101 protein-coding genes and 1 pseudogene (2 of these 102 cut by a window edge) are annotated in these 113,177 nt (G+C 62.5%); 52 read left to right on the plus strand and 50 right to left on the minus strand.

What is annotated here, in order from left to right; translation table 11 throughout:
• From ahbB (ACR0DA_RS14395) to ACR0DA_RS14435, 9 genes are all read right to left on the minus strand, one after another.
• Positions 1–361, minus strand: the 5' portion of a protein-coding gene (ahbB, locus tag ACR0DA_RS14395; protein WP_480754591.1) for a siroheme decarboxylase subunit beta. 122 nt of this gene lie to the left of the window's left edge; 361 of the gene's 483 nt are visible here — the first part of the coding sequence; it begins with the start codon at positions 359–361; the stop codon falls past the left edge of the window.
• Positions 358–810 carry an Lrp/AsnC family transcriptional regulator gene (locus ACR0DA_RS14400; protein ID WP_170341142.1) on the minus strand — a complete coding sequence of 151 codons (453 nt, stop codon included), beginning with the start codon at positions 808–810 and terminating at the stop codon, positions 358–360. The genes ahbB (ACR0DA_RS14395) and ACR0DA_RS14400 overlap by 4 nt, the downstream gene beginning before the upstream one ends.
• Positions 807–1,796, minus strand: a complete 990-nt coding sequence (gene ahbB / locus ACR0DA_RS14405) for a siroheme decarboxylase subunit beta (protein ID WP_480754593.1) — start codon at positions 1,794–1,796, stop codon at positions 807–809. The genes ACR0DA_RS14400 and ahbB (ACR0DA_RS14405) overlap by 4 nt, the downstream gene beginning before the upstream one ends.
• Positions 1,797–1,799: 3 nt before the next feature.
• Entirely contained in the window at positions 1,800–2,948 is a 1,149-nt protein-coding gene (locus tag ACR0DA_RS14410; RefSeq protein WP_480754595.1) for a cytochrome D1 domain-containing protein, read from the minus strand.
• Positions 2,945–3,295, minus strand: coding sequence for a c-type cytochrome (locus ACR0DA_RS14415; RefSeq protein WP_480754596.1), 351 nt, complete (start codon positions 3,293–3,295; stop codon positions 2,945–2,947). The genes ACR0DA_RS14410 and ACR0DA_RS14415 overlap by 4 nt, the downstream gene beginning before the upstream one ends.
• Positions 3,288–4,049 carry a uroporphyrinogen-III C-methyltransferase gene (gene cobA, locus ACR0DA_RS14420; RefSeq protein WP_480754598.1) on the minus strand — a complete coding sequence of 254 codons (762 nt, stop codon included), beginning with the start codon at positions 4,047–4,049 and terminating at the stop codon, positions 3,288–3,290. The genes ACR0DA_RS14415 and cobA overlap by 8 nt, the downstream gene beginning before the upstream one ends.
• A 213-nt stretch (positions 4,050–4,262) precedes the next feature.
• On the minus strand, positions 4,263–4,670 hold the full coding sequence (locus ACR0DA_RS14425; RefSeq protein WP_480754600.1) for a cupredoxin domain-containing protein: 408 nt from the start codon (positions 4,668–4,670) through the stop codon (positions 4,263–4,265).
• 54 nt (positions 4,671–4,724) lie between these two features.
• Complete coding sequence (locus tag ACR0DA_RS14430; protein ID WP_480754602.1) at positions 4,725–6,512, minus strand: NapC/NirT family cytochrome c; 1,788 nt, start codon at positions 6,510–6,512, stop codon at positions 4,725–4,727.
• A gap of 145 nt (positions 6,513–6,657) precedes the next feature.
• Positions 6,658–8,334 (minus strand): cytochrome D1 domain-containing protein, encoded by a 1,677-nt coding sequence (locus ACR0DA_RS14435; RefSeq protein WP_170359698.1) that lies wholly within the window; start codon positions 8,332–8,334, stop codon positions 6,658–6,660.
• 233 nt (positions 8,335–8,567) lie between these two features.
• Here ACR0DA_RS14435 and ACR0DA_RS14440 point away from each other — a divergent pair, with 233 nt between their 5' ends.
• Entirely contained in the window at positions 8,568–9,761 is a 1,194-nt protein-coding gene (locus tag ACR0DA_RS14440) for an NnrS family protein (RefSeq protein WP_480754603.1), read from the plus strand.
• A gap of 5 nt (positions 9,762–9,766) precedes the next feature.
• Here the strand turns inward: ACR0DA_RS14440 and ACR0DA_RS14445 are convergent, their stop codons facing one another.
• Positions 9,767–10,873, minus strand: a complete 1,107-nt coding sequence (locus ACR0DA_RS14445; RefSeq protein ID WP_170371927.1) for a Hint domain-containing protein — start codon at positions 10,871–10,873, stop codon at positions 9,767–9,769.
• Positions 10,874–11,117: 244 nt separating this feature from the next.
• Between ACR0DA_RS14445 and ACR0DA_RS14450 the strand changes: the two genes are divergently transcribed.
• The 6 genes from ACR0DA_RS14450 to ACR0DA_RS14475 are packed head-to-tail and all read left to right on the plus strand — an operon-like array spanning position 11,118 to position 16,521.
• Complete coding sequence (locus ACR0DA_RS14450; RefSeq protein WP_005977183.1) at positions 11,118–11,567, plus strand: c-type cytochrome; 450 nt, start codon at positions 11,118–11,120, stop codon at positions 11,565–11,567.
• 15 nt (positions 11,568–11,582) lie between these two features.
• A complete protein-coding gene (locus ACR0DA_RS14455; protein ID WP_170359704.1) occupies positions 11,583–12,950 on the plus strand; it encodes a cbb3-type cytochrome c oxidase subunit I in 1,368 nt (455 codons plus the stop codon).
• On the plus strand, positions 12,950–13,765 hold the full coding sequence (locus ACR0DA_RS14460; RefSeq protein ID WP_170599793.1) for a CbbQ/NirQ/NorQ/GpvN family protein: 816 nt from the start codon (positions 12,950–12,952) through the stop codon (positions 13,763–13,765). The genes ACR0DA_RS14455 and ACR0DA_RS14460 overlap by 1 nt, the downstream gene beginning before the upstream one ends.
• Before the next feature lie 8 nt (positions 13,766–13,773).
• Complete coding sequence (locus ACR0DA_RS14465; RefSeq protein ID WP_480754605.1) at positions 13,774–15,696, plus strand: nitric oxide reductase activation protein NorD; 1,923 nt, start codon at positions 13,774–13,776, stop codon at positions 15,694–15,696.
• Positions 15,693–16,241 (plus strand): cytochrome c oxidase subunit 3, encoded by a 549-nt coding sequence (locus tag ACR0DA_RS14470; protein WP_480754607.1) that lies wholly within the window; start codon positions 15,693–15,695, stop codon positions 16,239–16,241. The genes ACR0DA_RS14465 and ACR0DA_RS14470 overlap by 4 nt, the downstream gene beginning before the upstream one ends.
• 4 nt (positions 16,242–16,245) lie before the next feature.
• Positions 16,246–16,521, plus strand: a complete 276-nt coding sequence (locus tag ACR0DA_RS14475; protein WP_170599787.1) for a cytochrome C oxidase subunit IV family protein — start codon at positions 16,246–16,248, stop codon at positions 16,519–16,521.
• Between the two features lie 58 nt (positions 16,522–16,579).
• On the opposite strand, the gene hemA is transcribed toward ACR0DA_RS14475, so the two are convergent.
• Entirely contained in the window at positions 16,580–17,803 is a 1,224-nt protein-coding gene (hemA, locus tag ACR0DA_RS14480; RefSeq protein WP_170599785.1) for a 5-aminolevulinate synthase, read from the minus strand.
• Positions 17,804–17,982: 179 nt separating this feature from the next.
• On the opposite strand from hemA, the gene ACR0DA_RS14485 reads away from it, so the two are divergent.
• The gene (locus tag ACR0DA_RS14485) at positions 17,983–18,684 is read left to right on the plus strand and encodes a Crp/Fnr family transcriptional regulator (protein WP_170359769.1); all 702 of its coding nucleotides are present in this window, start codon (positions 17,983–17,985) and stop codon (positions 18,682–18,684) included.
• Between the two features lie 10 nt (positions 18,685–18,694).
• Here ACR0DA_RS14485 and ACR0DA_RS14490 read toward each other — a convergent pair whose 3' ends face one another.
• The 6 genes from ACR0DA_RS14490 to ACR0DA_RS14515 form a co-directional block, all read right to left on the minus strand.
• A complete protein-coding gene (locus tag ACR0DA_RS14490) occupies positions 18,695–19,690 on the minus strand; it encodes an ABC transporter ATP-binding protein (RefSeq protein ID WP_480754609.1) in 996 nt (331 codons plus the stop codon).
• 1 nt (position 19,691) lies between these two features.
• Positions 19,692–20,720 (minus strand): Gfo/Idh/MocA family protein, encoded by a 1,029-nt coding sequence (locus ACR0DA_RS14495; RefSeq protein ID WP_480754610.1) that lies wholly within the window; start codon positions 20,718–20,720, stop codon positions 19,692–19,694.
• Positions 20,717–21,556, minus strand: coding sequence for a carbohydrate ABC transporter permease (locus tag ACR0DA_RS14500; protein WP_170341791.1), 840 nt, complete (start codon positions 21,554–21,556; stop codon positions 20,717–20,719). Before ACR0DA_RS14500 ends, ACR0DA_RS14495 begins: the two co-directional genes overlap by 4 nt.
• Before the next feature lie 14 nt (positions 21,557–21,570).
• A complete protein-coding gene (locus ACR0DA_RS14505; RefSeq protein WP_093963180.1) occupies positions 21,571–22,485 on the minus strand; it encodes a carbohydrate ABC transporter permease in 915 nt (304 codons plus the stop codon).
• A gap of 68 nt (positions 22,486–22,553) precedes the next feature.
• Complete coding sequence (locus ACR0DA_RS14510) at positions 22,554–23,804, minus strand: ABC transporter substrate-binding protein (RefSeq protein WP_170341178.1); 1,251 nt, start codon at positions 23,802–23,804, stop codon at positions 22,554–22,556.
• Positions 23,805–23,835: 31 nt separating this feature from the next.
• Positions 23,836–24,729, minus strand: a complete 894-nt coding sequence (locus ACR0DA_RS14515) for an N-acetylmuramic acid 6-phosphate etherase (protein WP_480754612.1) — start codon at positions 24,727–24,729, stop codon at positions 23,836–23,838.
• A gap of 157 nt (positions 24,730–24,886) precedes the next feature.
• Between ACR0DA_RS14515 and ACR0DA_RS14520 the strand changes: the two genes are divergently transcribed.
• From ACR0DA_RS14520 to ACR0DA_RS14550, 7 genes are all read left to right on the plus strand, one after another.
• Positions 24,887–25,774, plus strand: a complete 888-nt coding sequence (locus ACR0DA_RS14520) for a glucosamine kinase nucleotide-binding domain-containing protein (RefSeq protein WP_480754613.1) — start codon at positions 24,887–24,889, stop codon at positions 25,772–25,774.
• Positions 25,771–26,538: a GntR family transcriptional regulator gene (locus ACR0DA_RS14525; protein WP_480754614.1), complete on the plus strand. Its 768-nt coding sequence runs from the start codon at positions 25,771–25,773 to the stop codon at positions 26,536–26,538. The genes ACR0DA_RS14520 and ACR0DA_RS14525 overlap by 4 nt, the downstream gene beginning before the upstream one ends.
• A gap of 8 nt (positions 26,539–26,546) precedes the next feature.
• The gene (locus ACR0DA_RS14530; RefSeq protein ID WP_480754616.1) at positions 26,547–27,578 is read left to right on the plus strand and encodes an SIS domain-containing protein; all 1,032 of its coding nucleotides are present in this window, start codon (positions 26,547–26,549) and stop codon (positions 27,576–27,578) included.
• Positions 27,575–28,726, plus strand: coding sequence for an N-acetylglucosamine-6-phosphate deacetylase (nagA, locus tag ACR0DA_RS14535; protein ID WP_480754618.1), 1,152 nt, complete (start codon positions 27,575–27,577; stop codon positions 28,724–28,726). Before ACR0DA_RS14530 ends, nagA begins: the two co-directional genes overlap by 4 nt.
• A 152-nt stretch (positions 28,727–28,878) precedes the next feature.
• A complete protein-coding gene (locus ACR0DA_RS14540; protein ID WP_170371950.1) occupies positions 28,879–29,796 on the plus strand; it encodes a dihydrodipicolinate synthase family protein in 918 nt (305 codons plus the stop codon).
• 3 nt (positions 29,797–29,799) lie between these two features.
• Positions 29,800–31,296, plus strand: coding sequence for an aldehyde dehydrogenase (locus tag ACR0DA_RS14545; protein WP_170371952.1), 1,497 nt, complete (start codon positions 29,800–29,802; stop codon positions 31,294–31,296).
• A complete protein-coding gene (locus tag ACR0DA_RS14550; RefSeq protein WP_480754620.1) occupies positions 31,293–32,633 on the plus strand; it encodes an NAD(P)/FAD-dependent oxidoreductase in 1,341 nt (446 codons plus the stop codon). The genes ACR0DA_RS14545 and ACR0DA_RS14550 overlap by 4 nt, the downstream gene beginning before the upstream one ends.
• Positions 32,634–32,675: 42 nt before the next feature.
• Here the strand turns inward: ACR0DA_RS14550 and ACR0DA_RS14555 are convergent, their stop codons facing one another.
• A complete protein-coding gene (locus tag ACR0DA_RS14555; protein WP_480754622.1) occupies positions 32,676–34,226 on the minus strand; it encodes a trimethylamine methyltransferase family protein in 1,551 nt (516 codons plus the stop codon).
• Between the two features lie 161 nt (positions 34,227–34,387).
• On the opposite strand from ACR0DA_RS14555, the gene ACR0DA_RS14560 reads away from it, so the two are divergent.
• Together ACR0DA_RS14560 and ACR0DA_RS14565 are read left to right on the plus strand one after the other, a co-directional pair.
• Positions 34,388–36,013 carry a GMC family oxidoreductase gene (locus ACR0DA_RS14560; protein ID WP_480754623.1) on the plus strand — a complete coding sequence of 542 codons (1,626 nt, stop codon included), beginning with the start codon at positions 34,388–34,390 and terminating at the stop codon, positions 36,011–36,013.
• Between the two features lie 78 nt (positions 36,014–36,091).
• Positions 36,092–37,021 carry a cation efflux transmembrane domain-containing protein gene (locus ACR0DA_RS14565; RefSeq protein ID WP_480754625.1) on the plus strand — a complete coding sequence of 310 codons (930 nt, stop codon included), beginning with the start codon at positions 36,092–36,094 and terminating at the stop codon, positions 37,019–37,021.
• On the opposite strand, the gene ACR0DA_RS14570 is transcribed toward ACR0DA_RS14565, so the two are convergent.
• The 5 genes and pseudogenes from ACR0DA_RS14570 to ACR0DA_RS14590 form a co-directional block, all read right to left on the minus strand.
• Positions 37,015–37,680: a D-lyxose/D-mannose family sugar isomerase gene (locus ACR0DA_RS14570; RefSeq protein WP_170529815.1), complete on the minus strand. Its 666-nt coding sequence runs from the start codon at positions 37,678–37,680 to the stop codon at positions 37,015–37,017. The two genes, ACR0DA_RS14565 and ACR0DA_RS14570, sit on opposite strands and share 7 nt — an antisense overlap.
• Before the next feature lie 18 nt (positions 37,681–37,698).
• Positions 37,699–38,625, minus strand: coding sequence for a carbohydrate kinase family protein (locus ACR0DA_RS14575; RefSeq protein ID WP_480754627.1), 927 nt, complete (start codon positions 38,623–38,625; stop codon positions 37,699–37,701).
• A gap of 39 nt (positions 38,626–38,664) precedes the next feature.
• Positions 38,665–39,708, minus strand: a complete 1,044-nt coding sequence (locus ACR0DA_RS14580; RefSeq protein ID WP_367647338.1) for a glucokinase — start codon at positions 39,706–39,708, stop codon at positions 38,665–38,667.
• Positions 39,694–40,992: pseudogene (locus ACR0DA_RS14585) on the minus strand (GH1 family beta-glucosidase); the annotation flags it as partial. The gene ACR0DA_RS14580 and the pseudogene ACR0DA_RS14585, both read right to left, overlap by 15 nt.
• Before the next feature lie 2 nt (positions 40,993–40,994).
• Entirely contained in the window at positions 40,995–42,026 is a 1,032-nt protein-coding gene (locus tag ACR0DA_RS14590; RefSeq protein ID WP_170599760.1) for a LacI family DNA-binding transcriptional regulator, read from the minus strand.
• Positions 42,027–42,257: 231 nt separating this feature from the next.
• Between ACR0DA_RS14590 and ACR0DA_RS14595 the strand changes: the two genes are divergently transcribed.
• From ACR0DA_RS14595 to ACR0DA_RS14635, 9 genes are all read left to right on the plus strand, one after another.
• Positions 42,258–43,526, plus strand: coding sequence for an ABC transporter substrate-binding protein (locus ACR0DA_RS14595; RefSeq protein ID WP_170372738.1), 1,269 nt, complete (start codon positions 42,258–42,260; stop codon positions 43,524–43,526).
• Positions 43,527–43,589: 63 nt separating this feature from the next.
• Positions 43,590–44,597, plus strand: a complete 1,008-nt coding sequence (locus tag ACR0DA_RS14600; protein ID WP_170367400.1) for a carbohydrate ABC transporter permease — start codon at positions 43,590–43,592, stop codon at positions 44,595–44,597.
• A gap of 10 nt (positions 44,598–44,607) precedes the next feature.
• A complete protein-coding gene (locus tag ACR0DA_RS14605; protein ID WP_170367399.1) occupies positions 44,608–45,756 on the plus strand; it encodes a carbohydrate ABC transporter permease in 1,149 nt (382 codons plus the stop codon).
• A gap of 9 nt (positions 45,757–45,765) precedes the next feature.
• Positions 45,766–47,421 (plus strand): alpha-glucosidase, encoded by a 1,656-nt coding sequence (locus ACR0DA_RS14610; RefSeq protein ID WP_170541778.1) that lies wholly within the window; start codon positions 45,766–45,768, stop codon positions 47,419–47,421.
• Positions 47,422–47,424: 3 nt separating this feature from the next.
• Positions 47,425–48,507 carry an ABC transporter ATP-binding protein gene (locus ACR0DA_RS14615; RefSeq protein ID WP_170341225.1) on the plus strand — a complete coding sequence of 361 codons (1,083 nt, stop codon included), beginning with the start codon at positions 47,425–47,427 and terminating at the stop codon, positions 48,505–48,507.
• A 351-nt stretch (positions 48,508–48,858) separates the two neighbouring features.
• Entirely contained in the window at positions 48,859–49,983 is a 1,125-nt protein-coding gene (locus ACR0DA_RS14620; protein ID WP_170341229.1) for an extracellular solute-binding protein, read from the plus strand.
• A 124-nt stretch (positions 49,984–50,107) separates the two neighbouring features.
• Positions 50,108–51,220: an ABC transporter ATP-binding protein gene (locus ACR0DA_RS14625; RefSeq protein WP_170341232.1), complete on the plus strand. Its 1,113-nt coding sequence runs from the start codon at positions 50,108–50,110 to the stop codon at positions 51,218–51,220.
• Positions 51,221–51,232: 12 nt separating this feature from the next.
• A complete protein-coding gene (locus ACR0DA_RS14630; RefSeq protein WP_170341829.1) occupies positions 51,233–52,153 on the plus strand; it encodes an ABC transporter permease in 921 nt (306 codons plus the stop codon).
• Positions 52,150–53,406 (plus strand): ABC transporter permease, encoded by a 1,257-nt coding sequence (locus ACR0DA_RS14635; protein WP_480754630.1) that lies wholly within the window; start codon positions 52,150–52,152, stop codon positions 53,404–53,406. The genes ACR0DA_RS14630 and ACR0DA_RS14635 overlap by 4 nt, the downstream gene beginning before the upstream one ends.
• A 42-nt stretch (positions 53,407–53,448) precedes the next feature.
• Here ACR0DA_RS14635 and ACR0DA_RS14640 read toward each other — a convergent pair whose 3' ends face one another.
• From ACR0DA_RS14640 to ACR0DA_RS14685, 10 genes are all read right to left on the minus strand, one after another.
• Positions 53,449–55,368 (minus strand): beta-galactosidase, encoded by a 1,920-nt coding sequence (locus ACR0DA_RS14640; RefSeq protein WP_480754632.1) that lies wholly within the window; start codon positions 55,366–55,368, stop codon positions 53,449–53,451.
• Entirely contained in the window at positions 55,365–56,225 is an 861-nt protein-coding gene (locus ACR0DA_RS14645; RefSeq protein ID WP_480754634.1) for an SMP-30/gluconolactonase/LRE family protein, read from the minus strand. The genes ACR0DA_RS14640 and ACR0DA_RS14645 overlap by 4 nt, the downstream gene beginning before the upstream one ends.
• A complete protein-coding gene (locus ACR0DA_RS14650; RefSeq protein ID WP_170391635.1) occupies positions 56,222–56,827 on the minus strand; it encodes a 2-dehydro-3-deoxy-6-phosphogalactonate aldolase in 606 nt (201 codons plus the stop codon). The genes ACR0DA_RS14645 and ACR0DA_RS14650 overlap by 4 nt, the downstream gene beginning before the upstream one ends.
• On the minus strand, positions 56,824–57,717 hold the full coding sequence (locus ACR0DA_RS14655) for a 2-dehydro-3-deoxygalactonokinase (RefSeq protein ID WP_480754636.1): 894 nt from the start codon (positions 57,715–57,717) through the stop codon (positions 56,824–56,826). The genes ACR0DA_RS14650 and ACR0DA_RS14655 overlap by 4 nt, the downstream gene beginning before the upstream one ends.
• 4 nt (positions 57,718–57,721) lie before the next feature.
• The gene (locus tag ACR0DA_RS14660) at positions 57,722–58,489 is read right to left on the minus strand and encodes an SDR family NAD(P)-dependent oxidoreductase (RefSeq protein ID WP_480754637.1); all 768 of its coding nucleotides are present in this window, start codon (positions 58,487–58,489) and stop codon (positions 57,722–57,724) included.
• Positions 58,489–60,195 carry an IlvD/Edd family dehydratase gene (locus tag ACR0DA_RS14665; protein WP_480754639.1) on the minus strand — a complete coding sequence of 569 codons (1,707 nt, stop codon included), beginning with the start codon at positions 60,193–60,195 and terminating at the stop codon, positions 58,489–58,491. The genes ACR0DA_RS14660 and ACR0DA_RS14665 overlap by 1 nt, the downstream gene beginning before the upstream one ends.
• A gap of 55 nt (positions 60,196–60,250) precedes the next feature.
• Positions 60,251–61,591: an alpha-galactosidase gene (gene melA, locus ACR0DA_RS14670; RefSeq protein ID WP_480754641.1), complete on the minus strand. Its 1,341-nt coding sequence runs from the start codon at positions 61,589–61,591 to the stop codon at positions 60,251–60,253.
• A gap of 22 nt (positions 61,592–61,613) precedes the next feature.
• The gene (locus ACR0DA_RS14675; RefSeq protein WP_093963150.1) at positions 61,614–62,462 is read right to left on the minus strand and encodes a carbohydrate ABC transporter permease; all 849 of its coding nucleotides are present in this window, start codon (positions 62,460–62,462) and stop codon (positions 61,614–61,616) included.
• Between the two features lies 1 nt (position 62,463).
• On the minus strand, positions 62,464–63,387 hold the full coding sequence (locus ACR0DA_RS14680; RefSeq protein WP_093963149.1) for a carbohydrate ABC transporter permease: 924 nt from the start codon (positions 63,385–63,387) through the stop codon (positions 62,464–62,466).
• 91 nt (positions 63,388–63,478) lie between these two features.
• Positions 63,479–64,738 (minus strand): ABC transporter substrate-binding protein, encoded by a 1,260-nt coding sequence (locus ACR0DA_RS14685; RefSeq protein WP_093963148.1) that lies wholly within the window; start codon positions 64,736–64,738, stop codon positions 63,479–63,481.
• A gap of 142 nt (positions 64,739–64,880) precedes the next feature.
• Between ACR0DA_RS14685 and ACR0DA_RS14690 the strand changes: the two genes are divergently transcribed.
• From ACR0DA_RS14690 to ACR0DA_RS14715, 6 genes are all read left to right on the plus strand, one after another.
• Positions 64,881–65,675, plus strand: a complete 795-nt coding sequence (locus ACR0DA_RS14690) for an IclR family transcriptional regulator (protein ID WP_480754643.1) — start codon at positions 64,881–64,883, stop codon at positions 65,673–65,675.
• Positions 65,672–66,730: an ABC transporter ATP-binding protein gene (locus tag ACR0DA_RS14695; RefSeq protein WP_170599747.1), complete on the plus strand. Its 1,059-nt coding sequence runs from the start codon at positions 65,672–65,674 to the stop codon at positions 66,728–66,730. The genes ACR0DA_RS14690 and ACR0DA_RS14695 overlap by 4 nt, the downstream gene beginning before the upstream one ends.
• Positions 66,731–66,900: 170 nt before the next feature.
• Positions 66,901–67,860, plus strand: a complete 960-nt coding sequence (locus ACR0DA_RS14700; protein WP_480754644.1) for a dihydrodipicolinate synthase family protein — start codon at positions 66,901–66,903, stop codon at positions 67,858–67,860.
• A complete protein-coding gene (locus ACR0DA_RS14705; RefSeq protein ID WP_170371986.1) occupies positions 67,851–68,786 on the plus strand; it encodes a 4-hydroxyproline epimerase in 936 nt (311 codons plus the stop codon). Before ACR0DA_RS14700 ends, ACR0DA_RS14705 begins: the two co-directional genes overlap by 10 nt.
• Entirely contained in the window at positions 68,783–70,021 is a 1,239-nt protein-coding gene (locus ACR0DA_RS14710; RefSeq protein WP_480754646.1) for an NAD(P)/FAD-dependent oxidoreductase, read from the plus strand. The genes ACR0DA_RS14705 and ACR0DA_RS14710 overlap by 4 nt, the downstream gene beginning before the upstream one ends.
• Before the next feature lie 7 nt (positions 70,022–70,028).
• Positions 70,029–71,054, plus strand: coding sequence for a trans-3-hydroxy-L-proline dehydratase (locus ACR0DA_RS14715; protein WP_170448257.1), 1,026 nt, complete (start codon positions 70,029–70,031; stop codon positions 71,052–71,054).
• Here the strand turns inward: ACR0DA_RS14715 and ACR0DA_RS14720 are convergent.
• Positions 71,051–72,067 (minus strand): Ldh family oxidoreductase, encoded by a 1,017-nt coding sequence (locus ACR0DA_RS14720; RefSeq protein WP_170371991.1) that lies wholly within the window; start codon positions 72,065–72,067, stop codon positions 71,051–71,053. The two genes, ACR0DA_RS14715 and ACR0DA_RS14720, sit on opposite strands and share 4 nt — an antisense overlap.
• A gap of 132 nt (positions 72,068–72,199) precedes the next feature.
• Here ACR0DA_RS14720 and ACR0DA_RS14725 point away from each other — a divergent pair, with 132 nt between their 5' ends.
• The 4 genes from ACR0DA_RS14725 (at position 72,200) to ACR0DA_RS14740 (ending at position 75,389) form a co-directional block, all read left to right on the plus strand.
• Positions 72,200–72,889: a GntR family transcriptional regulator gene (locus ACR0DA_RS14725; RefSeq protein ID WP_170341289.1), complete on the plus strand. Its 690-nt coding sequence runs from the start codon at positions 72,200–72,202 to the stop codon at positions 72,887–72,889.
• 66 nt (positions 72,890–72,955) lie between these two features.
• Entirely contained in the window at positions 72,956–73,525 is a 570-nt protein-coding gene (locus ACR0DA_RS14730) for an RNA polymerase sigma factor (RefSeq protein WP_170341291.1), read from the plus strand.
• Entirely contained in the window at positions 73,522–74,253 is a 732-nt protein-coding gene (locus ACR0DA_RS14735) for a hypothetical protein (protein ID WP_480754648.1), read from the plus strand. The genes ACR0DA_RS14730 and ACR0DA_RS14735 overlap by 4 nt, the downstream gene beginning before the upstream one ends.
• Before the next feature lie 56 nt (positions 74,254–74,309).
• Entirely contained in the window at positions 74,310–75,389 is a 1,080-nt protein-coding gene (locus ACR0DA_RS14740) for a helix-turn-helix domain-containing protein (protein WP_480754650.1), read from the plus strand.
• Here ACR0DA_RS14740 and ACR0DA_RS14745 read toward each other — a convergent pair.
• Positions 75,362–76,252 carry a LysR substrate-binding domain-containing protein gene (locus ACR0DA_RS14745; RefSeq protein ID WP_170359323.1) on the minus strand — a complete coding sequence of 297 codons (891 nt, stop codon included), beginning with the start codon at positions 76,250–76,252 and terminating at the stop codon, positions 75,362–75,364. The two genes, ACR0DA_RS14740 and ACR0DA_RS14745, sit on opposite strands and share 28 nt — an antisense overlap.
• A gap of 106 nt (positions 76,253–76,358) precedes the next feature.
• Between ACR0DA_RS14745 and ACR0DA_RS14750 the strand changes: the two genes are divergently transcribed.
• On the plus strand, positions 76,359–77,237 hold the full coding sequence (locus ACR0DA_RS14750) for a phytanoyl-CoA dioxygenase family protein (RefSeq protein ID WP_480754652.1): 879 nt from the start codon (positions 76,359–76,361) through the stop codon (positions 77,235–77,237).
• A gap of 37 nt (positions 77,238–77,274) precedes the next feature.
• On the opposite strand, the gene ACR0DA_RS14755 is transcribed toward ACR0DA_RS14750, so the two are convergent.
• A complete protein-coding gene (locus ACR0DA_RS14755; protein WP_170367380.1) occupies positions 77,275–78,579 on the minus strand; it encodes a UDP-glucose dehydrogenase family protein in 1,305 nt (434 codons plus the stop codon).
• A 161-nt stretch (positions 78,580–78,740) separates the two neighbouring features.
• Between ACR0DA_RS14755 and gmd the strand changes: the two genes are divergently transcribed.
• Both gmd and fcl read left to right on the plus strand, forming a co-directional pair.
• Positions 78,741–79,865, plus strand: a complete 1,125-nt coding sequence (gene gmd, locus ACR0DA_RS14760) for a GDP-mannose 4,6-dehydratase (RefSeq protein ID WP_170359329.1) — start codon at positions 78,741–78,743, stop codon at positions 79,863–79,865.
• Between the two features lie 10 nt (positions 79,866–79,875).
• Positions 79,876–80,853, plus strand: a complete 978-nt coding sequence (gene fcl / locus ACR0DA_RS14765) for a GDP-L-fucose synthase (RefSeq protein WP_480754654.1) — start codon at positions 79,876–79,878, stop codon at positions 80,851–80,853.
• A 33-nt stretch (positions 80,854–80,886) separates the two neighbouring features.
• On the opposite strand, the gene ACR0DA_RS14770 is transcribed toward fcl, so the two are convergent.
• The 8 genes from ACR0DA_RS14770 to ACR0DA_RS14805 all read right to left on the minus strand — a co-directional run bounded on the left by ACR0DA_RS14770 (position 80,887) and on the right by ACR0DA_RS14805 (position 91,863).
• Positions 80,887–81,963 carry a DUF2793 domain-containing protein gene (locus ACR0DA_RS14770; protein WP_480754656.1) on the minus strand — a complete coding sequence of 359 codons (1,077 nt, stop codon included), beginning with the start codon at positions 81,961–81,963 and terminating at the stop codon, positions 80,887–80,889.
• Positions 81,964–82,218: 255 nt separating this feature from the next.
• The gene (locus tag ACR0DA_RS14775; protein ID WP_480754657.1) at positions 82,219–83,655 is read right to left on the minus strand and encodes a mannose-1-phosphate guanylyltransferase/mannose-6-phosphate isomerase; all 1,437 of its coding nucleotides are present in this window, start codon (positions 83,653–83,655) and stop codon (positions 82,219–82,221) included.
• A gap of 72 nt (positions 83,656–83,727) precedes the next feature.
• Positions 83,728–84,621 carry a UTP--glucose-1-phosphate uridylyltransferase GalU gene (galU, locus tag ACR0DA_RS14780; RefSeq protein WP_093963131.1) on the minus strand — a complete coding sequence of 298 codons (894 nt, stop codon included), beginning with the start codon at positions 84,619–84,621 and terminating at the stop codon, positions 83,728–83,730.
• A 218-nt stretch (positions 84,622–84,839) separates the two neighbouring features.
• Positions 84,840–86,645 carry an ABC transporter ATP-binding protein gene (locus ACR0DA_RS14785; protein WP_480754659.1) on the minus strand — a complete coding sequence of 602 codons (1,806 nt, stop codon included), beginning with the start codon at positions 86,643–86,645 and terminating at the stop codon, positions 84,840–84,842.
• 1 nt (position 86,646) lies between these two features.
• A complete protein-coding gene (locus tag ACR0DA_RS14790) occupies positions 86,647–87,576 on the minus strand; it encodes an ABC transporter permease subunit (protein WP_170341315.1) in 930 nt (309 codons plus the stop codon).
• A gap of 12 nt (positions 87,577–87,588) precedes the next feature.
• Positions 87,589–88,512, minus strand: a complete 924-nt coding sequence (gene oppB / locus ACR0DA_RS14795) for an oligopeptide ABC transporter permease OppB (protein WP_093963128.1) — start codon at positions 88,510–88,512, stop codon at positions 87,589–87,591.
• A gap of 68 nt (positions 88,513–88,580) precedes the next feature.
• Entirely contained in the window at positions 88,581–90,209 is a 1,629-nt protein-coding gene (locus tag ACR0DA_RS14800; RefSeq protein ID WP_170599734.1) for a peptide ABC transporter substrate-binding protein, read from the minus strand.
• Positions 90,210–90,627: 418 nt separating this feature from the next.
• Entirely contained in the window at positions 90,628–91,863 is a 1,236-nt protein-coding gene (locus ACR0DA_RS14805; RefSeq protein WP_170599732.1) for a lytic murein transglycosylase, read from the minus strand.
• 139 nt (positions 91,864–92,002) lie between these two features.
• Between ACR0DA_RS14805 and ACR0DA_RS14810 the strand changes: the two genes are divergently transcribed.
• From ACR0DA_RS14810 to ACR0DA_RS14825, 4 genes are read left to right on the plus strand one after another with little or no spacing between them, the layout of a single operon-like run.
• Positions 92,003–92,965 carry a cytochrome ubiquinol oxidase subunit II gene (locus ACR0DA_RS14810; RefSeq protein ID WP_367647184.1) on the plus strand — a complete coding sequence of 321 codons (963 nt, stop codon included), beginning with the start codon at positions 92,003–92,005 and terminating at the stop codon, positions 92,963–92,965.
• Positions 92,962–95,052 carry a cbb3-type cytochrome c oxidase subunit I gene (locus ACR0DA_RS14815; protein WP_480754660.1) on the plus strand — a complete coding sequence of 697 codons (2,091 nt, stop codon included), beginning with the start codon at positions 92,962–92,964 and terminating at the stop codon, positions 95,050–95,052. The genes ACR0DA_RS14810 and ACR0DA_RS14815 overlap by 4 nt, the downstream gene beginning before the upstream one ends.
• Positions 95,049–95,681 carry a cytochrome c oxidase subunit 3 gene (locus ACR0DA_RS14820; RefSeq protein WP_170341891.1) on the plus strand — a complete coding sequence of 211 codons (633 nt, stop codon included), beginning with the start codon at positions 95,049–95,051 and terminating at the stop codon, positions 95,679–95,681. Before ACR0DA_RS14815 ends, ACR0DA_RS14820 begins: the two co-directional genes overlap by 4 nt.
• Positions 95,674–96,000 (plus strand): cytochrome o ubiquinol oxidase subunit IV, encoded by a 327-nt coding sequence (locus ACR0DA_RS14825; RefSeq protein WP_244952445.1) that lies wholly within the window; start codon positions 95,674–95,676, stop codon positions 95,998–96,000. Before ACR0DA_RS14820 ends, ACR0DA_RS14825 begins: the two co-directional genes overlap by 8 nt.
• Positions 96,001–96,007: 7 nt before the next feature.
• Here the strand turns inward: ACR0DA_RS14825 and ACR0DA_RS14830 are convergent, their stop codons facing one another.
• Together ACR0DA_RS14830 and ACR0DA_RS14835 are read right to left on the minus strand one after the other, a co-directional pair.
• Positions 96,008–96,370: a fluoride efflux transporter FluC gene (locus tag ACR0DA_RS14830; protein ID WP_170341325.1), complete on the minus strand. Its 363-nt coding sequence runs from the start codon at positions 96,368–96,370 to the stop codon at positions 96,008–96,010.
• On the minus strand, positions 96,367–96,738 hold the full coding sequence (locus tag ACR0DA_RS14835; protein ID WP_480754661.1) for a fluoride efflux transporter FluC: 372 nt from the start codon (positions 96,736–96,738) through the stop codon (positions 96,367–96,369). Before ACR0DA_RS14835 ends, ACR0DA_RS14830 begins: the two co-directional genes overlap by 4 nt.
• A gap of 224 nt (positions 96,739–96,962) precedes the next feature.
• Between ACR0DA_RS14835 and ACR0DA_RS14840 the strand changes: the two genes are divergently transcribed.
• From ACR0DA_RS14840 to ACR0DA_RS14855, 4 genes are read left to right on the plus strand one after another with little or no spacing between them, the layout of a single operon-like run.
• Entirely contained in the window at positions 96,963–98,708 is a 1,746-nt protein-coding gene (locus ACR0DA_RS14840) for a thiamine pyrophosphate-dependent enzyme (RefSeq protein WP_480754662.1), read from the plus strand.
• A 24-nt stretch (positions 98,709–98,732) separates the two neighbouring features.
• Complete coding sequence (locus tag ACR0DA_RS14845; protein ID WP_480754664.1) at positions 98,733–100,313, plus strand: FMN-binding glutamate synthase family protein; 1,581 nt, start codon at positions 98,733–98,735, stop codon at positions 100,311–100,313.
• A gap of 55 nt (positions 100,314–100,368) precedes the next feature.
• The gene (locus tag ACR0DA_RS14850) at positions 100,369–100,914 is read left to right on the plus strand and encodes an RNA polymerase sigma factor (RefSeq protein ID WP_480754666.1); all 546 of its coding nucleotides are present in this window, start codon (positions 100,369–100,371) and stop codon (positions 100,912–100,914) included.
• Entirely contained in the window at positions 100,911–102,842 is a 1,932-nt protein-coding gene (locus ACR0DA_RS14855) for a vWA domain-containing protein (RefSeq protein ID WP_480754668.1), read from the plus strand. The genes ACR0DA_RS14850 and ACR0DA_RS14855 overlap by 4 nt, the downstream gene beginning before the upstream one ends.
• Before the next feature lie 17 nt (positions 102,843–102,859).
• On the opposite strand, the gene ACR0DA_RS14860 is transcribed toward ACR0DA_RS14855, so the two are convergent.
• The 4 genes from ACR0DA_RS14860 to ACR0DA_RS14875 are packed head-to-tail and all read right to left on the minus strand — an operon-like array spanning position 102,860 to position 106,776.
• The gene (locus ACR0DA_RS14860) at positions 102,860–103,516 is read right to left on the minus strand and encodes an ABC-type transport auxiliary lipoprotein family protein (protein ID WP_170365932.1); all 657 of its coding nucleotides are present in this window, start codon (positions 103,514–103,516) and stop codon (positions 102,860–102,862) included.
• A complete protein-coding gene (locus ACR0DA_RS14865; protein WP_480754669.1) occupies positions 103,513–104,829 on the minus strand; it encodes an MlaD family protein in 1,317 nt (438 codons plus the stop codon). Before ACR0DA_RS14865 ends, ACR0DA_RS14860 begins: the two co-directional genes overlap by 4 nt.
• Before the next feature lie 5 nt (positions 104,830–104,834).
• On the minus strand, positions 104,835–105,650 hold the full coding sequence (locus tag ACR0DA_RS14870; protein WP_170341340.1) for an ABC transporter ATP-binding protein: 816 nt from the start codon (positions 105,648–105,650) through the stop codon (positions 104,835–104,837).
• Position 105,651: 1 nt separating this feature from the next.
• The gene (locus ACR0DA_RS14875) at positions 105,652–106,776 is read right to left on the minus strand and encodes an ABC transporter permease (RefSeq protein WP_170452434.1); all 1,125 of its coding nucleotides are present in this window, start codon (positions 106,774–106,776) and stop codon (positions 105,652–105,654) included.
• 197 nt (positions 106,777–106,973) lie between these two features.
• Here ACR0DA_RS14875 and ACR0DA_RS14880 point away from each other — a divergent pair, with 197 nt between their 5' ends.
• The 5 genes from ACR0DA_RS14880 to ACR0DA_RS14900 form a co-directional block, all read left to right on the plus strand.
• Positions 106,974–108,509: a sulfatase-like hydrolase/transferase gene (locus tag ACR0DA_RS14880; protein ID WP_480754671.1), complete on the plus strand. Its 1,536-nt coding sequence runs from the start codon at positions 106,974–106,976 to the stop codon at positions 108,507–108,509.
• Positions 108,510–108,729: 220 nt separating this feature from the next.
• Positions 108,730–110,415 carry an aspartate-alanine antiporter gene (aspT, locus tag ACR0DA_RS14885; RefSeq protein WP_480754672.1) on the plus strand — a complete coding sequence of 562 codons (1,686 nt, stop codon included), beginning with the start codon at positions 108,730–108,732 and terminating at the stop codon, positions 110,413–110,415.
• Between the two features lie 19 nt (positions 110,416–110,434).
• Positions 110,435–112,051 carry a bifunctional aspartate transaminase/aspartate 4-decarboxylase gene (locus ACR0DA_RS14890; RefSeq protein ID WP_480754674.1) on the plus strand — a complete coding sequence of 539 codons (1,617 nt, stop codon included), beginning with the start codon at positions 110,435–110,437 and terminating at the stop codon, positions 112,049–112,051.
• 116 nt (positions 112,052–112,167) lie between these two features.
• Positions 112,168–113,148 (plus strand): biotin synthase BioB, encoded by a 981-nt coding sequence (bioB, locus tag ACR0DA_RS14895; protein WP_170341916.1) that lies wholly within the window; start codon positions 112,168–112,170, stop codon positions 113,146–113,148.
• On the plus strand, positions 113,145–113,177 hold the 5' end (the start) of the coding sequence (locus ACR0DA_RS14900) for an 8-amino-7-oxononanoate synthase (protein ID WP_480754675.1). Its footprint extends 1,098 nt past the window's final position; the window shows 33 of its 1,131 coding nt (coding positions 1–33); it begins with the start codon at positions 113,145–113,147; its stop codon lies off the right edge, out of view. The genes bioB and ACR0DA_RS14900 overlap by 4 nt, the downstream gene beginning before the upstream one ends.

Here is a 113,177-nt window from a genome sequence, read left to right on the forward strand (position 1 = left end):
CATCGGGCGAGCTGCCATGAACCATGGCGAACAGGTTGTAGGGCCAGTCGGGCAGGGCGCGGGGCCGTTCATAGCAATGGGTGACGAAGGGCAGTGCTCCGATATGGGCGCCGAGTTCGGTGATCAGGTCGTCCTGCACGTCCCAGACGGTCATGCCGTTCGATGTCATGCCCAGCTTGTAGTGGTTGGGGGCCGCGGCGATCCGCCGGATCACCCCGCGCGCCTTCAGCGCCGCCAGCCGGTCCAGCAGGGTGGCTTCCTCAATCCCCAGATCGTCGGCGACCTGCGCATAGGGCGCTGGCACCAGGGGCAGCCCGCCCTGCAGCGCCTCGATGATCCGTCTGTCGGTTGCGTCGATCATGCTGCCACCCGGAAGCCGATGAAGAATTCCTGCAGTTTCGGGAACCGGTGAACCGTGATCCCCGTCTCGCGTTCGATCGCGTCGGCCGTGGCGGTGATCGCCTCGGGCGTTTCGGTCGCCAGAACAAACCACATGTTCAGCCGGTGCGTACGCTCATAATTATGCGCCACCTCGGGATGCGCATTGACTTTGGTCAGGACGGTTTCAAACTCGGCCTCGGGCACCGCCATGGCGCACAGGCAGAAATCCCCGCCCATGGCGGCGGCGTCGAAGAACGGGCCGAACCGGGTGATGATCCGGTCGGCCTTCATCCGCGCCAGCCGGTCCAGCAGGTCCTGCTCGGTGATCCCCAACTCGGCCGCCACGTCGGCATAGGGGCGGGGGGTCAGCGGCAGGTCCTCCTGCAGGCGGTTCAGCAGGCGGCGGTCGGTGTCGTCCAGTGGGGTCATGCGGCGGCCTCTTTCGGTTTGATCAATGCGCCGGTCTGCTTGAAGCATCGGGTCGAGAACAGAACCTTGTGCGCGGCGCCTGCCAATTCAGGCAGGGCGGCGGCGCCGGCCAGGATGCCCCGCGCCTCGGAGCGTGACCGGGCGTGGATCATGGAATAGAGCCGATAGGGCCACACGCCCTCGACCGGCTGGCGTTCATAGCACAGGGTCACGCCGGGATGCGCGGCCAGTGCGGGGCCCGCGTGGTCGATCCGCTCGGCGGGCAGGTCCCACACGACCATGGCGTTGGCCGACCACCCCAGCGCCCGGTGCCGCACGATGACCCCCAGGCGCGAGATGACACCGGCCTTGTGCAACACGTGGATGCGGTCCATTACGTCTTCGGAGGTGCGGTTCAAGGACTGGGCCAGCGCCGCGTAGGGGTCGGCCATCAGCGGCAGCCCCGCGCTGAGAGCCTGCAGGATGTCGCGGTCGCCTTGGCGCAGAACGCTCCGGTCGACCGCCCGCGGCCGTGGCACGCGCCGCGAACAATCCGACATGCGGAAACCCAGATCGACGTTGAACGGGCGGACCAGACGCAGGTCTAGAACGCGCAGCCCAGTGCGGTCGCTGATCCGGGCCAGGGTGGCGTCCACATGCGCCCGGTCGGGGCCGGTGGCCACGAACCACAGGTTCCAGTCATCCTCGCGCTGGTAATTGTGGTTCACACCCGGCTCGGCGTCGATCAAGGCGGCGATCTGTTCCACCTTGTCCTCGGGCGCGGCGACGGCAGCCAGAGTGCTGGCCGAGGCCACGCCGGGCGCGACCGTCGCGCCGACGCGGGTGATGCGCCCGGCGGCGCGCATGCGGGCCAGGCGGTCGATCACCTCGGTCTCATCCAGCCCCAGCGCCGCGGCCAGCACCTGGAACGGCCGGTCGGCAACCGGAAAATCGCGCTGCCAGTCATCCAGCAGCCTGCGGTCGATCGGGTCGGTGATATGGCACATCGCTTACAGCCCCGTTCTGTGCGCACGCGCGGTGAAAAAGATGCCCGAGGGGCTGTCGGCTGGGATTTCCCTCAGCTTTTCAAAGCTGTGGGTGTCATAGACCATGATCTTGTTGGCATCGCGCACGCTGACCCAGACCTCGTGCCCACGCGGGGTAAACTCCATGTGCAGCACCGCCGGGCCCGGTTTGAATTCATGGATGATCTGTTTGCTGACCGTGTCGATCACCTGGATCGTGTCGTTCAGCGGGTGGGCGAAATTCACCCAGACCTGCCGGCCGTCGGGCCGCGCCATGGCAAAGACGGGCTGGCCGTATGTCTGGGTGCGCCCGGTTTCCGTGAGTGTGTCGGCATCGACCCAGAGCACCTGGTGATGGCCGACGGCCGGCAATACGAATTCGGCGCCCGTATGCGCCCAGCCTTCCAGATGGGGCATCTTGTAGACGGGCATCTCCTGTTGGCCGCGCCCATAGCCGGGCAGCACCCGGATCGGTTCGGGGGTGTCTGCCCACAGGTCCAGCGCGGTCAGCCCGTCCTGCCCGAACAGACCGGTGATGTAGGTGCGGCCATTGGCGGTGATCAGCGCGTCATAGGGGTTTTTGCCCATGTCGGTGATCTTGGTGATCTGCGGGTCGGTGCCGCGCGCGAAATCGGCGATCCAGGTCTCGCCCGTATCCCACATGGTGAACACGAAACGGCGGCCCGGCGCATCGACCAGGCCGATGGTCTTGCTGCCGGTGGGGATGTCGGCCACCAGATCCAGCGTGTCGGCGTCAAAGACGTGCACCCCGCCGGGTTCATAGTTCGACACCGCCACCAGCGTGCCGTCGTCAGAGATCGCCCCGCCGATGGCGTTCCCGGCCTGCACGACGCGCTTGGCGATCTGACGGGTCACGATATCGACCTTGGTCAGCCCGCCGTCGCGCCCGAAGACATAGGCAAAGCGTTCGTCGGGCGAATAGACCAGGGAGGCATGGGACAGATCGCCCAGCCCCTCGATCTGGGCCAGCGCGGCGCGGTCGGACTGATCGACCAGCAGGACCGAGCCGGCGGCCCGTTCGATCACCAGCCCCAGGTCTCCGGTGGCGGTGGGTTCGGCATGGGCTGCGGTCATCAGCAGCGAGGCCGCGAGGCCAAGGACAAGCTGTTTCATTGCGCCTCCGGTTTCAGCAGATAACGGGCGATCCATTCGGCCTCTTCCTCGCTGATGAGGGGCCGCCACGGCGGCATGGCCGTGTCGGGGATGCCGTCCAGGATTACGCCGGTCAGGATTTCGGGGTCATAGTGCTGCAGGTTTCCGGCTCGCAGATCGGGGCCCAGCCCGCCTTTCAGGGTCAGGCCGTGGCAGGACCCGCAATCCTGATGCACCAGACGTTTCAACGCGTTGGGGTCCAGCGTGTCGGCGGCGAAGGCCGAGGTGGTCACCAGCACGGCGGCGGTCAGCACCGCGCGCCCGGGCCAGTCCCGGCGGGCCGGTTCAATGGGCAGAGTCCTAGCCATGAGCGTGCTCCAGCAACTCGGCAACCGGCCGTTCGGGATATAGCGATACGACCTTGCCGATGATGAACAGGGTGGGGGCGGCCAGACCGGCCGCGCGCACGTCGGCGGCGACACGGTCCAGACGCGAGACAAGGCGGCGTTCGTCCGGGGTGGTCGCCTTGCCGACGGCCAGGACGGGGGTCGATCCCGGCAGGTTCTCGGTCATCAGGCCCATGGCGATCTGGCCGATATTGGCGACGCCCATGTAGATGACCAAGGTGGTGTCAGGGTCCGCCAGGCGCTTCCAGTCGAGGTCCAGCACCTTGTCGGCCTGACGATGGCCGGTGACATATTGCACCGATGTGGCCAACCCGCGATGGGTCAGCGGCACGCCGGTCGAACAGCTTGCCCCCTGCGCCGCGGTGATGCCGGGCGCGTATTCCACGGCAATGCCGTGGTCCATCAGAAACGCCGCCTCTTCCGAGCCGCGGCCAAAGATCATCGGATCGCCCCCTTTGAGGCGGGCAACCCTGTGGCCCGCGCGGGCCTGTTCCAGAAGGATCTGGTTGATCCGGTCCTGCGGCACGGTATGGCATTTGGGGGCCTTGCCCACGGGGATCAGCCGCGCGCCGGGGGCGTGCATGGCCAGAATCTGATCCGAGACCAGACGGTCGTAGACCACCACATCCGCCTCGCGCAGCATCCTCAGGGCGCGCAGGGTCATCAATTCGGGGTCTCCGGGTCCGGCGCCGATCAGAAAAACCTTACCGCTCATGGTGCAATCTCGCTTGGTCTGAATGTCATCGGGACCCGGGTGTTCCGGTAGGTTCCGAGCGCGGACAGAGCGGCGGATCGGGACGTTGCTGGGGTGGCCGGGCGTGTCATGGCCGCAGACTGGCGCATTCGCAAAGGGGCCTCCTTGACATAAGTTAAGGAGCGCGGGATTTGCGCCCGCGCTCCTGTTGGTTGCCTGTATGTCTGCCTGCGTTCAGGGTTCGACGGTGACCATGCCGACCATGTTCTGCGTTTCCCAATGCGGGCCGCACAGATAGTCCTGCGGGCCGGGTTCAAGGAACGTCATCTCGACCGATTCCTCGGGGAAGATGCGGTCGGATTCGGGCTGGCTGCCATCCTTCAACAGCACCGAGTGGCTGGTGCGCTTGTCCACGTTGACCCAGCGCACCGTGGTGCCGGGCTTGACCGTAATCTGGGCCGGGCAGAAGTGATACTTGTACATCAGCACCACCTCGGCATCCTGCACGACGTCGGAGGGTTCGCCGAAGAGTTCGACATAGCGTTCCTCGGCCTCGGCGCAGATCTGGTCGGCTTCATCGGCCAGGGCCGACTGGCTCGCAACAAGGGCCAGGACAGCGGTCAGAAGGGGCTTGGTGGTCATGGTCGCGTATCTCCTCGGCTGTGGAAAAGGGGCCGTATCGCCGGCCCCTTTTCGTTACTGTTTGACCACGTTGATGTCGGCGCTGTCGTCATCCAGCGCGAGGCTGGTGTTCAGCGTGACGTGGTGGAACCGTGCGGCCGAGTGGTCATCGTGGATGGCAAAGCCCACCGTGTAGGTCTTGCCCGGCTCCAGCGGCACGTCGCCCGTTGCGCCAGAGTTCAGCGGCCGCGAGAACACCACCGTCCACATGCCGCCCGACAGGCTGGCCGAGGCCGAGATCTCGCCATCGTTGACCACGCGCTGTTCCAGCAGATAGCCATTGGTGGCGCTGCCGTCGGCATAGACGCGCATCAGGTCAAGGAATGTGCCGTCCTGCAGGTATTGCGCGATCTGCTCTTCGGCCTGCAGCTTGTCCCAGCCGCCCAGCGGCTTGCCGCGCCGACCTTTGACTTCGACCTCGGTGCGGCTTTCGCTGATGTACTTGGTGACGGTGTCCTTGGCCGTCAGGCGTGCGGCCACGTCCGGGTTGGCGGCGATGGTTTCGGCATCGGGCGCAAAGGGCATGTAGGTGTTGTCGGCGTGGCACGAAGCCCAGCACCCCACCTGTTCGCCCAGCTCGATCCCGGTGCCGGTGATCATCATGGCGACCTTGATCGGGTTGTCCGGGTCCATCTTGCCGCCGTCGACGAAGGGCACGGGATTGTGGCCTGCATCCGCCCATTGCAGCCGGATATACAGGTTTTCGTCGTCATGTGCGGCCTGAACCGTGGCGTCGATCACCCCGCGCTTGCCGGGGATCGGGGTCGGTTCGAGATCTCCGCCGGCGACGATCTTGTTGCCGATCGCGTCCAGCTCCTTGGCGTGGCAGGTCGAGCACTGGTCGCCACCCTTGGTCAGAGGGCGTGCGCCACCGTGGGTCTTGCCGTTCTGCACCCATTCGAACGAAGCCTGTCCCGGATAGAACAGTTTCAGATCGGTGCTGGCCACGGCGTTCCAGTCGATGTTGCCACCAACGTCGCTGCCGCCCGAGGCCGCGGCGTCGGTTGCTGTGCCATCGGCCTTGGCGCGTTCCTCGGCCAAGGCGGTGTCGACCGCTGCAGCGATCTGCGCCTGCACCGCCTCCTGCTGGGCTTTGCGGGCGGCTTTCTCGGCTTCGGCCTCGGCAGCCTCCTTGGCTTCGATCCGCTCCAGGCTGGCCAGGTATTCCGGCGGGATCGGACGGGCGAAGGCCGGGTTCGGGGCTTCGAGCTCTTCCAGAAAATCTTCGGGTGCGCGGTCACGGATGTTCGAGTGTGCGATACCCTTGTGGCAGTCGATGCAGGTCTGGCCCACCTCCATCGCGTTCAGGTGCTGCTGCCGCGCGCGTGGCTTCTGGAACTCGGGCATCATCGACTCGAAATCGTGGCAGTTGCGGCACTCGCGCGAGTCGGTCTTTTTCATCCGCTGCCATTCGTTCATGGCCAGATGGATGCGCTTGGCCTCGAATTTCTCGGGCGTGCTGATCGAGCCAACCATCTTGCCGTACAGCTCTCTCGAGGCTTTGATCTTGCGGATGATCTTGTGCGTCCAGTCCTTGGGCACGTGGCAGTCCGAACAGACCGCGCCCACGCCCGAGCGGTTCACGTCATGGATCGTTCCCTTGTACTCGGTGTAGATATAGTCGCGCATCTCATGGCACGAGACACAGAATTTCTCGGTGTTGGTGGCTTCCATGGCGGTGTTGAACCCGCCCCAGAAGATGATGCCGGCGACAAAGGCCGCGGCGATGCCGGCCACGGGCATTCCCCACAGGAAATACCGGCGCCAGATCGGTTTTTTCTTTTCCGGTTCGGACTGGGTCATGTCCAGGCTCCGTTTTGGCTGTCATGTCTGGCCTTGGATTTCAGGCCGGTTGGAATGGCGGTTGGGATGCCGGGCAGGGCGCCGCGGACAAACGTGGAAAGGGCGGGCGAGGGGCCCGCCCTTTCCTGTGCTTGCTGCCAACCCGTCAGGTGACGTGGTTCGAGCGGTTGTAGACGTTGAACTTGCCGGTCGGCGCATAGAGCCCGTCGATACGGCCGATCTCTTCCAGCGTCTTGGCGTCGAAGATCACGATTTGACCGTTGGGCTCCTTGGAGTCCGACAGGTTCCACTTGGAGACCCAGACCTCGGTGCCGTCGGCATTGAATTCAAAGTGAACGGCGGCACTGCCTTCGTCTTCGGTGATCTGGATCGTTTTCACGATCTCGCCGGTCTCTTTCGAGATGACTTGCACCGACTGCTGGATTTCCGGCTCGGGGTGTTTGGTCTGGTCAGCCCAGATGTAGTCTGAGTTCGGGTGGGTGCGGACAAACAGGCCGGGGCCGTCCGTCTCTACTTCGTAGCAGACCTTCCAAGCCTGATCCGGGTGGCCTTCGGGGTCGTTGCCCCAAACGGTCACGGTACCCACACCCAGGTGGGTCGTGCCGGCAACCGGTCCACAGTTCGGATCGACCCAGTTTGCGCCCGGTCCGGGGTGCGGCAGGGCAGCGGTGTCGATCATCGCCTCCAGCTTGTGGGTCTCGGTATCGACGACCACCATTTTGTTCGACGCGTTCGCGGCGATCTGAAAATAGCGGCCCGTCGGGTCAAAGAACCCGTCATGCAGGAACTTGGCGCTGTCGATCTTGTCGATGCGCAGGTTGTCGAGGTCTGTGTAATCGACCTGCCACAACTGGCCCAACTCTTTCACGGCGACGATCCAGGTCGGTTCGTTCGGTGTCGTGTAGATCGCGGCCACGCGGCTTTCTTCGACATAGTCGCCGTCCACGTTCACGCCGCGGGTCGAAACGACCTTGAGCGGTTCCATGGTTTTGGCGTCAACGATCGCGAAGTGCGGCGGCCAGTAACCACCACCGATGACGTATTTGCCATCGCCGGAAACTGCGACGTCGCGGGCGTCATAGGCGATCTTGACCTCCGAGACCAACATCTTGTCCGGCGTCTGCCAGAGGTCGATTTTGGTCATCTTGCCGTCGCGACCCATGGTGTACCAGAAACGGCCGGGATGTTCCGGTTCGGTCAGGCTGTGGTGTTCGGACGCTTTCAGAACGTGCACGGCATAGCCGGTGGGGATGTGGGTCAGCACCTCTTTGGTGTCGCCGTCGATTACGGCAACCTTGCCCACGTCACGTTCGATCACGACGAAGAAGTTCTCCCAATTGCGACCATGCAGAGGCTCGGTCGGATAGTCTGCCTCTTCGACATAGACCTTGCGGGTCGCCTTCATCTGTTCCAGCGACATTTCCGGCGGCTTGGGTGGGTCCATCATGATGTAGGTCGCCATGTCGCGGATCTGCTCCTCGGTCATGATGTCCGAGAAGTTGTTCATACCGCCTTCGGTGCCCCACGCGATGATCTTTTCAAGGCGCTCCTGGCCCAGTTGCAGGGTGCCGCCTTCGGTCACGGTGCCGTCGGCTGCGGTTTTCTTCCAGTGTGGCTCGAGGTTCTTGCCGGTGGCGCCCTTGCGCAGCACGCCGTGGCAGCCGGCACATTGTTCGAAGTAGAGCTGTTTCGAAGCCTCGAAGGCCTCGTCGCTCAGGGTTGGCTCTTCGGCGAATGTCGGAGCAGCGACGCTGCCCAACAACATGGCCAGACCGACCCTGAAGGCGCGGCCGGTGGTGTAATGGCTGATTCCAAGTGACATGATCACTCTCCGTTTGCTGGTGAGGCAGGCCGGACACTGCGCCGGGACGGGCGTCTTCTCCTTGACGAAAGTCAACGGAGGGGGTGTTCAGACGGAAATGACGCGGAAAAAAGCCATGAAAATAAGTGCTTTTTGGGGTCATGTTTTCGCCGACGCTTGATTTTGGTTAAGGGGCGCGGGTCCGCCGGTTGCTAGTGCTTGGCCATCGAACAGCTTGGCCAAGGAGAGCAGGCATGCCATCGGCAATCACGCGCGTTATGGGTGAGGGGTTCCGGGTCTTTTTTCTGTTTGCAGGTCTTTACGGCGTGTTTGCCGGTCTGGCCTGGGGGGGGTGGCTGGCAACGTTGGCCGGGATTGAAATGTGGACCGAAGCGCCCTCTGCCATGAGCCCGCCGATGTGGCACGCGCACGAGATGATTTTCGGCTATGCCAGTGCCGCACTGGGCGGGTTCTTTCTGACCGCCGTTCCCAACTGGACCGGTGCCCCTGAGGCGCGGCGTTTGTTTATTGCCGCTGCGGCGGCGCTGTGGTTGGCCGGGCGCGTGGCGCTGTGGTTTTCGGGTGTGATCGACCCGGTGATTGTCGCGGTGCTCGATCTCGCCTTCGTGCCGGTTCTTGCGGCCAAGATCGCCACCCAGCTGATCCGGCGACCAAAACCGCAGAACATGATCTTTCTTCTGTTGCTGGCCTACATCTGGGTGTCCAACCTGTTGACCCATCTGGACTGGATCGGTGTGACGGTCGGAACCCTCGATGTCGGTCTGCGTACAGGACTGCTGGCCTTGTGTTCCATGATCTCCATTCTGGGTGGTCGGATCACTCCGGCCTTTACGCGCAACGCAATGAAGCGCGCAGGCGTGCCCGAAGCTGAGTGGCCTGTCAGTCGCGATTGGATGGAAAAAAGCAACATGGTGCTGGCCCTGCTGCTGCCCGCTGTGATGCTGATCTTCGGGGCCGGGCACGCGGTCGCGATTTTGGCGCTGGTCCTCGGAGCGATACAGGGCTTGCGCCTGTCAGGTTGGCGGGGGGCTTGGGCTGTCCGGCAGCCGATTCTGTTTGCGCTGCATCTGGCCTTGGGGATGCTGGGCCTTGGACTGGTTCTGTTGGGAATGGGCTTGTTGGGCCTCGGCAGTGAACTTGGTGCGCTGCATGTGTTGGGCATCGGCTGCGTCGGTGGCATGACCCTGGCGGTCATGAGCCGCGCGGCGCTTGGCCATAGCGGACGGGCGCTGGTCGCCCCCGCGCCGGTGGTCGTCGCCTACGGTGCGATGGCTCTGGCTGCGATTTTGCGCTGGATTGGGTCCGGGTTGGACGCGCAATTTCTGACCGCCATGCTGGTCGCTGACGGCCTGTGGATCAGCGCGATGGCGCTGTATGTGGTGGCGATGTGGCCGGCCTTGGTGGGTCCGCGTGCGGTACCGTCCTGAGCGGCTCAAGCCCGGTCGATCAATGGTCGCGCGTTTTTGACATGCCGATGGATCATGTGCCGCGCACGCTTGCCGGTTTCGGGAATGGGCCGAGCGGCGATCGGGACATGATCCGGGTCGTCAAGCTCGGGGAAAATCTCGAATATCTCGTCTCGGGCATCGCGGCCGATGCTTTTGAGTGCTTCGGGCCCGGTGTACAGGCTTTCCGACGGAGCCCCCTCGGCGGTCACGATTTCATGGCGGTCGAACAGAATGTGGTAATACGTCACGCTGCTGGCGGTTTCATCGACATGAACGCGGGGAACGCCGACCAGCTTGTGGGCTGGGATCAGCACCTCTTGGGCGTCGAACATGCGCACGGCGATCGCCGAGCGAACCAGCATCCGGTGCTGCGGAGAGACCCGCAGGTCGCGCCGCGGCAGGCCGGCCCCCAGCGCTCCGGCTAATACACAGATCGGACGCAGGCGTGGGTTGGCCTGCAAATCGACCGACGTCAGGATGCGCGAGCCGATCCAGCGAATCGGTTGCGGGCCGTGATCGAGCGTCAGCACCAGATCGCCTTCGGCCAGATCTTCTATCGCCTTGGCGCCGGTGGGTGTTTCGATCAGCGTACCGGCGGTAAAACAGGGCACGTCGACAATGGCTGTGGGATCGGTGGTGTCCGGAGCGTTTGAAGGGGTCACATTCGAACGAATGAAGGAATAGGCGGTACCGGGTACCAAAGGTTCGGACGTGATGTATCCGACAAGATTCCCTTCAACCTCGACCCGGAAAACATCGATCGTACCGCCGCCCGGTTTGGTCAGGGCGTAGGATTCTTCCAGATAGATAGCGCCGGAATCAAAGGTGGTTGATCCGTCAAGGCTGGTGACGACGCCTGTCTGTGTCAGGTCATCGCCGACTTCGTTGTTGAAACGGTCGCCGTTGAAATCAGTTCCGTTGTCCGGATCTCCGTTCACGAGCGTTCCACCGGCCGCGTCGGTTACGTCAAATACCCGGCGATCGGTGTTCGGATCATAGCCTGAACTCAGAGTGATGGTACCGGAGTTAAACCCGGTAAAACTAAGTGAAATCACCCCTGGCGCGTAGCCGATATAGGAATAGTTCGCCATCTCTTACTCGTTCACTCGCTCAATCAAAGACACCGGAACAGCACATCACGGATCCGGAAACTCCATCTGACTTCGCACCCTGATAACAGCGGTTCAAGGCGATTTCGGGGCATTTCACGCTTATTTTAAGGGAATGTAGCCTATTGGCCGTGTGCCAGGACAGAGTCTTGACTTTCGTTAAGGCGGCAAACCGCCCATCCCGCCATTGTCCCCCCACCAGCAAAGCGGCGCAAAGGAGAGCGCAATGCGAGAAGTCATGACCAAGAGCATGGCCCGCAACATATTCTATGGCGGGTCACTGTTCTTCATTTTAATCTTTCTGGCCCTGTCGGCCCACTCACACCTGTACATCGTCAATTCGCCGAACTCGGCGAAGCTGGATGAGAGCGTGATCCGGGGCAAACACGTCTGGGAAAAACACGCCTGCATCAACTGTCACTCGATCATGGGTGAGGGTGCCTATTTCGCCCCCGAAGTCGCCAACGTGATGACCCGCTGGGGCGTTCTGGACGACCCGGAATCGGCCTTTGAATCCCTCAAGGGCTGGATGGAGGCGCAACCCACCGGCATTCCCGGTCGCCGGCAGATGCCAAGGTTCAACCTCAGCGACGAAGAGATCCGTGATCTGGCCAACTTCCTGATCTGGACGGACAATATCGACGCTCAGGACTGGCCCCCGAATGACGCGGGTTGAGAAGGGAACGGAGCAATGAAATACGAATCCCAAAAAGTGGCCTATGCCTATTTCGCATTCGCAATGGGCCTGTTCGCGATCCAGGTGATCGGCGGTCTGCTGGCCGGCTGGATCTATGTATCCCCCAATTTTCTGAGCGAGCTTCTGCCGTTCAACATCGTGCGGATGCTGCACACCAACGCGCTGATCGTGTGGCTGATTACCGGCTTTTTCGGCGCGGCCTATTTCCTGATCCCCGAAGAGGCCGAGCGCGAGATCCACTCGACCAAGCTGGCCTATATCCAGCTGGCGATCCTGATCTTGGGTACGCTGGGTGTGGTGCTGACCTATGTCTTCAACCTGTTCGAAGGCAACTGGCTGCTGGGCAAAGAGGGGCGCGAGTTCCTTGAACAACCCAAATGGGTCAAGGCCGGCATCGTCGTGGCGGCGCTGATCTTCCTCTACAACGTGTCGTTGACCGTTCTGAAGGGCAAGAAGACCGCCATCACCAACATCCTGCTGCTGGGCCTCTGGGGTCTGGCGCTGCTGTTCCTGTTCGCCTTCTACAACCCGGGCAACCTGAGCCTCGACAAGCAGTACTGGTGGTACGTCGTTCACCTGTGGGTCGAAGGCGTGTGGGAGCTGATCATGGCCTCGATCCTGGCCTACCTGATGCTCAAGCTGACCGGAGTTGACCGCGAAGTGGTCGAGAAATGGCTGTATGTCATCGTCGCCGCCGCGTTGTTCTCGGGCATTTTGGGCACCGGCCACCACTACTACTGGATCGGTACGCCGGGTTACTGGCAGTGGATCGGGTCGATCTTCTCAAGCCTCGAGGTGATCCCGTTCTTTGCGATGATGGCCTTTGCGTTCGTCATGGTCTGGAAGGGCCGTCGGGACCACCCCAACAAGGCCGCGCTGCTGTGGTCGCTGGGCTGTGCCACGCTGGCCTTCTTCGGCGCCGGCGTCTGGGGCTTCCTGCACACGCTGCACGGGGTGAACTACTATACCCACGGTACGCAGATCACGGCGGCGCACGGGCACCTGGCCTTCTACGGCGCCTATGTCTGCCTCAACCTGGCGATCTTCACCTATGCGATGCCGATCCTGAAGAACCGTGATCCGTACAATCAGGTGCTGAACATGGCCTCGTTCTGGCTGATGACCGGCGGCATGGTCTTCATGACCTTCGTGCTGACCTTTGCCGGCACCGTCCAGACGCACATGCAGCGCGTGGTGGGTGACTACTACATGGATGTGCAGGATCAGGTCGCGATCTTCTACTGGATGCGCTTCGGCTCCGGTCTGGTCGTGGTCATCGGTGCGCTGCTGTTCATCTACTCGATCTGGGTTCCGCGCAAAGAGGTCATCGAACCCGGCGTCGCGGAAACTCCTGCGGAGTGATGGATATGGACGGCTCCATGAAACTGGGAACGGGGGCGGCAGACGCCCCCTTCTACCTGCCCCAGGGCGACGAATGCGACGTGTTCGCCGCCGCCTATACCAACAAGCTGCCGGTCCTGCTGAAAGGCCCGACAGGTTGCGGCAAGACCCGCTTCGTGGCCCATATGGCCGCCAGCCTGGGCCGGCCGCTCTATACCGTGGCCTGCCACGACGACCTGGCCGCCGCCGACCTGATCGGGCGCTACCTGCTGAAAGGCGGCGAGACGGTCTGGGTCGATGGCCCTCTGACCCGCGCCGTGCGCGAAGGTGCGATCTGTTACCTTGATGAGGTGGTCGAGGCGCGCAAGGACGTGACCGTGGTGCTGCACCCGCTGACCGACGACCGGCGCATCCTGCCGATCGACCGCACCGGAGAAGAGCTTGAGGCCGCGCCCGGCTTCATGCTGGTGGCGTCCTACAACCCCGGCTATCAGAACATCCTGAAAACCCTCAAACCCTCGACCCGGCAGCGGTTCATCTCGCTGGAATTCGACTTTCCTTCGCCTCAGTTGGAGGCCGAGGTGGTCGCGCAGGAAAGCGGACTGCCGCTGGACCGCTGCAAACCGCTGGTGCGGCTGGCGGGAAAGCTGCGCGGGCTCAAGGGTCAGGACCTCGAGGAAGGCGTGTCCACCCGCCTGGTCGTCTATGCCGCGACGCTGATCGCGCAGGGCATGTCCACCGACCGCGCCATCCTTGCCGCCATGATCGAACCTCTCACCGATGACGAGGATATCAAACGCGGGCTCCTCGATCTTGTCACCGCCGTCTTTGGGTGAGGCCGGCGATGGTCAGGATCGACTTTGAGCCATGGGAACCCGAAGAAACCATCGGGAAACTGTGGCACAGCCTTGCCAGCCGCCTTGATGCACCAGAGGTGCACGAAGGAGCCGCGGTCGACCTGTCGCAGGTCGCGGGGCGGCTGGCCGTTCTTTTCCGGGGGCTTGGGGGCAGTCCGGGCGTCGAACTGCGCCCGGTTTCGCCCGAGCTCTCGCGTCACCGGCTGGGCTGGCGGCGCAAGCTGGCCACCGAGGCCGAACTGATCCCGCGCGCCAGTTTCGACGGCGAGGTCCTGCGCCTGCCCGACCGGCTGGCGGTGTTTCCCGCGCGCGAAGCCAATGGCGCGCTTTATGTCTGGTTGGCGGCGGTGGCCGCCCATGCCGGAACCCGCATCGACGAGGACGATCCTCTGCGCGCCGACATCCGCGCTCTGCAGGCGGCCCGCGCGATGGTCGCCGCAACGCTCGAGGACGCGCCGGGCCTGCGCCCGCTTTACACCGAGCTGTGCAAGGGCGTGCTGCATCAGCGCGACCTGCCCGACCTGCCCCCGGCCGAGGCCGCCGTCGAGGACCTGATCCGCCGGATGCTGGGCGACCCGGCCCCCCTGTCCGCCCGCGCCCGGGCCTACGACGCCCTGGGTGACGACGTGGCCGCCCCGCGCGGGTACCAGCCGTTTCGCCCGGTGCCGCTGTGGCCCGAACTGCGCGCGGTCGCCTTTTCCGAACACACCGAGGTCGAAAGCCGCGACACCGACGGCCCGCCCGAGGAATCGGGCGAAAAGACCCATCGCGCCCGCCGCCGCAAATCCGACCAGGCCGAGCGGCAGGACAGTTTGATCCTGCACAAGTTCGAGGCGATCCTCAGCTGGGCTGAATTCCTGAACCTCAACCGCCGGATCGACGATGACGACCCGGACAACGCGAAAAAGGCCGCCGACGATCAGGACGAAATCGGGCTGGGCCAGATATCGAAGGCGCCGCCGACGCGGCTGAAGCTGCATCTCGATCTCGCGCCCGAAGACGTGAACCGCGAGCGCCTTTCGGGGCGTGTGCTGTACCCGGAATGGGATGTGCGCACGGGGCAGTATCTGCCCGATCACGTCAACGTTCTGACTTCGGATGCCGAGATTCGCGAGGATGCCGCCGATTTCGGCAAGGACCCGGCCACCGCCCGCCGCATCCGCGCCGTCAAACGCCAGTTCGAGGCCCTGCGCCCGGGCCGCGTGATGACCCGCGGCCATCTGGACGGCGACCAGCTGGATATCGAGGCCGCCGTGCGCAGCGCCGTGGACCGCCGCGCCAATGGCGAGGGCAACGAGCGCATCTGGATGCAATCCCGTCCCGAGGCGCGCGACCTGGCGGTGTCGATCCTGCTGGACGTAAGCCGCTCGACCGAAAGCGCGGTCGCGGGGCGTGCGGTGATCGATATCGAACGCGAGGCACTGGCGGCGCTGGCCTGGGGTCTGAACGCCTGCGGCGACGATTTTGCCATCCACGCCTTCAGTTCGCTGAAACGCCAGCGGGTCTATGTGCAGCGCTGTAAAAAGTTCAATGAGCCCATGACCGCCACCGTGGAGCAGCGCATCGCGTCGCTGCGGCCGGGCCATTACACGCGGCTGGGGGCGGCGATCCGTCATGCCTCGGCCGATCTGGCGGCGCAGGCGCGCAAACGCCGGCTGCTGCTGGTGATCACCGACGGCAAGCCCAACGACCTCGACCATTACGAGGGCCGCCACGGCATCGAGGACACCTGCATGGCGATCCGCGAGGCCCGCCGGGCGGGGCAGTCGGTCTTTGGCGTGACCATCGACAAGACCGGCAAAAGCTGGTTCCCGCGCATGTTCGGGCAGGGCGGGTTCGCGGTGATCCCCGACCCCAACCGCCTGACCATGGCCCTGCCGCAGATCTATCGCCAACTGGTCGGCGCATGAGCGATGCTTCGCTGATCGACGAGCTGCCCGGCGAATTGCTGATGTGGGTTCTGATCGTCTCGGAACTTTTGGTGTTCGGGGCCGGTCTCATCGCCTTCATGGGCGTCCGCCTGACCGACCCGGCGGGCTTTGCCGAGGCGCAATCACATCTCTACCGCACCGGGGCCGCGCTCAATACGGGGGTTCTGGTCACCTCGGGCTTTCTGGCGGCGCAGGCGCTGCGCTGGCGACAGGCGGCGCGCCGCGGCGCCGCAAGGCTGGCCCTGATCGGTGCAGCCCTGCTGGGCGTGGTATTCCTGATCATCAAGGGCGCGGAATATGCCGGCAAGGCCGCGCAGGGCATCAGCTACGAGACCCATCCGTTCTTCCTGTTCTACTACCTTCTCACCGGGTTCCATGCCGCGCATGTGCTGGCCGGGGTCGCCATTCTGCTGCTTGTCGCCCGGCGCGACGATCCCCGCAATATCGAGGCCGGCGGCCAGTTCTGGCACATGGTCGATCTGGTCTGGATCCTGCTGTTTCCGGTGATCTACCTGCTGGGGTGACGCAATGCCGAGTTTTTCTTTTGCCCGATACACCCATGCGGATCGTCTGACCCACGCCTGGGCCAGCCTGATCGCGCTCAGCCTGGCCTCGGCCCTACTGACCCTCGTGCCCATTGAGCCCCGGCTGGTCGGGGGCGGCATCCTGCTGCTGGCCCTGTTCAAGGCCCGCATCATCCTGGCGCGGTATCTCGATCTTGAACGCAGCCCGGCCTGGCTGCGGGGCTTCACGCTGGTGCTGAGAACCTTTGCGGCACTGATCTTCGCGCTCTACCTGGTCTGAGGCAAAAAGAACCGCCGCGCACAGGGGCACGGCGGCTTGCCAGTTCAGGGACAGAAATCTATTGCGCGGCCATCGGCATCCGGGCGATCTGGCACCGTTGCCACAGCGCCGAGAGCGCGCCGACTAGATGGTCGATATCGGCATCGGTATGTACGGGCGAGGGCGTGATGCGCAGCCGCTCGGTGCCTTTGGGCACGGTGGGATAGTTGATCGGCTGGATGTAGATGCCGAACTCCTCCAACAGCGTGTCCGAGATGAACTTGCACTTGACCGGGTCGCCGACCAATACCGGGATGATGTGGCTGGGGTTGGGCAGATGCGGGATGCCCACGGCGTCGAGCCGGGCGCGCACCTGGGCCACGCGCGCCTTCTGCAGGTCGCGTTCCGCATTCGATTGCTTCAGATGCCGGATCGAGGCCGCCGCCCCGGCGGCGATTGCCGGGGGCAGGGCGGTGGTGAAGATGAAGCCGCTGGCAAAGCTGCGCACGAAGTCGCACAGCGCGGCCGACGCGGCGATATAGCCGCCCACCACGCCGAAGGCCTTGCCCAGCGTGCCCTCGATCACGGTCAGACGGTGCATCAGACCCTCGCGCTCGGCGATGCCGCCGCCGCGGGGACCATAGAGGCCGACGGCATGGACCTCGTCCAGATAGGTCATGGCGCCGAATTCATCGGCCAGGTCGCAGATTTCCTTGATCGGAGCGATGTCGCCGTCCATCGAATAGACCGATTCAAAGGCGATCATCTTGGGCGCCTCGGGGTCGGCGGCGGCCAGCTTGGCGCGCAGGTCGTCCAGATCGTTGTGCTTCCAGATCACCTTCTGCGCCCGCGAATGGCGGATGCCCTCGATCATCGAGGCATGGTTCAGCGCGTCCGAGAACACGATCAGGCCGGGGATCTTTGCCGCTAGCGTCCCCAGCGCCGCCCAGTTCGAGACGTAGCCGGAGGTGAACAGCAGCGCCGCCTCTTTCCCGTGCAGGTCGGCCAGTTCGTGTTCCAACAGGACGTGGTCATGGGTGGTGCCGGAAATGTTGCGGGTGCCGCCCGCACCGGCGCCGCAGCGGTCCAGCGCATCATGCATCGCCGCCAGAACCGACGGGTGCTGGCCCATGCCCAGATAGTCGTTCGAACACCAGATGCGCACGTCCCGTGCCGCCGCGCCATCGGTCTGGCGGGCATTGGGAAAGGCGCCGCATTTGCGCTGCAGGTCGATGAAGACACGATAGTTGCCCTCGGCCTTCAGGTCGCTGAGGCTCTGGCTGAAAAAACGCTCGTAATCCATGTCTCGATCTCCCCGGAAAACTGGCTGTTGGCGGGCAGACTATGGGTGCGCGCACGCCGGGAACATGACAATAGTCAAGCGACGCCGGGAAAAGGGTGGTGCGCGGCGCGCGGGTTTGGCATAGGCTGGCGCAGGGATGGATGGGCCGGGTTTTCGGCCGGACAAAAGGGGATGCCTTCGTGGCGCATGAAGCACAAAAAGCCATTGCGCGGCAGTCGCTGCTGCTCAAAAGCCTGCCGGATCAGCATGTCGAAACCCTGCTGAGCCACGCGATCTGGCGTCAGTATGACCGTGGCGAGACGATCTTTGTGCAGGAAGAAAGCGCCCAGGCCGTGCATGTGGTGCTGGCCGGATGGGTCAAGCTGTTCCGCATGTCGCCCACGGGGGCTGAGGCCGTGGTCAGCGTCTTTACCCGCGGCGAAAGCTTTGGCGAAGCGGTAGCGCTGCGCAACGTGCCCTATCCGGTTTCGGCCGAGGCGGTCTCGGCCTGCGAGATCATGCACATTCCCAGCCCGGTGCTGATTTCCTTGATGAAGACCGACCCCGAGATCGGGATCTCGATCCTGGCTTCGACCTTCACCCATCTGCATTCGCTGGTGTCCCAGCTGGAACAGCTCAAGGCCCAGACCGGGGCGCAGCGGGTGGCCGAGTTCCTGCTGAACCTGTGTGATTGCGACGAAGGCGCCTGCGAAGTCGAGCTGCCTTATGACAAGATGCTGATCGCCGGGCGTCTGGGCATGAAGCCCGAAAGCCTGAGCCGTGCGTTTTCACGGCTCAAGGCGGTGGGAGTAAAGATCAACCGCAACCACGCGGAAATCTCGAACATTCCGCAGCTGCGAGACTATGCCGACAGCGACCCGGCCGACAATTGGGGTCGCTGAACGCGCCCGGTCAAACCCGCAACCCGTCCTCTCCGAAGGTCAGTGCATTGGCCGGATCATAGTCGATGCCGACCTGTGTCCCCGGGGACACCTGATGCTGACCAAAGGCCCGAACGGTAAAAGGCTTTTCGGTACCGATATCGACCAACACGTTGGTATCTGCGCCAAGGTTTTCCACGTGAACGACTGTGCCTGACAGCGGACCCGTCTGCCCAAGGCGAGCGTATTCAGGGCGAATGCCGATAAGTTGCCGGCCAGATCCACCGATCCGATCGGCGGGCAAGAAATTCATCGCCGGAGATCCGATGAACTCGGCCACGAACCGGTTGGCGGGGTTGTTGTACAGCTCCATCGGGCTGCCGATCTGTTCGACTCGGCCGTCCCGCAACACGACGATCTTGTCCGCCAAAGTCATCGCCTCGGTCTGGTCGTGGGTCACGTAGATCATGCTGGCGTCGATCTGGCGGTGCAGGTTTGCGATTTCGACCCGGGTGTTCAGGCGCAACGCGGCATCCAGGTTCGACAGCGGTTCATCGAACAGGAACAGTTTGGGGTTGCGCACGATCGCGCGGCCGATCGCGACGCGCTGGCGCTGACCGCCGGACAACTCGGCCGGGCGACGTTCAAGATAGGGATCCAGCGACAACATGCGGCTGGCTTCGGTGATGCGGCGCGCGATTTCGTCCTTGGGATGCCCGGCCTGCTTCAAGCCCAGTTCCATGTTCCCCCGAACAGTCAGATGCGGATACAGCGCATAAGACTGGAACACCATTGCGATGCCGCGCTTGGCGGGTGGGACCTCGTTGACGGTCTGGCCATCGATTTCGACCGTTCCCGAGGTCGCCTCTTCAAGCCCCGCGATCACGCGCAGCAGGGTGGACTTGCCGCATCCCGAGGGGCCTACAAAGACCACGAATTCGTTTTCCTCGACGGTCAGGTCGATGTTTTTCAGCACGTTTACCTGTCCGAAGGACTTGCACACATTGGTCAGTTTCAGGGCGGTCACGTCACGTCTCCTTCAGGTCGACCGGCTGGCCGGATCGAATGCTTTGGTCGGCGGCAAGGCAGATCCGCAGGGATTGCACCGCGTCATTCATGTGGCGGGTCAGGTCGATGTCCTGCGCGATGGTTTGCAGCATGTAGGCTTGTTCGGCGTCGCACAGTTCCTGGTGGCCGGGTTCGCCATCCATCTCGATCAGGGTGTCGCCGCTGGCTTTGTGCACCAGAATGCCGCCTACCTTCGTGTGGCCGTCCACATCGTCGGATGCGCCCTTGTTGCCCTCGGTTATGGAAACCGCGCCATTGGGTGAAACGATATCTTTCACGAAGAACGCCGTTTCGGACATCATAGGACCCCAACCAGCCTCGTACCAACCAACCGAGCCATCTTCGAACACCACCTGGAACTGGCCGTAATTGTACATGTCGGGTGCGATCTCATCCGACAAACGCAGGCCCATGCCGTTGACCCGAACGGGCCGGGCATCGGTAATCTGGCACATGACGTCGACGTAATGCACACCGCAGTCCACGATGGGTGAGGTGGTTTGCATCAGCGCCTTGTGCGTCTCCCATGTCGGGCCGTCGGACTGCTGGTTCAGGTTCAGGCGAAAGACATAGGGGCCGCCCAAGTCGCGCGCCTCGGATATCAGCCGCATCCACGAGGGGTGATGCCGAAGGATGTAACCAACCACCAACTTGCGGTTGGTGTCAGTGGCCTTTTCTACCACACGGCGTGCGTCTGCGACCGTGGTGGCCAGGGGTTTCTCGACAAAGACATGCGCACCGGCGTCCATCGCGGCACAGGCATAGTCAGCATGGCTGTCGGAATAGGTGGCAATCACGGCCAGATCAGGGTTGGTGTCTGCAAGCGCCGTATTGAAATCGGTGAAGACCGGATACCCCTGAAAATACGGGTGATCCACTGTCCCGGATCGGTTCACCAGACCCACGATCTGGGCGTCGGGATGGTGATGATGCGCCAGCGCGTGGCTGAGGCCCATGTTTCCCAAACCTGCGATCAGAACCCGGATCATTTGACCGCCCCCGAAGTGATCCCGCGGATCAGTTGCCGCGAGAAGATGACATACAGAACCATGACCGGCAGGATCGCCATGCTGAGCGCGGAAAGCACCGCGTTCCAGTCGGTGACGAACTGACCGATGAAGACCTGGCTACCGAGGGTCAGGGTCTTGGTCTCTTCGGCCGGGGCCAGGATCAGCGGGAACCACAGGTCGTTCCAGATCGGGATCATGTTGAACACGGCCACGGTCGCCATCGCCGGACGCACCAGCGGCAGAACAAGGCGGAAGAAGATGGTGTATTCGCTCAGCCCGTCGATGCGGCCTGCGTTCTTGAGGTCGTCGCTGACTTGCCGCATGAACTCGGACAGGATGAATACGGCCAGCGGCAGGCCCTGTGCGGTGTAGACGAGGATCAGCGCCATCAGCGTGTTGACCAGACCGGTCGCCACCATCATGTCCAGGATCGCAACCGTGCCGATGCGGATCGGAATCATGATGCCCAATGCAAGGTACAGGCCCATCAGCGTGTTGCCTTTGAACCGGTATTCGCTGAGCGCGAAAGCCGCCATTGCGCCGAACAGCAGGATCAGGAACAGCGACACGACGGTGACAATCATCGAATTCTGGAAATACAGGAAGAAGTCGCCTTGTTTCATCACCGTCTGGTATCCGATCATCGAGAACGAGTCGGCATCCGGCAGCGCCAACGGTTCACGGAAGATCGCCTTTCGCGATTTGAAGCTGTTGATCACGATCACGAAGACCGGAAACAGGGCGATCAGCGTATAGAGGATCAGCGCGCCATGCATGGCGGCGATGTTGAAGGGGTTTCTGCGGGCTTTGTTCATTCTCCTCGGGCCCCTCAGAACTGATACCGGCGGATGCGGGTCTGGATCAGGAACAGATAGATGCAGACCCCCGTCAGGATGATGGCGAACATGCCCGTTGCGATGGCCGATCCCATATGCGGGTCACCGAGCTGCAATTGGAACCCGAAGAAGGTCCGGTACATGAACGTGCCAAGGATGTCGGTCGAGAAGTCCGGCCCCGCCAGAGCACCTTGGGATGCGTAGATCAGGTCGAACGCATTGAAATTACCGACAAACGTCAGGATCGAGATGATGCCGATCGAAGGCAGGATCAGCGGCAGCTTGATCTTCCAGAATGCGGACATGCCGGTGATGCCTTCGACTTCGGCAGCCTCGAGGATCTCTTCGGGGATCGACAGCAGGGCGGCATAGATCAACATCATCGGAATGCCCACGAACTGCCAGACCGAAATCAGGGCCAGCGTGGTCAGCGCGTATTCCTCTTTGCCCAGCCAAGGCGCGAACAGAGATTTGAGTCCGACCGCGGCCAGCATATCGGGGGCGATGCCCCAGATCGGCGACAGGATCAGCTTCCAGGCGAAGCCAACGATCACGAAGGACAGGATCGTCGGAATGAAGATGGCCGATCGGTAAAACGCCGCAAAGCGCAGGCGTGGGTGGCTGAGGATCGCCGCCAGTGCGATCCCGATCGGATTCTGCACCAGCATGTGGATGAAGAAGAACCAGAAATTGTTGCCCAGTGCGTTCCAGAACGCATCCGACCAAATAGGGTCGCCGAACAGGGTGCGGAAGTTGTCCAAGCCTACGAACACACGGGCCTGATCGACCTCGGTGTAAAGCGCCAGCCGCAGCGTGTTGAACAGCGGAAAGACCATGACGGCCGAGTAGACCAGCACTGCGGGTGCCAGAAACACCACGATGTGCCATTTGATCCGGCGATTGCCCATGTTGTTCCTCGAAAGCTCAGGGTGGCTCTGGCCGTCTGGCCAGAGCCGTTTGCGTTACGAAAGACGGTTTACTGGTGCGGGGCGTACCAGCTGGCCAACCCGTCCTGCAGGCGCTTGCCGGCGTCCTCGGGCGATTCCTCGCCCTTGATCACCTGAGCCGATGCGTTCCAGGTCTCGTTCTCAAGGTTGGGCGTTCCACGCGACAGGATCTGATAGGTGGACCGGATGGTCGAGTTGCACTCGTTCCGCCAGCTGACGAATTCCTGTGCCAATGGGTCCTCCATCGCCACATCGAAGCTGGAGAGAGAAAAGAAGCCGGGCAGCGCGTTTGCATAGATCTGCGCGAATTCCTCGGAACCGACCCAGTTCAGGAAGGTGCGTGCCGCATCGGCGTTGGGCGACGCCGCGTTCAGACCAATGGCGATGTCGGTGTGATCCGAGATATAGCACTCGTCCCCGGCATTCTGGACCGGCGGCTTGAAGGCGCCCATCTCGAAATCGGCCAGGTTGTTGAAGCCGCTGATCTCCCAGCTGCCGGCCGGATAGATGGCGGCGCGGCCCAGTGTGAACAGGTTCTGGCTGTCGGGATAGGTCTGCGCTTCGAACCCGTCGCCCAGATAGGCGCCCCATTTGGCCAGCTGGCGGTAGGGGGCGACCCACGGCTCGTCCGTCAGTTTCTGAGAACCTTCGATCAAGGCGAGGCGACCTTCTTCGCCCTTCCAGTAGTTCGGCCCGATGTTGTTGTAACCCATGGTGGCCGCTTCCCACTGGTCATTGGTGCCCATGGCCATGGGGATATAGGTGCCGTCTTCCTTGATCTTGTCCAGAACGGCAAAGAACTCGGCTTCGGTTTCCGGAACCGACAGGCCCAGCTCGTCGAACGCGTCCTTGTTGTAGATGAATCCGTGGATCACCGAGGCCATCGGCACGCAGAAGGTGGCCGATCCGTCATCGGTCTGCCACGCCGATTTGGCGACGTCCGAGAAATTTGCCATGCCTTCCAGGTCAGAAAGATCGGCCAGTTTGCCTGCCTCGTACAGGCCAAGTGAGGTGTCGAAGGGACGGCAGGTAATCAGGTCTCCGGCCGAACCGGCATCCAGTTTGGCGTTCAGGGCGGCGTTGTATTCCGCCGGGGCCGACGGGGTGAACTTGATCTTGATGTCGGGATGCTTGGCCTCAAAGGCCGGGATGATCTTTTCTTGCCACAGGGCCAGGTCGTCGTTGCGCCAGCTCTCGATGGTCAGCGTGGTTTCGGCCATTGCCGCACCGGCCAGGGCCGATGACGCCAGTAGCACGGCGGTCAGTGTGGTTGTTCTCATGATGTATTCTCCCTTTGGTCTTCTTCTTGGTTCAAATCTGGTCCAACGCAGGGCGCAGATGGCCGCCCGATGCCGTCAGCAGTTCACGGGCCTGCGCCCGTGTTTCGGCGCCGGCGGCCAAAAGTACGGCAAGCTTCAGGTTGCCTTCGGCGCGATCGAGGGCATCAGCGGCGCGCTGAGGTGTGGCGCCGGTTATGTTCCGGATGATTCCTTCCGCGCGCTGACGCAGCTTGGCATTGTCGGCGACTACGTTGACCATCATGCCGTCATGCACATGTCCCAACCTGACACCCATGAGTGTCGAGAGCATGTTGAGCGCCGCCTTTTGCGCGGTTGCGGCGCCCAGTCGGGTCGATCCGGCAATGACTTCGGGCGGGGTGTTCAGGCAAATTGCGCAATTGGCGTGCTCGAACAGCGGAGCGTCGGCGTTGTTGGCGATGCAGATGGTTTTGGCGCCGCGGGACTTTGCAATTCCGGCAAAGGTCAACGGGTAGGGCGTGGTGCCGCTGGCGGATATCGCGATCACCGTGTCCGTGGGGCGGAGGTCGGCGGCGGCGATTTCGGCCGTCCGAGTGTCATCTTCGGTGTGGCCCGGCATCTCTGCCCCGGTTGGTATGCCGCCGGCCATGCAGATGGCGATTGAATCTGGCGACAGGCCGAATGTCCCCGGTATTTCCGCCCCATCGGCCAAGCCCATCAGCCCGGACGACCCGGCGGCGGCATAATAGAGCCGCCCGCCGGCGCGGATGGTTTCTGCCATCAATGCCGCACCTTTCGAGATATCCGGAAGGCAGGCATCCAGCCCGTTCAGCGCGGCTTTCTGCGCATCCAGCAGCAGGCGCAGAACTTCGGTGTCCGGGCGCAGATCCAGCCCCTCGGATTCGTCGCGCAGCATTTCGGTTTGCGGCAGCATGTGCGGCGTCATGTGATTCCCCCTTGGCACCGAAGATAATACCTATATAATACCTTTTGTCTACCATTCGTTTCAAATCGCCAAATAACCACCAAAAAGCGCAAAAAATAGCGAATCTTGACCACAAGAGGTCTTTTTTTCAGCCAAAAGGTATTGTAAAGGTATCTATATGGATGAGTCCCTCCCATATCTCATTGCAATTGACGGTGGCGGTACGCGCTGCCGGTTTGCCATGGCCGGCCCCACCGGGCGGCATGATCTGGTTCTGGGAAGCGCCAATGTCTATTCGGATCGCGCGGCGGCTATCTCAACGCTGAATGCCGGGCTGCGGGCTCTGGCCGAGCGTGCTGCGATGCCCGAAGCGGCTTTGACCGGGATTCCGATCTACGCAGGGCTTGCTGGCGTGACCGACGCGGACACAGGCGCTGAAATCGCACGGCACCTGCCATCGCGCATTGTGCAGGTCGAGGATGACCGCCGCTCGGCCGTGGTTGGGGCGTTGGGGCCGGTCGATGGATGTTTGATCGGGATCGGCACCGGATCGTTCCTGGCGCGGCAAAGAAATGGCGAAATCCGGTTGATTGGCGGATATGGGGCACTCATCGGTGATGATGCGTCCGGGTATTGGCTAGGACAGCAGCTGCTGCGGCGGGTGTTGCTTGCAGCGGATGGAATAACCCCTGACAGCGCGCTGACACGATCCGTACGCAGACGTTTTGACGAAGACCCGATGCAGATCGTGCGATTTGCGGGGCAGGCGCGGCCAGCCGAAATCGCAGACTTCGCACCCGAAATCATTGCGGCGGCTCAAAAAGGCGATGTGGTGGCCGTGGCCCTGATGCGCGAGGGCGCCGACTATGTCGCTGCAGGGCTTCAGGCCCTTGGTCGCGATGATGCCGAGCCGGTCTGTGCAGTGGGCGGGGTGGCATCGCATTACATCCCCTATCTTTCCGCCGAGGTGCAGAGCGTGATGATCGAACCGGCGGGCACCCCCCTTGACGGGGCGCTCCAGCTCGCCGCACAGCTGGCCGAGCGCGCCAGATTGGGGGCAGCATGACCGCCGAAACGATCGAAACCTTCCTCGGGACCGGTGACTGGATGCAGCAGGCCGTGGGGCCGCGGTACGTTCGGTTGCGCAAGCGGATCGAAGAGGGCATCGAGAATGGTCTGCTGGCGGAAAGTGCACCGCTCCCGGCCGAACGCGAGATCGCAAACCTCACGGGCCTTTCCCGCGTCACCGTGCGTCGGGCGATGCAGGATCTGGTAGATCGGGGAATCGTCATTCAGCGCCAGGGCTCGGGCAGTTTCGTGGCCGACGGCACGCCTCGGGTCGAGCAATCCCTGTCACGGCTGACCTCGTTCACCGAGGACATGAATCGACGCGGTCTTGAATCCTCAAGCGAGTGGCTTGAGCGCGGTGTGCACACTCCGTCGCCCGAGGAGGTGATGGCGCTGGCCCTGTCCTCGGGTGAAGCGGTTGCGCGCATCTCGCGTCTGCGTATGGCGAATGATCGGCCCATGGCTATCGAACGGGCCTCGCTGCCGATCGACATTCTGCCGCGCCCGCAGGAGGTTGAAGCCTCGTTGTATGAAGTCCTGGAGCGGGATGGAAACCGGCCAGTACGGGCGCTGCAGCGCATATCGGCGATCAATCTGGACAGCGCCGACGCGGGTTTGCTTGGGGTCGAACCCGGTGCGGCCGGACTGCGCATCGTTCGAACATCATACCTGTCCAATCGGCGGGTCGTTGAATTCACTCGGTCGATCTATCGCGGCGACGCCTATGATTTTGTCGCCGAATTGCGGTTGGCCAACAGCTAGGACACATCATGCAACAGCAGATCACCCGGATGCGCCGGGAAATTGATGAAATCCCTGTGGCCGTAGAGCGGCTTTTTAGCCGGGGTCAGGCAGATATTGAGGCGGTCGCCTCGGTTGCCCGCGAACTGGACCCGACATTTATCGTGACGGTCGCACGCGGGTCTTCCGATCACGTCTGCACCTATCTCAAATACGCCTCGGAAATCCTGTTGGGTGTGCCGGTGGCCTCGGTCGGGCCGTCGATCGGATCAATCTACGACTCGGTTCTGCGCATGCGCCAGGCGATGTGCCTGTCGGTGTCGCAATCCGGCAAAAGCCCCGACATCGTGGCCATGGCCCGCAATGCCCGACGCGACGGCGCATTGACAGTAGCGTTGACCAACGACGCGGCTTCACCGTTGGCCGAAGTCAGCGATCACGCCATAGATATACAGGCAGGGCCCGAACTGAGTGTTGCGGCCACCAAGACATTCGTCACATCGGCGGTGGCCGGCTTGTGGCTGTTGGCAGAGTGGGGGCAGGATGAGGCGTTGCTGGCGGCGTTGCGCGACCTGCCCGAGCAGCTGGATCAGGCGGCCCGGATCGATTGGCCCGAAGTGCGTGACGCTATCGGTGCTCACCCGTCATTGTTCACGCTTGGCCGAGGTCAGGCACTGGCCGTATCGAACGAAGCTGCGCTGAAGTTCAAGGAGACCTGCCAGTTGCACGCTGAAAGCTATTCCTCGGCCGAGGTTCTGCACGGGCCGGTGTCCATCGTCGAGGACGGTTTTCCGGTACTCAGCTTTGCAGCGGCAGATGCGGCGGAGCCTGCGTTGGCGGAGGTGGCCGACGCAATCAGCGCCAAGGGTGCCCGTGTCTTTGCGACCACGGACAGGGTTACTGCCGCGACCCGCATTCCTAATGTCCGCACGGGGCATTCCCTGACTGATCCTCTGAGCCTGATCGTCTCCTTCTACGCGATGGTCGAGGCCTTTGCCGCCTCGCGCGGGATCGATCCGGACGCACCGCGGCATCTGAACAAGGTGACGGAAACCGTATGACCAGCGAACTGCAGGCTCTGGCGGGCGCGGACATTCTGACCCCTGCAGGTATCCTGCAGGATCATGTCCTTCTGTTCGCGGAAGGGCGTATCGAGGGCGTGACGCCTGTCTCGAACACTCCTGGCACAGCGAGGGTGTCGCAGCTTGACGGTGGCCTGCTGGTTCCGGGCTTCGTCGATCTGCAGGTCAATGGCGGCGGCGGGGCAATGCTGAACAACGCCCCGGATCTGGAAACGCTCCGCACCATGTCGGTGGCACATGCGTGTATCGGAGCAACGTCGATCTTGCCGACGCTGATCACGGATACGCCTGAGGTCACGCGCCGGGCCATCGCGGCCACGATTGCAGCCGTGAACGAGGGTGTTCCCGGCATTGTCGGGCTTCATCTGGAAGGTCCGCACCTGTCCCAAGCCCGCAAGGGTGCACATGATGCTGCCCTGATCCGACCAATGGCGCAGGCTGATCTGGATTTGTTGCTGGACACAGCCGCACGGTTGCCGATTCTCAAGGTTACGGTGGCGCCGGAAAGCGTGACGGATGATCAGATACACGCCATGACCCAAGCGGGGATCGTCGTCTCGCTGGGCCATACGGATGCGAGTTTTGAAACCTGTCAGAAAGCGGCTCAGGCCGGGGCGCGTTGCGTCACACATTTGTTCAATGCTCAGAGCCAGATGGGTAACCGAGAGCCCGGCGTCGTAGGCGCTGCGCTGGCGCTTGGCGAGCTGTCTGCGGGCCTGATCGCTGATGGAATTCACGTCCACCCGGTTTCAGTGCGCAATGCCATCCGGGCAAAAAATGGGCCGGGTAGTGTCTTCCTTGTCAGCGACGCGATGGCGACCGCCGGATCGGATATCGACAGCTTCCTGCTGAACGGACGGCAGATCTTGCGCGACGGCAACCGGTTGACCCTCGCCGATGGAACGCTCGCCGGTGCGCATCTCGAGCTGTTGGACGCGGTTCGCAACGTGGTTGCATTTGCGCAACTGCCTTTGCAAGCTGCTTTCGACATGGCGACCCGGTTGCCTGCGGACTTGATCGGTAGATCGGATCTTGGCCGTTTGGCGGCCGGTGCCCGCGCCAATGTGCTGCATGTCTCCGATCATGGGCTTCTCCGGGTCTGGCAGGAAGGTCAGGCACTGGACTGACGGTGTCCACGGCGACCCATGGTCGTCTGATTTTCCTCGACATGTCGGACCCTGGGCCGTTCATGTCGGGAATCTACATTGTGCACATCTTGTATTTTTCTTAGCCTTGGTGTCGGGCGCAAGCTTCACGCGTGCCCGGCAAGAGGATTGAGATGACGCCCGTGTTCAGATTTCAGGGGATCTATACCCCGGTGGTGACGCCCTATGCGGATGATTATAGCGTCGATTGGGATGCCTTGGCCGAGGTGATCGAATACCTGGTCGAGAATGGCGTGCACGGTCTGATCTCGGGCGGATCCACCGGCGAAAACTATGCCCAGACCGTCGATGAAAGGCTGGAACTGGCGCGTTTTACCCACCAACGACTGAAGGGTCGGCTGCCTTTGGTGGTCGGGACCGGCGCGATGTTGACGCCGGATTCGATCGCGTTGGCCCAAGGCGCGCGCCAGATCGGGGCCGATGCCATCCTGCTGGCCAGCCCGCCCTATTCGGTGCCGACCGACCGGGAAAACGCCCTTAATGCGCTGGTCATCGACAAGGCGGCCGATCTGCCGGTGATGCTGTACAATTATCCGCACCGCACCGGCACGATGATGGGGGCTGAGTTCCTCGACCGTGTCGGGCGCAGCCGCAATTTCTGCGGCATCAAGGAAAGCTCGGGCGACATCAACCGTGTACACATGCTGGCGCGGGACTATCCGCATATTCAGCTCGGCTGCGGCATGGACGATCAGGCGCTGGAATTCTTCGCTTGGGGCGCGCCGTTCTGGGTCTGTGGCGGGTCGAATTTTCTGCCGCGCGAGCATGTGGCGCTTTATGAGGCCTGCGTGTTGCAAGGCGATTTCGCCAAGGGCCGCCGGATCATGTCGGCGCTGATGCCGTTGATGCGGGTCCTCGAACAGGGCGGCAAGTTCATCCAGACCATCAAGCATGGGGTCACGATGAACGGCATCCCGGCAGGCGCGGTTCGGCCGCCTCTGAAGGGGCTGAACAAGGATGACAAGCGCGCGCTGGAACAGGTGACCCGCGTGCTGAAACGCAAGATCGCAGACATCATGACGGAGGGCTGAGGCATGGGCTTGTTGACACGGGACGAATACGCATCCATCGCCGCCGGGCTGAACCTGCCCACCGGCGCCTTCATCGACGGCGGCTATCGTCCGGCGATCTCGGGCGCGGTGTTTCCCACGGTGAACCCGGCCACAGGCGCGGTGCTGACCGAGGTCGCGGCCTGCGCCGCCGCCGATGTGAACCTGGCCGTGGAGAAGGCGCGCGAGTCCTTCGACGACCGCCGCTGGTCGCGCCTGCACCCGTCGGCGCGCAAGGATGTGTTGATCCGCCTGGCCAAGCTGATGACCCGCAATGCCCGTGAACTGGCGGTGATGGAAAGCATCGACAGCGGCAAGACCATCTTTGACTGCGAAACCGTGGATGTGCCCGAGGCGGTCCACTGCCTGAAATGGCACGCCGAGGCGATCGACAAGATTTACGATCAAGTCGCGCCTGCAAGCGACGACCACATCGCGATGATCCTACGCGAACCGATCGGGGTGGTGGGGCTGGTGCTGCCGTGGAACTTCCCCTTGCTGATGCTGGCCTGGAAGATCGGCCCGGCGCTGGCGGCCGGGTGCTCGGTGGTGGTGAAGCCGGCGATGGAAACCCCGCTGACCGCCCTGCGTCTGGCCGAGCTGGCGGCCGAGGCCGGGCTGCCGCGCGGGGTTTTGAACGTAGTTCCGGGTGGCGGCGCCGAGGTGGGTGAACCCATCGGGCGGCACATGGATATCGACATGGTGTCCTTCACCGGATCGACCGTGACGGGCAAGAAATTCCTGTCCTATGCGGCCGAAAGCAACGCCAAGGAGGTGGTGCTGGAAATGGGCGGCAAGAACCCGGCCATCGTGATGGAGGATGCCGAGAACCTCGACCGGGTTGCCGCCCATGTGATGAACGGAGCGTTCTGGAACATGGGCGAGAATTGCTCGGCCACGTCGCGCCTGATCGTGCATCGTGCGGTCAAACCCGAGTTGCTGGAGCGCATCGCCCATCACGCCCGTCAGTGGACTGTGGGCGATCCGTTGGACCCTGCAACCCGGCTGGGCGCGCTGGTCAGCAAAGACCATTTCAGCAAGGTCTGCGGCTATCTGGACAAGGCGCCGTCAGTCCTTCTGGGCGGCAAGGCCGAGAACGGGTTCGTCGAGGCAACCGTGGTCGAGCTGCCGGACAATGACGCGCCGCTGGCGCGCGAGGAGATCTTTGGCCCCGTTCTGTCGGTGATCGAGGTCGCGGGGTTCGATGAGGCCATCGCGATGGCCAATGACACGCCATATGGGCTGTGCGCGTCGCTGTTCACGGCCAATGCCAAGCGCGCCCTGCGCGGCGCCCGCGCGATCCGGGCCGGGACCGTGACGGTGAACAGCTTTGGCGAGGGCGACATCTCGACCCCGTTCGGCGGCTACAAGCAGTCGGGCTTTGGCGGGCGGGACAACGGGCTGCACGCGCATGACCAGTACACGCAGCTGAAGACGCTGTGGATCGACCTGTCTGATGATGCCGACGAGGCGGTGGATTGACGCGGTTCACCGCTTGCCGCCTACCGCTGCAGCGCGGCCCGGCGGCGTGGAATGCCCTGCTGGGCCCGCAACCTCCCGCGCGGCAGCTTTCGGACAATATCACCGCAGATTTCACCATCGTGGGCGCCGGTTTTGCCGGGCTGTCTGCGGCGCGGCGTCTGCGGCAGCTGGTGCCCGATGCGCGGATCGTGGTGCTTGAAGCCGGGCGTGTGGCGGAAGGCGCGGCGGGGCGCAACTCGGGCTTCATGATCGATCTGCCGCATGACCTGGCCTCGGACGACTATGCCGGGGCGGGCGATGACCGGGCGATGATCAGGCTGAACCGGCAGGCCATTGCCTTTGCCCGCGCGGCAGTCGAGGACTACGGCATCGACCCCAACTATTTCGATCCGGCGGGCAAAGTGAACGGCGCGGCCAGCCCGGCGGGACATGCGCACAACCAAAGCTATGCCCGCCATCTGGACAGCCTCGGCGAGCGGTCCGAGACGCTGGACCGGCAGCAAATGCAGGACCTTACCGGGTCCGGGCACTATGTCTCGGGGCTGTATACTCCGGGCACGGTCATGCTGCAGCCGGCGGGCTATGTGCGCGGTTTGGCGGCGGGGTTGGCGGCCGATGGGGTACAGATTTTTGAACACGGCGCGGTCACTGGGTTCCAGCGCGACGGGGCGGGCTGGCGGGTGCAGACGGCGCGCGGGCAGGTCTCGACCGGCCGGCTGATCCTGTCGGTGAACGGCCATCTGGAAAGTTTCGGGGTGGAACGTGGCCGGCTGATGCAGCTGTTTCTGTTCGCGGCGATGACGCGAGAACTGGAGGCCGATGCGCTGGCCCGGCTGGGTGGCCGGCCGCGCTGGGGCGTGACTCCGTCCGATCCAATGGGCACCACCATGCGCCGGATCGACACCGGGCAGGGCGGCAACCGGATCATCACCCGCACCTGTGCTGTGCTGCGCCCGGGCATGGAGGTGCGGGCATCGGACCTGCGGCGCGCAGCTGCGGTGATGCGGCGCAAGTTCGACCGGCGCTTTCCACAGCTGCGCAGCATCGCGATGGAGTACGAATGGGCCGGCCATCTGTGCCTGAGCCTGAACGGTGTCTCGGTCACCCGCGAGATCGAGACCGGCGTTTATTCCGCCTGCGTCCAGAACGGGTTGGGCACCGCGCGCGGCACCCTGACCGGGATCGCCGCGGCCGAGATGGCCTGTGGCGTGCGGTCCGGGATCAGCGATCATTTCGGTGCCGAGGACCGTCCCAAACGCCTGCCGCCCCGACCGTTGTCTGAGGTCGGCGCCAACATGGTGCTGCGCTGGAAGGAATGGCGCGCGCGCAACGAATGAAAAAGGCCCGCCTGACAGGCAGGCGGGCAAGTGGAGTGTTGCCTAACAGTGCTGGTTCAACTCGTCGGCGGCGGGGATCTCCCGCTCGCGCCGGGCGATGTAGTCGCGCAATGCCTCGTCGGTGGCCGGGTCCAGGCGGGGCTCTTGATACTCGGCCAGCAGCTTGCGGGCGTGGTTCAGGGCGCGCTCGGTGATCTCGACCTCGCCCTCGGCCACCCATTGTTCGATCGAGTTGTTGTCGAACAGTTCGGGCATGAAGAACGCCTCCTGGAAATTGTCCTGCGTGTGCGGATGGCCCAGGTAATGCCCGCCGGGGCCGATATCGGATACGGCCGCAACGGCCTCGTCGAAATCGTGCCACTTCGGGCCCTCGGCCATGCGGTAGGCCATGGCGCATTGCTCGGCATCGACAACGAACTTGGCGGTCGAACAATGCATCCCGGCCTCGTTCCAGCCCGCCGAATGCCAGATATAGTTGGCCCCGGCATGGATCACCGCCGACAGCGTGGTGGCGGATTCATATCCCGCCTGCGCGTCGAACGTCTTGGCCCCGCCCAGCGTGTTCGAGCTGCGCCAGGGCACGCCGTAGTGCCGGGCCATCTGGCCGATCATGAAGTTCATCAGGCTGATCTCGGGCGTGCCCGCCATCGGCGCGCCGGATTTCATGCTGACGGTCGACAGGTAGTGCCCGTAGATCGCGGGACAGCCGCGCCGGATCACCTGCGTATAGGCCAGCGCGCTCAGCGCCTCGGCGTTCAGCTGCGCGACCGTCGCCGGCACGCTGGCCGGCGTGTTGGCCCCGCCCAGCACGAAGGGCGAGCACAGCACCGGCTGGTTGCGGCGGCAGAAGGCGCGCATCGCCCCCAGCATGGTCTCGTCCCAGACCAGCGGCGAGTTGCCGTTGCAGTTGCCGGTGGTGACCGGGTGATCCTCCATGAACTTCTCGCCGAACAGGATCGCGCACATCTCCATCACGTCTTCGGCGTTTTTGGGCGAGGTGGTCATGCCCATGAAGGTCTTGTCGGAATACTTCATCGACGAATAGGTGATGCGCAGGTGGCGCTGGCTGATCGGGTGATCATAGGGTTCCACGATGTGGTGAGCCGAGGAATGCAGCGCCGGCAGCATGTGGCTGAGCTTGTGGAACATCGCCAGGTCGTCCAGTGTCGGATTGCGGCGCACGTCCTCCAGATCGCGCAGAAACGGCGCGCCGGTCATCGGCACGAAGATCGCGTGCGGACCGCCCAGGCGCACATTCTTGCGCGGGTCACGGGCGTGATAGATGAAGTCCGAGGGGATCGTCGCGATCAAGTCGCGGACCAGCCCGCGATCAAGATACACCCGCTCGCCGTCAACCTTGGCACCGGCCGCCTTCCAGTCGGCCAGCGCAATCGGGTCGCGGAACTGCACGCCAACGTTTTCGAGGATGTCCATCGAGGCTGCGTCGATCCGCTCGACCTGTGACCCGTCCATCACTTCGCACAGCGGGATGTTGCGGGTCAGGACCGGCAACATGTCAAAGCTGGGCGCGGTGCGCAGGGCGCGGCGGGCGGCGCGGCCTCCGGAGCGGACGCGGGTGGCGGTCTGGGTCATTCTGGGCCTCCTTTGACACCAGTCTGACCAGCAACTGGGGGCGCGACCTGCAGGATTGCGAAATACTGTTGCGGAATGCGACATCGAGCCCGTGCATTGCCCGCAACAGCTGCTAAGCTGCGCTCCGCAGGATCAGGAACAATGCACAGAGCAGACCGAGAATGAATTCCGCCACATCTGAAACCGCCCGGCTTGAGGGCGAGTACGATTATATCATCATAGGCGCGGGTACCGCGGGCTGCGTGCTGGCCAACCGGCTGACCGAGGACCCCAAGACACGGGTTCTGCTGCTCGAGGCGGGCAAGTCGGACAACTACCACTGGGTCCACATCCCGGTGGGGTATCTGTACTGCATCGGCAATCCGCGCACCGACTGGATGATGAAAACCGCGCCCGAGCCGGGGCTGAACGGGCGGTCGCTGGTCTATCCGCGCGGCAAGGTGCTGGGCGGGTGCAGCTCGGTCAACGGGATGATCTACATGCGCGGGCAGGCGGCCGACTATGACCATTGGCGGCAGCTGGGCAACACGGGCTGGGGCTGGGACGACGTGCTGCCCTATTTCCTGAAATCCGAAGATCATCACGCCGGCGGCAGCGAAATGCACCGGGCCGGCGGCGAGTGGAAGGTTCAGAAACAGCGGCTGAGCTGGGAGATCCTGAAGGCCGTGCAGGACGGCGCGCGCGAGATCGGCATCCAGCCGCGCGCCGATTTCAATGACGGCAACAACGAAGGCTCGGGGTTTTTCGAGGTCAACCAGAAGAACGGCGTGCGTTGGAACACGGCCAAGGGATTTCTGCGCCCGGCGAGGAAACGGCCCAACCTGCGGGTCCTGACCGAGGCCGAGACGCTGGGCCTGATCCTCGAAGGCAAGACCGTGCGTGGCGTGCGCTTTGCCCGTGGCGGCACCGAATACCGGGCCTTGGCCGGGGCCGAGGTTCTGCTGGCGGCGGGGTCGATCAACTCGCCCAAGCTGCTGGAACTGTCGGGGATCGGCGACCCTCAGGTGCTGGCGGCGCAGGGGATCGCGGTTCAGCATGAAAACGCGGGCGTGGGGGCAAACCTGCAGGACCACCTGCAGATCCGAACCGTGTTCAAGGTGCAGAACGCGAAAACTCTGAACACCATGGCCAACAGCCTGTGGGGCAAGGCGCGCATCGCGGCGCAATACGCCCTGACCCGGTCGGGTCCGATGGCGATGGCGCCCAGCCAGTTTGGCATGTTCACCAAATCCGACCCGATGCTGGCCACGCCGGATCTGGAATATCACGTGCAGCCGCTGTCGACCGACCGGCTGGGCGATCCGCTGCATCCGTTCCCCGCGATCACCGTCTCGGTTTGCAATCTGCGGCCCGAAAGCCGGGGGCACTGCCATATCACCACGCCCGATCCGAAGGCCCAGCCCGAGATCAGGTTGAACTACCTCTCGGCCGAGCGTGACCGGCAGGTGGCGGTCACATCCGTGCAGCAGGCCCGACAGGTGATGGCTGCGCGGGCGCTGGCACCCTACCACCCGCAAGAGGTTCTGCCGGGCCCTGAGATCAACGACCAACAGGGCCTGCTGGATGCGGTGGGCGACATCGCCACCACGATCTTTCACCCGGTCGGCACCTGCCGCATGGGCAGTGACGCCGCCGCGGTGGTCGATCCACGGTTGCGCGTTCGGGGGCTGGAGGGGCTGCGGGTGGTCGATGCCTCGGTCATGCCGAAGATCGTGTCGGGCAATACCGCCTCGCCCGTGATCATGATCGCGGAGATGGCTGCCGACATGATACGCGGACGGGCATGAGCACGGCACACGGGGCTTGCGGCTTGGCCTGCCGAACATAAATGACCGCCAGCCTCATCAACCGGAAAAGCTGAACCGATGCAGGACCCATTGATCTTTGAACGCCGGTCGCTGAACGCGGCAAAATGGGCCAGCCTGTTCATGGCGGGTGCCGGGGTTGTGGCCGGGTTGCTGGCAAACTCCGATGCGCTGTTGCTGGACGGGCTGTTCTCGGGGCTCAATTTCGCAACGGCTGTGGTGGCGGGATGGGTCGCTGCCTCGATCCGCCGCGCCCCGGACCAAAACCGCCCCTTCGGATACGAGATCAACGAATCCGTCTTCGTGATGTTCCGCAGCCTGCTGCTGTTCGGGATCATCGTGATGGCGGCAGGTTCGGCGGTGAACCGTCTGCTGGCCTATGCCAAGACGGGCGAAGCCGCGCCGGTGGTTCTGGAATGGATCCTGATCTATGCCGGGTCGATGGCGGCGATCTGCCTGACGCTGTTCGCCTATCATCGCTGGAACTGGCGCCGCACCGGCAAGACCAGCGATCTGCTGCGGGTCGAGTCCCGGGCCGCGATGGTCGACGGCGTGCTGAGCCTTGGGGCCGGGGCGGCGTTTTTTGCGATCAACCTGCTTGAGGGCGGGCCGCTTGCCGGTCTGGTTCCGGTGTCGGATGCGCTGGTGGTGTTGTTGCTGTGCCTGGCGCTGTTGCCGCAGCCGATCAAGGTGTTTCTGGGCGCGCTGCGCGATATCGTAGGTGTGGCGCTGCCGGCCGATGCCCGGGCTGAGATCATTGAGCAGGCCCGCCGGATCTGTGCAGACAGCCCGTTTCAGGTGCTGGACGTGGCGACGGTGCGCAGCGGGCGGGCGCTGTTCCACCTTGTCTATCTGAAACCCGCCGAACCCGTGACGATCGAAGCCTTCGAGGCCGTCCGTGACCGGCTGGCCCAGGCCGCAAGCCCGGGCCGGGTCGCGTTGACGCTGGCCTCGGATCCGCCCTTCGGTCCGGCCCCGCGCGCTCAGTAGTCGGCGACCAGCAGGAATTCGGGCGCGGTGTCTTCCTCGATCGTGGCAAAGCGCGGGATCGGCTGCTCGAACACGTTGTCGGTGCGGTCGTCATTGACGGTCGAGACTTCGCCGATCAGACAATCGCCTTTTTCCGCCCAGAAGGCGTGCCAGATACCGGGCATCAGCGTGACGCTTTCGCCCGGTTTCAGGCGCAGATGCTCGCCGGGCTGGATTGTCACTGGGCAGGCGTCGCTGGGTACGGTGACGGTGGTGTCGCGGTCGATGCTGCCATCGGGTGCCGAGGCGTAGATCTCCATCACCAGATCGCCGCCGCCGCGGTTGATGATGTCTTCGGCCTTGACGATGTGGCGATGCATCGGCGACAGCTGTTTGTCGCGTGAAATCAAAAGCTTCTCGGCATAGAGCATGCCTCGGCCCGCGCTCAGGTCCTTTTCGTCGCCATTGCGCAGGGTGAACAGGAACAGGCCCAGTTCGTCGAACCTGCCCTGGCCATAATCGGTGATGTCCCAGCCAAGGCCGCGGGCGCGGATGCCGGCGGCCTGCGGGCTGCGCATCTGCTCAGGCGTCCAGTCGGCAAAAGGCGGCAGGGCAAAGCCGAACGAATTGATGAAGGCTTGCGCCTCGGCTTTGATGCGGTTGATCTCGGATCGTTTCATATCGGTGCTTCCAATGACTTACAGCTCGTGCGCCCAGGGCGGGTTGGCCCCGGCGCGGGATACGGTGACGGCGGCGACCTTGCCGCCCAGTTCCAGCGCGGCGCGCAGGTCGTCGGGCGAGATCGCACGGAGCGCCTGTTTGGTCAGCAGCCCGGCGCGGTGCAGTTGCGCCAGAACCCCGGCGTTGAACGTGTCGCCCGCGCCCACCGTGTCGACCACCTGAACCGGCGTGACCGGCACTGAAACCGTGCGGCCATCGGCCAAATACCCGGTCGCGCCCTGGCTGCCGCGCGTGACGATCACCACGGCGGGGCCGGCCCGCAGCAGCAGCGGCACCTTTTCTTCCAGCGTTTCAGGGCCGGGGACGATCCAGTCCAGATCTTCGTCCGAGACCTTGACGATGTCGGCCTGCGCGATCATCCGGTTCAGCCGGGTGCGATAGCGGGTCTGGTCCTGGATGAAGCCGGGGCGGATGTTGGGGTCGATCATCACCGCGCGCTCGGCCCCGTGACGGTCCAGCAGGGCGGCATAGGCATCGGCGCAGGGCTCGCAGGCCAGGCTGATGCCGCCGAAATACAGCGCCGAGGTCGCGGTCAGCTGGTCCGGCATGTCCTCGGGGCGCAGCATCCGCCCGGCCGAGTTTTCATCGACGAAGGAATAGGTGGCGTGCCCGTCCTGCAGTTGTACGAAGGCCAACGTGGTCGGACGGTCCGAAAGAACAACCTGCGAGCCATCCACATGACTGTCTTTCAGGGCCTGCGCCAGTTGCTGGCCGAACATGTCGCGCGACAACCCGGTCAGCATTCCGGCAGGCGCACCCAGCCGGCCCAAGGCGATGGCGGTGTTGAACACCGCGCCACCCGAATGCGGCACGAAACCTTGCGCGCCCGAAACCGTCGGTTCCGCGATCATGTCGATCAGGGCCTCGCCACAGCACAGGATCATGTCCCGGCTCCTTCCTTCTGCAAAGATCTGGCGGTGAGTTTACCGCGCGAGCGCATTTTTGCAGAAGTTGTTAGCGCCAACAATGCCAAATTCAGCCTGTTCCGACACATAAACGCCAAAGCCTTGCCGCAGCGCGTCGAACCGGCCGCCGGCGTTGAAGGCCGCCAGGAAGTCGTCGCCGAACAGCCAGCGGTTCTTCTCGGCCACGCCGCCCACAAGGAAGACGCCGCCGGTGGGCATCACGGTGACGGCCATGTCGCCCATCACGGCACCCAGATGGGTGGTGAAGATCTGCGCGGCGCGCATGGCGAGCGGATCGGACCCGTCGCGCGCGGCCTGCAGGATGTCCCTGGCGGGCAGGGCGGGCGTGTCGGGCTGGCCCGCGGCCATGCCCACGGCGCGGTACAGGATCGGCAGGCCCGTGCCGCTGAGGAACATCTCTGCCTCGAGCGTCAGGCTGTCGCCAAAGAAACACTCGGACGCGATCCGGCGGGCGGCTTCGAACACGTCCACCTCGTCGCGGGTGCGGGGCGACAGGCCGACATGGCCGCCCTCGCCCGAGACGGTGTGATAGTGGCCTTCGGAATACAAAAGCGCGCCGACGCCCAGCCCGGTGCCGGGGCCGACCACCAGTCGGGTGCCCTTGGGCGGGGTCGGGTCGCCCTGCAGGGCCTGCACGTCATCGCCGGTGATCTCGGCCACCGACCATGCGGCGGCGGTGAAGTCGTTGATGACAAAGGTATGGTCCGCGCCGGTGGCCGTGGCGATGTCGGCCTCGGACAGGTCCAGATTGGCATTGGTCAGACGGATCGTGCCATTGCGCACCGGGCCCGCGCCCGCGGCGACCACGGCGCGCGGCGGCGTTCCGATCTCGGCGCACAGGTCGTGCAGGGCGGCCAGAAACTCGGGCAGGGTGCCGGTGGGTGATTTGCGCAGATCGGTGAGGGTGCCTTTGGTGACGACCCCCAGCCGCGTGTTGGTGCCGCCGATATCGGCCACCAGATTCCAGTGGTCGTGCATTGCGCCCCTGGGCTGCGCCATCGGAACCGAGACCGGATCGCCCTGGGCCAAAGCGGCCTGCATCGCGCGGAACGAGGCCTTGGGGCGGCGTTCCAGCGTGTCGAAATCGACATCGACCAGGCCGAACCGCTTTTCGTATCCCAGCGCCCATTCGTAATTGTCCAGCAGCGACCAGATGAAATAGCCCTTGACCGGAACGCCCTGATCCAGCGCGTCCTGCACCGCAGCCAGATGCTGATTCAGATAGTCGATGCGGTCGTCATCCTGCTGCCGCTCTGGGCTGGCCATGCCGTTTTCGGTGACATAGATCGGCAGATCGCCCGTATAGTCCCGGGCCGTACGGGTCAGAAACCGGGTCAGCGCGCTTGGCTCGATCTCCCATCCCATCTGCGTCTTGGGCAGGGGGCCGGGGATCTCTTGGAGGCTGGGCCAGGGCGTGTCGGCGGGCGCGATCAGCTTGCGGGTATAGTAGTTCAGCCCGCACCAGTCGACCGGCGTGGCGATCGTGTCGAAATCATCCTGCCACCCGTCGGGCAGGTGGGCCTGCAGCCCCTGCAGGACATTCTCGGGGTAGGCCTTGTTGAAAACGCCGCCCAGGAAGAACCGGTTGTAGATGCCGTCGTACAGATCGGCGGCTTCGCGGGCCCCGGGGGTGTCATCGCCAGGTTCGGCCCATTCAAGGTTGAACACCGCGCCCAGGTTCGACATGCCAAGGCCCCGCATCGCCTGAATCGCTCGGCCGTGGGCCAGAAGGACGTGATGCATGGCGCGGGCCGTGGCGCGGATGTCGCGCAGGCCGGGGGCGTGGTGGCCTTCGAAATGGCTCAGCCAGCTGACGCACCAAGGCTCGTTGATCGGGGCGACGCTGTACATGCGGTCGCCGATGCGGCCCATGATGATCTCGGTGAAATCGGCGAACCAGTGGGCGATGTCGCGGTTGCGCCAACCGCCCAGATCAGCCAGCGGCGAGGGCAGTTCCCAATGATACAGGGTGGCGCAGGGGCGGATGCCGCGTTCCAGCAGGGCGTCGGCCAACCGGTCATAATAGTCCAGCCCGGCCTGATTCACCGGCCCGCGCCCTTCGGGCAGCACGCGCGCCCAGCTGGTGGAAAAACGATAGCAGTCGAACCCGGCCTCGCGGATCAGGTCGAAATCCTGTTCGTACCGGTGCAGGTGGTCGCAGGCGAGATCGCCGTTTTCGGCGCGCACCACGTTGCCGGGCGTGGCTGCGAAACTGTCCCAATGGGTCGGGCCGGCGCCGCCCTGTGCGTGGCCTTCGATCTGATAGGCAGAGGTTGCGACACCAAAGAGAAAGTCTTTGGGGAAATCAGCGCGGGTGTATTTCATGTTCAGAACCTGTTGGGGGCGGGACCAGTCGAGCCGCCGACTACCAGTTCGGCTTCGAGCAATCTAGTCTTGGCCGGGTCGTGGGGCGCGCGGATGCGCTCGATCAGCATCTCGGCGGCCAGTTCGCCGGCGTGGCGCACCGAAGACCGGGTGGCGGTAAAGATCGGAACGTCCTGCCCGTTCTTCAGATAGGACAGGTCGTCGTCATGTGCGATCACCGACACGTCGCGGCCCATTTTCAGCCCGGCCTCGTCCAGCGCGCGCCGCACCCCGATCGCCGAGATCATCGACGAGGTCAGGATCGCGGTCGGCGGATCGCCCAGCCGCAACATGTCACGGGTTTCGTGATGGCCATAGACTTCGGTCATCTCGGCGCTGCGCATCAGGGCCGGGTCGGGCGACAGACCGGCTTGTTTCAGCGCCTCAAGATACCCGTCGCGGCGCCTTTGGGCAAAATCCATGTCTTCCAGACCGTTGATCAGCGCGATCCGCCGGTGGCCCAGGTCGATCAGAAAGCGGGTCGCACGCAGGAACGAGCTTTTGTTGTTCACGTCGATCCAGTCATAGGGCACACTGACGCCGGTCGACCGGCCATGCACGATGAACGGCACCTGCATCCGAGTCAGAACCTCGATCCGCGGCTCGTTCACCTTGGGGCCCTGCAGCACCACGCCGTCGACCGCACCGCGTTGGAACAGGCTGCGATAGGCGTCTTCGATCGAGGTGTCGTCGGCATTGGTGAACATCATGTCGTAGCCGTGCTCGGCATATTTCTTGACCGCGCCGGCGACGAAATCGCCGAAGATCGGGTTTACCATCTCGTGGCGCGACGAGCTGGGGATCACGTGGCCGATCACCATCGAGCGACCCGTCGCCAGCCCCTTGGCGCGGGCGTTCGGCCGATAGCCATGTTTGGCCGCCGCCGCCTGAACCCGCATGCGAGTCTCTTCGTTCACCTCTGGGTAACCGTTCAGCGCGCGGCTGACCGTTGTCTGCGACAGACCCAGGATCTGAGAGAGCTGTTTGAGGTTCATAGCGGTTTCAAAAGGCTTTCAATGCTTGTGTGCGCCCTGTTGTGTGGGGATTTGCGGCTTGCGTCAAGTTGTTTTGCCATTCTTTGCTATATGTCAAGAAAACATGGACACGGACGGCCCATGTCAAAATCTAGCCATTGACAGGGCCAACATGTTAGCGGATAACGGCCGCATTCAAAGCGCTTTGAAAACTGAGTCTCACACGCGCGGATACAGTTGGGAGGAAAATCAATGAAACACTCGCTTTTGGCAGGTGCGGCCACGTTTGCCCTGATGGCGGGCGCGGCCCAGGCCGAAAAGGTCACCGTGTTCGGCCCATGGCTTGGTCCGGACCAGGAAAATGTCGAAAAGGTTCTGGACGGATTTGCCGCTGCCACCGGTCATGAATATGCCTATGTCGGGTCGGACAGCTTCGAGCAGCAGATCCGCATCGACGCCGAGGCCGGGTCGGCCCCGAACATCGCCGTGTTCCCCCAGCCGGGTCTGGCGGCCGACATGGCGAAAGCCGGGTTTCTGACACCGCTTGCTGACGGGACCGCCGACTGGATCCGGGACAACTATGCCGCGGGCCAGTCCTGGGTCGACCTGGGCGCCTATGCCGGACCGGACGGCCAAGATCATCTCTACGGCTTCTTCTACAAGGTCGATGTGAAATCGTTGGTCTGGTACGTGCCCGAGAACTTTGAGGACGCTGGCTATGAAGTTCCGACCACGATGGAAGAACTCAAAGCCCTGACCGACCAGATCGTCGCCGATGGCGGCACCCCCTGGTGCATCGGCCTGGGGTCGGGTGGCGCGACCGGTTGGCCTGCGACCGACTGGGTCGAGGACATGATGCTGCGCACCCAGTCCCCCGAGGATTATGACGCGTGGGTTGCCAACGAGCTGAAGTTCAACGACCCCAAGGTCGTGGCCGCGATCGAGGAATTCGGCGCATTCGCCCGCAATGACGACTATGTCGCCGGCGGGGCCGGTGCGGTTGCAACCACGGATTTCCGTGACAGCCCCAAAGGCATGTTCAGCTCGCCGCCGCAGTGCTACATGCACCGTCAGGCCTCGTTCATCCCGGCTTTCTTCCCCGAAGGCACGGTCGTGGGTGAAGATGCCGATTTCTTCTACTTCCCGGCCTATGAAAGCAAGGATCTGGGCAGCCCGGTTCTGGGCGCGGGCACCCTGTGGGCGATCACCAATGACAGCCCCGCAGCGCATGACCTGATCGCCTATCTGCAGACGCCCGAGGCGCACGAGACCTGGATGGCGCTCAGCGGCTTTTTGACCCCGCACAAGGGTGTCGATACCTCGGCCTTCTCGGATCCGACACTGAAGAAGATGAACGACATTCTTCTGGGGGCGACCACTTTCCGCTTTGACGGGTCCGACCTGATGCCGGGTGCGGTTGGGGCAGGCACGTTCTGGACGGGAATGGTCGACTATGCCGGTGGCAAACCCGCGCAAGACGTGGCGGACGAGATCCAGGCGTCTTGGGACGCGATCCAGTAAAGCCGTGAAACCGGGCAACCCGGCCTTCGGGTTGCCCGACCCATTGTCGCCAGGGAGGGTGACATGCATCCCGCATTGCAAGGTCTGCTGACGATCGCCATCGGCGTATCCGGCTGCGTTGGTTACTTCTACTTGTCCAACCAGTTTCTGGACAAGATTCTGTTCCCGCCGCGCGGCCCGAACGCCGGACGCAACATCAATCGGGCGAACATGGTCCGGCCATGGTTGTTTCTATTGCCCGCTCTGGTCGCGCTGGGGCTGTACCTGGCCTATCCTGTGGTGGAAACGCTGCGCCTGTCCCTGACCGACCGGGTGCCTGGCGGCGGATACGAGTGGGTGGGTCTGGACAACTACTCCCAGATGATGGGAGAGCCCAAATTCTGGGAAGCGATGCGTAACAACATGCTGTGGCTGATCGTGGTCCCGGCGCTGTCGACAGCATTTGGCCTGTTGGTCGCCCAGCTGACCGACCGCATCCGATGGGGCAATGTCGCCAAATCTCTGATCTTCATGCCGATGGCGATCTCGTTCGTGGGCGCATCGGTGATCTGGAAGCTTGTCTATGACACCCGTCCGGTCGAGCAGGACCAGATCGGCATGCTGAATGCCCTGTACATCTTCTTTGGCGGAACCGACCCGCAGACCTGGCTGACGATCCCGTTCTGGAACAATTTCTTCCTGATGATCGTGCTGGTCTGGATTCAGACGGGCTTTGCCATGGTGATCCTGTCGGCGGCCCTGCGCGGCATTCCCGAAGAAACGGTCGAGGCCGCCATTCTGGATGGCGCCAGCCCGTTCCAGATCTTCTTCAAGATCAAGGTGCCGCAGATCAAGACGACGATTCTGGTGGTGTGGACCACGATCACCATCGTCGTGCTGAAGGTGTTCGACATCGTTTTCGCCATGACCAACGGCCAGTGGGAGACACAGGTGTTGGCCAACTACATGTTCGACAAGCTGTTCCGCGCCAATGACTGGGGCGTGGGTTCGGCCTCGGCCATGGTCATCATGCTGCTGGTGACGCCGATCCTTGTCTGGAACGTGCGCAACGCGCGCAAGGAAATGGAATAGGGGGTGCGTCATGAGTGAGATCGCAGGAACCCGCCCGGCGCTCAGATGGGCCGTACATGCCTCGGTTCTGTTTCTGGTGGTGCTGTGGGTGGTGCCCACGCTGGGCCTGTTCATCTCGTCGTTTCGCACGGCGGACCAGATCGCGACCAGCGGCTGGTGGCGGGCGATTTTCCCGTCCGAGCAGAACCTGACGCTGCGCAGCGCCGCGCCCGACACCCAGATGCAGAAAAACGGCCTGTATGTGATCGAGGGCAACCTGTTCGACGCCGGAACCAAGGCGCGCATCTCGAAATGGGGCATCAGCTCGCGCGAGATCGATGCGTTTGAGCCGGGCCAGACCGCCGAACTGCGCAAGGGCGGTGCGATCACCGTTCAGGCCAATGGCGACTACCGGATGGAGAACACCGAGGAATTCACCGGCAGCCGTGGGTCGCGCGTCTTCGTGACCGCCGAGTTGCCGCCCGAGTTCACGCTGGACAACTACCACAAGGTCCTGCTGGCCGAGGACAGCACTGACAGCATGGCCAAGGCGTTCTTCAACACGTTGACAGTCACGATTCCGGCCACGATCATTCCGATCCTGGTGGCGGCTTTCGCGGCCTATGCGCTGGCCTGGATGGATTTCCCGGGCCGTGCGCTGTTGATCGCCGCGGTGGTCGGTCTGCTGGTGGTTCCCTTGCAGTTGGCGCTGATCCCGCTGCTGAAATTCCACCTGAACATAGGCATCGGCAAAGGGTATCTGGGCGTCTGGCTGGCCCATACCGGCTTTGGCATGCCGCTGGCGATCTATCTTCTGCGCAACTACATGGCCGGGCTGCCCCGCGACCTGATCGAGAATGCGCGGGTCGATGGCGCCACCGAATTTCAAATCTTCACCAAGCTGATCCTGCCGCTGAGCTTTCCGGCGCTGGCCTCGTTCGCCATCTTCCAGTTCCTGTGGACATGGAACGACCTGCTGGTGGCCAAGGTGTTCCTGATCGACGCATCCGGCGAGACTACCGTGATGACCAACAGTATCGTCGAGCTTCTGGGCACCCGTGGCGGCAACTGGGAAATCCTGGCCACGGCCGCATTCGTGTCGATCGCGGTGCCGCTGGTCGTCTTCTTTGCAATGCAGAAATACCTGGTCCGCGGATTGCTGGCCGGTTCAGTCAAATAAGGGCGTGTGATGAACGTGCAGAACAACGTGGACCTCAAGCACTCAACCAAGACGGCGTCCGACTGGTGGCGCGGCGGCGTGATCTATCAGATCTACCCGCGCAGCTTTCAGGACAGCAACGGCGACGGCATCGGAGACCTGCGGGGCATTACCCAGCGGCTGGATTACATCGCTGGTCTGGGGGTTGATGCGATCTGGATCTCGCCCTTCTTCAAGTCGCCGATGAAGGATTTCGGGTACGATGTCAGCGACTATCGCGCCATCGATCCGATGTTCGGCACGATGGAGGATTTCCAGACGTTGCTGGACCGCGCCCATGGTCTGGGTCTGCGGGTGATGATCGACCTGGTTCTGTCGCATACCTCGGACCAGCATCCGTGGTTCGTCGAAAGCCGCAGCAATCGCGAGAACCCCAAGGCCGACTGGTACGTCTGGGCCGACCCCAAGCCTGACGGGACCCCTCCCAACAACTGGCTGTCGATCTTCGGCGGCTCGGCCTGGCAGTGGGATACGCGCCGGCAGCAGTACTACCTGCACAACTTCCTGACCTCGCAGCCGGACCTGAATTTCCACAACCCCGACGTGCAGGACGCGCTGCTGGACGTGGCGCGGTTCTGGCTGGACATGGGCGTTGACGGGTTCCGGCTGGACACGATCAACTTCTACTTCCACGACGCGCAACTGCGCGACAACCCGGCGCTGCCGCTGGATCAGCGCAACGCAACCATCGCGCCGATGGTCAACCCCTACAACCATCAGGACCACCTGTATTCCAAGAGCCAGCCGGAAAACATCGCCTTCCTTGAACGGCTGCGCGCTCTGACCGATCAATATGACGGCCGCGCCTGTCTGGGCGAGGTTGGCGACGCACAGCGCGGGCTCGAGATCATGGGCGAATACACCCGTGGCGACAAGCGCATGCACATGTGCTATGCCTTTGAATTTCTGGAAAAACGCCGCCTGACGGCCGAATACACCAAGCACGTGTTCGACCAGCTTCTGTCCAAGGCCGGCGACGCCTGGCCGTGCTGGGCGTTCTCCAACCACGACGTACAGCGCCACGCCTCGCGCTGGGATCTGGACGAGGCCGGCATCCGGCAGCACGCGGTTCTGATGATGTGCCTGCGCGGCTCGGCCTGCCTGTATCAGGGCGAAGAGCTGGGCCTGCCCGAGGCCGACGTGCCCTTTGAGCACCTGCAGGACCCCTATGGCATCGAGTTCTGGCCTGAATACAAGGGCCGCGACGGCTGCCGCACGCCCATGGTCTGGGCTGCGCAGTACGAACAGTCGGGCTTTACCACCGGTGCGCCCTGGCTGCCCGTCAGCACCGCGCAGGCCGAGCGCGCCGTGGACCGGATGGACGCCGACCCGCAGTCGGTGCTGAACCACTATCGCCGTGCCATCGCTTTGCGCCATGAATATCCGGCGCTGATGTCTGGCACCCAGGCCGACATGCGCGAAACCGGCCCGATCCTCAGCTTCCTGCGTGAGGATGACAGCCAGCAAGTGTTCTGCGCCTTCAACCTGGGCGATGGCGCCGCGGAAATCGACCTGCCAGACGGCAACTGGCGCTGCATCGGTCAGGATCTGGGCGCAGTTGAGGCGCAGGGCTGCGCTACGCTGGCGCCCTCGCAATTCCGCCTGATGGTCCGAGAGAAAGGGTAACCCATGTCCGAGCTCAAGCTGACCGATGTCGCCAAGACCTATGGCAATGTCGATGTCCTGAAGGACATCAACCTCGAGATCGAGCGCGGCGAATTGATCGTGTTCGTCGGCCCCTCGGGCTGCGGCAAGTCCACCCTGCTGCGGATGATCGCGGGGCTGGAACGCATTTCGGGCGGGACGCTGGAGATCGAGGGGCAGGTGATGAACGACGTGCCCCCGGCACAGCGCGGCATCGCCATGGTGTTCCAAAGCTACGCGCTGTATCCGCATATGACCGTGCGCGAGAACATGGCCTTTGCTCTGAAAATCGCCAAGATGCCCGCCGATCAGATCGACGCGGCGGTGAACCGCGCGGCGCAGATCCTGCAGCTTGAACCGTTTCTGGACCGGCTGCCCAAGGCCCTGTCGGGCGGTCAGCGTCAGCGGGTCGCCATCGGCCGGGCCATCGTGCGCGACCCCAAGGTCTATCTGTTCGACGAGCCACTGTCGAACCTGGATGCCGCCCTGCGGGTGGCCACGCGGATCGAGATCGCGCGCCTGAAAGAGGCGATGCCTGACAGCACGATGATCTATGTCACTCACGACCAGGTCGAGGCAATGACCCTGGCCAGCCGGATCGTGGTTCTGGCCAACAAGGGCATCGCGCAGGTCGGCACGCCGCTGGAGCTGTACGAGACGCCCGACAACGAATTCGTGGCCCAGTTCATCGGCTCGCCCGCCATGAACCTGCTGCCGGGCACGATCACCGGCACCGGCGCCACCACGACCGTCGCGCTGGATTCCGGCGGCACGGCGGTGTCGGCCATCCCGACACGGGACGCCGACGCCGGCAAGAAGGTCAATGTGGGCGTCCGGCCCGAGGATCTGGTGGTCGCGGAAGGTGACCCCATCCTGACCGGGACCGTGGACTTTACCGAAGCATTGGGCGAGGTGACGTTGCTCTATTTCGCGAAAGCCCCCGGCGCCGAGTCGGTGATCGGCAAACTGCCGGGCATCCATCGTGGCTTGCGTGGCCAGACGGTTTCGGTGACTGCCGCGCCGGAGAAGATCCACCTGTTCCATGACGGTCGGTCAATGCGCAAATAGCTCGGACCTCGTCGTGATTCTGGTCTGAATTTGTCGCAAATCGTTTTTTGCGGCTGAAATGATGCGCATAGATTAGGCGGATGCGCAAAAAATTCGCGTGATCTTCCTGTGTGACATGAGGCCAGTTCCGATGCGCCGCTAGGTATCGTCGGCCCTTTTGATATATGATCCTCGCGCGAATTCCAGCAGAGTCGCGCCCTGTTTGGGCGGGCTCCGGGCTTAGTCTTCCAAGGGAACTGGACCTAAGAATTTCGCAAACTGTCACTTTTTGGACTGACGGGGCGACCGCAAAACTCTAACGTGACGCACGGATAAAAAACAAAACTCAGTCCAAACACGGGAGAAACACGAATGACCAAATCGTCAAACTTCAGCCGTCGTACGGTGTTGAAAGGGGCCGGCGCCGCAGCGCTGGCGGCACCTCTGTACAGCAAAAGCGCCCTGGCATCTTCGGGCGAAGTCAACATCCTGATGTGGTCGGATTACCTGCCGCCCAGCTTCATCGAAGAGTTCGAAACCCTGACCGGGATCAAGGTGAACTACACCGGTATCGGCTCGAACGAAGAGATCATCAACAAGATGAAGGCCACCAAGGGCCAGGGCTTTGACATCGTTTCGCCGACCAACAACCGGTCGCTGCAGTGGGAGCCGCTGGAGCTTCTGCAGCCGTTCGACATGAACAGGGTTCCGATCGACAAGGTCAACCCGGCGATGGCCAAGATCGGCACCGATGCCTGGAACTTTGGTGACAGCGGCGCGCATTGGCTGCCGCATATCTGGGGTACCGAAGGCATTGCCTATCGCACAGACCTGTGGCTGCCTGAAGGCGACGCTCCGTCCTATGGTGACGTCTGGTCGGAAGAAAACGCCGGCAAGACCATGGGTCGCGCGCATTCGATGATGCTGGGCGCGGGTCTGTACATGGAGCGCATCGGCGAGATGGAGCCCGGCTCGGTCTGGGCCGCATATGGCGACGAAGACACCATGCGCAAGGTCTGGGGTCAGATCACCGACTGGTGCATCGCCCGCAAGGACCGGATCAAACTGATCTGGAACGACGCGGACACCCAGAAGAACGGCCTCCTGAACGAAGGAGTTGTCGTCGGGCAGACTTGGGATGGTCCGCCGCTGGCACTGAAATCCGCGGGCGAACCGGTGCACTACCAGGCTCCGGTCGAGGGTGCGATGGCTTGGGTCGACGGTATGTCGATGCCGACCGGCGCAACCAATATCGATCAGGTCTACGCCTTCATCGACTTCGCCTATCAGGCCAAACCGGCCGGTGTCGCGATCGACAGCCACGGCTACAACTCGCCGGTTCTGGGTGCCGACCAGTATTCGGGCGACACCTACAAGAAGAACTTTGCCGAGGCCTATCCGGGCGACTCGCTGGCCAACCTGAACCCCTGGCCTGCCGAAGCACCTTGGTACGCCGAGACCCGGACCGAGTTCGTCAACAAGTTCAAGAGCGCCTGATCGCCTTGAGATCGCGCCCCTCGCGTTGTCGCGCGGGGGGCCTTTGGACCCCGCACGCGTTTGCCCCGCGTGACGGACAACGATGCGGTGCGGCCTGAGGCTGCATCACAGGGAGATACCAAAAATGAGTGCAGGGATCGGAGTTGATCTGGAAAACCTGTGGATCCGCTTCGGCGATTTTGTCGCTGTGCGAGATGCGAACGTGAACATCAACGGGGGCGATTTCTTTTCGTTCCTGGGGCCCTCGGGCTGCGGCAAGACGACGATTCTGCGCGCGGTGTCCGGGTTCCTGGAGCCCAGCGAAGGCAATGTGCTGATCGGTGGAAAAAACATGAAGGGCATCGGACCGAACAAGCGCCCGACCGCGTTGATATTCCAGAACCTTGCGCTGTTTCCGCTGATGAAGGTCTGGGAGAACATTACCTTTTCGATGGAGATCAAGGGCGCCAGCGCCGCCGAGCGCCGCAAACGCGCGGATGAGCTGCTGGACATGATCGCGCTGCCGGGCCAGGGCGACAAGCTGCCCAGCGAATTGTCGGGCGGCCAGCGCCAGCGTGTCGCCATCGCGCGCGCCCTCTGCGCCGAACCGGACGTGCTGCTGCTGGACGAACCGCTATCGGCGCTGGACCTCAAGCTACGCCAGCACATGCGCACTGAGCTTCGCGAAATTCAGCAGCGGGTGGGCATCACCTTCATCTACATCACCCATGACCAGGGCGAGGCCCTGACCATGTCGGACAACATCGCCGTGATGCGCGCTGGCGTGATCGACCAGATCGCCGATGGCAAGACCATCTACAACGACCCGACAACCGCTTTTGCCGCCTCGTTCGTGGGCGAAAACAACGTCTTCCGCGGCAAGGTCAAAAGAGTGATGGGCGAAGAGGCCCTGATCTCGACCAACCGGTCCGGCGATCTGGTGGCGCGGATATCGACCGCCAATCAGGGCAAGTTGGCCGAAGGTGACGACGCCATGATGTTCATCCGACCCGAGGCGTTCTCGATTGCACCCGAGGGGACGAGCGGCGATCACTTCGTCACGGCGCGGGTAACCCACGAGGAATTTGAAGGCAACGTCTTCAACATCTTCACCGAAGGAGAGGGCGGCAAGGAGATCAAGGTCTCGATCCCGAACCACGGGCAGTCGTTCAAAGATCACACCGGGCAGAACATCACGCTGGAATACGAAACCCGCAACGCGGTTGTCGTTCCGGCGGGTGAACTGGCTGCGGAATAAGGAGGCCCGACGATGCCTGGCTTCCTCAGGGACTTCTTCAACCGCAACGGTTTCGGCATGGGGCTCGCGATTCTGGGACTTGTCCTGTTCTGGACGATCGGCCTGATCATCCTGCCGCAGCTGTCGATGCTGGACTTTTCCTTCCGTCCGAACCTGCCGCCCCCGGAAATCGGCGGCCCCAAGGACGTGTACACGCTGGAGAACTACAAATATCTGATCTACGGGCCGGAAGGCGGTAGCCAGTCCTACAACGCCGTTGATCTGCGCGTGTTCTTCCGGACGTTGATCGCCGCGGTCTGCGTGACGATCTTCAACCTGATCATTTGCTATCCGATTGCCTATTACCTGGGTCAGTCCAAGGGCAATCACATCCGTATCTTCGCGATCATGCTGATCATCCCCTATTGGATCAACGAGATCCTGCGTGCCTTTGCGCTGCGCATCATCTTCGGAGAAACCGGCGTTCTGAACACGCTGTTCGTCGGATTGGGAATCTGGGACACGCCGTTCGATTTCATCCGCAACGACATCGCGCTCTATGCCGGCCTCGGCTACGCGTACATCCTGCTGATGATCTTCCCGATGTACAACGTCATCGAAAGCCTGGATGGAAACCAGATCGAAGCCGCGCGCGACTTGGGCGCTCCGTGGTGGCGGATTCACTGGAGGGTGGTCATTCCCTATGCCAAGCCTGGCATCAGTTCCGGCTGTACGATGGTGTTCATGCTGTCGGCCGGTGCGCTGGCCGCACCGCAAATCCTGGGTGGGCCGTCCAGTCTGTGGTTCACGCAACTGATCTATCAGCAGTTCAATGACAACAACGACTGGCCACAAGGCGCGGCCTACGCCATCGTTCTGCTGGTCACCTGTATCCTGTTCGTGCTGGCAATGATGCGCCTGTTCAAGGTGAACATGGGGGATATCGGGAAATGAACATGTCCTTCCTCCGTATCAGCATCTGGGTCTATCTGGCGATCTTCTTCGCCTACCTGCTGGGTCCCTTGGTGATCATGTCGATCACCGCCTTCAACTCGTCCGGTTTCCCGCGCATGAGCCCGTGGGAATGCCTGACCTTCCAGTGGTTCGGCGAGTTGTTTCAGGACCAACGCATCCTGAACGGCATCAAGAACTCGTTGATCATCGGCGCGGGAACCGTGGTTCTGTCGGTGGCGATGGGCTTGGCCGGAGCGCTTATGCTGACCCAGATCTGGCCCAAGCTGCGCGCCACCTACTATACGATCATCATCGCACCGATCCTGATCCCGGGCGTTGTTCTGGGTATCTCGACGCTGGTCTTCTGGGACCGGATCAACCGGATGCTGGGGCTGGGCGCCGACAGCTTTTTGTCGAACGGCATTCTCCTGACCGTGATTGGCCAATCCACCTTCATCGCGAGCTATTGCATGTTGGTTCTGGTGGCCCGGCTGCAGCGATATGACCTGGCGCTGACCGAGGCGGCACTGGACCTTGGCGCAACGCATGCACAGGCGTTTCGCAAGATCCTGCTCCCGTTCATGCGCCCGGCGATTGCTTCGGCGGCGGTGCTGGCGTTTCTTGCCTCGTTCGAGAACTACAACACCACCACCTTCACGTTCGGAGAATATCCGACACTGACAATCGAACTGGCTCAAAAGGTGCGCTACGGCATTACACCTGCGATTTCGGCGCTGGCCTTTATCATCGTGGCGCTGACCGTGTTTTTCGCCCTGTTGAACGAAGCCAAGTTGAAGCGTCAGGAACTGGTCGCTGCCGCGCGCAAGGAAGCCACGGTCGAGGAGCTGGCAGGCAAGATCAAACTGCCCAGCTTTTTCTCGGGGAACATGGCGGCCGTGCTGCTGGTCATGTTTGCCGTGGCAACGATCACTGTCGTCGGGACGGCCATGGCCTACAACCCGGCCCAGTGCATCGCGGACGTCAAGGAAGAAAAGCGTCTGGAAGCCGAGCAGCGCATTCAGGAATTGCGCAAGCAACGCGAGGAGCAGCGCAAGGAGCGCGAGGCCGAGCAAGGCGACGCGCAGCAATCCACGCCCAAACCGTCGAACAACAGCGGTTTTGGCAATGTGTTCGCTCCGAACACATTGGGTGGTCAGGACGACGAAAGCTCAGCCGAGCCTGACGATCAGCCTTCGGGCAACAGTGGGTTCGGCAACGTCTTCGATCCAAACAGTCTGAAGACCGACGAGTAGGAAGAAGCGCCTACCAGAGCACCACATCCGCCCGGTTCAGGTTCATTCCTGGCCGGGCGGATTGCGTTTCAGGATGGCGACCCCGCAGGCAGCGATGCTGTGGCCGTTCCAATCCACCGGTGTGGCGTTGTAGTTGATCAGGAAGTCATGGGTCGTGGTTTCGCGCCGCCGCAGGCCGGGCGGCATCGGATGCAGGGTCAGCCCGACCTTCTGCGCCGCCATCTCAACGATCCGGTCCCACAGGTCTTCGTCCGGGAACCCGGCCAGATACCAAAGCTGGTCACTGCCCTTGAGCGCCGGAGTCCCGTCTTCGAAAGTCAACAGATCGGGCGCGTTTCCGGTCAACCGCTCGACCCAGTGTTGCGCCGCTCCGCCGCCCTGAACCGGGCGGGTGATCTCGGGCGGTAGGGATTCCACCAGCGCCACGTCGCAGTCCAACGCCTGCAGGCCGGGGCGGCCTTGGGCCGGGATCTGGAAATCAGCCGTGATTGCTCCGGCGCGCGGGCCCAGAACCGTCAGTTTCGCAGCCGCCCGCAGGCGGTCGGCCAGCGCGTCGTCCAGCGTGGCCAGCCCGGGGGCGAGGATCAGATCATAGTCGGCGTCGCAAAGGCCCGAGGCCGGCACGACATCGACCGACAGCCCGGCGCGGCGCAGTGCGCGATAAGCGGAAAACACCAGCCGAAAATAGTTGAACCCAGCGCCCTGCGGCTGGGTCGCCCAGGCCCAGTCCGACGGATAGTCGAACATGATGGCCGCCCGCGCCTGCACCGGTTCGACCGGTCCCAGCGCGGCCAGATCTTTGGCCGTCTGCTGCGCCTCGGCCAGACCGGGGGCGGGTTGGTTGTTCGGCGTCAGCAAGCCCGCGTGCATCTGTTCCTGCGCAAAAGGCGCCTGCCGCCAGCGGAAATAGCTGACCACCTCGGCCCCGTGGGCCACGGCCTCGAGCGACCAGAGCCGCACCATGCCTGGCAGGGGGGCCGGGTTGTAGGGCGCCCAGTTCACCGGTCCGGGCTGTTGTTCCATCACCCACCAACGGCCGCGTCCGACGGCGCGGTACAGATCGTGGTGAAAGGCCTGCATGTCCGGGTCGCCCTGCTGCAGAAAGGTCGCCTTGTGCGCCGCGTCGGCCTCGAGCCGGTCGGACAGGAACCCGATCGGGTAGCTGTCCCAGGTGGCGATATCCAGATCGGCGCCCACCTCGAAATGGTCGAAATCCAGGATCCGGCCCATGTAGTTGTGCAGCAGCGGCGCGTCGGTCAGGGGCCGCAGCGCCTGAACCTGGGCCCGGTTGAAGGCCGCCACCTGATCCGAGCTGAACCGGCGGAAGGCCAGCACATGCGCGGGGTTGGGCTCGGTCACGGTCAGGTTGGGCAGGTCGATCTGATCGAAGTCGCCGTATTCCATCGACCAGAACACGTTGCCCCAGGCCGCGTTCAGCGCCGCGACCGAGCCATAGCGTTCGGCCAGCCAACGGCGGAAGGCCTGCCGGGCAGGCTCGCCGTAGCTGACGGTGGTGTCGTGGCAACCATATTCATTGTCGATCTGCCAGCCGGCCACATGCGGGTTGCGGCCATAACGTTCGCCCATGATCCGGGCGATGCGGACGCACTCATCGACGTATCCGGGATGGCTGAAACAATAGTGACGGCGCGAGCCGAACTTGCGCGGCTGCCCGTTTTCATCCACCGCCAGCATGTCCGGGTGCCGGTCCAGCATCCAGCGCGGCGGCGTGGCGGTTGGGGTTCCCAGCACCACCTTCAGCCCAGCCGCACCAAGGGTCTCGATGGCCTGATCCAGCCAGTCGAATGTCAGCCGGCCCGGTTCCGGCTCCATCCGGCTCCATCCGAATTCGCCGATCCGGACCCAGCGCAGGCCGGCTTCGACCATGCGCGCGGCATCTTCGGCCCACATCGACTGGGGCCAATGTTCAGGGTAATAGCAAACGCCAAGTTCGGGGTTCATAGGATGACTCTGTGTTCCGCCTGACCTTGGCCCGCGTTTTCGGCGGCAAAGGTCATTCCGTTGGTGGGGTGTGACGCGATGGTGTCCGCATCCAGCCCTTCGCGGGCCGAGGTGCAGAACAGCGTCGTCAGATCCGGCCCGCCGAAAGCGGGGCATGAGGTATGGGCCGCCGCGAAAGGCACCGCGCGCAGGAAGGTTCCGCCGGCGTCATAGGCCGCAACCCGCGCCGCGCCCCATTGCGCGACCCACAGATTGCCCGCGGCATCGACGACCGCGCCATCGGGGTTCAGACCTTCGGCGCGCAGGTCCAGAAACACCGCGCTGTCGCCCTCGGGCCAGCCGGTTTCAGGGTTCAGACCCCAGCGCCGCACCTGCCCGGTGGCCGTGTCGCAAAAATAGGCGCAAGACCGGTCAGGCGCGAAACTGATCGCGTTCGAGATGGTCACGTCCGGCACCAGCTGCCGCAGCTCACCCCTCCAAAAACGATAGATCGCCCCCGCGCCCCGTTCCGCGCGCTTGCCCATTGTGCCGATCCAGAACCCGCCCCACGGATCAGCCCGCCCGTCATTCGAGCGGGTCACCGGGTTGTCGGCCTCGAGCGCGACGATGCGGTCCTTGTGACCGGTCTCAAGCCCGAACCGCCACAGGCCGGTTTCCGACGCGATCAGCAGCGTGTCGCGGTCGATCCAGCCTGCGGCCGAGACGTGCTCGGCAAAATCCCAGCTTTGCGGGCCACCCGCGTCGCGGGTCATCAGGCGCTTGTTGATGATGTCGAACCAGAACAGCTGTTGCCGTTCGGGGTGCCACAGCGGGCCTTCGCCCAACGCGCACGGGCGGTCGTCAAAGACCTGGCTCATCGCGCGGCCTCGTCAAAGGCGGCGACGATCTGGCGGGCGTTTTCGGCGATCTGGTCCACGGACATGCCGGGTTTGAACAGGGCCGAGCCGATGCCGAAACCGTCGGCCCCGGCCTTGAGCCAGTCGCCGAAATTCTCGGGCCCCGCGCCGCCCACGGCATAGACCTGCGTGCCCTTGGGCAGGATCGGGCGCATGGCCGCCAGCCCCACCGGTCCGGCCATCACCCCGGGAAACAGTTTCAACCCGGTGGCTCCGGCGCGCAGGGCGACGAAGGCTTCGGTCGGGGTATAGACCCCGGGCCAGCTTTGAAGGCTCAGATCCACCGTGCGCGCGATAACCTCGGCATCGCAATTTGGCGACACGATCAGCTTGCCGCCAACGGCGGCCACCTGTTCGACTTCGTCCACGGTCAGGACGGTTCCGGCCCCGACCAGCGCGCGGTCGCCGATCGAACGGGCCAGACGGCCGATGCTGTCCAGCGGGTCGGGCGAGTTCAGCGGCACCTCGATCCGGTCGATGCCGGCGTCCAGAATGGCCTGGCCGACGGCCTCGGCCTGCGCCGGGTCAAGCCCGCGCAGAATGGCGATTATGGGGCGGCTCATGCGGTTTGCCTCGTGAGGGTGCGGGCTTGCAGCAGACCGGCCAGCGTGGCCTGGGTCGCGTCGGCGGTTTCGACGAACGCGCCCTGTTGCTGCAGCGCGGTGGCATAGATGTTCGACAGGGCCTCGGCCCCGATGATGGCCAGTTGCTGGCCCAGCCAATAGGGGCGGGTGGCGGCCAGTTCGGCACCGATCAGAGCGCCCGACAGGCGGGCGCGGGCGGTGGCCGGATCCTGGCCGTGCAGCAGGTCGGCGGCGCGCAGCCCGAACAGCCGCCCGGCCAGTTGCTCGGGCTTTGACAGCGTGTCCGCGACGGCCGTGGCAAAGGCGTTGTCGTCCCAGCCTTCACCGACCGAATGTTTCAGCACCGAGTGCTGGCCCAGCAGATCGAACAGTTCACCCGTCATGAAGGTGCGGAAGCTGACGACCTCGCCGGCGCTGACCTGCACCCATTTGGTGTGGGTGCCGGGCAGGCAGATCACACCATCCCAATGCGGGCGCGTGGACAGGTAGCCGGCGATCTGGGTTTCCTCGCCACGCATCACGTCGGCGGGGTCGTCCTGTTTTAGGCCGGGTACCACGAAGGCGCGGATGCGTGGATCGGTGCCGGGCACGCGGACCGGAACGGTCGAGATCGGCTTGGCCGGAACCGCCACATAGGGCGCCTCGACCCAGCCTTGCCGGGCACCGACCATGCCGCAGGCGACCACATCTACGGGCGCCGCGCCCAGCCAGCCCTGGACCAACGTCAGCAGCGCGTCCTGGAACTGATCCCGGCGCAGCGTTGCCATGCCTCGGTCGCATTGGGCGTGGTCCAGCACCGTGTCGCCCTGCATCGCCCAGGCGCGCAGATGCGAGGTGCCCCAGTCTACTGCGATCCACTCGGTGTTCATGTGCTTACCCCGTTGTGACCACGCCACCATCGACGACCATGCATTGCCCGGTCATGGCGCGGCTGGCCGTTGATGCCAGGAACAGCGTCGGTGCGATCATGTCGTCCGGGCTCAGATGCTCCTTCAGGCATTGGCGTTCCATATGCGCGGCCAGATCTTCGGGCGTGGCCCACATGTTCAGTTGTTTCTGCGTCAGCACCCAGCCGGGCGCCAGCGCGTTGACGCGGATGTTCTTCGGCCCCAGCTCGCGCGCGAGCGAACGGGTCATGCCGGTGATTCCGGCGTTGGCCGTCGTATAGATCGGATAGCCTGCATTGCCCATCATGTAGCTGATCGAACTGAAGTTGATGATCGACCCGCCGGTTTCGGCCATCTGGCGCGCGGCCTGCTGGCAGGCAAAGTAATAGGCCTTGAGGTTGACCTCGATCATCCAGTCCCAAAACTCGGTCGTGGTTTCCTCGAGGCTGTGGCGCTTGTCGTTTGCGGCATTGTTGACCAGCACGTTCAGCGGACCGTGGGCCTCGGCAGCCTTGGTCATTGTTTCGTGCAGCAGCGCGGTGTCGGTCATGTCGCCCTGCAGGAACAAGGGCGCGCGGCCGTGTTTGGCGCGCATCTCTTCGACGAATGCGCTGGCGTCGGACCGGCCGATAAAGGCGACCTTGGCGCCTTGGGCCAGGAACCCGTCTGTCAGGGCCGCGCCCACGCCCGACCCGCCGCCGGTGATGAAGACGGACGCGCCGTCGAGGTCATGGAAGGTTGCTGGCTGGGTCATCAATGGCTCTCTCTGGTCACAAGGCGGGTGTCCTTGCCCACCAGGAAATCAAGGTCAGCGCCCTGATCGGCCTGAAGGACATGGTCGATATACAGCTTGGCATAGCCGCGGGTGTAATGCGGGTCGTCGGGCTGCCAATCCGCGCGGCGGGCGGCCAGTTCCTGTTCGTCGACCAGCAGTTCCAGCTCGCTCTTGCGGGCCGAGACGCGGATGCGGTCGCCGGTTTTCACCAGCGCCAGAGGACCGCCCGCCTGCGCCTCGGGGCTGACATGCAGGATTACTGTGCCGAAGGCCGTGCCAGACATGCGCGCGTCGGAAATGCGGATCATGTCACGCACGCCCTGTTTCACCAGCTTGGCGGGGATCGGCATGTTGCCGACCTCGGGCATGCCCGGATAGCCCTTGGGCCCGCAGCCTTTGAGCACCAGTATGGTCTCGGGCGTCACAGGCAGGTCGTCGCGGTCGATATTGGCCTTCAGGTCCTCGATGCTGTCGAAGACATAGGCCTCACCTTCCGTCTCCAGCAGGCTGTCTGTGGCGGCCGAGGGTTTCACGATGGCCCCGTTCGGCGCCAGGTTGCCGCGCAGAACGCGCAGCCCGGCGGCCGGTTTCACCGGATCGTCAAAGGCGTGGATCACGTCGTGGTTGAAGCATTCCGCGCGCTCATAGTGGGCCGAGATGTCCTTGTTCAGAACGGTGCGGGCCGGGCGCAGATGCGATTTCAGCTCGGACAGGACCACCGGCATCCCGCCGGCATAGCAGAAATCTTCCATCAGGTATTTACCCGAGGGCATGCAGTTGACCAGCAGCGGAATGTCCGAGCCGATCTCGAAATCCTGCAGGGTCAGGTCCACGCCCACCCGGCCGGCCAGCGCCAGCAGGTGCACCACGGCGTTGGTGGACCCACCCACCGCGGCATTGGCCAGAATGGCGTTCTCAAACGCCGCCTTGGTCAGGATGTCCGAGGGTTTGAGGTCCTCGTCCACCATCTCGACGATGCGTTTGCCGGTCAGGTGCGCCAGCGCCATGCGGCGGGCATCGACGGCGGGCAGGGCGGCGTTCGTGGGCAGGCTCATGCCCATCGCCTCGACCAGCGACGCCATGGTCGAGGCCGTGCCCATGGTCATGCACACGCCCTTGGACCGGCTCATGCCGGATTCGGCGTTCATGAAATCCTGCAAGGTCATCTCGCCGGCGCGCACGGCTTCCGAGAACTTCCAGACATCGGTGCCCGAGCCGATATCCTTGCCGCGATACTTGCCGTTCAGCATCGGCCCGGAACTGACCACGATGGTGGGCAGATCGACCGAGGCCGCGCCCATCAGCTGGCCGGGCGTGGTCTTGTCGCAGCCGCCCAGCAGCACCACGCCGTCGATGCCATAGGCGCGGATCGATTCCTCGACATCCATGGCCAGCAGGTTGCGGAACAGCATGGCTGTGGGCTTCATCTGGGTTTCACCCAGCGACATCACCGGGAATTCGACCGGAAAGCCTCCGGCCTCCCACACGCCGCGCTTGACGCCTTCGGCGAGGTCGCGCAGGCCCGAGTTGCACGGCGTCAGCTCAGACCATGTGTTGCAGATGCCAATGATCGGGCGTCCGTCGAACGCATGATCGGGAAAGCCCTGGTTCTTCATCCACGACCGATGGATGAACCCGTCCTTATCGAGCTTGCCGTACCAGTGCTGTGAGCGGCGTTTCTTCATGTCTTTGTTTCTTTTTCGTATTGGGTCGTGGTTTTCTTGTGTGTTTGCCGGATGATCAGGCCGCGCGGGCTGGACGGCACCAATCCGGCAGCCAGTCGGCATGGGCGGTCAGCAGGTCACTGACCAGGCTGCGGATCTGGCGCAGGTCCAGTTCGGCAGCGGTGTGCGGGTCCATCATGGCGGCGTGATAGATGTGTTCGGGGTTTTCCTCGACCAAGGCGCGCACGGTCAGTTCCTGCACGTTGATCTGGCTGCGCATCAGGGCGACCAGCTGCGGCGGAATGTCGGTCACGACCGAGGGCTGCACGCCATTGCTGTCGACCAGACAGGGCGTTTCGACCGCGGCGCCCATCGGCAGCTGCGGGATCTGCCCGGTATTGGGCAGGTTGCCATAGGCGACATAGGGCGTGTCGGTGACGATGGCGTTCATCAGGTCGGCGGCGAATTCGTGGCTGCGGATCACTTCGATGTCGCGCCCGTCGGTCAGGGTCTTGGCCTGTTCCTTCCAATTCGCGACCTGCTCTTCGCAGCGGGTGGGGTATTCGTCCAGCGGGATCTGGAACTGGTCGATCAGGTCCTGACGCCCATCCTTGATGAACCACGGGACATACTCGGCCAGGTGTTCCGAGCTTTCGGTGCAGAAATAGCCCAGGTGATCCATCACCTCGTACCGCACCTTGTTCGGGCAGCGCGGCATCAGCAGCGGCGCCTTGGGCAACTGGCCGGCGTGATAGCCCCGGCGCAGCGCCGGATACAGGTCGCGGCCCTGATGTTCCAGCCGCAGGAAAAACGCCACATGGTTCACGCCCGCGACGCGATAGCGGATTTCATCCTTGGGCAGGTCCAGGTCATGGGCCAGTTCCTCGACCGTGTTCTGGACCGAGTGGCACAGACCCACATGTTTCAGTGCCGGGAACCGTTCGGCCAGCGCCCAGGTGTTGATGGCCATCGGGTTGACGTATTGCAGCAGCGTGGCATTCGGGCACAGCTGCGCCATGTCGCGTGCCACGTCCCACAGGACGGGCACGGTGCGCAGGCCGCGCATGATGCCCCCCACACCCAACGTGTCGGCGATGGTCTGGCGCAGGCCATATTGCTTGGGGATCTCGAAATCGGTGACGGTGCAGGGTTTGTAGCCGCCGATCTGGAACGCGGTGATGACGAAATCGGCCCCGTCCAGCGCCGCGCGGCGGTCGGTATGGGTCGAGACGGTCGCGCCGGTCCCGACCGAGCGGATCATGGCGCGGGCCACGGTTTCGCTCTCGGCCAGACGCTCGGGGTCGATGTCCATCAGGGCAAAATGGCTGTCGGCCAGCGACGGGGTCAGCAGGGCATCGCCCACGATGTTCTGCATGAAAATCGTGGAACCTGCACCGATGAAGGTGATCTTGGTCATGACTGTAAACCTTGACTAGGCGTTATTTTACGGCACCGAGGGTCAGACCCGCGATGAAGTGTTTCTGCATCAGAAAGAACATGGCCACCGGCGGCAGGGCCGCGACGATCGAGCCGGCACTCATCAAGTGGTACGCTGCGCGGAACTGCGCGTTGAAGCTGGTGATCCCGGCGGTGACGGGTTGGCTCTCGGCTCCTTGAGTCAGCACTACCGCCCAGAAATAGTCGTTCCAGATGAAGGTGAAGATCAGCACGCTGAGCGCGGCGATCGCGGGCTTCATCAGCGGCAGGACGACGTACCAGAAGATGCGCCATTCGCTGATGCCCTCGACCCGGGCGGCCTCGATCAGCTCGAACGGCAGGGCGCGGATGAAATTGCGCATGAACAGGGTGCAGAACCCCGTCTGGAACGCGATGTGGAACAGCACCAGCCCGGTTTTCGTGTTGTAGAGCCCCAAGTCAAGCGTCAGGTCGCGCACCGGCACCATCAGGATCTGGAAGGGTACGAAGTTGCCCGCCACGAACATGAAGAAGATCCATAGGTTCGACTTGAACTTGTAGATACCCAGCGCAAACCCGGTCATGCAGCTGAGCGCCACCGCGCCGATCACCGTGGGAACCGTGATCAGGAACGAGTTCAGCAGATAGCGCGGCATGTCCGAGTTGAAGAAGACCTGACCGTAGTTCCTTGCGCCTTCAAAGCTGGAGGGCAGGCCCCAGTAGTTGGCGTTGGTAAAATCCGCCTCGGGCTTGATGGAAAACAGGGCCACCGCCAGCAGAGGGCCGAGCCACAGCAGAAGCGCGACCGGCAGCATTGCCTGATAGGAAATCTGCGCCGCGCGGGGTTGTTTTTCGATCGGTTTGGGAAACATCTCAGTGCCCCTTTTCTTCGCGGTACATCGACCACAGGAAGTAGGCGATGAAGCACAGCATGATCAGGAACAGGATCACGGCGATGGCCGCGCCATAGCCCATGCGGAACCCGTACTCCGACAAGGCGACTTCGAACATGTAATAGGCCAGCACGCGGCTTGACCCGAACGGCCCGCCCTGCGTCATGATCGAGATCAGGTCGAACGAGCGCAGCGCGCCGATAATGGTCACCACGAAGGCGATGAAGGTCGCCGGGCGCAGTTGCGGCAGGATGATATGCCACAGCATCCGCCCGCCCTTGGCGCCGTCCAGCCGGCCGGCCTCGATCTGTTCGGGGTCCACGGCGTTCAGGCCGGTCAGATACAGGATCATGCAATAGGCGGTCTGCGGCCAGAGGCCCGCGAAAATGATGCCGTAGGTTACGAAGCGTTCATCACCCAGGACGTTCAGCGGACCCAACCCGACCAAGCCCAAAAGCTCGTTCAGCAGTCCGAAAGTGGGGTCGTAGAACCAGGTGAAGACCAGCCCGACTACGACCTGGCTGATGACGAAGGGAAAGAAGAACAGGGATTTGTACAACCGGATTCCCCAGACCGTCTGGTTGAGGAACAGCGCGATGAACAGACCAGCCGGGATCGCCAGCAGGTACATGATCAGCCAGATCAGGTTGTTCTTCAGCGAGACATAGAAGGCGTCACGATCGACCCATTCCCAATACAGGTCTTCATAGTTGCGCATTCCGACATATTCGGCCGCGCCCAGCCCGTCCCATTCGTAGAGCGACAGGTTGAAGGACTGGAATACGGGGATGATCACGTAGACCATGAAGAACAGCACGCCCGGAGCCAGAAACAGCCAGGGTGCGATACGTTGCTGATTTCTGTGGAACCAGCTTTCGTGTTCGGTGACGTCGACAGCGGTCATGGTCAATCCCGGTTTGGAATGGGCAGGACGGGATCGTGCCCGTCCTGCGTTTGGCTACGGCGTGGCCGGGGTTGCCCCGGCCACAACCCGATCAGTTGTCATAGATGCGCTGACGTGCGCGTTCCAGCTTGGCCAGGATGCTGTCCAGGTTGTCCGGCTTGACCATGAACTCCTGGAAGCCTTCCATCGACACTTTGGCCATTTCCGCCGGTGCGTCGCGATCCCAGAACTGGGCGACGCCGCCGGGGCTGTTGGTCGACAGCATCTTGAAGCCTTCCTGCAGGAACTTGTCGTCATCCACCGAGGATTTGGCGTTGACGGGCAGTTGTCCGAGGTTCTTGCCGTTGTTGATTTCGGTCTGCTCGTCAGCCGAAACGACAAAACGCAGGAACTCGCGCGCGGCTTCTTTGTTCGACGCGTTCGCCGGGATGTGGAACGTGTCGGTCGGCGCATCTTCGGCCAGCTCGACATCGGGGTTGATCGCGACGAACTGGTAGAAGTCCAACTGGTCGTCGGTCAGACCGGCCTCGCGCAGCGGAGCCACCGCGAAGTTGCCCATCAGATAGGCCGCTGCATCACCCTGAACCATGAAGGGCAGGGCCTCTTGCCAGCTGTAGGTCTGGTGGTTGTCGATGAACGCGCCCATGTCGATCAGCTGCTTCCAGTTGGCGAAGGTCTGCTTGACCCGGTCGTCTTCCCAGCTGACTTCGCCATTGGCCAGTTGCTGGTGGAAGTCGAAGCCGTTGGTGCGCATGTTCAGGTAGTCGAACCAGCCGCCAGCCGTCCACAGGAACTTGGTGCCGATGGTATAGCAGGCGCGACCCGAGTCGACGATCTTCTGGCAGTTGGCCAGCTCTTCTTCCCAGGTGGTCGGCTCGGACAGGCCCAGCTCGTCAAAGATGTCTTTGCGGTAGTAGACGCCCCACTGATAGTAGGTGTAGGGCACGCCCCACTGCTTGCCGTCGATGGTCATCGCGCCCTTGGTCGAGGCCAGGTTTTCGGCGATTTCCGGCTCGGCCCACAGGTCCGATACATCTTCGAACAGTCCGGCCTCGACATAAGGCTTCATGCGGTTGGCCGCGTACCAGGTCGCGACGTCGGGCGTGTCCGCCGTCAGGAAGTTGCGGATCTGGGTTTTGTACGCCTCGCGGTCTATGACCGTGGTCTCGATCTCCAGACCCGGGTGCTGTGCCGCGAAACGCTCGATCATCGCTTCCATCGTCGCGCGCGGCGCCGGATTCGATGTGTCGAGGAAGATTCGCAGCTCGCCGGTCAGTTCTGCCGAAACGGGCGCTGCAAGTGCCACACTGGCCGCCAGAGCCGCCGCAGTGCGCTTGAACATGGAATGCATGGTTTCCTCCCTTAGCTTCCATTTTGTGGTTCCAAATAGTGAAACCAAGTTTTATATATTGAAAACTACACATCGAATCGGCTAGGCTTGTCAATACCCTCGCGGCCCGTCCGCAAGGGGAAGTGGAGGAGAAATCAGACCCGTGGCAGGTGACGGAACCATCGGCAAGGCATGTGACGTGCTGGAACAGGTCGCGGCGTTCGGCCGGCCTGTGCGGTTTGCCGAATTGCTGGAAAGCAGCAGCTTTCCCAAGGCGTCCCTGTACCGGTTTCTGCAGTCGCTGACCAATCAGGGCATGTTGTCTTACGACCCAGACCGGCAGACCTATTCGCCGGGGCTGCGGCTGGTGCGGCTGGCGCATTCGGCCTGGACGCAAAGCTCGCTCGCGCCGATCGCGCGGCCGATCCTGGATGGGCTGAGCCTGGAAACCGGCGAGACGGTGCACCTTGCGCAGCTTGATTCCAGTCAGGTTCTGTATGTGGACAAGCGCAATGCCAAAAACCCGGTCGAGATGTATTCCGAGGCCGGAAAGGTTGGCCCGGCCTATTGCACCGGTGTGGGGAAGGCGATGCTCGCCTTTCTGGATGACGACCTGTTGGACAAGGCGATCTCGCAGCAGAGCTTTCACCGCTTTACCGACAAGACGCTGACCTCGGAGGCGGTGCTGCGGGCGGATCTGGCCCGGATCCGCGAACGGGGGTTCGCCATGGATGATGAAGAGCACGAGCCCGGCATCATCTGCGTGGCCTGTCCGATCCTAACATCGGGCGGGCGGGTACTGGGGGCGATCTCGATCACCGGATCGACCCAGCGCATGGATTTTGACCAGTTGAAGAAATGGGTCCCTCGGGTGCGGCGTTCGGCCGACCAGATCGGGTCCGAAGCCGAAGCATGGCGGTTCCCCGAGGGCCGCAAGGACAGGATGCAAGCATCATGACAGGCGTTACCCTGAAGGGCGCAATCAAGCGTTATGGCCAGACCCAGGTCATTCACGGCATTGATCTGGAAATCGAGGACGGCGAGTTCTGCGTTTTTGTCGGGCCGTCGGGCTGTGGCAAATCCACCCTGTTGCGGATGATCGCCGGGCTGGAAGAAACCACCGAGGGTGAAATCCGCATCGGTCAGCGTGACGTGACCCACATGGACCCGGCCAAGCGCGGTGTCGCGATGGTGTTCCAGACCTACGCCCTGTATCCGCACATGTCCGTGGCCGAGAACATGGGCTTTGGTCTGCGCATGAACGGTGTGCCCAAGGCCGAGATCGACAAGAAGGTCGCCGAAGCGTCGGAAATCCTGAAACTGGACCAGTATCTCAAGCGCAAGCCCAAGGCCTTGTCGGGTGGCCAGCGTCAGCGGGTCGCCATCGGCCGGGCCATCGTGCGCGGCCCCGAGGTTTTTCTGTTCGACGAGCCGCTGTCGAACCTCGATGCCGAACTGCGCGTGGAAATGCGGGTTGAGATCGCCCGTCTGCACCAGGAGATCGGCGCGACGATGATCTACGTCACCCACGACCAGGTCGAAGCTATGACCATGGCCGACAAGATCGTGGTGCTGCGCGATGGCCGGATCGAGCAGGTGGGCGCTCCGATGGATCTGTATCGGGACCCCGACAACCGGTTCGTGGCGGGGTTCATCGGCTCGCCCGCAATGAACTTTTTGGAATGCGATGTCGTCGAAGGAACCGTGCGCCATCCCGCCCTGACGGACTCGATCCCCGTCACCAACGGCGTGCCGACCGATGCCAAGAAGGTGATCCTGGGAATCCGCCCGGAACATATTGCCGTGGATCGGTCCGGCGACACCTGTACCGTCGATCTGACCGAGGCGCTCGGCGGCGTTTCCTACAGCTATTTGCTGACGCCCAACGGCGACAAGCTGATCGTCGAAGAGCGGGACGACCAACGCAGCAAAACGGGAGAACGGATCGGAATCTCGGTTCGGCCCGAACGCGCCATGCTGTTTGACCCGGAAAGCGGGATGCGGTTGCGCTGAACCGCTGTTCAGTTGGAAAGTGTCAACGCGCCGGGCCCTCTGCCTGGCGCGTTTTTCTTTTGTCAGGCGAATTAGATGGATTTTGGATACAAAATCCGATACTGCGGGGTTGAGACAGGAAATCTGACCGCCCGGCGATGGACGCGGGCAACTTGGAAAGGATCGGCCACATGTCACCCGACGTCTTTACCGGCACCATGCCCGCGCTCATGACCCCTTGTACGCCCGACCGTCAGCCCGACTTTGACGCCTTGGTGCGTAAGGGTCAGCAGATGATCGAGGCGGGCATGTCCGCAGTCGTCTACTGCGGGTCGATGGGCGACTGGCCGCTGCTGACCGACGAACAGCGGATGGAAGGGGTCGAGCGGTTGGTCGGCGCTGGCTTGCCCGTGGTGGTGGGCACCGGGGCGGTCAACACGCAATCCGCCGTGGCGCATGCAGCGCATGCGCAAAAGGTGGGTGCAGCTGGGCTGATGGTTATCCCGCGGGTCCTGTCGCGTGGCAGTTCGGTCATGGCGCAGCGCAACCATTTCAAGGCCATCCTGTCGGCGGCACCGGATATCCCTGCGGTCATCTACAACAGTCCGCATTACGGGTTCGCCACCCGCGCTGACCTGTTCTTCGCCCTGCGGGCCGAGCATCCCAACCTGGTGGGCTTCAAGGAATTCGGTGGCAAGGACGATCTGCGCTATGCGGCTGAGAACATTACCAGCCGTGATGACCAGGTGACGCTGATGGTGGGGGTCGATACGGCGGTCTACCATGGCATCGTCAATTGCGGCGCAACCGGCGCGATCACTGGCATCGGCAACGTACTGCCCAAAGAGGTTCTGCTGCTGACCGCTTTGTCGAAAAAAGCGGCTTCTGGCAGCGCCGAGGCCCGCCAGCGCGCACAGGAGTTGACAGAGGCCATCCACGTGCTGTCCAGTTTCGACGAAGGCCCTGATCTGGTTCTGTACTACAAGCACCTTCTGGTGCTGAACGGCGAGGATGAATACCGCTTGCACTTCAACGAAACTGACGCGCTGACCGATGCGCAGCGCCACTATTGCGAACAGCAGTACGGCTTGTTCCGCGCCTGGTTTGCAGACTGGTCAAGGCAAGGCGGGGTGATTGCCGCGTGCATGTGATCGACAGCCATACCGGCGGAGAGCCCACGCGCGTGATTCTGGACGGCGCGCCCGATCTGGGCAGCGGTCCTCTGTCCGAACGCGCAGGGCTTTTGGCGACCCAGCACCGCCGGTTCTGGCGCTCGGTCATGCTTGAGCCGCGCGGTCAGCCAGCGATGGTGGGGGCGCTGCTGGTGCCTTCGGTCGATCCGTCCTGCGTGACCGGGGTGATCTATTTCGACGTGGATGCGGTGCTTGGCATGTGCGGGCATGGCACGATCGGGTTGACTGTGACGCTGGCCCATCTGGGGCGGATCGGTGTCGGCACCCACCGGATCGAAACGCCGGCCGGGGTGGTCACGGTGAAGCTGCACGATCCCAACACAGTGACAGTAACCAACATCGAAAGCCGGCAGGTGCATCAGGCCGTGACGATCGAGGTTCCGGATTTCGGGCCGGTTACAGGTGATGTGGCCTATGGCGGCAATTGGTTCTTTATCGTCGATCCCAGCCCGGTGCCGGTCGAGCCCGCGAACATCCGGCAACTGACCGATCTGGGCGTCGCCATTCGGCAGGCCTCGGTCGCGCAGGGCGTGGGCGGCGAAGCGGGCGAGCCGATCGATCATGTGATTTTTCAGGAGACTGCGCCGGCCTCCGGCGTCCACAGCCGAAACTTCGTTCTGTGCCCCGATGACGCCTATGACCGCTCGCCCTGCGGCACGGGCAGTTCGGCGCGGTTGGCCTGTCTGGCGGCCGATGGGCGCTTGGCGCCGGGTGAAGAAATCGTGCAGGCTAGCGTCATCGGCAGCCCCTATCGGCTGTCCTATCAGCCGGGTCCGAACGGCGGGGTGATCCCCTCGATCACCGGTCAGGCTTTCGTGATGGCCGAAAGCCGCTTGATTTTTGATCCCGCCGATCCATTCCGTTCGGGTATAGAGATCACATGAAGAAAGATGTCATCGTCATAGGTGCCGGCGTCGTTGGTATCAGCGCAGCGCTGGAATTGCAGCGTCGGGGTTACACGGTTCAGATACTGGACCGCGAAGGCGTGGCCGCGGGCAGTTCGGCGGGAAATGCCGGGGCGTTCGCCTTCCCCGAGGTCGAACCTCTGGCCACGCCGGGGATCATGAAAAAGGCCCCGAAATGGCTGCTCGATCCGTTGGGGCCGCTGTCGATCCCACCCGCCTATGCCCTGCAGATCGCGCCGTGGATGTGGCGGTTCTGGCGGGCCAGCCGCCCCAGCCGGTACCAGGCGCTGGTCGCCGCGCAGGCCAACCTGATGCGCCTGTGCCAGGCCGCGACCGAACGGCAGATCGCCGATACGGGTGGCGAGGCGATGATGCAGCGCGACGGGCAGTTGCAGTTGTACGAAAGCGCGGCCGAGTTCCGCGCCGCCTTGCCCACGTGGGAGTTGCGTCGCCGGCATGGCATCGCCTTCGATCTGCTGGAAAGCCCCGAAGCGATCGCCGAGATCCAGCCCGGGCTCAGCCCGCGTTTTACCCATGCCGGGTTCACGCCACACTGGTGGAATACCGTCGATCCCAAACGCTGGGTCGAGCATCTGGCACAGGTGTTTCGCGACCGTGGCGGGGTGATCGAAACGCGCCCCTTACGCGCGCTGGAGCTGTCGGACACGGGCGTCTGGGTGCGCTTCGACCAGGGTGCGGCGGATGCCAGCAAGGTGGTCGTGGCCGCGGGCGCGTGGTCGCACAACCTCACCCGAACGGTGGGCGATCTGATCCCGCTCGAAACCGAGCGGGGCTACAACACGACCCTGCCGCCGGGCGCGTTCGACCTGCGGCTGCACCTGGCGTTCTCGCGTCATGCCTTCGTGGCCAGCAAGATCAACGGTGGTGTGCGCATCGGTGGTGCGGTCGAACTGGGCGGGCTTGACCTGCCGCCCAATTTCAAACGCGCCGATACCTTGCTGAACAAGGCGCGCCAGTTCCTGCCGGGGTTGAAGACCGAAGGCGGGACGCAGTGGATGGGGTTCCGCCCCTCGCTGCCCGACAGCATTCCGGTGATCGGGCGGTCTTCGAAATCGCCGAACCTCGTCTATGCTTTCGGGCACGGCCATCTGGGCCTGACCCAGTCGGCCGGCACCGCCGAACTGGTGGGCGCACTGGTCGACGGCACCGATCCGGCCATCCCGGTCGACCCCTTCGCCGCCACCCGGTTCTGAGCGGGGGATGCGCAGCAGCAAGACCATCCACGTGATCTCGGCCCATGCCGAGGGTGAGGTGGGGGATGTGATCGTCGGCGGTGTCGCCCCGCCGCCGGGCGACACGATCTGGGAGCAACGCAGCTTCATCGCCCGCGACCAGACCCTGCGCAACTTCGTGCTGAACGAGCCGCGCGGCGGGGTGTTCCGCCATGTCAATCTGCTGGTGCCGCCCAAACACCCCGATGCCGACGCCGCCTTCATCATCATGGAGCCCGAGGACACCCCGCCCATGTCCGGTTCGAACGCGATCTGCGTGGCGACGGTGCTGCTGGACGGGGGCATCCTGCCGATGACCGAGCCGGAAACCCACCTGACGCTCGAAGCGCCGGGCGGGCTGGTGCGGGTGCGGGCCGAGTGCCGCAACGGCAAGGCCGAACGGATCTTCGTGCAGAACCTGCCCAGCTTTGCCGACCGACTCGCCGCGCCGCTCGAGGTCGAGGGGCTGGGGACCCTGACGGTGGACACCGCCTATGGCGGGGACAGTTTCGTGGTGGTCGACGCCGCGGCGCTGGGGCTGCGCATCATCGAGGACGAGGCCGCCGACATCGCCCGCCTGGGGGTGGCGATCACCGACGCCGCCAATGCGCAGCTGGGCTTCGCGCACCCCGAAAACCCGGACTGGGACCACATCTCGTTCTGCGCCTTCTGCGGACCGTTGACTGAAACCGAAACCGGCCTGACCGGCCGATCCGCGGTGGCGATCCAGCCCGGCAAGGTCGACCGCTCGCCCACCGGTACTGCCGTTTCGGCCCGCATGGCGCTGATGGCCGCGCGGGGGCAGTTGCTGCCGGGCCAGAGCTTTGAGGCGGTGTCGATCATCGGCTCGCGCTTCACCGGCCGGATACTGGGCACGACCCAGGTCGGAGACCGCGCCGCCATACTGCCCGAGATCTCGGGCCGTGGCTGGATCACCGGCATCCACCAGCACATGCTGGACCCCGACGACCCCTGGCCGCAAGGTTACCGCCTGCGCGACACCTGGGGAGCCTAGTCCAGAAGGGCCAGCAGGTCGCGATGCAGTTGCGCGGAAACCTCGGCATATCCCCGGGCGGTGTTGCGCGCGCGGGCGGCAAAGCGGCGCTGTGACGGCAGGCGCGCGCCCTGATCGAGGATATCGGCGAACAGGCGCTCGGCCCGCGCGTCGTTGGCCTGTCGCCGCCCGCCGCTGAACTGGTCGGGGTCGAAGGCGATGATGATGTCGCCGTGATAAGGCGCGCCGCCCGTGCCTTGGGCGAATTCCATGCTCTCCAGGCTGGTCAGGTCGTCGATCAGCGGGCCGGCCAGAAGCTCGATCATGATCGACAGGGCCGAGCCCTTGTAGCCGCCGAAGGTCAGCATCGCGCCGTCCAGCGCCGCTTGCGGGTCGGTCGTGGGGTTGCCGGCCTTGTCAATCGCCACGCCTTCGGGCAGGGGTTTGTTCGCGCGCTTGTACAGCTCGATCTCGCCGCGGGCGAAGGCGCTGGTGGCGAAATCGAAGGTGAACGGGTCTTGGCCCAGGCGGGGCCAACTGAAGGCCAGCGGGTTGGTGCCCAGGCTGCCGCGCGTGCCCCCCGCAGGGGCCACCCAGGAATGGCTGGGCACCATCGCCATGGCTGCAAGCCCCTTGGCCGACAGGGCCTCCACCTCGGGCCACAGGGCCGAGAAATGAAAACAGCGTTTGATCGCCATGGCCGCGATCCCGTGGGTGCGGGTCTTCTCGACCAGCCGCGGCAAGCCTTTCTGGAACGCCAGCAACGACATGCCGCCCTGTGCGTCGACGCGCACGATGGCATTGTCCGAGGCGGCGACCTGGGGCTGCGCATGGCCGTCGATCTTGCCCGCCTGCATGGTCTGGGCGCACATGAACAGACGAAACAGACCGTGCGACTGGCAATCGTCCATTTGGCAGGTGGTCAGCAGTTCCGCGATCGCCCGCGCGTGGTCGGGGCCATAACCCACATGGGACAGAACCTTCAGGCTCAGATCGGTCATTTCTTTAGGCGTCAGCCGTACCGTTTCGCTCATGTTCCGTTCCTGGGTTTGATCTCGGTTGCCAAAGGGGTAGCGGGGAACCCTAGCCCTGTTCAACCCGATAGGCGGTTGGAAAAGCGCCTCGGGGCGGATATTTGTATCCAAAATGCAAATGCGGACAGATCCTTGGCAGCAAAACGCGCAATCACCCGTCAAAGCCTTCCCGATGCAATTGCGTCCGACTTGCGTGAACGCATTCTCAGCGGTGATCTGGCGGAAGGCGAGACCATCCGTCAAGAGGCATTGGCCGAAGACTATGACGTGTCGCGCATGCCGGTGCGCGAGGCGCTGAAACAGCTTGATGCCGAAGGTCTGGTTCAGCTGACGAACAACCGCGGGGCGCGGGTCACGCGCCATTCTCTGTCCGAGATCGGCGAGATCTTCGACCTGCGGTCGCTGTTGGAGACCGACCTGTTCCGCTGGGCAATTCCGCAGATGACCGGGTCTGACTTTGCGCGCTGCGAACACCTGCTGGAGCAGATGGAGGCCTCGTACGACGCCAATGACGTCAGCCGGTGGGGCGCGCTGAACTATCAGTACCACTCGGCCCTCTACGCGGCCGCGAACCGAAGCCTGACCAACGAGCTGCTGCACCGCGTGAGCCTTCAGTCGGATCGTTATGTCCGAATGCATCTCAGTGTGATGCAACAACGCGAACCGGCCCGTAAAGAGCATCGCGAATTGCTGCGCCTTGCCCGGGATGGGCAGGTCGAGCAGGCCTGTGCGCTTCTGTCCGCGCATATCGGACGAACCAAGGACCAATTGTTGGCACTGGTGGCTGCCAAGCGAGCGTCCGAGGAGGCGGTCGGACGCTGACGCCAAGCGACCGGAAAGAAAGCGTTTTCAATTCTTCTCTGTCTGTGCCAGTTCTGGCGTCGCGGGATGCGTGCCGAAACATGGATCGACCAAGTGCCCAGTGATGACCTCAACAGTTCGGAACAGGCCGTGCGTCAGGCGATTGGGGCGTATTCCAGACGCGTCTGGCGGTTTGCGCTGGCTCTGTCGGGGGCGCAGGATGTTGCCGACGACTTGACCCAGGCCACTTGCCTGCGCGCGTTGGAGCGCAGCCATCAGGTTACGCATACTGATCGGTTGGATTCGTGGCTGATGACGATCTGCCGGTCGATCTGGTTAAACGAGCTGCGGGCGCGGACCGTGCGCAAGTCCCAGGGGTTGGCCGCAACGCCGGACGCCGAATTGATCGCGCCGGGTACCGACGCCGAAATGAATATTTTTGCGCGGGAAGTGTTTACACAGGTGATGCAACTGCCCGAGGCGCAACGCGAAACGGTCATGCTGGTCTTTGTCGAGGGCTACAGCTATCGCGAGGCCGCCGCGTTGCTGGAGGTTCCGATTGGTACGATCATGAGCCGGCTTTCCAATGCCCGCAAGAAACTGCAAGCTGCGATGCCGCAGGATGCCGCTGCGTCCGACCGACGGAGGGACTCATGACCTTTTCCGACGATACGCTAAAGGCCTATCTGCAAGGCTCATTGGGGTCTGAGGAAAGCGATGCCATCGAGGCCGCTGTTGAGAATGATCCGGAACTGGAGCAGCGCCTGATGGATCTGGATCCGATCGCGCCGGTGGTTCGCGAGGTGTTCCGAGACATTTCCGCCGCCGCGCCACAAGTTGAACTGCCGCCTAGGGTTCCGGCTTTGGCGGGGCCCTGGCGCCTGTTTGGCGTCGCGGCTGCCGCGGCCGTGTTGGCCGTATCTCTGACCATTTGGCTGACCCGCCCACAGCTGATGGGATGGGCGGAGCAGGCGGCCCTGTACCAGTCGCTTTACACGGCGGATTCGATTGCAACGCTGGAATACCCGCCGGCGCTCGTCGACGCCCAGATCTCATTGGCCGAAGAGAAACTGGGCCGCCCGCTGAACCGGGATTCGCTTGAAGGTTTGCCGGGGCTGGAACTGAAGGCCGCGCAGGTTTTGTCCTTCAAGGGCAAACCATTGGTTCAGATCGTTTTTGCCGACGCTGATGGCAATCCCTTTGCGCTGTGCGTGATCCGTCAGGGCGATGGCGCGCCGAATTCAGAGTTGAAGCAGGAAGTCCTGAGCGGGCTTGCAACGGCCCGGTGGGCGCGCGACGGATACGGATACATGCTGTTGGGGAACCGGCCGGACAACGATTTGACCGTGCAGCTGGATTACCTGGCCCAGACTTTCGCCGGCTGAGCCGCCTTGCGCGAAACCTCTTGTGAACCGGTGCGATTGGCCGAACAATGCATGGCATGACGACCAAGGCCACGAACCCGGACCCGGACGAGGACGATGTCCTGGACGGGCCGCGCAGTATCTATGACGTCGATCCGCCGGACGACGAAGAGCTTTGGTTTCTGCCGCCCGAAGATGCAGCGGCGCCCGAGGACATGTTGCCGCCGGGTCCGCGTGCCGATCGGGGCGCTTTGTTCGACCCGCGGGACTGGCGCGCAGCTCAGGCAGAAGTGGCGCAGGGCTTGGCGGATCTGACCTTGACCTTCGGGTCCTTGGACGAGCGGTTGCGCAGTGGCCCAAAGGGATGGACCCACCGGCTGGCCCTGATGGACGTATCCGACCTGGGGTGGTGGACCGGTGACCGGATCAGTGTTGATCGGCTTGCCCTGTGGACCGGATTGCGTATCGGAGCCACCGGGGACGATGTGCAAGCATTGTTTCGGGCGGGTTGGGCGGTTCGGCGACTGACTTCGGGCGCAGGGCCGTCGGACGGCGGCTGGCAATCGGGACTGGCCGCCTTTCTGGACCGGATGGCTCAGGGGATAGACGAAGTCCCAGAGGCGGTCGCAGATTTGGCCGAAGTGATGGATAGCGCACAAGCCCTGCACCCTGTCACGCAGTCGGCCATTGCCTTTCACGCGTGGCGCGCGCTGTCGCAAGGAATGGGACAGGATACCGAAGCAGCGGTGATCGCTGCGCGGCATGCGGCCACGATGGGTCGGGGCGGGGCACTGTTCATGCCGCTGGCACTGTCGGGCCCCGGGGCGCTGCGCGGCATCGGCACACCAGAGGAAAAACTCAACGCTTGGGTTCGTGGGGCAGGGCAGGCGGCCTTGGCCGCGCTGCTGCATCTGGATCGCGTCAGCGCGTGGGAGGCCCGGGCACGCGAGGCCACCAAGGGTCTCAGCGGGCGGACGCCGCCGGTCCTGATCGATGTGCTGACCGCATGGCCCATGGTATCTGCGCCATTGGCCGAGGAGTTGACGCAGGCATCGCGTGCAGCCGTGCAGCGCAATCTCGACAAGTTCACCGAACGTGGGTTGATCCGCGAAGTGACCGGGCAGGGCCGTTATCGGGTTTGGGCTGCCGCGCTGTAGTCCAACAACCATTCACGGAACGCGCGCGCGGGTGGCCGCAATGTGGCCCGTGAAGGGTAGATCAGGTGGTAGGCATCCCGGCCCGGCACGGCCACCTCGGGCAGACATGGCACCAGGCCAGACATCCGCATGATCCGGTCAGACGCGGGCGCGCGGGCCAGGGCGATCCCGACCCCTTGCGCGGATAGCTCGGCCGCCATCACTGAGTTGTCCGCGAAGAAATACTGAGCCTGCCCGGTCGGCAGCCGCAGGGCTTCGAACACGTGCGGCCAACTGGCCCTGTGGGTCGAAACCTCGATCAGCGGAAACCGGGCCAGATCCAGCGGAGTGCTGATCTGGTCGGCAATGTCCGGTGGTGCCACGGGAAAAAGGGTCTCGGTCAACAGCATGTCACCTTCGGCGCCGAACAGCGTCGGGTTGCCGAACACGATCTGCAGGTCGGTAAAACGATTGGCGAAGTCGGCCATCCGGTTCCCGGTCGTCAGGGACAGGTTGATCTGAGGATGGGATTTTTGGAACTGGGTCAGGCCCGCCGCAAGCACCCCTTGCGCGAACAACAACACGGATTGGACATACAGCCGTTGGTCCCGGGTCTGGCCGAACAGGCCGGTAGTGGCTGAGTCCAGCATCACCAGCGATTGCTGCACGACCGGCAGGTACGCCCGCCCGGCCTCGGTCAAAGTGACGGCATGGGCATGGCGATGAAACAGCGGCGTGCCCAGACGAGTTTCCAGCGCCTTGACCTGTTGGCTGACAGCGGCGGCCGACATGTTTAGCTGGGCGGCAGCACGGGCAAAGCTTTCGGTGCGGGCCGCGGCCTCGAAAACGCGCAGCCAGTTGAGAGAGGGGATGCGGGTCGACATGGCAATCAGGCTAAGCTGAACTTGTCCTGACAGGCAAGGCTTTGCGTTCTCGTCGCAAGACCGGTTCGGCTAGGCTGTGCGTGAACCGATCCGAAAAGGTGCACCCATGCCCGACATCCAAGACCTGGCCCGGCACAAACTGACCCCATCGCAAGCAGCGCCATACTGGGAAGACGGCTTCCTGTTTCCGCTGGATATTCTGTCTGCTGACGAGGCCGCGCAGGTGCGCTCGGAACTCGAGCAGATTGAACGCGACTGGATGGCCGCCGATCTGCCTCTGCCGCTGAATACCTACAAGCGCGTGAACTCACACCTCGTCATGCCTCTGGCGGCGCGACTGGCCATGGATCCGCGTATACTGGATGCCGTCGAAGGCGTCTTGGGTCCGGACATCATGATCTGGTCGGCCGAGTTTTTCATCAAAGAACCGCGCACCGTCCAGACAGTTGGCATGCATCAGGACCTGACCTATTGGGGGATGGGCGAGACCCCGGATCAGGTTACGGCCTGGCTGGCACTGTCGCCGGCAACCGTGGAAAGCGGCTGCATGGATTTTGTCCGGGGCAGCCACAAGAACCCAATACTTCCGCACAATGATACCTATTCCGAGACCAACCTGCTGTCGCGCGGGCAGGAGATTGCGGTCGAAGTGGCCGAGGAAGACAAAACCCATATCGAACTGGCGCCCGGGCAGATGTCACTGCACCACGGGCTGACCATTCATGGCTCGGGTCCGAACCGGTCGGACGATCGGCGTATCGGGATGGCCATCCGCTATATCAGCCCGAATGCGAAGCAGTTGGTGGCGGACCGCGACTACGCGATGGTCGCGCGCGGAGAGGACCGGCAGGGAAACTTCATCCATGTCGATCCGCCCGCCACCCTGTTTTCCGACGAGTCGCTTGCCCTGTACGAACAGGTGCGCCGCGATCTGGGCAAGGCGCTGGCAGCTGGGGCCAAGGCCACCGTTCCGCTCTATGATTGAGCCGGGTTCGAAACCCAAAGGCCAGGGGATTGGACGCCTAGCGCCCAACCCCGACATAGGTTTCGAAACCAGATTTCTTGACCTTGTCGCGTGAATAGATGTTCCGCAGGTCGACCATGCGTGGAGATTTCATCTCAGCGGCCATCTGCGTCAGGTTCAGCGCGCGGAACTCGTTCCATTCGGTCAACAGCACCACTGCGTCCGCGTCCTTGGCAGCGGCATACGGGTCTTCGACCCACTCTACACCCGGCAGCAGAGCCTCACCCTCGGATCGGCCCTGAGGGTCGACCACGCGAACTTTGGCGCCGCCACCGATCAGGGCGGGCACGATGGTCAGTGATGGAGCGTCGCGCATGTCGTCGGTGTTGGGTTTGAAAGTCACCCCAAGAACCGCCACGGTCTTGCCGTTGAAACTGTCGTCGCAAGCTTCGCGGATCTTTTCGATCATGCGTTTTTTGACCTCGTCATTCACGCGCATGACGGTTTCGGTGATCTGCATTGGAAAGGCATGTTCCTGTCCGATCCGCGCAAGCGCCGCGGTGTCCTTGGGAAAGCATGATCCGCCGTAACCGGGGCCGGCATGCAGGAACTTGTTTCCGATGCGCCCATCCAAGCCGATGCCGCGCGCCACTTCCTTGACGTCGCCACCGACCCGCTCGCACAGGCCAGCGATTTCGTTGATGAATGTGATCTTGGTGGCGAGAAAGGCATTTGCCGCATATTTGATCATTTCGGCGCTTTCCAGATCCGTCGTCAGGATCGGAAAATCGCGCAGGTAAAGTGGGCGGTAGATTTCGGCCATCACCTCGGCGGCGCGGTCGTTCTCGACCCCTACAACGACGCGGTCCGGACGCATGAAATCGTCGATCGCAGCGCCTTCGCGCAGGAATTCCGGGTTCGAGGCGACATCAAAGTCTGCCTTGGGGTTTGCCGCCGCGACAACTTCCTGAACCTTGCGGTTGGTCCCGACCGGAACCGTGGATTTGGTCACCACCACGGTGTAGCCATCCATCGCATGGGCGATTTCCTCGGCCGCTGCCATCACATAGGTCAGATCCGCATGGCCGTCGCCGCGGCGGGTTGGTGTCCCGACGGCGATAAAGACGGCATCCGCGCCCTTCACCGCATTCGCCAGATCGGTGGTAAAGCTCAGCCGGCCGGCGGCCACGTTCTTGGCCATCAGAACATCCAGCCCCGGTTCGTAGATTGGAACTTTTCCGTCCTGCAGCATCTGGATCTTAGCTTCGGCCTTGTCGACGCAAATGACGTCATGACCGAAATCCGAGAAGCATACACCCGACACCAGACCCACATATCCGGTGCCGATCATCGCAATACGCATTATTCAAATTCCCTTGTTACCAATGCCACCTCGGGCGGCCACACATTCGGAGAAACTTCCGCCGGTTTCAATGCCTGACAGTGGCCTCGGGTTGCATTCCATGACATCTTGCTGTTTTTGGGGCGACAAATGGGCGTCCATGAAACTGGTGGAACAAACTGATGACCAAAAAAGCGCTGATCACCGGAATTACCGGACAGGACGGGTCTTACCTGGCCGAATTTCTGTTGGCAAAGGGCTATGAGGTTCACGGGATCAAGCGTCGGGCATCCTCGTTCAACACCCAGCGGATCGACCACATCTATCAGGACCCCCACGAGCCTGATCCGAAGCTGCGGCTGCACTACGGCGATCTGAGCGATACCTCGAACCTGACCCGCATCATCCAGGAGGTTCAGCCCGACGAAGTCTACAACCTGGGCGCCCAATCTCACGTGGCCGTCAGCTTCGAGTCGCCGGAATATACCGCGGATGTCGATGCCATCGGCACCCTGCGCCTGCTTGAGGCGATCCGGTTCCTGGGACTTGAAAACAAGACCCGGTTCTATCAGGCGTCCACGTCGGAACTCTACGGGCTGGTCCAGGAAACTCCGCAGCGCGAAACGACTCCGTTCTATCCCCGCTCGCCCTACGCGGTGGCCAAGCTGTATTCGTATTGGATCACGGTCAATTACCGCGAGGCGTACGGGATGTATGCCTGCAACGGAATCCTGTTCAATCACGAAAGCCCGCGCCGCGGCGAAACCTTTGTCACCCGCAAGATCACGCGTGGTCTGGCCAACATCGCCCAGGGCTTGGAGAAGTGCCTTTACATGGGGAATATCGACAGTCTGCGCGATTGGGGCCATGCCAAGGACTACGTGCGGATGCAGTGGATGATGCTGCAGCAGGACAAGCCCGAGGATTTTGTTATTGCCACCGGCAAGCAGTATTCCGTGCGCCAATTTATCGAATGGTCGTCGGCCGAGCTTGGGCTTACCTTGGAGTTTTCGGGCAGCGGTGTGGACGAGGTCGCAACGGTGACGGCGATTGAAGGCGACAACGCCCCAGCGCTGAAACCCGGCGACGTGATCATGCGGATCGACCCGCAGTATTTCCGACCCGCCGAGGTGGACACTCTGCTGGGTGACCCGTCGAACGCCAAGGCCAAATTGGGTTGGGAGCCGGAGCTGACCGTGCAGGAAATGTGCGCAGAGATGGTTCTGGAAGACCTCAAAACCGCAAAGCGACACGCCTTGTTGAAAGAGCACGGGTTCGAATTGCCGGTCAGCCTGGAAAACGGCTGAGGAGGCAGAAATGCGCAAGATCTACATCGCCGGACATCGTGGCATGGTGGGTGGAGCAATCCTGCGTCAGCTCAAGGCGCGCCAGGCTGATGGTGAGGCGCTTGAACTGGTGACCCGAACCCATTCCGAATTGGATCTGACCGATCAGGCGGCCGTCCGCGCCTTCATGCAGGCCGAGCGGCCAGACGTCGTGATCCTGGCCGCTGCCAAGGTGGGGGGGATTCACGCCAACAACACGTATCCTGCAGATTTCATTTACGAAAATCTGATGATCGAGTGCAACGTGATCCATCAGGCTTTTGCGGCCGGCGTACGGCGTCTTTTGCAGCTGGGCAGTTCCTGCATCTACCCGCGTGAAGCAGCGCAGCCGATGCGCGAAGACGCGTTGCTGACGGGTGTTTTGGAGCCGACGAACGAACCCTATGCGGTCGCCAAGATCGCCGGAATCAAGCTGTGCGAAAGCTACAACCGCCAGCACGGGGTCGACTACCGGTCGGTCATGCCGACCAACCTGTATGGGCCGGGCGACAATTTCCACCCTGAGAACAGCCATGTTCTGCCAGCACTGATCCGCCGCTTCCACGAAGCCAAACGCGACGGGTTGGACGAAGTGGTGATCTGGGGAACTGGGAAGCCGCGGCGTGAATTCCTGCATGTCGATGACATGGCCGAGGCATCGCTGTTCGTAATGGATTTGCCGCAGGACGTGTATCAGGCCAATACACAACCCATGCTGAGCCACATAAACGTGGGCTGCGGGCAGGACGTTTCGATTGCCGAGCTGGCCGCACTGATCGCCAAAATCACCGGATATACCGGCTGGATCACGCAGGACACCACCAAGCCAGATGGTACGATGCGCAAGCTGATGGACGTTTCCCGGTTGGCGAAGATGGGCTGGAAGGCACGCATAGAGCTGGAAGATGGTATCCGCGAGACCTATGCTTGGTTCCTTGATCAATCGGCCGACGACCTGCGGGCCAAATAAGCACCCGGCCCAAAGACCGGGTGCGTTCGGTGATCAGAACCAGCGGCCGATGGCTGCGACTGTCGGGCTTATAGTTGCCGGATCGGACGCCGCCGACAGAACTTGCCACGCTACCTGCGTTTCGGTTGGCAAATCGAAGCTGATGAACCGTCCCAGAGCATTACCGCTGCCGCTCAGGGTCGGAGTACTGCCCACAGCAAAAGGCGCAGGGAAAATCCAAGTATTCTGGGCGCTTGCAAACAGTGGCCCCATGCCGGCAGTACAGGCCACCGAACTCGCCGCGAGGGTGCAGATCTGGGTTCCGTCCGCGAAACGAACGAATTCGCCGTTCGCATTTGCGCCGCGTTCGATCACCGCGCCGGTCGGGGTCCCGCCAGACTGCGTCACCGGACCCACGAGGTTGCCCGGTCCATATCCGTAGTCGGCTCGCATCAGCCGTCCGGGTGTTACATCTTCAGGGTTTGCTTGAACGGCCGCGCCGCTGATCGTTCCTGATGTGGCATCCACGCGCACCGCCTCGGTCCAAGAGCCTCCGTCCGGTGAAACCTTGATGGAAAAATCGGTACTGCCCGCAAGGCCCATCTCGGCGTGGCCGGTCCAGTTGGACTGAAACAGGAGGGAGGCGGTGTCAGTCGCGCTAGCTTTGTTGACCTTCAACTGGTGGCCGCTCCCGTCATGGCTCAGCAATGTGGCGGGACTCCGAACCGAAAGGCGGTTGGTCGGATCGTATCCGGTTGCGACCCCGACCCCGACAAGGTTCGCAGTATTGAGCGGAGGATCGATCCATCCGCCGTTGTCCCAGACCTTGAGCGCGGCGCCGGCTTGGTCCCAAACACGCCATCCGTTTGCCGGCGTGACAAAGACCCAAGCATTGTCCAGCCAAGCCGCGAGTTGCCCAGGCTTCCCCGCCCAGGCGCCTGTCGGGCTGGCCCCCAAGCCGTAGATGGCACCTTGATCTGGTGCCGCAGGTGGAATGGTTTCATCCAGAGCCACAACACTCAGCTGCACGATCAGGTCCAGCTGCCGCAGCGCTTCGTTGTGGGTGACGTGTTTTTGCGCCTGTGAGGGTTGCAGAAACGGCAGATTCAAACGGGGGGTGATTTGGGACACGGGCGGGATCCTCCTTGGGCCATCGATTCACGGAATTCGCTACGCGCCACCCTGCCGCGGATGGGATGAATCCCCGCTTTCACGTGCGAACGACACAAAAAGGATTTGGTTACTTGTGGATTTCCAAATACGAAACAAAGCCGCCCTTTTGGGGCGGCTGTGGATATTTTTAGTATGGAGGTCGGTCAGCTGATTCTGACCTGTACGCCCAAAGCATGAACCGTTGGCGACCGGAGCCGCGGTGTTCAGCCAGGATCAGTTGCGGGCGTAGACATCCTCGTACCGGATAATATCGTCCTCTCCGAGGTAGGCGCCGGTCTGAACCTCGATCAGGACCATAGGCACCTTGCCGGGGTTTTCCATGCGGTGAACCGCGCCAAGGGGGATGTAGACAGACTGGTTTTCGCTGACCAGACGAACCTCGTCATCGATCGTGACCTTGGCGGTACCTTCTACGACGATCCAATGCTCGGACCTGTGGTGGTGGGACTGCAGGCTCAGGGCCGCGCCGGGGTTTACGTGAATCCGTTTGACCTGGAATCGTTCGCCCACGACCAGGCTCTCGAACCAGCCCCAGGGGCGATGGTCGACCGGCAGAGCTTCGGCCTGCGGTGCCCCTTTGGCCTTCAGGGCGGCCACGGCCTGTTTGACATCCTGTGCCTTGTCCATGCTGGCCACCAGAACGGCATCCGGCATGGCCACAGCGATCATGTTCTCGAGCCCCATGGCCACGACTTCTTGGGAGGCTGACTCGGACCGGATCAACACGTTGTTACAGTCGATCGTCGTCACCTCACCGGTGGTCGCAACGCCGTTTTCGTCGGGGCTGCTCAGCTCCTGGACGGCCGACCAGCTGCCGACATCCGACCAGCCGGCGGCATAGGGAACAACGCTCAGGTTTTTGGCCCGTTCCATGACCGCGTAGTCGATCGATATGTCTTCGACTTTCCCCCAGGCCAATGCGTCCAGTCGCAGAAAGCCAAGATCGGCTTTCGCGTCCTCGACGGCAGTCTGCACCGGCGGCAACAGGTTGGGTGCATGATCCTGGAACGCAGCGATGATGTCGCGCACCGCAAACAGGAAAATGCCGGAATTCCACAGGTAACTGCCATCGGAGATCATGGCCTTGGCCCGATCCAGATCGGGCTTTTCAACGAAATGGTCCAATGCGACCGCAGCACCTGTCGCGTCGGGCGCAGCGCTGAGCTTCAGATATCCATATCCGGTTTCCGGCCGGTCCGGAGTGATCCCGAACGTCACCAGATGGCGGTCCCTCGCGATGGCAGTCACACCTTGCGAAACCGCCGCGTGGAACGCGGATTTGTCGGGCACGACGTGATCGGACGGCGCCACCAGCATCAAAGCATCCGGGTCTACCTTCGACAGGTAAAGCGCGGCCGCCAAGACCGCCGGAGCCGTGTTGCGGCCCTCAGGCTCAATAAGGATAGGACCGGGGTCGACACCAATGGCGGTAAGCTGCTCGGTGACGATGAAGCGGAACGATTCATTGGTGAGTATCAGGGGCTTGGCGTACGGTGCGTCCTTGGGCCCTCGCATCCGGTCCGCACAGTCCTGCAACAGGCTGCTGTTTCCGACCAGAGGCACGAACTGTTTGGGATAGCTTTTTCGGGACAGCGGCCAAAGCCGGGTTCCGGAGCCGCCGCACAGAATGACAGGATAGATGGTGGTCATGACGAATGGGCTTTTCGGCTGGTTTTCTGACGTTTTATCGCAGTCATCACAGGGTGGGTGAAGGACCGCCGCTTATTGGGCGGCCCGACCTGTGGCAACAATATCATTCAGATAGGCGCTCAGGTCGTCGCGCAGGTCATTCCGGGCCAGGGCAAAGGCCACGGTGGCCTGCAGGAAGCCTGCCTTGGATCCGCAGTCGAAGCGTTGACCATCAAAGCGGTATCCGAAAACCGGGACACCGTTGCCGATGTCTTCGGCGATGGCATCGGTCAGCTGGATCTCTCCGCCGCTGCCTTTCTTCATTTGATTGAGGTTGTACAGCACCGACGGCCCCAAAATGTATCGACCGATGACCGCCATGTTCGACGGTGCCTCGTCGGCCTTGGGCTTTTCAACCATGCCGCGGGCGCGGATCACCTTGCCGGAACTGTCGGCGGCGTCCAGAATCCCGTACGAGCTGGTTTTTTCGGGTGCGACCTCCATCGCGGCGACCATGTTGCCGCCGGTTTCTTCATAAGCCTCGACCATCTGCTGCAGGCAGGGTTTGTCGGCCGCAATAACGTCGTCTGGCAGCATGACCGCAAAGGGTTCATCGCCGATCAGGCGGCGGGCGCACCAGACGGCGTGTCCCAGCCCCAGAGCCTTGTGTTGGCGGATATAGGCGATAGCACCGCTTTCCATGTTGGTGTTCTCGAGAACCTCCAACAAATCATCCTTGCCTTTGGCTTTCAGTTCCTGCTCCAGCACGAGATTGTGGTCGAAATAGTCTTCGAGCGCCGATTTCCCGCGTGATGTGACGAAGATGAACTCGGTAATACCCGCAGCGCGGGCTTCGTCGATGGCATATTGAACGAGAGGCCGGTCAACCAGCGTCATGATTTCCTTCGGAACGGATTTCGTTGCCGGAAGAAACCGGGTGCCCAATCCTGCGACAGGGAAAATCGCCTTGGTGACCTTGCGTGACATGTGACCTCTCAAATTCAAAAACTTAGCCGGCGGACGTGGTGCATCCGGGGCTTCCTCTTAGGCTGCGAAACCGGATCAATCAATGATGCCCGAAAAAACAGGCCGAAAACGACCGAAGGGTGCCATCTGGTCATGGCAAAGTCAAAACACCCAGTCCCAATAACACTGCCCTAACGGGCAAGCGCCCCGAAGCCGGTTGTCCGGCTTCGGGGACAGGATCAAGCGCCCGCCATGATCGCTTCCAGCGGATCATGCTCGGCCACGAAGTGCCCAGGCGCAATCTCGCTGAGCGCGGGAACATAGTCGGTCTGACCTGCCGCCAGACGGCTGGGCAGGAACCGCAGCGCCGCCTTGGGGTCCATGGGCGAGGGCAACTCGCCCGGCAGTTTCAGCCGTTGGCGGCTGCGCTCGACATCCGGGTCCGGGATTGGCACCGCCGAGATCAGCGACTGTGTGTAAGGATGAACCGGGTTCGAGCAGATCACCTCGCCATCGCCCAGTTCGACGATGCGACCCAGATACAGAACCATGATCCGGTTCGACACCGCGCGCACCACCGACAGGTCGTGGCTGATGAAGATCATCGACAGGCCGAACTCCTGCTGCAGTTCCTTCAGCAGCTGCACGATCTGCGCCTGGATCGACACGTCCAGCGCCGAGACCGCCTCGTCGCAGATGATCAGCTTGGGCTTGTTGATCATCGCCCGGGCGATGCCCACCCGCTGGTTCTGTCCGCCCGACAGCTCGTGCGGGTAGCGGTTGATCATGTTGGCGTTCAGGCCGACCCGTTCCATCATCTCGGCGACCATCTGCTTGCGCTCGCGCTCGGTCAGGTCGGGGCGATAGGTTTTCAGCGGTTCCGCGATCGAGGCGGAGATCGTCATTCGCGGGTCCAGGCTGGCCAGCGGGTCCTGGAACACGATCTGCAGATCCTTGCGGTACTTGTTCAGCTCGGCCCGTTTCAACCCGACGATCGGATGACCCAGCCAGCTGACATTCCCGTCGCTCGGCTCGATCAACTGCAGCACGGCACGGGCGAGAGTGGACTTGCCGCAGCCAGATTCACCGACCACGCCCAGGGTTTCACCCTTGCGGATGTCAAAGCTGACGCCGTTCACCGCCTTCAACGGCACCTTGCGGCCAAAGATGCCGCCCGGAACGTGGATCGGGAAATGCACCTTGACGTCATCGACCTTCAGCAGCGGCGCCGCGTCGGTCTCCACCGCCTTGGGCGCGTCGCCTGCGTCGATGCGGGGCATGGCCTCGATCAGCGTGCGGGTATAGTCGTGCTTGGGCGCGTGAAAGATCTCGCGCGTGTCACCGGCCTCGACGAACTCACCCAGGCGCATGACCTGCACCCGGTCGCACATGCGGGCCACGACGCCCATGTCATGCGTGATCAGGGCGATGGCCGTGCCCTCGTCCTTTTGCAGACGTACCATCAGGTCCAGGATGTCGGCCTGAACGGTCACGTCCAGCGCGGTGGTCGGTTCGTCGGCGATCAGCAGCTTGGGATTGCACAGCATCGACATGGCGATCATCACCCGCTGGCGCATCCCGCCCGACAGCTCGTGCGGGAACTGGTCCAGACGGCGCGCGGCCTCGGGGATGCGCACCCGGTCCAGCCATTCCAGACACCGTTGCCGCGCGGCCGAACCCTGCAGGCCTTCGTGTACCTGCAAGACTTCGCGCATTTGCTGGCCGACCCGCAAATGCGGAGTCAGGGCGGTCAGCGGGTCCTGAAAAATCATGCCCACGTCATCGCCCCGGATCTGGTTCAGCTTGTTCACGGGCAGGTTCAGAATTTCCTGCCCGTTCAGCAGCACCGACCCGGTGGCCCGGCCCGCCGGCGGCAGCAGCCCCATCGCGGCCATGAAGGTCTGGCTTTTGCCCGACCCGCTTTCGCCGACGATGCCCAGGCATTCGCCCGGCGCGATTTCAAAGCTGATGTTCTTGACGGCCTCGACCACCCCGTCGGGCGTGTCGAACTGAACGCTCAGATTCTTTACGGAAAGCAGGCTCATGTCAGCGGTCCTTCGGATCCAGTGCGTCACGCAGGCCATCGCCGATGAAGAACATCGTGATGATGATGGTGACGTAAAATGCCAGGGGGTACATCAGTTGCCACAACGTGCCGTAACCCATGGTTCCGGCGCCCTCGGCGATCAGACGACCCAACGAGGTATAGGGCTCGGAGATCCCCAGCCCTAGGAACGAGATGAAGCTTTCCGTCAGGATCATCTCGGGCACCAGCAGCGAAGCATAGACGATCACCACGCCCAGCAGGTTGGGCAGGATGTGGCGGTACATGATGGTGAACTCGCTGACACCGGCGGCGCGGGCGGCCTCGATGAACTCGCGGTTCTTCAGGGTCAGGGTCTGGCCGCGCACGATCCGCGCCATGGTCAGCCAGCCTACCGCACCTAGCGCGATGAACAGCATGAAGAACGACCGCCCCGCCACGACCAGCAGCAGGATGATGACCAGCGTGGCCGGAATGGCCAGCAGGATGTCGACGAAGCGCATCATCACGCCGTCAACGCGCCCGCCGATGTAACCGGCGGCAATGCCATAGCAGGTGCCGACGATCAGCGCGGTGGCCGCTCCGATCAGGCCCACCAGCAACGAGGTGGTGGTGGCCTGGATGACCCGGCTGTACAGGTCGCGCCCCAGATCGTCGACGCCGAAATAGTGGCCGGTCTCGATGGACGGCATACCCATGCCGGCCACGTCGCCCATGACGTTCCAGTCGATTTCCTCGTTGCTCCAGACGGCAAAGTAGGGCCCGATGATCGTGAACAGAACGATCAGGCCCAGGATGAACACGCTGGCCATGGCGGCCTTGTTGCGGACAAAACGCATCCGCGCGTCCTGCCAAAGCGAACGTCCCTGAATGACCGTGTAATCGGTGATGTCTTCGGCCAGATGGGCGGCTTTCTGAGATTTTCCAAGCATTTGCCTGCCCCCTCAGTAACGGATTTTCGGATCGAACCAGGCATAGGCCAGGTCGGTCAGCAGGTTCACCAGAACGGTCAGCACGCCATAAAGGATCGTGACCCCCAGCAGCACGGCATAGTCGCGCGACAGGGCCGAACCCACATAGGCCTGCCCCAGCCCACCGGTCGAAAAATAGATGTCAACGAAGACCGAACCGGTCAGCACATAGACGAAGACCGGCCCCAGATAGGACACCACCGGCAGCAGCGTGGGTTTCAGCGCATGGCGCCAGATCACGGTTCTGGTGGGCAGGCCCTTGGCCCGCGCGGTGCGGATGAAGTTCGAATTCAGAACCTCGAGCATCGACGAACGCGTGATCCGCGCGATCGAGCCCATGTACGAGGTCGCAAGCGCGATCACGGGCATGATCAGGTATTGCCACTGGCCCCCGTTCCAGCCGCCGCCCGGCAGCCAGCCCAGCCACAGGGTGAAGGTCAGGATCAGGATCGGGCCCATGATGAAGTTCGGCAGCGCCTGGGCGGCGATGCCCAGACCCACGGCGAAATAGTCGATCCAGCTGTTGTGGCGGATCGCGGCGGCGATGCCCAAACTGACGCCCACCAGCGTGGCCACGAGGAAGGACAGCATCCCGTAGGTCAGCGAAATCGGAAAGCCCTGCGCGATGATGTCGTTCACGTCGCGGTCCTTGAACTTGAAGGACGGGCCGAAATCGAAATGCACCACGATGTTGTACAGGTAATCCCACAGCTGTTTCCACAGCGGCTGGTCCAGCCCGTAGCGCGCCTCGATATTGGCCAGGACCTGTGGCGGCAACGGCCGCTCCGAGGTGAAGGGCCCGCCGGGCGCGAAGTGCATCAGAAAGAAACTGGCGACGATCAGCAACAGGATCGTCGGAACGGCGATCAGCAGTCGCCGGATGACATAGGCAAGCATTTCATGCCCCCAATTATTGGCCCTGCCCCAGAGCATGTCCGGGGCAGGGCGCGATCAAAGGATGATGATTACTCGGCGATCTTGTAGAGGTTCTTCGAGTACCAGTTCTGCTCGACGTTGTTCACCGGCCAGTTCCCCACGTCGCTGTCCATCATGTAGACACCGGCATAGTGGTAGATCGGGATCACAGGGGTTTCCTGTGCGATCATCCGCTCAACCTCGGTATACAGCGGGGCCGGATCGTCCGAGGTTTTGGCCTGAGCCAGCAGCTCGTCGACCTTGGCATTGTTGTACTTGCCGTCGTTATAGCCGGAATCCGACTGCAGCAGGTCCAGGAAGGTCGAGGCTTCGTTGTAGTCCCCGCACCATGCGCCACGGGCCAGTTCAAAGTTCTGGTTGCCGCGCTCTTCGAGGAAAATCTTCCATTCCATGTTGGCCAGCTCGACCTGCGCACCCAGCTTCTGCTTCCACATCTGGCTGAGGGCCACGGCGACTTTCTTGTGCGCCTCCGAGGTGTTGTAGACCATCGCGAAGCTCAGCGGGTTGTCGGGACCGTATCCGGCCTCGGCCAGCAGTTCCTTGGCCAGCTCGTCGCGCTCGGCTTGCGTCATCGACGCCATTTCCACGATCGGCGGGGTGAACCCTGCGGTGGCTTCGGGCACGAAGGTGTAGGCTTCGGGCTGACCGCCGGCCAGGATGTTCTCGGTGATGATCTTGCGGTCAACCGCCAGCGACAGGGCCTGACGCACGTTCGGGTCCTTGAAGGCCTCGGGGCCGCCGTCGGACAGGTTGAACGTGTAGTAGTAGTTGCACAGGCGCGGGAAGCTGATCGCCTCGTTCGGGTATTCTTTCTTCAGGCGCGGAAACTGGCCTGCGGGCACCTCGGTGCGGTCCAGCTCACCGGCCAGATAGCGGGTCAGGGCCACGTTTTCATCGTTGATGACCAGCGCCACGACCTTGTCGATGATGGTGTTGTCGTTGTCCCAGTACATCGGGTTGCGCTCGCGCACCGAGCGTTCGTTGGGCAGGTGCTCGGTCAGGACATAGGCGCCGTTCGAGACGATGTTGCCGGGCTTGGTCCATTCATCGCCGAACTGCTCGATGACCTTCTGCGGGGCTGGGAAGGTGGTCGAGTGCGTGGTCATCTGCGGGAAATAGGGCAGCGGCGCGCTCAGTTTCACTTCCAGCGTGTGGTCGTCGATCGCCTTGACGCCCAGGTCGTCGACCGGCTTGTCGCCCGCGATGATCTCGGCGGCGTTCTCGATCGACATCAGTTCCATGAACCAGGCATAGGGCGAGGACAGGGCCGGATCGACGGCGCGTTTCCACGCAAAAACGAAATCATGTGCGGTGACCGGATCGCCGTTCGACCACTTGGCGTTGTCGCGCAGGGTGAAGGTGTAAACGTCCTTAGTTTCGTTGGTGGTATAGCCGGTGGCCACGCCCGGAACCAGGTTGCCGTCTTCGTCCTGGTTCATCAGACCTTCGAACAGGTCGCGGACAATCTCGGCGCCCGACACGTCCTCGACCACCTGCGGGTCGACCGAGCTGTGCTCGTCCAGCACGCGGTAGACGAAGGTCTGGTCATCGGCCAGCGGCTCGCCGGTGACCGGATGGGTGCCCGCGGCCAGCGCGGCTCCGGTGATGAAGGTCGAGCACAGCAGGCCCGCCACCGAGTTTCGAAGGATGGTGTTCATGATCTTCTCCCAATTATTGTGGCGGCGGTCTGCGCATCCATATGGGATGGCGTCCGGCGGCCCTGGTTGCCCGACATCCGCTGGGACCCGGTTCTTTTGAATTTTGGGTTGTGCCAATTCGCAAGGAACACTGCGTCGCAGCTTTCTGGATTGCAGTCGGTGAAGTGGATGCAAGAGTTTCCTCTCGCTGGCCGAGACCGTGCCACTATTTTGGGCAGGGTTAAAGCCTTCCCATGAGTCCGGATCGCCTAAAGGTAGAAAGAAACTTCGTGACGCGTGGTCGCTGAAATTTTGTAACGATGGCGTGTATCGTTGCGATATTTTCGTGCCCAGGCCGCCCGGATTGCAGCCCGAGGCGCGATCTGTTTCGGCAGAATTTCGCCGCTCGCTTTCGCCCGATCAGGCGAATCGCCAGCGGTCAGGGACGCAACCGCGACTTCATGCTGGCTTTGGGGAAACAGGTGGGGCGCTGGCCTGTTTCTTCCTGCCAACGGCCGATCGACCGGCGGGTTTTGTATCCCGGGAGCCCGTCGGCACCGCCCACGTCGTGCCCCATCGCGATCAACGCCTGCTGCATGGTCGCGATATCCGATCGGTAGAGACCGCCCACCTTGCCCCAGCGGCCTTTGAAATCGCCCACGCCATACTGAATGCGATCGCCCACATGGCCCACGAACAAGGCGTAGAGATCGCTCATGTTGTAGTCTTTGAGAACGTAGAAATTGGGCGTTACGACAAAGGCCGGACCGTTCCGGCCAGCCGGCATCATCAGGTAGCCCTCGCCGCGCAGCTCGTGTTCGGGGAAGGGGCGGCTCGAGACGCGTGTGATGCCCATAGCAACCCAGTCGCGGATCGGGCGACCCTGATCGGGACCCTCAAGCGCGCAGGACACAGACGCCGGTACGGTCACCTCGAACCCCCAATCGCGGCCGCTGACCCAACCGTGCCGCGCGAGGTAGTTTCCGATCGATGCAATCGTGTCGTCAGCCGACCCCCATATGTCGGCCCGGCCGTCTGCATTGCCGTCGGTCGCGTGGTTCAAAAAGCTGGTCGGCATGAATTGCGGCTGGCCCAACGCGCCGGCCCAGCTGCTTTTCATCGCGCGGCCGTTCACGTGACCGGCCTCGACGATCTGCAGCGCGGCGATCAGTTCGCCGGTGAAATACTCCGCGCGCGTGCTCATGAACCCCTTGGTGGCCAGCACCTGGATTGCGTTATGCCGGATCGGAACCTGCCCATAGCCGCTCTCGCGGCCCCAGACCGCAAGGATGATCCGGGCGGGAACGCCGGTCTGTTCCTCGACCCGGCGCAGCGTTTCCGCATGACGCTTGGCCATACGCCGACCGCCGGCGGCGGCACCCTGAACCGAATTTGCGTTGAAATACCGGCCGGGGGACCCGAACTCGGCTTGCCTTTGCTTTTTGGGCGTCCGTGCCGGAGAGCCCGGCGGAACAAGATCAGGAAGTTCCCAATTCAGGCGAACTCCGTCGGTTGCGCTGTCAAACGTGCGGCGCGATACACCCTGCGCCCGGGCCAACGGCCACACCTGTTTCTGCAACCAGTCCTGAAACTGCCGCTCAACCGCGGCTCGGTCCTGCGCGATCGCCGCGCCGGAAAACGCGATCAGTCCAATCAGAATAAGCAGTAAACGCATGACACAATGACTGACCCGACCCACTGGTCAAGTCAACTCGATGGTGAGGTGGTTCCCTGCTGCCGGGGAAAAACCTTGTGAAATCTGCTGACTCTGCCGATAGTTGCACCAACCTGAAGTTTGATGAGGGCGATCCGGCGTGAGCGGAAACAGGACTATACCTGCGGTACTGACAGCGCTGATCGTGGTCGTATTGTGGTTGGGCACGGCGCAATCGGCTCTGGCCAGCGACAGTTTCATGGATCCTCAAGGCCCTATTGCGGCGGTCCAAAAAACACACCTGGTGCGCGCGACCGCGTTGATCCTGATTGCGGTCATTCCGGTTCTGGTTCTGGTTCCCTTGATCGCTCTTCGCTATCGGCGCCGCGCGCAAAGCCCGGCTGCCTATCGGCCCAAATGGGATTTCTCGCCCATGCTGGAAACCGCGATGTGGGGTGTGCCGGTGGTGATCGTGGCGCTGCTGTCCTTTTATCTTTGGAAAGCAACCCACCGGCTGGACCCTTACGCGGCCCCGTTCGGCGATGAACCGGCCCTGCGTGTGCAGGTGGTGGGGCTGGATTGGAAATGGCTGTTCATCTACCCCGACCTGGGCATCGCGACGGTGGGTGAGTTCGGGGTGCCAACAAAACAACAAGTCGCCCTGACACTGACGACGGACACGGTGATGCAGTCATTCATGGTTCCCGCCCTGGCGGGGCAGATCTATGCCATGCCGGGGATGACGACCCAATTGCATCTCGTGGCTGATGCCCCCGGACAAATGCAGGGCGAAAACACCCAGTACAACGGGCGCGGCTTCACCAAGCAGAAGTTCCAGACGGTCGCGATGCCGCCGCCGGACTTCGACTCGTGGGTCGACCGGGTTCGGCAGAACGGTATCGTTCTGGATCCGGCAACCTATCGGACACTGGCCATGCGGACGGACCGGGACGAGGTTCAGGCCGCGCTTGGCACCGCGCAGATGCCCGATAATGCGCTGTATTTCCGCCTGGATGATGGCGATCTGTTCCACAGCATCCTGGGCCGGTATCACAACGGGCAACCTTTGCCGCAGGATCAGCAACCGGGAACCGCTCAATACGGGCAGGAGGACAAGCAATGACATCTGCCGAGTCCGGTTTCTTCGGCCGTCTGAACTGGGATGCCTTCCCCATCGCCGGGCTGATTCAAGACCCCAATACGAATGAAATCGTGGCCAATGCCGCGGCGGGCGTGGTGATCGTCGGTGTGGTCGCGGTTCTGGGACTGCTCACCTGGTTTCGCCTGTGGGGGCCGCTGTGGCGCGACTGGTTGACCAGCGCGGATCACAAGAAGATCGGCATCATGTATATCGTCTTTGCCATCGTCATGCTGGCGCGCGGCGTTCTGGAAGGCGTCGTGATGCGCGCCCAACAGGCGGCCGGGCCGGGCGAGGGGTTCCTCGAGGCCGAACACTTTGCCGAACTGTTCAGCACCCACGGCACGATCATGATCTTCTTCGTTGCGGTGCCCTTCGTGTTCGGACTGGCGAATTTCCTTGTCCCGCTGATGATCGGCGCACGCGACGTGGCCTTTCCGGTGATGAATCAGATCAGCCTCGGCCTGACGGTTTCGGCGGGGATGATGCTGATGGTCTCACTGGTGGTGGGCGAGTTTTCCACCGGCGGCTGGACGGCCTATCCGCCCTATACCGGCGCGGCCTTCAATCCGGGTGTGGGGCCGGATTACTGGATCTGGGCGATCGTGGTGTCGGGCATCGGCACCACCCTGACGGGGATCAACTTTGCCGTCACGATCTACAAACTGCGCGCGCCTGGGATGAAATTCATGCGGTTGCCGATGTATTGCTGGACGATCATCTGCAGCTCGATCCTGATCGTGTTCGCCATGCCGCCCCTGGGGGTGGCGGCACTGTTGCTGGCCGCCGACCGGTATCTTGATTTCCATTTCTTCACCAATGACCTGGGCGGCAACATGATGAACTATGCCAACCTGTTCTGGCTGTTCGGCCACCCCGAGGTCTATCTTCTGGTTCTGCCGGCCTATGGCATCTATTCCGAAGTCTTCGCGACTTTCTCGGCCAAGCGGCTCTATGGCTACAACTCGCTGGTGATCGCGACCATGTCGATCGCGGTACTGTCGTTCACCGTCTGGCTGCACCATTTCTTCACCATGGGCCAAAGCGCCCTGATCAATGCGGTGTTCGGCATCGCCACGATGCTGATCGCCATACCAACCGGCGTCAAGGTCTATGACTGGATGGCCACCCTGTATTGCGGCCGCATCCGGTTCTCGGTGCCGATGCTGTACGGGCTGGCCTTTCTGATGCTATTCGTGATCGGGGGGCTCAGCGGGGTGATCCTGGCCAACCCAACCGTTGACTATCAGGTGCACAATACGCTGTTCCTGGTCGCGCATTTCCACAACGTGTTGCTGCCAGGTGTCCTGTTCGGATTGCTTGCGGGCTACAACTACTGGTTTCCCAAGGCGTTCGGCTTCCGCCTGGACGAGGCTTGGGGGCGGATATCGGTCGTGCTGTGGACGGTGGGCTTCATGCTGACCTTCCTGCCGCTGTATTTCGTGGGCCTGATGGGTATGCCGCGCCGCTCCTACAGTTGGGAGGACCCGAGCTTTCACCCCTACATGATCACGGCCGTCATCGGCGCGCTGGTCATTCTGGCGGCCTTGCTGTCGGTCGTCGTGCAGCTGTGGGTCAGCATCCGCAACCGCGAACAGAGCCGCGTATCGGTTGGCGACCCCTGGGACGCCCGCACGCTGGAATGGTCGATCCCGGCCCCGCCGCCGCCCTACAATTTCGCGATCATCCCGCATGTCACGGACCGCGACGATTTTGCCGCCGCGAAAGAGCGTGGCGAGGCCTACCCGCACCCCGACCGGTACGAGGACATCACCATGCCGCGCAACACCGGGATCGGTTTCGTGCTCTGCGTGCTCAGCGGTGCGTGGATGTTTGCGCTGGTCTGGTGGATCTGGTGGCTGGCGGCGCTGATGACCGTGATGATGATCCTGTCATTCATCCTGTGGACCTTTCAGACCGATACCGAAGAAGTGGTTTCAGCTGAAGACGTGCGCAGGCAGCACGAGGCCTGGCTGGACTTGGTCCGCAACGCGACCCCTGTGAACCGGGATCACGAAGGTGCGCCAGAAAACACCGGGCTTGCCCGACCGGATCTGGAGGCAGCGACATGAAGCCTGCACCAACCCACAGTTACCCAGGTCTGAACCTTGGGCGGCGTCATGCCAGCGCCCACAAGGCGACCGAAGTGGTGACCTTCGGTTTCTGGGTCTTTCTGATGAGCGACCTGGTCTATTTCGGGCTGATGTTCGGCGTCTACATCACCATGATCGACGCGCAGGCCGGTGGTCCTGGCCCGCACGACTTGTTCGATCTCTACAGCATCTTTGCCCAGACCCTGATCCTGCTGACCAGCAGCCTGACTGTTGGACTTGCCATGCTGGCGCTGAAATACAACCTGCCGCGCGGTCGGATCGTCCTGTGGTTCGGGGTTACGCTGCTGCTTGGGCTGAGTTTTCTGGTCCTCGAAATCCGCGATTTCATGTCGATGGCGGAAAAGGGTGGCATCCCGCAGCGCAGCGGTTTCCTGTCCGCCTTCTACGGGTTGGTGCCTCTGCACGGGCTGCATGTGGCGGCGGGCTGTGTGTGGCTGGTCGTTCTGGGCATTCAACTGCGGGTCATGGGGATGACCGACCTCGTGATTTCGCGCGTGGTGCGGCTGGCACTGTTCTGGCACTTCCTTGATCTGATCTGGATCGGCATCATCACCATCGTGTATTTCGGAGGGCTGACCTATGGATAAACGGTCCGAGATGCACAGGCGCGAGCGGCGCCGGTATGTGATCGGCTATGGCGGCTCGCTGTTGCTGACACTCACCGTGTTTGCGATCGCCTACTGGTTCGGCATCGAGACCAAGGGTGTCTATCTTGCAATTGGGCTGTTGGGTTTGGCGCAGCTAATCGTTCAACTGGTCTATTTCCTGCATATCGACCGTCGCCGCAGCAGCCGCGAAGATCTGGATTTGGTCCTGTTCTCGACGCTGGTTCTGCTGATCATCATTCTTGGAACGGTCTGGATCCTGGGCAATCTGGCCATGCGGATGCACATGCCGGGCATGTAGCGACCGGCTAGCCCATCACCCACAGTCCCAGCCACAGGGCCAGCCAGCACAGTCCGAGGCTGAGCAGGATGTTTCCACCCGCAAGTACAATCGTCCGCTCGCGCTGCAGTTCAAGAGACTGGTAGGCAAAGCTGGAGAATGTCGTGAACCCTCCGCAAAAGCCGAAAACCAGGCGCTTTTCTTCTTCGGCCATCTCCACGGGCCCGCCCAGGTACCCGATCCAAAGCCCCAACAACAGGCTGCCCAATACGTTCACGACCAGCGTCGAGACCGGCAGGTCGTGGGTGATGGCCCGTGCGACCCAGTGGCGAAGGACCGCTCCCAGTCCGCCCCCCAGCCCAAACACCGCATGCAGATACAGATCGGTCATTCGGCCGATCCTCCTGAGCGGCGGCGGCGACCGATTGCCTCGCCCAGAATGGCCGCGCCCAGACCGAAGATAACTTCGGCCACCAACGGGAAGATGACCGACCAGCCGCCGGTTTCAGCGATCCGTTCCAGTTCGGCGGCAAAGGACGAAAACGTCGACAATCCGCCGCAGAAACCAACGGCCCCGAGGTGCAGAACATGGGCATGCACCCGGCCCCGTATGGCGTAGAGCCATCCCAGAATGAAACAGGCCACGACATTGATGCCGAAGGTCGATGTCAGCAACGGCATCCCCGGAATTTCCAGCGCAAACAGTTCGCGCAGGATCGACCCAGCCGCTCCTCCGACAAAGACGGCGGCGTACATCATGGGCTTCCCCGAAACTGCCGCCTGAGTTTTGGCCAAGGACGCTTCTCCGCCTGTGGGGTTTGGATTTGGATAGCGGCTGTGCCGCCCGGGTTCAACCGCCGCAACCAAGCCACCGCAAATCCGCCCGATGCTTGGGGTGGCAGTACAAAGGCTTGCAATCAAAGGGCAACCTGCCCACGATCTATCGGGACAGGCCCGATGGGGTCGGAACCAGAGGGCAGGTCATGACGTCGAATTCCGTGTGCAAGGTATTGCTGGATATTCTCGCGGATGCCGGAGGGCGCCAGATCTTCGGTGTGACGGGCGATGCGCTCAACCCCCTGCTTGAAGCCATGCGCGGGGATGGCCGGTTCGAATGGATCGGGGTCAGGCACGAGGAAAACGCAGCCTATGCAGCCTATGCCCAGGCGCATCTGACCGGCGGGATCGGGATTTGTGCCGGAACCGTCGGTCCCGGCGCGCTTCACCTGATCAATGGGCTGTACAACGCCCGGCGTGAGGGTGCAGGGGTCGTGGCGATCACAGGTCAGGTCGCTCATCGGGAGCGCGGGACCGGATACCACCAGGAAGTCAATCTTGAGAAAGTGTTCGAGGATGTCTGCAGCTATCAGGCCGTGATCAATTCGCCGGACCAGATGCCGCGACTGGCTCAGATCGCCGTGCAACGCGCCTTGATCAACCGCGAGGTCGTGCGGATCGAACTGCCCATCGACGTATCCGAACAGCAAGTGCCCAGCTTGCACCAAATGCACCCGATCCTGAAAACGCCATCAACGCTGATCCCGCCCGAATCCGAAATCGACCGTGCGGCCGAGATCATCAACGCGGGCAGGAAAGTCGCCCTTTTCGCCGGCGTGGGATGCAGAGAAGCCAAGGACAAGGTTCTGGCTCTGTCCCAACGGCTGAATGCGCCGATCACGCATTCCCTCAAGGGCAAGGACATTTTTGACTATGATGATCCCAACGTGGTCGGGATGACCGGGTTGATCGGCAATCCCGGCGGGTATCATGCAGTGCGCGACTGCGATGTGCTGGTGATGCTGGGGACGGACTTCCCATACGAGTGGTTCCTGCCGGAAAACGCGAAAATCATCCAGATCGATCGCAACGTCGAACATCTGGGACGCCGCGCGCCCATCGCATCGGGATTGCTGGGGGATGTGGGCGCGACGCTGGATCTGCTCTTGCCAAAGCTGGCCGCAAAGGACGACAGGGCGTTTGCCGATCGTCAGGTCAAGCTGTGTACGAAATGGCTGGCGCAGCAAGACCGCGACTCCAGTCTCGAGCGCGACACCGAGCCACTCCACCCGCAGCTATTCGCGCGGCAGGTCTCCGACCAGGCTGCCGATGACGCGATATTTGCAATGGATATCGGCGAATGCACGGTCTGGGTGGCGCGTCAGACCCGGATGAAAGGCGGACGGCGCATGGTGGGGTCGTTCAACCATTCGTCACTGGGGTCCGGGTTGCCTTCGGCGTTGGGAGCCGCCGCGCTGGATCCGCAGCGCGAGGTTTGGGCGTTCTGCGGGGACGGCGGTTTTGGCATGTCCATGCAGGATTTCGTGACTGCCGTGCGCTTCGAGTGGCCCATCAAGGTGCTGGTCTTCAACAACCAGACGCTGGGCTTCGTGAAGATGGAGATGGAGGTGGCGGGTTATCCGCTGAACCCCGCTGCTACCGATCTGGTGAACCCGGACTTTGCGGAATACGCGAGGGTTTGCGGCGGGGATGGGGTCCGTGTGGAACATGCAACTGACATCCCCGAGGCCGTCGCGCGGGCCAAAGCCAGCCGAAAGCCATTCATCATCGACGCCATGGTCACGCCCGGCGAGTTGGTCATGCCTCCGCATATCGATACCAAGATGGCCTGGGGTTTCGGCATGTCGAAACTGAAAGAAGGCATCCTGCTGGCCAAGGGTGAACACGCGCAGTGGGACAACTGGGTCAAGGAACTCAAGGCCAACCTCTGACCGGTTGGCCCAAGGGAGAGCAAGATGATCGTACGTCGAATCTATTATGTCGTGACCTATGTGGTTCTGCCTTTGATCGTGGTCTGGGGCTTGTACTGGCCTCCGGCACTCTGGCTGTTGATTTTGCTGGTCCCTTACGCGTTGGTCGGGCTGTACGACATGCTGACCACCAAACACAACGTACTGAACAACTATCCGGTTCTGGGCCATTTCCGGTATATGCTGGAGTTCGTCAGCCCGGAAATCCGCCAGTATTTCGTGGAAACCAACGAAAGCGGGCGGCCCTTCAACAGGATCATTCGCGCGCTGGTGTATTCACGAGCAAAGGGACAGGTCGACACTCAGGCTTTCGGCACGCAGTACGATATCACCGAAGTCGGGTATCACCGGGCCAACCATTCGCTTGCGCCCAAGGACGTTCCAGAAAGCGAAGAGCGTGTGATGCTGGGCGGTCCTCAGTGTGAAAAGCCCTATCTCGCATCGCGGCTGAACGTTTCAGCGATGAGCTTCGGAGCACTTAGCGCCAACGCGATCCGCGCCCTGAACGGCGGGGCCAAGGATGGTGGTTTCGCACACAACACGGGCGAGGGCGGGCTGTCGCCGCACCATCTTGCCGAAGGCGGCGATATCATCTGGCAGATTGGCACCGGATACTTTGGCTGTCGGACGGCAGAGGGCGGCTTTGACAAGGACAAGTTCGCCCAGAACGCCCGGAAGGATGTCGTGAAGGCGATTGAGATCAAGCTGTCCCAAGGCGCGAAACCGTCCCATGGTGGTGTTCTTCCGGCGGCCAAAGTCGATGAAGAAATCGCGCTTATTCGTGGCGTGCCCGTGCATCAGGATGTGATTTCGCCACCCATTCACTCGGCCTTTGATGGGCCAACGGGCCTGATGCATTTCGTGCAGCACCTGCGCGAAATGTCCGGGGGCAAACCCGTCGGTTTCAAGCTTTGCATCGGCAACCGGTCCGAGTTCATGGGGATCTGCAAGGCCATGCTGGAAACGGGCATTCTGACCGATTTCATCACCGTAGACGGGGCCGAGGGCGGGACCGGCGCGGCGCCTGTGGAATTTACTAACCGCCTGGGCGTACCGTTGAACGAAGGGCTGATCTTCGTGAACAACTGTCTGCGCGGAGTAGGTCTGCGGGACAAGATCCGGGTGATCTGTTCAGGCAAAGTGGCAACCGGCTATGACATGATCGAGAAATTCGCGCTGGGGGCTGACATGTGCAATGCGGCGCGGGCGATGATGTTCGCCGTGGGCTGCATTCAGGCCCTGCATTGCAATACGAACCGCTGCCCGTCAGGCGTCGCAACACAGGATCCCATTCGCGGCCGCGCGGTCAACGTGCCGCAGAAACGCAAGCGGGTTCACCGCTTTCATGACGCCACCCTGGAAAGCTTTCGCGAAATACTGGGTGCAATGGGGAAAGAGCGCGTATCTGACCTCGGCCCATCCGATATCTACCGCCGAATTGCCAACGAGCGCGAGTGCTCATACGCGGAACTTTACACCTTTATCGAGCCAGGTGCCTTGTTGAAAGATTCAGTGCCGCAGGAATTTGCAGCGGATTGGCAGAAGGCGTCGGCCAGCCATTTCTGATTTTTTTCTCAAATGTTCCAAGGATCCGCTCCTGTCCTGCGTCTGAATAGTCAGAATGAGCAAACTGACCTCGGATGAAGAATTGGCCCATGGGGCCGCCAACGGGGACGCGGAAGCGTTCGCGACGCTGCTTGGGCGGCATTATGACCGCGTGTTCCGGCTGGCCTTTCGGCTGACCGGCAGCGCCGAGATCGCCGAAGATCTGACGCAGGACATATGTGCCGCCTTGCCCGCCAAAATTGTCGGTTTTCGAGCGAGTTCAAAGTTCACTACCTGGCTGTATCGGGTCGTCTGCAACGCGGCACATGATGCGCGGCGTCGAACGGCCAGCCGAAACCGTGCAGCTATCGGCTGGGGCGATGTGGAAAAGATGCGGCGCGCCGAAGCCGTCGAGACGGCCGCGGCCCTGTCATGGCTGCAACGGGCCATGCAGAGTCTGCCCGAAGATCTGCGTCAGACACTGGCGCTGACGCTGGATGATGAAATGACCCATGCACAGGCCGCCGACGTGCTGGGCGTGTCCGAGGGCACGGTCTCATGGCGCCTGTCCGAAGCCCGAAAGCGCCTGCGCGCGATCAAACAAGAGGAGCTTGCCCCATGAGTGATGAGCTCGATGATCTGAAAACACTGATGGATGCCGCAACGCCTGCACCGGATGAAAAGCGGCGGGCCGTCAATCTGGAGCTGGCCAGAAAAAACTTTGCTGATCTCCAAGGATCTCGACCCGGTACGCGTCCCAATGTCAAGCGAGGCCCGTTTGCCCGCGTGACAGAAGGAACCAAAGCCATGTTGAATGCAATTTCGACCCGCGGCGCGCTGGCCGCTACAACAGCCATCGCTGCCGTTGCGTTGATCATGATCGTGCCGCAGACACGCGACGGTGTGCTGTCCCCCAGGTTCGGTACCGAGACCCGGGTGATCGGCCAGCCGCAGGCGGTTCGGCCAACCGGTCGATCAGACGCTGAAACGGCCGAGATGGATCTCGAGGAACCCGTTGTCGAAGCGCCGATGGTTGTGGAAGAAGCCCGGGAACCTCTGGCAAAACGCAGCCTTCTTTCGCAAGGCCGCCTCGCCGACAGCACAGTGGCCCCTTCGGTTTCGAGCGACGCATTTCGTCCGCCAGCGCGACCCGAGCAGTCGTCCGAAGAATTTGCAAACGCCGAAACCAACTCACTCAAGGTCACCGCGGAAGAACCGGTTTCCACGTTTTCGATTGACGTCGATACCGCATCTTACGCCATCGTCAGGTCCTCGCTTCTGGCTGGTCACTTGCCCCCGCGTGACGCGGTGCGGATTGAAGAAATGGTAAACTATTTTCCCTATTCCTATCCGGCGCCGGACGGCGCGGTGCCGTTTCAGCCAAGCATCACGGTCATGCCCAGCCCCTGGAATACCGGTACTCGACTGGTCCATATTGGCATTCAGGGAACGCTTCCGGTGATCGAGGAGCGTCCGGCGCTCAATCTTGTCTTTCTCATCGACACCTCGGGCTCGATGCAGGACGCCAACAAGTTGCCCTTGTTGAAACAGTCCCTGCGCCTGATGTTGTCCGAGTTGCGACCCGAGGATCAGGTGTCGATCGTGACCTATGCCGGCAGTGCGGGCCAGGTTCTGGAGCCGACATCTGCAGCCGATCAGGCCAAGATCGTGCGGGCGCTCGAACACTTGGACGCGGGCGGATCCACAGCGGGACAAGCCGGGCTTCAGCAAGCCTATCAGGTTGCTGCAGACATGGCCGCCGAGGGCGAGGTGACGCGAGTCATTCTGGCCACGGACGGGGATTTCAACGTTGGCCTGTCCGATCCCGAAGCTCTCAAGGAGTTTATCTCTGACAAGCGCGACAGCGGAACATATCTGAGCGTTCTGGGTTTCGGGCGCGGTAACCTTGATGACGCGACGATGCAGGCCCTGGCCCAGAACGGAAACGGACAGGCGGCTTACATCGACACGCTGGGTGAGGCCCGCAAAGTGCTGGTTGACCAACTGACCGGTGCGCTGTTTCCGATTGCCAACGACGTCAAGATTCAGGTCGAATTCAACCCTGCCCAAATCGCCGAATACCGCCTGATCGGATACGAAACCCGCGCTTTGCGCCGCGAGGACTTTTTGAATGACACTGTTGATGCGGGCGACATAGGTGCTGGCCACAGCGTGACCGCGATTTACGAAGTCACGCCGGTCGGCTCCAACGCAATTCGCAATGCACCGCTACGGTATGGAAACACCGCCCCCGCTTCGGGCAGTGATGAAATCGGCTATTTCAAGCTGCGGTACAAAACACCCGGCGACACGCGCAGCCAGTTGATCGAGCAACCGATCTTGGACGGGCAGGGCCGCCAGACGGACGACGTGAGGTTTTCCGTCGCGATTGCAGGTTTCGGCCAGTTGTTGCGCGGCGGCACTTACCTGTCCGACTGGAGCTATGATGATGCAATCGCGATGGGCAACACGGCCCGTGGGGCCGATCCTTTCGGGTACCGGACCGAAGCCGTGACCCTGATGCGTCTGGCGCAATCCCTGTCAAAATAAAGGGTGGGCAATCCGTGTCAGTTCAACGACGGGCGCGGATTGTTGGCAGCGTGCGAATGAATCTTCCGCACGCTCCACTCAACTGCGTCTCGCATGGTTTTGCCCAAGGCGGTGTCAAAAGCCGTAACAAGATCCGGCGTTTCGTCGCTGGTCGAGACAACGGCTTCCTGGAACGAGCTTGAAGCGATGATCTTGTCTTCGAACTCGTCGATGATCTTGATGTTCATTCGCACTTCGATTTTTACGGTTTTCGAGTTTTCGGTTTCTCCGACGACAATCCCTTGAAACTCGCGCAGGTCCGGAACGATGACGTAGTCGGCGCGCAGGCCGACCGTCGAACGACCCACGGCGGCGACACGACCGCTGTTTTCAAAGCTTTCGACCATCAACGCCTGAACGATCAAAGGTGCTCGGTCCACCCACCGGGCACGCGGCAGATACTGGACCTGCAGGGGCGTCGGCTGCACGGCAATCTGGTCGGTGTTCACCGCAGCGGTCGCAGTGGGTTCCTGGATGACGATCTGTTTCTGCACCCGGGGCAAAGACTGCGAGAACGTGCTCTTGGGGGTCAGCAGATACAGGTCGTTCGGTTTCGAGGCCTGTTTCAACGTGCCCAGACCGGCACATCCGCCCAGCGTCGTGATTGCAAGGGTCAGAAGAAGGGGCCTGATCATTGACGGAACTCCGATGCTTGGGTGCCCAGAAGGAAACGCGCGGGGTCGCGCTCGACCCTGTCGACAAGACGGTCCAGACTGATGACAAGGCGTTGGGATTCTTCCACGAAACGAACGAATTGTGGCAGTCCGACCCGCAGGAAGTCTGAAACCTGCCGGCGGTTTTGTTGAACGATGCCGTCAATCGTTCCCAACAGGTCCGATGCCGATTGCGACGCGCTCAGAACGTCCGCTGAAATCTGGTCGATCTTGTCGGTCACGTTCGTTACCGTTTCGGCCACTTTGGTGGCGGCGTTTCGGATGTCGTCAACAACCTGTGCAACGTCTTCGTCCATCACGCGATTGGCCGAGTCGAACGCGCGTTCTGCGGATGCCAGAGTCCCTTTCGCCGTATCCATGGCCGAGGTCACCGAGTCGAGCGTTTGGTTGGCGTTGGCAAAGGTGTTGTTCACCGTTGCCATTGTGACCGCGGCTTCATCCGACAACCCGATCAGGCGGTCCGCGAGTTGCGACCCGCGCTCGATGAAGGGGCGGACGTCGTCTTCGATGACCTTGTTTGCCGTGGCCAGCGTCTGGTTCGCGCTGTCCAGTGCGGTTTTCGCCGATTCCGAGGCCGTTTTGATGCTGTTCAGCGTATCAGTTCCGGTGGTCAGCGTGGTCTCTGCGGTATCGGCCAACTGATCCAGGCGTTTGGTGAAGGCCCCGATGTCCTTTGCCGCGCCGCCCAGATCGCTGGACAGGGATTCAAAATCGTTCAGGGTCTTGTCCAGCCGGCCCGAGGCGGAAGCCAGGTTGTCGAGGATGTCCGACACGGCCTTGCGATTGTTGTCATCCACCACTGCATTCAGGTTTTCCAGCAAGGTCACCGCCTCGTCCAGGACCTTGGGTGCGCCTTCGAACAGGGATTGGATGGCGCTACGCTTGCTTTTGATGACACTGTTCTGCGGCAGCCGTTCGGCATCGGGCGACCCGCCCGACAGCTCGACATAGCTGACGCCGGTCACCCCCAGCGACTGCAACTGCGCGATCGTGTCCGTGGTCACCGGAATGTCAGCATCAACCTCAAGCCGGACCCTTACTTTGGACGGGTCATCGTCATCCAGGTCCAGCGAAATGACCTGTCCCACGGGCAGGCCGTTATAGCTGACGCCACCGGCGGCTGACAGGCCCGACACGTTGTCGAACAGCACGTCATAGTAAGCGTATTGGCGCGTGACTTCGAACTTGGCCAGCCACAGGAAGAAGCCGAACGCGCTCAGGATGCCCGCCAGTGTAAACGCGCCGATCAGGATATAGTTCGCCCGGGTTTCCATCGCCTCTACCTGTCCTGCCCCTTCTGTTGCGCCGCGCGGGCCCGGGGGCCTGTGAAGTACTCCTGCACCCAAGGGTGGTCGACCTTGGTCATGTCTTCAATCGGACCTTCCACCAGCACGCGCTTTTCTGCAAGAACCGCAACGCGGTCGCAGATCGCGTACAGGCTGTCCAGGTCATGTGTTACCATGAAAACGGTCAATCCCAAGGCCTGTTGCAATTCTCCGATCAATTCGTCGTAGGCCGCGGCGCCGATGGGATCCAGCCCGGCGGTGGGTTCGTCCAGAAACACGATCTCGGGGTCCAATGCCAATGCTCGGGCCAGCGCGGCCCGCTTGCGCATTCCGCCTGACAGCTCTGACGGGAACTTGCCGCAACTCAGCTGCGGCAGCCCCACAAGGCTGATCTTGAGGCTGCCGAGCGCCCGCATCAAGCTCTCGCTCAGGCCGGTGTGTTCGCGCAACGGGGCCATGACGTTCTGAAGCACGGTCAGCGAGGAAAACAGTGCCCCGTCCTGAAAGGCGACGCCCCAGCGTTTCTCGATGCGGCGTCGGTCGGCCTCGGGGCCGTTCAGCACGTCGACACCCAAAACTTCGATACTGCCTGCCGCCGGTTTGTTCAACCCGACGATGGTGCGCAGAAGGACGGACTTGCCGGTCCCGGACCCCCCGACAATGCCCAGCACTTCGCCGCGCCAGACATCCAGGTTCAGGTCGTCATGCACCACCTGCGGACCGAACTGGTTGCGCAGATTGCGCACACGGATCACCGCTTCGCGCTGCGCGTCCAGCTTGGCGGTCGATGTCTGAGCGGATCCATCCATGTCAGACACCGATCTCGGAGAAGAAAATGGAAAACAGCGCGTCGATGGCAATGACCATGAAAATCGACTGAACAACCGACGCGGTGGTGCGTTGGCCGACGCTTTGGGCGGAACCCTTGACCTGCATTGCCTGCCAACAGGCGATCACCCCGATGACCATGGCAAAGAAAGGCGCCTTGATCAGCCCAACCGCCAGATGCCAGACGCTGGTGTTTTCCTTCAGGCGCGTAATGAACATTCCGGGGCTGACGCCCAGATCGATCCAGCTCATCAGGGCGCCGCCAAAAAGGCCTGCGATGTCGGCCACGAAGCCCAGGATCGGCAGCATGATAAGCAGTGCAAGAACCCGTGGTATGACGAGCACCTCGATCGGGTCCAGACCCAATGTGCGCATGGCGTCGATTTCTTCCTGCACTTTCATGGACCCGATCGAGGCCGTGAAGGCCGAGCCGGATCGACCAGCCACGATGATTGCGGTCAGCAGGATACCCAGCTCGCGCAATACCGAGATCGAGATCAGCTCGACCACGAAAATTTCCGCGCCGAACTGTTTCAATTGGGTGGCCCCCTGAAAAGCCAATACCACGCCGATCAGAAACCCCATCAGCGCCACGATGGGCAGGGCCTTGAACCCGGTTTCCTCCATCTGTGACACGACCGCGGCGCGGCGCAGGCGCCACGGCATGATCATCGTGCGGCCCAGCCGGTGCAGGGTCAGGCCCAGAAAGCCGAGGATCGACATGGTGTCGCGCCCGGCGCCCACCGTTGATTGGCCCAGGCTCTCAAGCCATGGCATGAACCCTTTTGGTGGGGCTTCGGCGGGAATGTCCTTGGGAATGTTCTCCGAGACGGTTTCCAGCAGCGCGGAATGTGCCGGTTTCAACCCGTCGAAAGCCACGGTCGCCCCCATGGCTGCACAGCGGTTTTTCAGGTCCGCGATCAGCCACGCGCCGCCGGTGTCCAGCGCATCGATTTCGGACATGTCGACCGTCACATGCGCCGCATCCGGGCGGGTGGTGCGAAAGGCGTCTTCGACGGCGCTCAACGACTGTGTCAGCATTTCGCCAGACACAATCACGCGCGCTGTGCCGCCTTCCTGTTCGACTGCGATCGAGGGTTTCGTCATGCCGGTATCAGACGGGAAACCGTTCCGGGCCGCAATGGCTTTGTTCAACCGGGCGGCGATTTGGGTGCGGGGGTTACCGGTTTGCACGGCCCGGGTCGCCCAAGAGGCGAGAATTGGCGCAAAACCGGTTGCCTGCCCGTGGGAACCCCGACACAGTCCGCACCGTCGAACACCAGTTTTCCAATGGGAATCACGGCATGAGCCAAGCAGGAAACGTTCTTTTCATCATCATCGACCAATTGCGGGCCGATTGTCTGCGCGGTGCTCTGGCTGATCATGTCAACCTGCCCAATCTGCGCGCCTTCATGGACGAGGCCGTTTCGTTCGACCGGCATTTTTCCGTTACCAATCCCTGCGGGCCGTCCCGCGCCTCGATCCTGACCGGGCAATACGCGATGAACCATCGTTCGGTCCGCAATGGCACGCCGCTGCGCCATGACACGCCGAACATCGCGACCGAGATGCGAAAAGCCGGCTATCTGCCGATGCTGTTCGGCTATACGGACACCTCGGCCGATCCTCGGGTTCATCATCCGAATGATCCGTCGGTGAAGACCTACGAAAACCCGATGCACGGGTTTCATGAAGTACTCGAAATGCGCCTTGAGGAGTCCTATCCTTGGCGGTCCTACTTGATGCGCCGGGGATACGAGTTTGAAGACTACTGGGATCTATACAAGCCGGTTTCGCCGGATGGGTCGGCCCCAAAATTGAATGACCCGGCCCTCTACACGGCCGAGGACAGCGACACCGCATTTCTGACCAACGGATTTCTGGACGGAATTGCCGCCTATCGAAACTCGGGATGGTTCGCGCATTTGACGTATATCCGACCGCATCCGCCACTGGTGGCGCCCGCGCCCTACAACCGGATGTACGATCCCAACGCGTTGCCTTTGCCAAACCGTCTGCCCAGCCCGGAGGACGAAAAGGTCGTGCACCCGTTCTTTGGACCCGCTCTGGCCTCGAATACACCAAAAGACTGCGTGCAAGGTTTTGCCGAGGTGGAGCCGATGGATGAGAACATTCAGACCCTGCGGGCCGTCTATCTTGGATTGGCAACCGAGGTTGACCATCATATCGGCCGGGTCATCCGGTTTCTCAAGGACAGCGGCCAGTACGATGACACGCTGGTGGTGATCACCGCGGATCACGGCGAGATGCTGGGCGATCATTATTCCTGGGGCAAAATGTCGGTGTATGACGCGGCTTACCACACGCCGCTGATCATTCGCATGCCTGGCAACGCTCAGATGGCCGGCCAGCGTGTCGAAGTGCCGACCGAGTCTATTGATGTCGCCCCCACGATCCTGGACTGGGTTGGGCAAGAGATCCCGAACTCGATGGATGGTCGATCCTTGTTGCCGCTGCTGCGTGGTGCCGTGCCTCAGGACTGGCGCCGGTATTCCTTTAGTGAGCTGGACTTTGCCGATCCGCTGACGCCTACTCAGTTTCAGCGTGATCTTGGAACGGGTCACAGCAACTCGTGTCTGGGCATCCTGCGTGACGAACGCTTTACCCTGGTCGAGTTTGCAGCCGACCTGCCGCCGTTGTTGTTCGACCACCACGGTCGGGGCGAGGCCGAGAATGTCGCCGCAAACCCTGACTACGCAGCTGATTTGGCGCGGCTTGGTCGTGAAATGCTGCGCCACCTTATGCGGAACATGGATCATTCCCTGTCCCTGCATTCCGTGACATCGCAGGGGCCGAAATCAGTGCGCAGGTTCGATTGATCCAGGCGGTTGCCGACGATTTTACTAACCTGTGCCGCCGCTGGCGGACACAGTTCCGCGCGGCCCCGGCGCCAAACAAATTCAGATAATTCAATGGACAAACGGTTTCCGTGGGGTATCGTGAGCTTGGAAATTCCTGCGCTGATCGCACTCGTCCGGGCCTCCGGACAGCTGACGTTCAGGGTGGACTGAGCGACGCAACAAACCCGAAAGGCGCAGTATGGTCGATTGGCTGGTGAATATCCTGCAAACCTATCCGGAACTGGCTGTCTTCCTCGCCATCGGCATCGGTTTTTTGGTCGGGCCAATCAAGGTCATGGGGTTCAGTCTGGGTTCGGTCACGGGCACCCTGTTGGCCGCCGTTGTGATCGGGCAGGCACAGATCAGTATCGATTCAGCGGTGAAGTCCACCTTCTTCATCCTGTTCATCTTCGCAGTTGGTTACGGCGTTGGGCCACAGTTCATTCGCGGCCTCAAGGTTGACGGCGCGCGCGAGGTGCTTTTTGCGCTGAGCGTTCTAGCCATTTGTCTGATCGTGCCGGTCGTGTCGGCCAAGATCGCCGGGCTCGAGCTTGGCTACGCCGCGGGCCTGTATGCCGGCTCGCAAACGATTTCGGCGGCGATCGGAGTGGCGACCGACCAGATCAACCAGTTGGGTTTGACGGCCGAGCAGGCCAAAACCTATTCCAACCAGATCCCAGTCGCCTATGCGGTGACTTATATCTACGGCACGATCGGGTCGGCGATCATTCTGGCCAAGATCGGCCCGCGTCTGATCGGTGTCGATCTGGTGGCAGCCTGCAAGGAATACGAGGCCAAGCTGAGTGGCGGCGAAGATGTCGAGACCGGAGGCGGCATCGTTTCGGCCTATCGCGCGATCGAGGCGCGTGCTTTTGAGATTCCCGAAGGCAGCGAATTGCTCGGCCAGCCGGTCAAGGATCTGTTGCCCGGTGTCCGCGTCTATGCCGAACGCCTCAGCCGAGGTGGCAAGATCGTTGAGGTTGACGCGGACACGGTGCTGCAAGCGGGTGATGTCGTGATGTTCTCAGGCCGACGCGGTGATCTTGTCGGAGCGCTGGAGCCCAGCCTCAAAGAAGCCGATGCGCCCGAGCTGCTGAGTATCCCATCGGAAAAACTGGATGTTTTGATCACAAGCAAGGACGTGCACGGCAAGACATTGGATGAGCTCAGCAAGATGCCTCAGGCCCGTGGCGTGTATGTGTCGAAGCTGACGCGGAACATGATTGATCTGCCGCTGCTGCCGGGCACGGTTCTGCATCGCGGTGACATTCTGACCATTCTGGGCAGCAAGCGCCATGTCGAGGCGGCCATCGCCGAAATCGGGTACGCCGACCGGCCCGTTGACACGACCGATCTGGCCTTTGTGGGCTGGGGCATTTTCATCGGGGGTGTCATCGGCACGCTTGCAATTACAATGGGCGGTTTTCCGATCAGCCTGTCTACCACTGGTGGCGCGTTGCTGGCCGGGCTGCTGCTGGGGTGGCTGCGCACCGTTCACCCGACCTTCGGTCGCATTCCCGCACCGTCGCTGTGGTTGATGAATACGCTAGGCCTGAATGTCTTCATTGCGGTCATCGGGATATCGGCCGGGCCCGGTTTCGTGGCCGGTTTGCAGCAGGCGGGTATCGCGCTGTTGTTATGGGGTATTGTGGCCACGTCTTTGCCGATGATTTTCTCGGTTTATGTCGGGCATTACATATTCAAGTTTCATCCCGCCATCCTGTTTGGCGCCTGCGCAGGCGCCCGGACCACGACGGCTGCGCTCGGCATGATCCAGGAGGCCGCGCAAAGCCGGATTCCAGCCCTGGGCTACGGCATGCCCTACGCGATCGGAAACACACTTCTGACGATATTTGGGATGGTCGTCGTTTTGATCCTCAGTTGATTTGGAAAGGTCTTGAGTCATGGACAGATTGAAGCTGCACGATTACGAAGCCCTCAGCCCCTTTCAGATCAAGGACGAGCTGATCAAGCTGGCCTCGGTCGAGGCGCGCAAATCCAACAGCGCCTTTTTGAATGCCGGCCGGGGCAATCCCAATTGGGTCGCCATCCGCCCGCGTGAAGCTTTCTTTGCGCTTGGCCAGTTTGCCGTGGCCGAGTCGCGCCGCGTCATGAATCATCCGGCGGGTCTGGGGGGGATGCCGGCCATGGCAGGTTGCCATGACCGTCTGTTGGAGTGGGGCCGGGCCAATTCCGAGATGCCGGGCGCCGACACGCTTTTGGATGTGGTCGACCACGCCATCCGGGCCTTTGGTTTCGACGCTGACGAATTCGTGCACGAACTGACGGACTCGATCATCGGCGACAACTACCCTGTTCCCGACCGTATTCTTAAGCACAACGCCGCCATCGCCCACGAATACCTGATGTGGGCCATGTGTGCCGGGCACCGTCCCGATGCGCAGTTCGACCTGTTTGCGGTGGAAGGCGGCACGGCGGCCATGTGCTATATCTTCAAATCGCTCAAGGCCAACCGGCTGTTGAACCCGGGCGACACGATCGCCCTGTGCACGCCGATCTTCACGCCCTACCTCGAAATGCCCGAACTTGAGGATTACAGCCTCGAGTCCGTTCACGTGGAAACGGACGAGGAAGATGGGTTCCAACTGACCGATGCTGCAGTCGAAAAGCTGAAGGACCCCAAGGTCAAGGCCTTCTTTCTGGTCAATCCGGGCAACCCGTCGTCGGTGGCCCTTAGCAATGCTTCTCTGCGCAAACTCGCGGATTTGGTCGAGAACCACAGGCCGGACCTGATTGTCCTGACTGATGATGTGTACGGCACATTCGTACATGATTTCACCTCGGTCATGGGCTACATGCCCCGAAACACGATCGGTGTTTATTCCTATTCGAAATATTTCGGCTGCACCGGTTGGCGGCTCGGCGTGATCGCCGTCGCGCAGGATAATATCTTTGACGAAAAGCTCGCCGTGCATCCTGCCGAGATCAAGCAGAAGCTCGACAAGCGTTACGGCACGCTCAGCCTGCATCCCAGCGAGATCAAATTCGTCGACAGGCTGGTGGCCGACAGCCGGGATGTGGCCCTGAACCACACCGCCGGATTGTCCCTGCCGCAGCAGGTCATGATGACGTTGTTCTCGCTCTGCGAGCTGGTCGACACAAAGAAAGCCTATCAGACCGCCTGTATCGAACTGGTGCATCGACGGTTCCACCTGCTGACCGAAGCCTTGGGGATCGAGGTCCAGCCGGGTGATCACTATGATGCCTATTACGGGATCATCGACTTCGAATTCTGGCTGCGAAAATACGTCGGCGAAGAGGTCGTGGACTGGATCAAGAAGAACGTCCACCCGTTGGACATCGCGTTCAAACTGGCCGAGGACTATGGGATCGTGCTGCTGAACGGCAGCGGTTTCGATGCGCCGAACTGGTCCGCACGAGTATCTTTCGCCAATTTGCCGGATGAGGCATACACCCAGATCGGTCGCGCTGTCCGTTCGGTCGCGCGCGGTTATGTGCAGGCCTATCGGGCGGCGAACAACAAGCCACTTCACGGTTGAATCGCCGTTAGCGGTCACGGTCATTTTCTGCGCCTGTGACATCGCGGATGTTGCGTTTTCCAGCTTTATTGATAAACCCGAGTAAATCTGAATCATCGGGAAAAATTATCTATAAAATGTCGGCTACATCGAACACCTGGACCCGCGAAACCGCTCAGGCCATCTATGACCTGCCGCTGATGGATCTTCTGTATCGGGCGCAGACCGTACATCGCGAGAATTTTGACCCCAACAAGGTGCAGATGTCGCGGCTTCTGTCGATCAAGACCGGCGGCTGCGCCGAGGATTGCGCCTATTGCTCGCAATCCGCGCGCAACGGCTCCAAGCTGAGCGCCTCGAAACTGATCGAGGTCGAACGCGTTCTGGCCGAGGCCCGCAAGGCGCGCGAGTCCGGCTCGACCCGGTTCTGCATGGGCGCCGCCTGGCGTGAGCCCAAGGCGCGCGACATGGATGCGCTTGTGGCGATGATTCAGGGCGTCAAGGCGATGGGCATGGAGACCTGCATGACGCTGGGCATGCTGGACGACACCCAGGTGGTGCAGCTGCGCGATGCCGGGCTGGATTATTACAACCACAACATCGACACGTCCGAGCGCTACTACCCCGAGGTGATCACCACCCGCACCTTCGCTGACCGGATCGATACGCTGAACCGCGTGCGCGAGGCGGGTATGAAGGTCTGCTCGGGCGGGATTCTGGGCATGGGCGAAAATGGCGAGGACCGGATCGACATGCTGGTGACGCTGGCCAACCTGCCCGAGGCGCCGGACTCGGTTCCGATCAACATGCTGATGCCGCAGGCTGATACCCCGTTGGCTGACGCCAAGCCGGTCGACCCGATCGATTTCGTGCGCATCATCGCGCTGGCGCGGATCATGATGCCGAAGTCCCACGTCCGTCTGTCCGCTGGCCGCAGCGACATGAGCGACGAGATGCAGGCCATGTGCTTCTTTGCCGGTGCCAACTCGATCTTTGCCGGCGACACGCTGCTGACCGCCGAGAACCCCGAGGAAAGCAAGGACGCGATCCTGTTCGCCAAGCTGGGCATCCAGCCGATGGAGGCGGAGTCCGAGGCCCGCGTGGACGCGGCCGAATGACAGCGACCGCAAGGCTGGGCAATGCGCTG

Source organism: Ruegeria sp. CI8 (assembly GCF_056536865.1).

What these genes read in the sequence shown, in the direction of transcription:
- ACR0DA_RS14400 (WP_170341142.1), bottom strand. Translation starts at nt 810, where the DNA reads ATGACCCCACTGGACGACACCGACCGCCGCCTGCTGAACCGCCTGCAG.
- ahbB (WP_480754593.1), bottom strand. Translation starts at nt 1,796, where the DNA reads ATGTGCCATATCACCGACCCGATCGACCGCAGGCTGCTGGATGACTGG.
- ACR0DA_RS14410 (WP_480754595.1), bottom strand. Translation starts at nt 2,948, where the DNA reads ATGAAACAGCTTGTCCTTGGCCTCGCGGCCTCGCTGCTGATGACCGCA.
- ACR0DA_RS14415 (WP_480754596.1), bottom strand. Translation starts at nt 3,295, where the DNA reads ATGGCTAGGACTCTGCCCATTGAACCGGCCCGCCGGGACTGGCCCGGG.
- cobA (WP_480754598.1), bottom strand. Translation starts at nt 4,049, where the DNA reads ATGAGCGGTAAGGTTTTTCTGATCGGCGCCGGACCCGGAGACCCCGAA.
- ACR0DA_RS14425 (WP_480754600.1), bottom strand. Translation starts at nt 4,670, where the DNA reads ATGACCACCAAGCCCCTTCTGACCGCTGTCCTGGCCCTTGTTGCGAGC.
- ACR0DA_RS14430 (WP_480754602.1), bottom strand. Translation starts at nt 6,512, where the DNA reads ATGACCCAGTCCGAACCGGAAAAGAAAAAACCGATCTGGCGCCGGTAT.
- ACR0DA_RS14435 (WP_170359698.1), bottom strand. Translation starts at nt 8,334, where the DNA reads ATGTCACTTGGAATCAGCCATTACACCACCGGCCGCGCCTTCAGGGTC.
- ACR0DA_RS14440 (WP_480754603.1), top strand. Translation starts at nt 8,568, where the DNA reads ATGCCATCGGCAATCACGCGCGTTATGGGTGAGGGGTTCCGGGTCTTT.
- ACR0DA_RS14445 (WP_170371927.1), bottom strand. Translation starts at nt 10,873, where the DNA reads ATGGCGAACTATTCCTATATCGGCTACGCGCCAGGGGTGATTTCACTT.
- ACR0DA_RS14450 (WP_005977183.1), top strand. Translation starts at nt 11,118, where the DNA reads ATGCGAGAAGTCATGACCAAGAGCATGGCCCGCAACATATTCTATGGC.
- ACR0DA_RS14455 (WP_170359704.1), top strand. Translation starts at nt 11,583, where the DNA reads ATGAAATACGAATCCCAAAAAGTGGCCTATGCCTATTTCGCATTCGCA.
- ACR0DA_RS14460 (WP_170599793.1), top strand. Translation starts at nt 12,950, where the DNA reads ATGGATATGGACGGCTCCATGAAACTGGGAACGGGGGCGGCAGACGCC.
- ACR0DA_RS14465 (WP_480754605.1), top strand. Translation starts at nt 13,774, where the DNA reads ATGGTCAGGATCGACTTTGAGCCATGGGAACCCGAAGAAACCATCGGG.
- ACR0DA_RS14470 (WP_480754607.1), top strand. Translation starts at nt 15,693, where the DNA reads ATGAGCGATGCTTCGCTGATCGACGAGCTGCCCGGCGAATTGCTGATG.
- ACR0DA_RS14475 (WP_170599787.1), top strand. Translation starts at nt 16,246, where the DNA reads ATGCCGAGTTTTTCTTTTGCCCGATACACCCATGCGGATCGTCTGACC.
- hemA (WP_170599785.1), bottom strand. Translation starts at nt 17,803, where the DNA reads ATGGATTACGAGCGTTTTTTCAGCCAGAGCCTCAGCGACCTGAAGGCC.
- ACR0DA_RS14495 (WP_480754610.1), bottom strand. Translation starts at nt 20,720, where the DNA reads ATGATCCGGGTTCTGATCGCAGGTTTGGGAAACATGGGCCTCAGCCAC.
- ACR0DA_RS14500 (WP_170341791.1), bottom strand. Translation starts at nt 21,556, where the DNA reads ATGAACAAAGCCCGCAGAAACCCCTTCAACATCGCCGCCATGCATGGC.
- ACR0DA_RS14505 (WP_093963180.1), bottom strand. Translation starts at nt 22,485, where the DNA reads ATGGGCAATCGCCGGATCAAATGGCACATCGTGGTGTTTCTGGCACCC.
- ACR0DA_RS14510 (WP_170341178.1), bottom strand. Translation starts at nt 23,804, where the DNA reads ATGAGAACAACCACACTGACCGCCGTGCTACTGGCGTCATCGGCCCTG.
- ACR0DA_RS14515 (WP_480754612.1), bottom strand. Translation starts at nt 24,729, where the DNA reads ATGACGCCGCACATGCTGCCGCAAACCGAAATGCTGCGCGACGAATCC.
- ACR0DA_RS14520 (WP_480754613.1), top strand. Translation starts at nt 24,887, where the DNA reads ATGGATGAGTCCCTCCCATATCTCATTGCAATTGACGGTGGCGGTACG.
- ACR0DA_RS14525 (WP_480754614.1), top strand. Translation starts at nt 25,771, where the DNA reads ATGACCGCCGAAACGATCGAAACCTTCCTCGGGACCGGTGACTGGATG.
- ACR0DA_RS14530 (WP_480754616.1), top strand. Translation starts at nt 26,547, where the DNA reads ATGCAACAGCAGATCACCCGGATGCGCCGGGAAATTGATGAAATCCCT.
- nagA (WP_480754618.1), top strand. Translation starts at nt 27,575, where the DNA reads ATGACCAGCGAACTGCAGGCTCTGGCGGGCGCGGACATTCTGACCCCT.
- ACR0DA_RS14540 (WP_170371950.1), top strand. Translation starts at nt 28,879, where the DNA reads ATGACGCCCGTGTTCAGATTTCAGGGGATCTATACCCCGGTGGTGACG.
- ACR0DA_RS14545 (WP_170371952.1), top strand. Translation starts at nt 29,800, where the DNA reads ATGGGCTTGTTGACACGGGACGAATACGCATCCATCGCCGCCGGGCTG.
- ACR0DA_RS14555 (WP_480754622.1), bottom strand. Translation starts at nt 34,226, where the DNA reads ATGACCCAGACCGCCACCCGCGTCCGCTCCGGAGGCCGCGCCGCCCGC.
- ACR0DA_RS14560 (WP_480754623.1), top strand. Translation starts at nt 34,388, where the DNA reads ATGAATTCCGCCACATCTGAAACCGCCCGGCTTGAGGGCGAGTACGAT.
- ACR0DA_RS14565 (WP_480754625.1), top strand. Translation starts at nt 36,092, where the DNA reads ATGCAGGACCCATTGATCTTTGAACGCCGGTCGCTGAACGCGGCAAAA.
- ACR0DA_RS14570 (WP_170529815.1), bottom strand. Translation starts at nt 37,680, where the DNA reads ATGAAACGATCCGAGATCAACCGCATCAAAGCCGAGGCGCAAGCCTTC.
- ACR0DA_RS14575 (WP_480754627.1), bottom strand. Translation starts at nt 38,625, where the DNA reads ATGATCCTGTGCTGTGGCGAGGCCCTGATCGACATGATCGCGGAACCG.
- ACR0DA_RS14580 (WP_367647338.1), bottom strand. Translation starts at nt 39,708, where the DNA reads ATGCAGGCCGCTTTGGCCCAGGGCGATCCGGTCTCGGTTCCGATGGCG.
- ACR0DA_RS14590 (WP_170599760.1), bottom strand. Translation starts at nt 42,026, where the DNA reads ATGAACCTCAAACAGCTCTCTCAGATCCTGGGTCTGTCGCAGACAACG.
- ACR0DA_RS14595 (WP_170372738.1), top strand. Translation starts at nt 42,258, where the DNA reads ATGAAACACTCGCTTTTGGCAGGTGCGGCCACGTTTGCCCTGATGGCG.
- ACR0DA_RS14600 (WP_170367400.1), top strand. Translation starts at nt 43,590, where the DNA reads ATGCATCCCGCATTGCAAGGTCTGCTGACGATCGCCATCGGCGTATCC.
- ACR0DA_RS14605 (WP_170367399.1), top strand. Translation starts at nt 44,608, where the DNA reads ATGAGTGAGATCGCAGGAACCCGCCCGGCGCTCAGATGGGCCGTACAT.
- ACR0DA_RS14610 (WP_170541778.1), top strand. Translation starts at nt 45,766, where the DNA reads ATGAACGTGCAGAACAACGTGGACCTCAAGCACTCAACCAAGACGGCG.
- ACR0DA_RS14615 (WP_170341225.1), top strand. Translation starts at nt 47,425, where the DNA reads ATGTCCGAGCTCAAGCTGACCGATGTCGCCAAGACCTATGGCAATGTC.
- ACR0DA_RS14620 (WP_170341229.1), top strand. Translation starts at nt 48,859, where the DNA reads ATGACCAAATCGTCAAACTTCAGCCGTCGTACGGTGTTGAAAGGGGCC.
- ACR0DA_RS14625 (WP_170341232.1), top strand. Translation starts at nt 50,108, where the DNA reads ATGAGTGCAGGGATCGGAGTTGATCTGGAAAACCTGTGGATCCGCTTC.
- ACR0DA_RS14630 (WP_170341829.1), top strand. Translation starts at nt 51,233, where the DNA reads ATGCCTGGCTTCCTCAGGGACTTCTTCAACCGCAACGGTTTCGGCATG.
- ACR0DA_RS14635 (WP_480754630.1), top strand. Translation starts at nt 52,150, where the DNA reads ATGAACATGTCCTTCCTCCGTATCAGCATCTGGGTCTATCTGGCGATC.
- ACR0DA_RS14640 (WP_480754632.1), bottom strand. Translation starts at nt 55,368, where the DNA reads ATGAACCCCGAACTTGGCGTTTGCTATTACCCTGAACATTGGCCCCAG.
- ACR0DA_RS14645 (WP_480754634.1), bottom strand. Translation starts at nt 56,225, where the DNA reads ATGAGCCAGGTCTTTGACGACCGCCCGTGCGCGTTGGGCGAAGGCCCG.
- ACR0DA_RS14650 (WP_170391635.1), bottom strand. Translation starts at nt 56,827, where the DNA reads ATGAGCCGCCCCATAATCGCCATTCTGCGCGGGCTTGACCCGGCGCAG.
- ACR0DA_RS14655 (WP_480754636.1), bottom strand. Translation starts at nt 57,717, where the DNA reads ATGAACACCGAGTGGATCGCAGTAGACTGGGGCACCTCGCATCTGCGC.
- ACR0DA_RS14660 (WP_480754637.1), bottom strand. Translation starts at nt 58,489, where the DNA reads ATGACCCAGCCAGCAACCTTCCATGACCTCGACGGCGCGTCCGTCTTC.
- ACR0DA_RS14665 (WP_480754639.1), bottom strand. Translation starts at nt 60,195, where the DNA reads ATGAAGAAACGCCGCTCACAGCACTGGTACGGCAAGCTCGATAAGGAC.
- melA (WP_480754641.1), bottom strand. Translation starts at nt 61,591, where the DNA reads ATGACCAAGATCACCTTCATCGGTGCAGGTTCCACGATTTTCATGCAG.
- ACR0DA_RS14675 (WP_093963150.1), bottom strand. Translation starts at nt 62,462, where the DNA reads ATGTTTCCCAAACCGATCGAAAAACAACCCCGCGCGGCGCAGATTTCC.
- ACR0DA_RS14680 (WP_093963149.1), bottom strand. Translation starts at nt 63,387, where the DNA reads ATGACCGCTGTCGACGTCACCGAACACGAAAGCTGGTTCCACAGAAAT.
- ACR0DA_RS14685 (WP_093963148.1), bottom strand. Translation starts at nt 64,738, where the DNA reads ATGCATTCCATGTTCAAGCGCACTGCGGCGGCTCTGGCGGCCAGTGTG.
- ACR0DA_RS14695 (WP_170599747.1), top strand. Translation starts at nt 65,672, where the DNA reads ATGACAGGCGTTACCCTGAAGGGCGCAATCAAGCGTTATGGCCAGACC.
- ACR0DA_RS14700 (WP_480754644.1), top strand. Translation starts at nt 66,901, where the DNA reads ATGTCACCCGACGTCTTTACCGGCACCATGCCCGCGCTCATGACCCCT.
- ACR0DA_RS14710 (WP_480754646.1), top strand. Translation starts at nt 68,783, where the DNA reads ATGAAGAAAGATGTCATCGTCATAGGTGCCGGCGTCGTTGGTATCAGC.
- ACR0DA_RS14715 (WP_170448257.1), top strand. Translation starts at nt 70,029, where the DNA reads ATGCGCAGCAGCAAGACCATCCACGTGATCTCGGCCCATGCCGAGGGT.
- ACR0DA_RS14720 (WP_170371991.1), bottom strand. Translation starts at nt 72,067, where the DNA reads ATGAGCGAAACGGTACGGCTGACGCCTAAAGAAATGACCGATCTGAGC.
- ACR0DA_RS14730 (WP_170341291.1), top strand. Translation starts at nt 72,956, where the DNA reads ATGCGTGCCGAAACATGGATCGACCAAGTGCCCAGTGATGACCTCAAC.
- ACR0DA_RS14735 (WP_480754648.1), top strand. Translation starts at nt 73,522, where the DNA reads ATGACCTTTTCCGACGATACGCTAAAGGCCTATCTGCAAGGCTCATTG.
- ACR0DA_RS14740 (WP_480754650.1), top strand. Translation starts at nt 74,310, where the DNA reads ATGACGACCAAGGCCACGAACCCGGACCCGGACGAGGACGATGTCCTG.
- ACR0DA_RS14745 (WP_170359323.1), bottom strand. Translation starts at nt 76,252, where the DNA reads ATGTCGACCCGCATCCCCTCTCTCAACTGGCTGCGCGTTTTCGAGGCC.
- ACR0DA_RS14750 (WP_480754652.1), top strand. Translation starts at nt 76,359, where the DNA reads ATGCCCGACATCCAAGACCTGGCCCGGCACAAACTGACCCCATCGCAA.
- ACR0DA_RS14755 (WP_170367380.1), bottom strand. Translation starts at nt 78,579, where the DNA reads ATGCGTATTGCGATGATCGGCACCGGATATGTGGGTCTGGTGTCGGGT.
- gmd (WP_170359329.1), top strand. Translation starts at nt 78,741, where the DNA reads ATGACCAAAAAAGCGCTGATCACCGGAATTACCGGACAGGACGGGTCT.
- fcl (WP_480754654.1), top strand. Translation starts at nt 79,876, where the DNA reads ATGCGCAAGATCTACATCGCCGGACATCGTGGCATGGTGGGTGGAGCA.
- ACR0DA_RS14775 (WP_480754657.1), bottom strand. Translation starts at nt 83,655, where the DNA reads ATGACCACCATCTATCCTGTCATTCTGTGCGGCGGCTCCGGAACCCGG.
- galU (WP_093963131.1), bottom strand. Translation starts at nt 84,621, where the DNA reads ATGTCACGCAAGGTCACCAAGGCGATTTTCCCTGTCGCAGGATTGGGC.
- ACR0DA_RS14785 (WP_480754659.1), bottom strand. Translation starts at nt 86,645, where the DNA reads ATGAGCCTGCTTTCCGTAAAGAATCTGAGCGTTCAGTTCGACACGCCC.
- ACR0DA_RS14790 (WP_170341315.1), bottom strand. Translation starts at nt 87,576, where the DNA reads ATGCTTGGAAAATCTCAGAAAGCCGCCCATCTGGCCGAAGACATCACC.
- oppB (WP_093963128.1), bottom strand. Translation starts at nt 88,512, where the DNA reads ATGCTTGCCTATGTCATCCGGCGACTGCTGATCGCCGTTCCGACGATC.
- ACR0DA_RS14800 (WP_170599734.1), bottom strand. Translation starts at nt 90,209, where the DNA reads ATGAACACCATCCTTCGAAACTCGGTGGCGGGCCTGCTGTGCTCGACC.
- ACR0DA_RS14805 (WP_170599732.1), bottom strand. Translation starts at nt 91,863, where the DNA reads ATGCGTTTACTGCTTATTCTGATTGGACTGATCGCGTTTTCCGGCGCG.
- ACR0DA_RS14815 (WP_480754660.1), top strand. Translation starts at nt 92,962, where the DNA reads ATGACATCTGCCGAGTCCGGTTTCTTCGGCCGTCTGAACTGGGATGCC.
- ACR0DA_RS14820 (WP_170341891.1), top strand. Translation starts at nt 95,049, where the DNA reads ATGAAGCCTGCACCAACCCACAGTTACCCAGGTCTGAACCTTGGGCGG.
- ACR0DA_RS14825 (WP_244952445.1), top strand. Translation starts at nt 95,674, where the DNA reads ATGGATAAACGGTCCGAGATGCACAGGCGCGAGCGGCGCCGGTATGTG.
- ACR0DA_RS14830 (WP_170341325.1), bottom strand. Translation starts at nt 96,370, where the DNA reads ATGACCGATCTGTATCTGCATGCGGTGTTTGGGCTGGGGGGCGGACTG.
- ACR0DA_RS14835 (WP_480754661.1), bottom strand. Translation starts at nt 96,738, where the DNA reads ATGATGTACGCCGCCGTCTTTGTCGGAGGAGCGGCTGGGTCGATCCTG.
- ACR0DA_RS14840 (WP_480754662.1), top strand. Translation starts at nt 96,963, where the DNA reads ATGACGTCGAATTCCGTGTGCAAGGTATTGCTGGATATTCTCGCGGAT.
- ACR0DA_RS14845 (WP_480754664.1), top strand. Translation starts at nt 98,733, where the DNA reads ATGATCGTACGTCGAATCTATTATGTCGTGACCTATGTGGTTCTGCCT.
- ACR0DA_RS14850 (WP_480754666.1), top strand. Translation starts at nt 100,369, where the DNA reads ATGAGCAAACTGACCTCGGATGAAGAATTGGCCCATGGGGCCGCCAAC.
- ACR0DA_RS14855 (WP_480754668.1), top strand. Translation starts at nt 100,911, where the DNA reads ATGAGTGATGAGCTCGATGATCTGAAAACACTGATGGATGCCGCAACG.
- ACR0DA_RS14860 (WP_170365932.1), bottom strand. Translation starts at nt 103,516, where the DNA reads ATGATCAGGCCCCTTCTTCTGACCCTTGCAATCACGACGCTGGGCGGA.
- ACR0DA_RS14865 (WP_480754669.1), bottom strand. Translation starts at nt 104,829, where the DNA reads ATGGAAACCCGGGCGAACTATATCCTGATCGGCGCGTTTACACTGGCG.
- ACR0DA_RS14870 (WP_170341340.1), bottom strand. Translation starts at nt 105,650, where the DNA reads ATGGATGGATCCGCTCAGACATCGACCGCCAAGCTGGACGCGCAGCGC.
- ACR0DA_RS14875 (WP_170452434.1), bottom strand. Translation starts at nt 106,776, where the DNA reads ATGACGAAACCCTCGATCGCAGTCGAACAGGAAGGCGGCACAGCGCGC.
- ACR0DA_RS14880 (WP_480754671.1), top strand. Translation starts at nt 106,974, where the DNA reads ATGAGCCAAGCAGGAAACGTTCTTTTCATCATCATCGACCAATTGCGG.
- aspT (WP_480754672.1), top strand. Translation starts at nt 108,730, where the DNA reads ATGGTCGATTGGCTGGTGAATATCCTGCAAACCTATCCGGAACTGGCT.
- ACR0DA_RS14890 (WP_480754674.1), top strand. Translation starts at nt 110,435, where the DNA reads ATGGACAGATTGAAGCTGCACGATTACGAAGCCCTCAGCCCCTTTCAG.
- bioB (WP_170341916.1), top strand. Translation starts at nt 112,168, where the DNA reads ATGTCGGCTACATCGAACACCTGGACCCGCGAAACCGCTCAGGCCATC.